The sequence below is a fragment of the Pseudomonas sp. GW822-FHT03F08 genome (assembly GCF_058801265.1).
On record NZ_JBXANC010000005.1, the window covers coordinates 337,668 to 453,010 of the forward strand.

Here is a 115,343-nt window from a genome sequence, read left to right on the forward strand (position 1 = left end):
CGCGTGCGCTCGTGCTCTTCCGACATCAAGAGCGCGGTAGCCTTTTTTAAAATAGAGCGCGTTCACGCTCATGCGGTTGCGACCATCGTGATTATTGGACGCACCCCAATCGAAGAAAATAAACAGCGTGCCTTTGAGCAATATCGGAACGGTCTGAAGGACGTTTTGGTGGTGACGTTCGATGAATTGCAGGTTCGACTCGAAAGCATTCATCAAGCTCTGATGCCGAAGCCCCAAGATGAACCTGAGCCAATTGAGGACGAAGACTTACCCTTCTGAATTTGCTCGATATTGGCCTTCCATCGAGCCGCCTCTCATCCGTAACGCCGAAAATGATCGTGAATATCTGGACGAACCTTCAGAGCCAAGGTCATCACAGCCATTGATTGGCTAAGTAGTGCATCGTCTCTTTCAGAACCTTCGACGAAAATCGCATGACCGGCGCCACCATCTTGGTACTTCGCACCGTGGACAAGGTTGTTCCTCACACGGCGAATCGCAACAAACAGATCCGACGTGCGCGCCACGGCATTTGTATCTTTCCATCCAAGCATTCCATCATCGAGCTTCACTTGTTTTTTGGGAGGATTGGCAACTAGGACAGGAGCAATTTCTAGGGCGATGACATCAACCAGAAATCCCTGGCCAAGATCTCGGGCAAATTTATCCCAATCAGGGCTCACTCCATTATCGTCACCAATTGCATAGATGCCAGATCGCTTAAGTGCGCATTCGAATCTTGAGAAAACGACGAAAAAGTCTACTGCCAGCTTCGGCAGCTCTGCCCTGAGAGCCTCTTCAACCAAGTCCATATTTCCTCCAGAAAATCCGTTAATCCTGCGCAGGTATCGAGTGTTGCATCAATCTGCATCCACATTGGCCGCAGGTAGGAAAACGTGATGTGTAATACCTGCAAATTCTGACTCAGCACGCTTCTAGCCTAGAGGAAGTTCTCGCCGCCAGCGGGCTACCAAGCGCTTTTAGGTACTTGCCCAAATCCTGGAAGCCCGCCTCGTGCAACACTTGAGCGACCTTCGCCGAGCGCTTCTCAGATTTGGGCAAGAAGATCGCACATTGCTCGGTGTAAGGGCGAGGTAGAGCTTTCCAGTAGTAGGTGGCCTCAAAGTTTTGCATGGCCTTGTGGAAACCTAATTGGTGGTCGGTTTTCCAGGACATCACAAAAATTTCGAAGTCGCGGCGAAGACTTGCCACAGCTACTTGGTTGATGCCGTACGTTACGTATCTGCCGGACAAAGGCACTTTGATCTCAAGGCGCTTCGCTATGTACTTGGCTGCTGCGAAGTGATGAGAGCCACCACTGTTGATGAGGAAAACCCTCCCATCCCATTCCCACGTAGCGAAATGGTCAGTGGTCTTCTCTCGAGAAATGATGCGAATCTCATCCCAGCGGAGGTTTTCTTCAAGCTTCTCCTTCGTGACAGGGTTGATCATTTCCTGAGAATTTCGCACAACCATGGCGTCCGTACTCTTGAACTTGTGCAATTCGGACTTCGACCCCGAGAAACCATCAATCTCCTGGATCTCGCTGCTCCATTGCTCCTGCTCAATGACAGTGCCGAGATTCAGCAGATCCTCGCGCACGATGCTTGTGCTGCCATAGTTGTGATACGCGCCTGGGCATCGAGTCCAGCCACTGAGACGCCAACGGTGAAAATGATCTTCACTCAGTAGGTTTCCAAAATCATTCCAACGAACGATCTCGAATGCACCAATACCCTTTTCATACTCAACGAGGTGTCTGTTCAACCCGCTGTCTTCACGCACGAGGTTGATCAATGAGGCCGGATAACCGAAGTCCTCAAGCAGAGAATTTCGAAGGAATTTTACGGCCTTCCTTAGCATTTCAAGCTCCTATGTCGTTGCGAGTGAAGCGGAGATGGAGTGAAGAGTGCAAAAAAAAGCGTCACCAAACCAGCGGATAACGATTCAGCTCCCCATCACCCTACGAGCTTTACAAATCAGAAAATACTCCAATGATGGCTAAACTCCATCACAGTGGTTGGAGCGCCGAGATGGCTCAGCTAGAGTTCCGTCATCTATCAGCCTGGCGCACAGTCGCTGACCAGTCATCAGGGAAGAGAACATGCAAATTCAGCACCTGGAAATCGCGAACTTCCGCAAGCTCCTGTCTGTAAGAATCGACCTCGCATCTGAGACTACCCTCCTCGTTGGAGCCAACAACAGTGGCAAATCCTCAGCCATGTTGGCCTTACGCAAGTTCCTATTGTCGAAAGCATCGGTTTTCAGACTGCAGGATCTGACTCTAAGTCATCTCGCCACAATCGATGCGATTGGTGAGGCTTGGGAAGGTGCAGATAGTAACTTTCCAATCCCCGTGGCAAACGACTGGGCTGACTGGTTGCCAACGCTGGATGTATGGCTCGAAGCGTCTCAGGGTGAGCTTCACCACATCCGTGACCTCATTCCTAACTTCGCGTGGAAAGGCGGCCATGTAGGCATGCGGTTCCGCTTAGAACCGGATGAGATGACAACGCTGTTTGTTGATTACCGAAAAGAGCGGGAGCGTGTAAAGCTGCTTCAGCAAGAAATTCAGAATCAGGCGGCTCAAGGTACGGAACCACCGTCGCTTCCGCTCTGGCCGCAAAGCTTGCATGACTACCTGAATCGACGAATTGGTAGAACCTTCAAAATTCGATGGTACCGCCTTGATCCAGGCCAGCTCCAAGCCCCCGATCCGGTAACTCGTAAAGCGAACCAGCAAGCGCTCGCGGCCACTGCAACGCCACTTGAGCGCAACCCCCTTAATGACCTGATTCGAATCCATGAGATCAATGCTCAACGCGGCTTCGGTGACAGCGCTGACGAGAGCGTCTTGGAAGGAGGAAATGGTTCGGGCAGGAAACTCTCGGAGCAACTACGAGCGTACTACAGCAGACACCTTGATCCAGGCGATAGCCCAGATGTTTCAGATTTGGAGGCGCTCAGAGCAATCGAGGCAGCTCAGACTGCCTTTGACACACGCTTGAGCACGAGCTTCGCGCCAGCGCTACAGGAAGTGGCCGGCTTGGGCTATCCGAACAACTCCGATCCGTCCATCCGAGTAGCCACACGCCTCGCCCCTACGGACGGGATGAATCACGAAGCCGCTGTGCTGTTTGAGCTGGATTCTGTCGGAGGAGCTCCAGGAGCGCCGGCTCTCAGGCTTCCCGAGACGTCCAACGGACTGGGATATCAGAATCTCATCTCGATGATATTCCGATTGATGGCATTTCGGGATGAATGGCTGAAGAAGTACAGGACGCTTGAAGAGCAGAGCGCGACAGGAGTTGAGCCTATCCACTTAGTTCTCATCGAGGAACCGGAGGCTCACCTGCACGTCCAGGTTCAGCAAGCATTCATAAAACACGCCTACCACGTGCTGTGCAGCGATCCACTGCTAGCGAAATACACCAACCTCAGAACACAGCTAGTAGTCAGCTCTCACTCCAGCCATGTGGCTCATGAGATTGACTACGAAAACCTAAGGTACTTCCGCAGACTCCCCTCTGGCATGGCCGGAGTACCAATTCCGGTCTCTACCGTGTCGAACCTTAGTACCGTCTTCGGCAAGCCAAATCAAACAAAGGAATTTGTTACCCGTTACCTTCGCGCCCAACATGCCGACCTATTTTTTGCGGATGCGGTGATCCTGGTCGAGGGAGCTGCTGAACGCATGATGCTTCCTCATTTTTTGAGGCAGCACTTCCGCTTTCTTGACCAGTGCTACATCACCATCTTGGATATCGGGGGAAGCCACGCGCATCGTCTCCGGCCACTGATCGACGCATTGGGTATTGTCACTCTGGTGATAACCGACTTGGACGCTGGAATCCTTCAAGTCGGCAAGCCTGTCGAGCGGAAAAAAGGCCAATCCACTAACAACCCAACAGTGCGTCATTGGATGCGAGCGGCAGGCCTTGGACATGACGTGGATTCGTTACTGGATCTTCCCTTCGAAAGTAAAGCCCAGCAGATTGACGATCTGTTTTCGATCAGGATCGCGTATCAAACGCCCATTACCATCCGCCTACCCAAAACCGGGATGGACGTCGAAACATTACCAAATACGTTTGAAGATAGCCTCGTACTGAGCAACACCGAGCATTTTACAGGCAAAGTGGGACGAGGGCTGACGCGATCCTTTGCCAAGGCGCTACGTGAATCCGAGACATCCCTCGAGCTTGGCGCAGAGATGTTCACCAAGCTCAAGGATGGTGATAAGGCTGAGTTCGCTTTGCACGTTCTCGGCGACTCCAATTTTGCCAAATTGACCATACCAACCTATATCCATGAAGGCTTGGCGTGGCTCCAGTCAAAGTTAGAAAGAAAAAGCAAAGAGCTTTTGGTCATCCCATCAGCTAGCGTCGAGGTAACTCCATGACCACTCAGCCAGACGCCGCGATGAAAGATGTTCCAGATGCCGATCAGGTTATCCAGGAATGCCTAAGTCTCGATCATCCGAAAAGTTTTTTCCTATACGCCGGCGCTGGCTCTGGAAAAACCCATTCGCTAGTCGAGTCCGTGAAAAATCTAAAGAATAGGGAGCGGCAACGACTGACGTTTGAAGGGCGTCAAATCGCAATCATCACCTATACCAATGCAGCGTGCGAAGAAATTGCCCGCCGTCTTGAACACGATCCGCTGGTAGTTGTGTCAACCATTCACGCCTTCTCTTGGCGGATGATTCAAGGCTTCAATGACGACATTCGTGAGTGGCTTCGAATCAAGCTCACCGAAGACATCGAAGAGCTTAATGAGAAGCTCGGAAAAGCCCGAAGTCAAAACAAGACCTTTCTATCAAACCAGGCTTCGAGGGATAGCAAAGTTCGTAGGCTCGACGCTCTGGATGAGATAACGACATTCACTTACAGCCCTACCGGCGACAATCGCGGTAGGCAAGCTCTAAATCATAGTGAAGTCATCCAAATGGCCGCTGCGTTTATCCAACAACCTCCATTGCTGGACGTTATGGCGGATCTGCACCCGGTACTTTTGATCGATGAGAGTCAAGATACCAACGGGCCACTCATGGACGCTTTTCTGCGAGCACAATCCCTCATCCCTCACCGTTTCTGTCTCGGGCTTCTCGGCGATACCATGCAGCGCATCTACAACGATGGAAAGGTGCGCTTGGAGGAAGCGATCCCTCGGGACTGGGCCATGCCAGAAAAGCGTATGAACCGTCGCTGCCCAACGCGGGTCGTTGATCTGATTAACGTAATTCGTGCGAGCGCAGACGCCCATCAGCAGCACTCAAAGCCTGATGCGATAGAGGGCACAGTTCGAATGTTTTGCACCCAACAGATACCAGGTCAAGGTTTCGAATTGGAGGAAGACATCGCACACCGCATGGCAGCCATCACCGGCGACGCTCAGTGGGCAGTTGGTAAAGACGGAAGAAAGACCCTGATTCTTGAACACAAGATGGCCGGACGCCGAATGGGGTTCGAGAATGTGTTCACACCGCTGTATGGAGTTGAGCACCTGCGAACGGGGCTACTGGACGGAACACTGCCAATCTTGAAACTGTTCTTCGAACGGGTAGCCCCAATTCTTCAAGCCTCCAGGACGGACAGTTTCAGCCTCATGGAAGCTGTGCGGCTTCAGTCTCCGCTTCTCGACTCTAAATCCATGAAAGAGGCGCCTGACCAGTTAGCCTTGCTTGAGAAGGCAGGGGAAGCTACTGAGTCGCTGACCAAACTGTTTGATGATAATGATCCCCTGATAGAAGACGTCGCTCATGTCCTGTACCAAACAGGCCTACTAGATATCCCCAATCGCCTTATTGAAGCTCTTTTGCTTGGCGCCACTACTGATGACCCTCCCGATACATCGGATCGTGATGCATTGGAAACCCATGCATACCGGGTTCTGCTAGGGCGTCCCTTCTCGGAAATGGCAGCGTTCGCTGGCTATACCGAAGGACTATCCCCCTTCGACACGCACCAAGGTGTGAAGGGGCTGGAGTTCCCCAGAGTCATGGTCATCCTCAATGACGAAGAGGCAGGCGGCTTCCTTTTCAGTTACGACAAACTCTTGGGTGTAAAGCCAGCTTCTGACAACGACGTAAAAAACCAACGCGAGGGCAAAGATGATTCCCTGGCTCGCACCCGTCGCCTGCTGTACGTCACTTGCAGCCGGGCTGAAGAAAGTCTCGCAATTGTGGTATACACCGCTCAGCCTGAGATAGCTAAACAACGAGTGATCGAGGCTGATTGGCTCAAGCCCGAAGAGGTCGAGCTTTTGTGAAGCTACCTACGAACAGCATGACTGCTCTTGAAGGTGTACTGAAGAGCCAAATGGCACATGACCTGACTTCAGTTGCTTATGTTCTGGAGGAACCCGGCACTGTCGATTACAAGAACGGTGTGCTCACTGTGCCCAGATTGCCACAAAGCAATACGCATTTGACTCTAGAGGCAGTTGGTAGCATTTTGCAGACGTAGTGTAATAAAGATGGCAAAGCTGGAGATACCAATCCATAAGCTACGCCTTAGGCCCCCATAGCTCGACCAGCGACCATTTTGTGGTGTCCACCTCTCTCAGGAGGTAGACACCCGTCATGTCCCGTATAAGACTCTTTAGGCATTTATCTGTAAAGCAGGAGCTCAGAATGGCAGATCTGCAAAAAGCATTAGCAATCATCAACAGCGGAAATATCGGAAGAGATGAAACAGAGGTGATCGACAGCGCTCTGGCAAGCACTTACGCAGCCCTGATTCCTGCTGACTCCGTTGACGCAGTGATTAGCTATATCGAAGCCAATCTTCTCTACAATACGCCTACTACAGAACAGTATACGCAACTTGAGCATCTGCTTGCTGAACTGAGAAGCACATCAAACTCACCATAAAGCCTGCTCCCGAAGCTCTACACAGTCTCAACGTTTATCTCTGGACAACCAAAGAGCAACTTCATGTTCAAAGTCATCCCTCAGAACCCAGAATTGGGATCAGTGACCCCCTACACAATTAAGAGCAAATGTAATTACTTGCGCCGACACTTCGACCGAGTCGAAAAGGTTTACCAAGAAGAAACTGAAGAACTGTGGAAAGACTGCCAAGCTGAGCAGGAGCGAACAAAAAACCACGAAGATGATAGTGAGCATGATTATAGGTATTCAGACGCTCTCAGAGAAATAGAATTCATCTCCCTTAGAATGCACAGATACTCTGCAGTCCTCGCAAGCTATGCATATCTAGAAAACAGCATGAGTAAGCTATGCACAATGTACTACGATTCAATGAAGCTGCCCTTAGCGCCATCAGAGGTCAAAGGCGAAGGAATAGTAAAGTTCAGACTCTACCTTGAAAAACTGGCCAAGAGAGATTTTGAAACCGCTAATAAGCAATGGTCTCACCTCACAACCTTGAACCTTATAAGAAACTGCATCGTCCATGCAGACGGCGATGCAAATCTAATTAAAAACCCAAAAAAACTAATAGATATAATCAGGAACAACCAAAATTTTAGCTTCATTGAGGAGCATCTCATCATGATGGATGCGACCTATATTCACTCAACAATAGATACCATCGAGAGTTTCCTGCTTCATCTATTCCAACCAGACTGCTGAGGTTTCCGCCCTTTCAAGCCCCAGATATGGTCGCCTCTGGGGCAATTGCTTTTTCGGTGCCCGTCGCGCGACGCACTGTGAACCTTCACTCAGAAAGCACCTTGCGTCGGAGAATTTTTCCGTAATTTAAAGCAACGGATGCCGAGAAGGCCATAAATTAACCCAAAAATGCCTGCTGGACGCCATCCACCTTAGATTTAGCTGGCTTTTTTTCAAGGCGAATAAAACAGACCGCTACGGAACTACTTTACGATAGCAAAACGCCTCCCTGTGTTGTAGCTTCTACCTATCCTTCCCGAGCATAGCAGACAGCCCTAATGGAAAATGGACAAAAAAAATTAAAGGAATTGTTTGATGGCCGTAAAATATTCAACATTCCAGATTACCAGCGAGCTTACGCGTGGGAGACAAACCGCCAACTACCTGATTTCATTGAAGACATTGATAACCAAGCGCTAGGTCGAGACTATTTCTTAGGCACTATTCTCTTCCAGGAAAAATCGGAAAAACATGCCGGATTTGATCTGATCGATATAGTGGATGGACAACAAAGGATTACAACCACAATCATATTCATGAAAGCATTACTATCTAGCTTGCGCCAACGGCTGGACGACACCCAATTTGAAGAGCTCGGCTTAGACCTCGTCGAGGAAACTTACATCTTCAACAAAAACCGCCCAAAACTGCAAGCCATCTCACCTGACAATGATTTCTTTTTTAACTACATTCTAAATGATGGCAATGGCGTCGACCATATTGAAACACCTTCTCAGCGCCGGCTATTAGAAGCGAAAAAATATTTTCAAGCCGAGTTGGCTGATAGAAGCAACGAGGAGCTACTGCAATTAAAATGCAAGATAGACGAACACACCAAGGTGTTAACATACTCTGTTAAGGACGCAGCGGAAGCAACCCTTATTTTTGAAACCACGAACGACCGTGGCAAAAGATTAACCAACCTTGAAAAAATAAAAAGCTTTTTAATGTACAAAACTTACCTCGCAGCTGCGGAAGACGTCGATCACTATCTAACCGTTATCCAACAAAGATTCGCCGATATTTTCAGAGAACTGGAGTTATTTGACGGAAAAATTGATGAAGATTCAATTCTTCGCTTCCATTATATTGCTTTTGAAGACTGGATTGATAAAGCAGACTTCCAGCAACCGACGACAGCTATCAGAGGCAAGCTAAACCCTCTCATAGCTAACGGCCGCAAGCAGGAGGCTTTGGCTTTCATTGACCGATTTAGCCGAGAGCTCAAAGAAAGCTTCCATATAATGCGGCAAATTTCAATGAGCAAGCACCAGTCTTACCGTGACCTTGCATGTTTGGAGCGAATGGAAAGCTTCTATCCTCTAATTTTAAAGGCTTATAAAAATGATACCTCCTCGGAAAAAAGAAATTTTAATATCACATGCCGTCTATTAGAAATTTATAGTTTCCGAGTTTTCGCAGTTCAGCAAAATAGGTCAAATACGGGGCAGTCAGCACTTTATAAACTTGCTAGAAATTTCGCAGGACGATTCGAGCCTCTATTCGACGAAATCTCTTCAATCATAAATTCTGCCAGCAGTCGCAAGCGCTTTCATGAGACGCTGCAAGATGCAGACCTATTCAACTGGATATCTAGCCGAGACCTTTGCTATCTAGTGTGGAAATATGAAAACCACCTGCGACGCTCAGAACAGCCAATATGCGCTGAAATGTCAGAGACCGAGTTCAAAAGCACCGGCAGCAAGACTCGTCTAACAGTTGAACATATTGCCTCACAAACCAAAAACGGTATCGTTCTTGACAGCTCCATCGTACCGGACATGGATTCAACCTTCAGAGATCAACACCTACATCGCCTAGGAAACTTAACCTTCGACCCAGCCTCGGCCAATTCATCAAAAAGCAACGGCGAGATGGATGTTAAATATTCCAAATACTTCTCCAAGGCTCCTTACAAAACACAGAACGAATTAGAGTCCTTCATGATTGATAGCAAATGGACATCGGAATCGATTGACCTGAGGCAATCAAAAATCATCGAATTTTGCGTGCGATACTGGAACCCCCAATACATAAATTATTAATGGCAACGGTCTTCACCTTGCAGGTGCGTTCAGTACTCAGAAGTTTGACTGATCGAAAAGTGTGTCGCGTTCAAGATCGATCCCCCTCACCCCAGCCCTCTCCCCCAAGGGGGCGAGGGGGGGGGAAAGGGAGCCGATCTTCATGAGTTTCAAAATTTCGGCTCGGCTCAATCGACACTAAGAAACGCGGCCACCTTCTGCGCGGCGGCGGCCAAATGCTGTTCATGGATAAACCCGGAAACCTTCAATGGCTTGAGGTCATGGTCGCCGGCCACAAGCCAAGCAACCTCAATACTCGGTGACAAGGTGTAAGCCTCAACCGCCTCCCGATTCCCCAGAGCATCCCGCTCGCCCTGAACAATCAACGTCCGAGTCTTCAACCCAGCCAAATGCTCAACCCGCGGTTTCTCCGGTTTCCCCACCGCATAAAACGGATAACCAAGACAAACCAAAGCATCCGCGCCAAGCTCATCGGCAAGCAAACTCGCCATCCGCCCCCCCATCGACTTCCCACCAACCGCCAAAACCCCAGCGACATGAAGTCGCACCAAGCCATAAACCTCACGCCAGCACTCCTGCAATTTCCCCGCAGGATTGGGCGGTCGCTTGACCCCATCAACCCGCCGCTGCGCCATATAAGGAAACTCAAACCGCAACACGTTCACCCCCAGCCCAGCAAGGCGCCCAGCCATATCGTTCATCCAGTCGCTATCCATCGGCGCCCCCGCCCCATGCGCGAGGATGAGCGTCGCCGAAGCCTCGCCAACAGCGGCATCCCAAAGCCACCCGTGATCCCGCAGGCACTGCGCCCATTGATCCCCGTCAATACTGGCCTTGTGCTGTTTGTCCATGCTTGCCTCGCTTTTAGTCTGCCTATAACTCCAGGCGAAGGATTCGCGGCGTTTTCTGCGCGCGCTCACTTCGGCTGAACCGTGGATGGGGAACCATGAACACTTCTATCAGTACCGCCTACAACTACAAGGTGGTCCGCCAATTCGCCATTATGACGGTGGTGTGGGGCATCGTCGGCATGGGGCTCGGGGTTTTTCTCGCGGCTCAATTGGTCTGGCCCGAACTCAACTTCAACCTGCCGTGGACCAGCTTCGGACGCCTGCGCCCGCTGCACACCAACGCGGTGATCTTCGCGTTCGGCGGCTGTGCCTTGTTCGCCAGTTCGTTCTACTCGGTGCAGCGCACCTGCCAGACGCAATTGTTTGCGCCGAAAATCGCCGCCTTCTGCTTCTGGGGCTGGCAACTGGTGATTCTGCTGGCGGCCATCAGCCTGCCACTGGGTTACACCAGTTCCAAGGAGTACGCCGAGCTGGAATGGCCGATCGACATCCTGATCACCATCGTCTGGGTCGCCTACGCCATCGTGTTCTTCGGCACGATCATGCAGCGCAAGACCAAGCACATTTATGTGGGCAACTGGTTCTTCGGCGCGTTCATCATCACCGTGGCGATCCTGCACATCGTCAACAACCTTGAGTTGCCGGTGAGCTTCACCAAGTCCTACTCGGTGTACGCCGGTGCAACCGACGCGATGGTGCAATGGTGGTACGGCCACAACGCCGTAGGCTTTTTCCTCACCGCCGGTTTCCTCGGGATGATGTACTACTTCGTGCCGAAACAGGCCGAACGTCCGGTGTATTCGTATCGTCTGTCGATCGTGCACTTCTGGGCGCTGATCACCCTGTACATCTGGGCCGGCCCGCACCATTTGCACTACACCGCGCTGCCAGACTGGGCGCAGTCGCTGGGCATGGTGATGTCGCTGGTACTGCTGGCCCCGAGCTGGGGCGGCATGATCAACGGCATGATGACCCTCTCGGGCGCCTGGCATAAGTTGCGCAGCGACCCGATCCTGCGCTTCCTGGTGGTGTCGCTGGCGTTCTACGGCATGTCGACCTTCGAAGGTCCGATGATGGCGATCAAGACGGTGAACGCCCTCTCCCACTACACCGACTGGACCATCGGCCACGTTCACGCCGGCGCGCTCGGTTGGGTGGCGATGATTTCCATCGGCGCGCTGTACCACATGATCCCGAAAATCTTCGGCAAAGAGCAGATGCACAGCATCGGCCTGATCAACGCGCACTTCTGGCTCGCGACCATCGGCACCGTGCTCTATATCGCCTCGATGTGGGTCAACGGCATCGCCCAGGGCCTGATGTGGCGTGCGGTGAACGAGGACGGCACGCTGACCTACTCCTTCGTCGAAACCCTGGTGGCCAGCCACCCAGGCTTCGTCGTGCGGCTGATTGGCGGGGCGATCTTCCTCAGCGGCATGTTCCTGATGGCTTACAACACCTGGCGCACCGTGCGGGCCTCGCAGCCTGCTGACGTCGTTGCTGCCGCGCAGATGGCCTGAGGAGTCCGCCATGAAACACGAAACGATTGAAAAGAACGTCGGCCTGCTGATGCTGCTGATGGTGTTCGCCGTGAGCATCGGCGGCCTGACCCAGATCGTCCCGCTGTTCTTCCAGGACGTGACCAATAAACCGGTGGAAGGCATGAAGCCCTACACCGCGCTGCAACTGGAAGGCCGCGACATCTACATCCGCGAAGGCTGCGTCGGCTGCCACTCGCAGATGATCCGTCCGTTCCGCGCCGAAACCGAACGTTACGGGCACTACTCGGTGGCCGGCGAAAGCGTGTGGGATCACCCGTTCCTGTGGGGCTCGAAACGTACCGGTCCGGACCTGGCCCGGGTTGGCGCGCGTTACTCGGATGACTGGCACCGTGCGCACTTGTACAACCCGCGCAACGTCGTACCGGAATCGAAGATGCCGGCCTACCCATGGCTGGTTACGCAACCGGTCGACAGCAGCCACACCGAAACCAAGCTCAAGGTCATGCGCACCCTCGGCGTACCGTACACCGACGACGACATCAGCGGCGCGGTGGCCAGCCTCAAGGGCAAGACCGAAATGGACGCCCTCGTCTCCTACCTGCAAGTGCTTGGCACTGCGATCAAGAGCAAGAGGTGAGCCATGGTCTTTGAAATGAGCGCGGGGCTGATTCGCGGCCTCGGCACGGTCGTGGTGTTCGTGGCCTTCGTCGGCCTGACCCTGTGGGTGTTCAACCGCAAGCGCACGCCGGAATTCGCCGAAGCGCGCCTGCTGCCGTTTGCCGACGAGCCGCAACCCGACACTACCCAAGCTAATGAAACAAGGAGTACCCGGCCATGACCACCTTCTGGAGTACGTGGATCTGCGTACTGACCATCGGCAGCCTGATCGGCCTGACCTGGCTGCTTGTCGGCACCCGTCGGGGCGAGACCAAGGGCAGCGTCGACCAGACCATGGGCCACAGCTTCGACGGCATCGAGGAGTACGACAACCCGCTGCCGCAGTGGTGGTTCATGCTGTTCGCCGGCACGCTGGTGTTTTCCGTGGGCTATCTGATCCTTTACCCGGGCCTCGGTAACTGGAAAGGCATCCTGCCCGGCTACGAGGACGGCTGGACCGGCGTCCACGAGTGGGAAAAGGAAATGAGCAAGGCTGACGCCAAGTTCGGGCCGATCTTCGCCAAATTCGCCGCGATGCCGGTGGAAGAAGTGGCGAAGGATCCGCAGGCGCTGAAAATGGGCGGCCGTCTGTTCGCGTCCAACTGCTCGGTGTGCCACGGTTCGGATGCCAAGGGCGCGTTCGGCTTCCCTAACCTGGCCGACCAGGACTGGCGTTGGGGCGGCAGTGCCGAGACGATCAAGACCACCATCATGGGTGGCCGGATCGCGGCGATGCCGGCCTGGGGCGAGTCGCTCGGTGAGGCCGGGGTGAAGAACGTCGCGGCGTACGTGCGTCACGAACTGGCCGGGCTGCCACTGCCGGCGGACAACAAGGCCGACCTGCAAGCGGGACAGCAAACGTTCAGCACCATGTGCGTAGCCTGTCATGGGGCAACCGGCCAGGGCACTGAAGCCATGGGGGCGCCGAATCTGACGCACCCGGCCGGATTCATCTATGGCACCAGCCTGACCCAACTTGAACAGACCATTCGCCATGGTCGTCAGGGCCACATGCCAGCTCAGAACGAGCTGCTGGGTAACGATAAAGTGCAATTGCTGGCGGCTTATGTGTACAGCTTGAGCCATGGATTGAATACAGAAAAACTGATTACTGAGGACAATAAAAAGTAATCATTGCGTACAACACTGCCGCACGTTTCCAGTGCGGCAGTTTCCAGTCCCTTTGCGACGCATTGTCGCACCCCTTCACCCCCTCTCCTTTCGGTTACCCGGATTCGGGTCTACGCTTGCTCGATGCGGACTGGCCCGTGCCGGTTCCAGGTCGACCCTGAGCGAGGCGTTGAACGAATCGGCTGACTGACATGGCCGCAAAGGCCGGTAGATACCGGCTGTCGTGCCGATTACCGTCCGTCACCCGAACCGAGCGTTCGAACACACCCCGTTACATCCGACCGGGACCCCTCGCTTTTTTCGTTCGCTGCGACATTTTGCCCGAGGGCAATTTTGTCCTTACGCGGCGCATGGAAAGGCCGCAGAATCAGCGTTGGAAAGCATTGACCCAGGTCATGGCGCGTTGCATTGACCCCCTGCTTTCTACATACTTGCGGCCGATTTTAATCCTAATAAAACACCCAAACCGTGGAACCTTAGAATGAGCACAGCAATCAGTCCGACTGCTTATAACTATAAGGTAGTCCGCCAGTTCGCCATCATGACGGTGGTCTGGGGGATCCTTGGCATGGGGCTCGGTGTCTTCATCGCCTCGCAACTGGTCTGGCCGGAGTTGAACTTCGGCCTGCCGTGGACGAGCTTTGGACGCCTGCGCCCGTTGCACACAAACCTGGTGATTTTCGCCTTCGGTGGTTGTGCACTGTTTGCCACTTCCTACTATGTCGTGCAGCGAACCTGCCAGACGCGACTGATTTCCGACAGCCTTGCGGCCTTCACCTTCTGGGGATGGCAAGCGGTGATCGTCGGCGCGATCATTACCTTGCCGCTGGGTTACACCACCACCAAGGAATACGCGGAACTGGAATGGCCCCTCGCCATTCTGCTGGCCATTGTCTGGGTCACCTACGGTCTGGTGTTCTTCGGCACCATCACCAAGCGCAAGACCAAGCACATCTACGTGGGTAACTGGTTCTACGGCGCGTTCATCGTCGTGACCGCGATGCTGCACATCGTCAACCACGCCTCGCTGCCGGTCAGCTTCTTCAAGTCCTACTCGGCCTACGCCGGTGCGACCGACGCGATGATCCAGTGGTGGTACGGCCACAACGCCGTGGGTTTCTTCCTGACCACCGGCTTCCTGGGGATGATGTACTACTTCGTGCCGAAACAGGCCGAACGTCCGATCTACTCCTATCGCCTGTCGATCGTGCACTTCTGGGCGCTGATCACCCTGTACATCTGGGCCGGCCCGCACCACCTGCACTACACCGCGCTGCCGGACTGGGCGCAATCGCTGGGCATGGCGATGTCGATCATCCTGCTGGCGCCAAGCTGGGGCGGCATGATCAACGGCATGATGACCCTGTCGGGCGCCTGGCATAAGCTGCGCACCGACCCGATCCTGCGTTTCCTCGTGGTATCGCTGGCGTTCTACGGCATGTCGACCTTCGAAGGTCCGATGATGGCGATCAAGACCGTCAACTCGCTCTCGCACTACACCGACTGGACCATCGGCCACGTACACGCCGGCGCTCTGGGCTGGGTGGCGATGATCTCGATCGGCGCGATCTACCACATGATCCCGAAACTGTTCGGCCGCGCGCAGATGCACAGCGTCGGTCTGATCAACGCGCACTTCTGGCTCGCGACCATCGGTACCGTGCTGTACATCGCTTCGATGTGGGTCAACGGCATCACTCAAGGCCTGATGTGGCGTGCAATCAACGACGACGGCACCCTCACCTACTCGTTCGTTGAAGCGCTGCAGGCCAGCCACCCTGGCTACATCGTCCGTGCCCTGGGCGGTGCGTTCTTCGCCAGCGGCATGTTCCTGATGGCCTACAACGTGTGGCGCACCGTTCGCGCCTCGGACCCGGCTGAAGCTGAAGCCGCCGCCAAGATCGCCGTAGTTGGAGCTCACTGATGAAGCATGAAGCTGTCGAGAAGAATATTGGCCTGCTGGCCTTCTTCATGGTCATCGCCGTCAGCGTCGGTGGCCTGACCCAAATCGTTCCGCTGTTTTTCCAGGACGTCACCAACAAGCCGGTCGAAGGCATGAAGCCGCGCACCGCCCTTGAACTGGAAGGCCGCGACGTTTACATCGCCAACGGCTGTGTCGGCTGCCACTCGCAGATGATCCGTCCGTTCCGTGCCGAAACCGAACGCTACGGCCACTACTCGGTCGCCGGTGAAAGCGTCTGGGATCACCCATTCCTGTGGGGTTCCAAACGTACCGGCCCGGACCTGGCCCGTGTCGGCGGTCGTTACTCCGACGACTGGCAGCGTGCGCACTTGTACAACCCGCGCAACGTTGTGCCTGAATCGAAAATGCCGGCTTACCCGTTCCTCGTGGAAAACAAGCTCGACGGCAAAGACACGGCCAAGAAAATGGAAGTGTTGCGCACGCTCGGCGTCCCTTACACCGACGAAGATATTGCCGGTGCAAAAGACGCTGTGAAGGGTAAAACCGAAATGGACGCGCTGGTGGCCTATCTGCAAGGCCTGGGCACCATCATCAAAAGCAAACGGTGATCTAGATGGATATCGGGATGATTCGAGGCCTGGGCACCGTTGTCGTGATGGTTGCCTTCATCGGTCTGGCGTTGTGGGTGTTCAGCCCCAAGCGCAAGTCGGAGTTTGAAGACGCGACCTTGCTGCCCTTCGCGGATGATCCCGAAGCCATCAAGCACGTCGAGCAAGCTTCTAGGAGTAACAAAGAATGACTACATTCTGGAGTCTGTACGTCACAGTCCTCAGTCTCGGTACGATCTTTTCCCTGACCTGGCTGTTGCTGTCGACCCGCAAGGGACAGCGCGCCGAGCAGACCGACGAGACGGTCGGCCACTCCTTCGACGGGATCGAGGAGTACGACAACCCGCTGCCGAAATGGTGGTTCATGCTGTTCGTGGGCACCATCGTGTTCGCTCTGGGTTATCTGGTGCTGTACCCGGGCCTGGGCAACTGGAAAGGTCTGCTGCCGGGCTACAACTACCTCGATAACGACAAGCAGACCGCGTTCGCCAACGGTCAGACCGGCTGGACCGGCGTTCACGAGTGGGAAAAGGAAATGGCTCGTTCGGACGCCAAGTTCGGTCCGATCTTCGCCAAGTTCGCCGCCATGCCGATTGAAGAAGTGGCCAAGGATCCGCAAGCCCTGAAGATGGGCGGCCGTCTGTTCGCCTCCAACTGCTCGGTCTGCCACGGTTCCGACGCCAAGGGCGCTTATGGTTTCCCTAACCTGACCGACGCCGACTGGCGCTGGGGCGGCGAGCCGGAAACCATCAAGACCACCATCATGGGCGGTCGTCACGCCGTGATGCCGGCCTGGGCTGAAGTGATTGGCGAGCAAGGCGTAGCCGACGTGGCGGCATTCGTGCTGACCAACCTCGATGGCCGCAAGCTGCCGGAAGGCACCAAGGCTGACCCGGTTGCCGGCCAGAAACTGTTCGCGACCAACTGCGTGGCCTGCCACGGTCCGGAAGGCAAAGGCACGCCAGCAATGGGCGCACCCAACCTGACCCACCCGGCCGCGTTCATCTACGGTTCGAGCTTCGCGCAACTGCAGCAGACCATCCGTTACGGCCGTCAGGGCCAGATGCCTGCTCAGGAACAACTGCAAGGCAACGACAAGGTTCACCTGCTGGCGGCGTATGTTTACAGCCTGTCTCATGGTGAAAAACCAGCGGAAGCCGAGGCGCAGTAAGGCCAACGCTTGAAGCAAAAAAAGGCCCCGCCAATGAGAATTGGCGGGGCCGTTTGCATTCTGGCCTTTCATGATTTGAGACGAATGCTCAATGGACGCTTAATGAGGTGCCCTGTAGCTTGTCGTTCGACACACGGACCTCAAGGAAGAAAACCAATGCGAGAATCTGATCACGACTGCGTTCAACTCCATGACGATTTCCTTTACATCTATCCGGAAGTTCAAACCACACCTACAGAGCCCCCTGCCAACGACAAAACAAAAACAGTCGAACGCGCCAAGAAGAGTAACGGCAGCGGACTGGACAGTCTCGGAGGTGGAAAACTGGTTTGATGCCGCTCCAGACAGTCATGTCAGCGCATTCCGGGGGCTCGTTCGCGAGAACGGGACCAAGGATCGTCTATAGTCAATTGATCTGCATCATGCTTTGTTACATTCGCTACACCATTCAAGATTTTTCCCCAACGCGACCAAAGGTCGCACCCGTTCGTCGGCATGACAGGCGTATCATTGCGCCACCGCAACACCCCTTTTTGACCCCGGCCGGCACGTATCGACCGAGGCATTTTTCCACTGCCGTGGGATGCAATGATGAGTAATCAGATTCCGGTACACGACGTCACGCCCCCCAACAAGAACGCGAACAACAGCGTCGACCTTTACGCCTCTCGAGAAAAAATCTACACCCGTGCTTTCACCGGCCTGTTCCGCAATCTGCGGATGATGGGCGGCGCCGCGCTGTTCCTGCTGTATTTCGGAACGGTCTGGCTGAACTGGGGCGGCCATCAGGCGGTGTGGTGGAACCTGCCGGAACGCAAGTTCTTCATCTTCGGTGCGACCTTCTGGCCGCAGGACTTCATTCTGCTCTCGGGCCTGCTGATCATTGCCGCGTTCGGCCTGTTCTTCATCACGGTGTATGCCGGCCGGGTCTGGTGTGGCTACACCTGCCCGCAAAGCGTGTGGACGTGGATTTTCATGTGGTGCGAGAAGGTCACCGAAGGCGACCGCAACCAGCGCATCAAGCTCGACAAGGCGCCGATGAGCGCCAACAAGTTCCTGCGCAAATTCTCCAAGCACGCACTGTGGCTGCTGATCGGTTTCGTCACTGGCATGACCTTCGTCGGCTACTTCTCGCCGATCCGCGAACTGGTGTTCGAGTTCTTCACCGGCCAGGCCGATGGCTGGTCGTATTTCTGGGTCGGTTTCTTCACCCTCGCCACGTACGGCAACGCCGGTTGGCTGCGTGAGCAGGTGTGCATCTACATGTGTCCGTATGCGCGCTTCCAGAGCGTGATGTTCGACAAGGACACCCTGATCGTTTCCTACGACCCGCGTCGCGGCGAAAGCCGTGGCCCGCGCAAGAAAGGCGTCGACTACAAGGCTCAGGGCCTGGGCGACTGCATCGACTGCACCATGTGCGTCCAGGTTTGCCCGACCGGCATCGACATCCGCGACGGCCTGCAGATCGAGTGCATCGGTTGCGCCGCGTGCATCGACGCCTGTGACAGCATCATGGACAAAATGGATTACCCGCGCGGGCTGATCAGCTACACCACCGAACACAACCTGTCCGGCCAGAAGACCCATAAACTGCGACCACGTCTGATCGGTTATGCCGTGGTGCTGCTGGCGATGATCAGTCTGCTGGTGACGGCCTTCTTCATGCGTTCGCTGGTAGGCTTCGACGTCAGCAAGGACCGCGTGCTGTACCGTGAAAACGCTGAAGGCCGGATCGAAAACGTCTACAGCCTGAAGATCATGAACAAGGATCAGCGCGACCACACCTACGTGCTGGAAGCCGCCGGATTGCCGGATCTGCGCCTGCAAGGCAAACGCGAGATCAAGGTGCCGGCCGGGGAAATCTTCAGCATGCCGGTCGAGCTGTCGAGCGCGCCCGAACAACTGCCGTCGAGCACCAACGAGGTGAAATTCATCCTCAAGGATGCCGATGACGACAGCGTCCACATAGAAGCCAAGAGCCGGTTCATCGGCCCACAAAATCGTTGAGAGAACTGAACATGCCCGCAGCAAACGCCGCAAGCCCTTGGTACAAGCATCTCTGGCCATGGATCATCATCGGGATTCTGGCCTGTTCGGTGACCCTGACGCTGTCCATGGTGACCATTGCGGTAAACAACCCGGACAACCTGGTCAACGACAACTACTACGAGGCCGGCAAGGGCATCAACCGTTCGCTGGATCGCGAACTGCTGGCGCAGAACCTGAAGATGCGCGCTGCCGTGCATCTGGATGACGTCACCGGTGAAGTCGATCTGCGGTTGAGCGGCAACAGCCAGCCGAAGACCCTTGAGCTGAACCTGATCTCGCCGACCCAGCCGGACAAGGATCGCAAGATTGTCCTGACCCGGAGCGAGACCGAAACCGGCCGCTACATTGGCCAGTTGAGCGACAAGATCGAAGGCCGGCGCTTTGTGGAACTGCTGGGTTCGCAGGACGATCACGTGTGGCGGATGTTCGAAGAAGAAGTAGTCAGCCATGACAAGGATCTGTTGCTGGGTGATGAACCGCTGCAAGGTGCTGAAGACCTGAAGAAATAAGCCTGTTCCTGATGACCACCCCACTCCCCTGCTACCACTGTGCCCTGCCCGTTCCGACGGGCAGCCGCTTCACCGCCGTCGTGCTCGGGGAGTCCCGCGAGTTCTGCTGCCCCGGCTGTCAGGCCGTGGCCGAAGCCATCGTCGCTGGCGGGCTGGAAAGTTATTACCAGCACCGCAGCGAAGCCTCGGCCAACCCCGAAGCATTGCCGGTGCAACTGGTGGATGAGCTGGCGCTGTACGACCGCGCCGACGTGCAACAACCTTTCGTTCGCCACGAAGGCGAACTGGCCGAAACCACGCTGCTGATGGAAGGCATCAGTTGCGCCGCGTGCGGCTGGCTGATCGAGAAACACCTGCGCACGCTGCCCGCCGTGGCCGAGGCGCGGTTGAACCTGTCCAACCATCGCTTGCACGTACGCTGGGCCGACGGGCAATTGCCGCTGAGCCAGATCCTCGGCGAACTGCGCCACATCGGTTACGCCGCGCACCCGTATCAGGCCGACCGCGCCAGCGAACAACTGGCCAGCGAAAACCGCCTGGCCCTGCGTCAGCTCGGTGTTGCCGGGTTGCTGTGGTTTCAGGCGATGATGGCGACCATGGCGACATGGCCGGAATTCAACATCGACCTCAGCCCGGAATTGCACACCATCCTGCGCTGGGTCGCGCTGTTCCTCACCACGCCGATTGTGTTCTACAGCTGCGCGCCGTTTTTCAAAGGTGCCATGCGCGACTTGCGCACCCGTCATCTGACCATGGACGTCTCGGTATCGCTGGCGATCGGTGCGGCTTATGTCGCCGGGATCTGGACCTCGATCACCGGGGTCGGCGAGCTGTATTTCGACGCGGTGGGCATGTTCGCGCTGTTCCTGTTGGCCGGGCGCTACCTGGAACGCCGCGCCCGGGAACGCACCGCCGCTGCCACCGCGCAACTGGTCAATCTATTGCCGGCTTCGTGCCTGCGCCTCGACGACGCCGGCCAGAGCGAACGCATCCTGCTCAGCGAACTGCGCCTCGGTGACCGGGTGCTGGTTCAACCGGGTTCTGTGCTGCCGGCGGACGGCAAGATCCTCGACGGCCAGTCGAGTATTGATGAGTCGCTGCTGACCGGCGAATACCTGCCACAGCCGCGCACATTGGGCGATGTAGTCACCGCCGGCACGCTGAATGTGGAAGGTGCGCTGACCGTCGAAGTGCAGGCGTTGGGTCAGGACACGCGGCTGTCGGCCATCGTCCGCCTGCTGGATCGCGCCCAGGCGGAAAAACCTCGGCTGGCGGAAATCGCCGACCGTGCCGCGCAGTGGTTCCTGTTGCTGTCGTTGATCGCAGCAGCCGCCATCGGCCTGCTGTGGTGGGAGCTGGATTCGTCGCGGGCGTTCTGGATCGTCCTCGCGATGCTGGTAGCGACCTGCCCGTGCGCGCTGTCGCTGGCGACGCCGACCGCCCTCACCGCCGCCACCGGCACCCTGCACAAACTCGGCCTGCTGCTCACGCGCGGTCATGTGCTGGAAGGCCTGAACCAGATCGACACCGTGATCTTCGACAAGACCGGCACCCTCACCGAGGGGCGTCTGGTGCTGCGTTCGATACGCCCGCTCGGCGCTCTCGACAGCGATCAGTGCCTGAGCCTGGCTGCCGCGCTGGAAAACCGCTCCGAACACCCGATTGCCCGGGCCTTTGGTCGGGCGCCACTGGCCGCCGAAGAAGTTCACAGCACGCCGGGGCTGGGGCTTGAAGGATTGGTCGGAGCACAGCGCTTGCGTATCGGTCAGGCCGATTTTGTCTGCGATCTGAGCGGCGCGCCTGTGCCGTCGATGCCCGATGAACCGGGCCAATGGTTGTTGCTCGGTGACGATCAGGGGCCGCTGGCCTGGTTCGTCCTTGATGATCGCCTGCGCGCCGACGCCCCGGCCCTGCTCGCCGCGTGCAAGGCGCGCGGCTGGCATACGCTGTTGCTGTCGGGCGACAGTTCGCCGATGGTCGCCAGTGTCGCCGCCGAACTGGGCATCGACGAGGCCCGGGGCGGTCTGCGTCCGGACGACAAGCTGCAAGTGCTGCAACAACTGCACAAGACCGGCCGCAAGGTGTTGATGCTCGGTGACGGGGTCAACGACGTGCCGGTATTGGCGGCCGCGGACATCAGCGTGGCGATGGGCTCGGCCACTGATCTTGCGAAAACCAGTGCCGATGCGGTGTTGCTGTCCAACCGTCTCGACGCCCTCGTACAAGCCTTCTCGCTCGCCCGTCGCACACGGCGGGTGATCATCGAGAACCTGTTGTGGGCCGCGCTGTACAATGGCCTCATGTTGCCGTTCGCCGCCCTCGGCTGGATCACTCCGGTGTGGGCCGCCGTCGGCATGTCGATCAGTTCGCTGACCGTGGTGCTCAACGCCCTGCGCCTGACTCGCCTGCCGAGTGCGCCGGCCGTCAGCGCCTCGTCAGAAACCCGCCCGCTGCCGGCCTGAGCCGCGCGGGCATGGAGTACAGATGCCAGCTCTCTACGTGATGATCCCGGCCGCGCTGCTGATCGTGGCCATCGCCGTCTACATCTTCTTCTGGGCGGTGGACAGCGGCCAGTACGACGATCTCGACGGCCCCGCCCACAGCATCCTGTTCGACGACCAGGACCCGAACCACACCGCCGCGGTGGACGAAGCCAACCCGGCCAAACCGGACGACAAGGCGCCGCCCCATGCTTGAACTGGCGCCGCTGTTGGTGTCTGCGTTGATTCTCGGCCTGCTCGGCGGCGGACATTGCCTGGGCATGTGTGGCGGCTTGATGGGCGCGCTGACCCTGGCGATTCCCAAGGAACAACGCAGCCGACGCTTTCGATTGCTGCTGGCCTACAACCTCGGACGAATCCTCAGCTATGCCACTGCGGGACTGCTGATCGGGCTGGCCGGCTGGGCCGTCGCCAACAGTCCTGCGGCGTTGTTCATGCGCGTGCTCGCCGGGTTGCTGCTGATCGCCATGGGCTTGTACCTGGCGGGCTGGTGGAGCGGCCTGACCCGCATCGAAAGCCTCGGTCGCGGACTGTGGCGCTACATTCAGCCTGTCGCCAATCGCCTGCTGCCGGTGTCGAGTCTGCCCCGGGCGCTGCTGCTCGGCGCGCTGTGGGGCTGGCTGCCGTGCGGGCTGGTTTACAGCACGTTGCTGTGGTCGGCCAGCCAGGGCAATGCACTGGACAGTGCCTTGCTGATGCTCGCCTTCGGGCTCGGCACCTGGCCGGTATTGCTGGCGACCGGCCTCGCGGCCGAGCGGGTCACAGCGCTGTTGCGCAAACGCAGCGTGCGCATGGCTGGTGGATTGCTGGTGATCCTGTTCGGCATCTGGACCCTGCCGGGGCCGCACCAGCACTGGCTGATGGGCCACTGATCCAGGCTTGATGCAAATCAAGATGCCCCGCCGCGCCCTCCCCTAGACTCGCTCACACTGCCAGCCTATCCGGGGGAATGCCCGCATGCTCGACGCCATTCGTTGGGACACCGATTTGATCCGCCGCTACGACCTGGCGGGGCCGCGATACACCTCGTACCCGACGGCCGTGCAATTCAACAGTCAGGTCGGCACCTTCGACCTGTTCCACGCCCTGCGCGACAGCCGCAAGGCCCTGCGCCCGCTGTCGCTGTACGTGCACGTGCCGTTCTGCGCGAACATTTGCTACTACTGCGCCTGCAACAAGGTCATCACCAAGGATCGCGGCCGCGCCCTGCCGTACCTGCAACGGCTCGAACAGGAAATCCAGCTGATCGCCTGCCACCTCGACCCGGCGCAGAAAGTCGAACAACTGCACTTCGGCGGCGGCACACCGACCTTTCTCAGCCACGACGAGTTGCGGCAGTTGATGGCGCACCTGCGCAAACATTTCAATCTGCTGGATGACGATTCTGGCGATTACGGCATTGAGATCGACCCGCGCGAAGCCGACTGGTCGACCATGGGCCTGCTGCGTGAGCTGGGCTTCAACCGGGTCAGCATCGGCCTGCAGGATCTCGACCCGGCGGTGCAACGCGCGGTCAATCGCCTGCAAAGCCTGGAAGAAACCCGCGCCGTGATCGACGCGGCACGCACCCTGCAATTTCGCTCGATCAACATCGACCTGATCTACGGTTTGCCCAAGCAGACCCCGGACAACTTCGCCCGTACCGTCGAGGAAGTCATCAGCCTGCAACCGGATCGGCTGTCAGTATTCAACTACGCGCACCTGCCGGAACGCTTCATGCCGCAGCGACGGATCAACGGCAACGAACTGCCGAGCCCGACGCAGAAACTGGAAATGCTGCAACGCACCATCGAACAACTGACTGCCGCCGGCTATCGCTACATCGGCATGGACCACTTCGCCCTGCCCGACGATGAACTGGCGATTGCCCAGGAAGAATCGACCCTGCAACGCAACTTCCAGGGCTACACCACCCACGGTCATTGCGACCTGATCGGTCTGGGCGTATCGGCCATCAGCCAGATCGGCGATCTGTACTGCCAGAACAGCAGCGACCTCAATCAATACCAGAACACCCTGGCTGGCGCGCAACTGGCCACCAGCCGTGGCCTGGTGTGCAACGCTGACGATCGCCTGCGTCGCGCAGTGATTCAGCAACTGATCTGCAATTTCAGCCTGGATTTCGCCGAGATCGAGCGCAGTTTCAACATCGATTTCCAGGGCTACTTCGGCGCGCTCTGGCCGCAGTTGCAAGGCATGGCAAAGGACGGGTTGATCGAACTGGATCGCGAACGAATCAGCGTGCTGCCGGCCGGGCGCCTGCTGGTGCGTTCGGTGTGCATGGTGTTCGACGCGTATCTGGAACAGCAGAACCGCCAGCGTTTCTCGCGGGTGATCTAGCTTTTCATCAGCAAGGTATTGGTTTTCAGGTTCTGGTCCGCGGTCAGGCCCGATTGATCGATGACCTTGGCCAGGGACAGATTGGCGGTAATGAGACCGTTGTTGAGGGCAGAAATGGCGCCTTTGAGGGCAGCGATCTTGGCGAATCGCTCTTCGTTGGAGAGGGTCTTGTTGGCCATCAGCGCGTTGATCTGGGCGTTCTTTTCGGCGATCTGCTGGCGCAACTTGCGAATCATCTTCAGCAATTGCTGGACGTTTTCCGGCAAGCCGCTTTCATCGATATCGCTGTTTTTCCCGCCGACACCGGCGGATTTTGCAATGGCGGCACCGGACAGCGACACTTTGACGCCCTCGACCAAGGTCGGGGTTCCCAACAATGCCGCGTCTGTGCCGGACTCATCGTCAACGGAGGTTTCAGCACTTTCCAGCAACGACGCAACGCCACTGTTACCGGGGGTCAGCGTGCCAATAGCAGTCATCGAAGCGGTTCCTTGCATGCCGTCAGATACCTGTTTATCGGCCGTCATCCCTGCGGCTTTATGCCGTGGGAGCAATCTCGCCACAGGCTGGCCTGAATGTCCTCCCCTGGGTTACCCTTACGCCTTATGTGTGTTTTCCCACAAGGATTTAAGAAATGTCCGAGCCAGTTAAACTGCGCGCTCACAACCAGGCTAATTGCAAGGATTGCAGCCTGGCCCCTCTCTGCCTGCCACTTTCGCTGAATCTGGAAGACATGGATGCGCTGGACGAAATCGTTAAACGTGGCCGCCCGTTGAAAAAGGGTGAGTTCCTGTTCCGCCAGGGCGACACCTTCGATTCCGTTTATGCAGTACGCTCCGGCGCCCTGAAGACCTTCAGCCTGAGCGATACCGGCGAAGAACAACTCACGGGTTTCCACCTGCCGAGCGAACTGGTCGGGCTGTCCGGCATGGACACCGAGAAACACCCGGTCTCCGCCCAGGCTCTGGAAACCACCTCGGTCTGCGAGATTCCGTTCGAACGCCTCGACGAACTGGCCCTGCAACTGCCGCAGCTGCGCCGTCAGTTGATGCGCGTGATGAGCCGCGAAATTCGCGACGACCAGCAAATGATGTTGCTGCTGTCGAAAAAAACCGCCGACGAGCGCATCGCCACGTTCCTGGTCAACCTATCGGCCCGCTTCCGCGCTCGCGGGTTCTCGGCCAACCAGTTCCGTTTGAGCATGTCGCGCAATGAAATCGGCAACTACCTGGGGCTGGCGGTGGAAACCGTGTCCCGGGTCTTCACCCGCTTCCAGCAGAACGAACTGATCGCCGCCGAGGGCAAGGAAATCCATATCCTCGACCCGATCCAGCTCTGCGCCCTGGCCGGCGGCTCGCTCGAAGTCTGATCTCGACCCGCGGCCGAGCGTATCGTTTCAGCCGCGGGTATACTGCGCCGTTTGCAGCCCTGCCAGGACACCTCGACGATGGTCTTCGACTCCTTCGACATCAAATCCCTGATCCGCCCTGTGATCGATTTCCCGAAACCGGGCGTGATTTTTCGCGACATCACCCCGCTGTTCCAGTCGCCCAAGGCCCTGCGCCTGGTGATGGACAGCTTCGCCCACCGCTATGTGGAAGCCGACTTCACCCACATCGGCGCGATGGATGCGCGGGGCTTCCTGATCGGTTCGGTGCTGGCGTATCAGTTGAACAAGCCTCTGGTGCTGTTCCGCAAGCAAGGCAAACTGCCGGCGGACGTGCTGGCTGAAGGCTACGCGACCGAATACGGCGAAGCGTTCCTCGAAGTGCACGCCGACAGCCTGTGCGAAGGCGATTCGGTGGTGATGTTCGATGACCTGATCGCCACCGGCGGTACGCTGATCGCAGCGGCCAACCTGATCCGCCGCATGGGCGCCCGGGTTCACGAAGCGGCGGCAATCATCGACCTGCCGGAACTGGGTGGCTCGCAGCGTCTTGAGGACATGGGCATTCCTACGTTCTGCCTGACGCAGTTTGCGCTGACCGACAAGTAAGCAACCCCGCACCTCCGATCGTTCCCACGCTCTGCGTGGGAACGATCAAAATCTAAAGCCCCATCTGTTTGCTGATGATCTCGTTCATCACTTCCCGCGTCCCGCCGCCAATCGACAAGATGCGGTTATCCCGATACAGCCGCTCCACCAGGCTCTCGCGCATATAACCCAACCCGCCGAGAATCTGCACCGCTTCCGTGGTGATGCGGTCCGAGGTGTCCGTGGCGAAATTCTTGGCCATGGAGATTTCCTTGATCACGCTCTGCCCAGCCGCCATTTTCGCCGCCTGCCGGTAGGTGAACTCCCGCGAGACTTCCAGCGCCGTGGCCATTTCCGCGAGGCGATGCTTGATCACCTGGAACTTGCCGATGGGTTTGCCGAACGCTTCACGCTCCCGCGCCCACTTCAGGCTTTCTTCCAGCGCCAGTTGCGCGGTCATGTTGGCCATCAGCGCCAGTGCCAGACGTTCGCTCTGGAAGTTGCCCATGATCCAGGCAAAACCCATGTTCTCCGCGCCGATCAGGTTTCCCACAGGTACCCGGCAATCATCGAAGAACAATTCAGCCGTGTCCGACGCCCACCAACCCATTTTCTTCAGCTGCCGACCGACGGTAAAACCCGGCGTACCCTTCTCGATCAACAGCAGGCTGATGCCGCCAAACCCGGGCGCACCGGTACGCACCGCGACGGTGTAGTAATCCGCGCGTATGCCACTGGTGATAAAGGTTTTGCTGCCGCTGACCCGGTAATGATCGCCGTCGCGGATGGCGCGGGTCTGCAGGTTGGCGACGTCAGAACCGCCGCCCGGCTCGGTGACGGCCAATGCGCTGATTTTCTCGCCACTGAGCACTTGAGGCACGACGCAATCACGCACTTCGGGCCGGGCCCATTTGACGACTGGCGGTAGACCGATATCGAGCGAACCGAGCCCGGCCACCAACCCGCCTGAGCCACAGCGCATCAGTTCTTCACTGGCGGCGATCTTGGCGAACAGATCACCTTCGTGACTGCCACCCAGCGCTTCGGGATAACCGATGCCGAGGATGCCGGCCGCACCGGCCTTGAGGTACAGCTCACGGGGGAAGTTTTCGGCTTCTTCCCACGCATCGATGTCCGGCAGGATCTCGCGTTCGACGAAACGTCTGACGCTGTCGCGGACCATTTGGTGGCTGGGGTCGAAGTATTCCTGGAAGGCGGGCATCGGCGAACTCCATGGAAGGGTTCGCCGAACTTAACCGAGCGCTTGCTTGGTTTTCAACAGGATTGTGTGGCTCAGAGGGAAATCGGCTTGCGCCCGGCAAACGAGTGAGCCAGCGTGCCGCCGTCCACCAGTTCCAGCTCGCCACCCAACGGCACGCCGTGAGCGATGCGCGAGGCGATCAGGCCTTTGTTGTTGAGCAATTGCGCGATGTAGTGCGCCGTCGCTTCACCTTCCACAGTCGGGTTGGTGGCGAGGATGACTTCGGTGAAGGTGCCCGCCTCTTCGATCCGCGTCATCAACTGCGGAATGCCGATGGCCTCCGGGCCGAGCCCGTCCAGCGGCGACAGATGCCCCTTGAGCACGAAATAGCGCCCACGGAACCCGGTCTGCTCGACCGCATACACATCCATCGGACCTTCCACCACGCACAGCAGCGTGTCGTCACGGCGTGTGTCGGCGCATTGCGGGCACAGATCGTCTTCGGTCAGCGTGCGGCACTGGCGGCAGTGTCCGACCCCTTCCATGGCCTGGCTCAACGCCTGGGCCAGGCGCGTGCCGCCGCTGCGGTCACGCTCGAGCAACTGCAACGCCATACGCTGGGCAGTTTTCTGACCCACGCCCGGCAGAATTCGCAGGGCGTCGATCAGTTGGCGAATCAAAGGGCTGAAGCTCATGGGGAAAAAGTCCGACAAAACAACGAGACGCGGTTTATACCCGCGCCTCCGGCCAGCGTCAAATCCTCAGTCCTGGGCGACCCGCACTACCAGTTTGCCGAAGTTGCGCCCCTCCAGCAGCCCGATAAATGCTTGCGGCGCCTGCTCCAGGCCATCAACCACATCTTCGCGGAATTTCACCTTGCCCTCGCGCACCCACGGCACCATGGCGCTGATGAATTCCGGCTGACGGTCGCCATAGTCGTCGAACACGATGAAGCCCTGAATGCGTACGCGCTTGGTCAGCAAGGTGCGCTGCAACATCGGCAAGCGATCCGGACCTTTCGGTACTTCAGTGGCGTTGTAGCCGGCAATCAGACCGCACAGCGGGATCCGTGCCTTGGGATTGAGCAGCGGGACGACCGCATCGAAGACATGGCCGCCGACGTTTTCGTAATAGACGTCGATGCCTTTCGGGCAGGCCTTGGCCAGTTGCTCGGCGAAGTCAGACGCCTTGTGATCGATACAGGCGTCGAAACCCAGCTCCTCGACCACGTATTTGCACTTCTCTGCACCGCCGGCCACGCCGACGGCGCGCAGGCCTTTGATCTTCGCCACCTGCCCGACCACCGAACCTACTGCGCCAGAAGCGGCGGCGACCACCAGGGTCTCCCCTGCCTTCGGCTGGCCGATGTCCATCAGCCCCATATAAGCGGTCATACCCGGCATGCCCAGCACGCCGAGGGCCATCGACGGGCTCGGCAGCCCCGACGGGATCGGGATGATGTTGCGCCCGTCGCTGATGCTGTGGCTTTGCCAACCCGTGGCGCCGACCACCAGATCGCCGACCTGGAATTTTGGATGACGCGATTGCTCGACCCGACTGACAGCCCCGCCGGTCATCACCTCACCGATTTGTACCGGCGCCGCGTAGGACGGTGCGTCACTCATGCGCCCGCGCATGTAGGGATCGAGTGACAGGTAAAGGGTCTTGAGCAGCAACTGGCCGTCTTCAAGCGCCGGCAGCGCTTCGCGCTCCAGACGGAAATTCTCGGGTGTTGGCGCGCCCACCGGACGCGAGGCCAGCACGATGCGTTGATTGAGGGTCAGGGGGGCGGACATGTCAGCGTCTCCTTTGAATAATGAATTCGGGGTATAGGGAGCAGACCTTGGTGGCTTTTGCGCGTTCGATGCTTCTTCAGCCAGAAACAAAAATGCCAGGCGCGATGCCTGGCATTTTTTGTAGCTCATCCAATCCGCAAAGGCGAATCAGAACGGCAGTTTCATACCGGCCGGCAGGTTCATGCCAGCGGTCATGCTGCCCATCTTAGCCTGGCTGTTGGCTTCGATCTGACGCACGGCAGCGTTGACGGCAGCGGCAACCAGATCTTCGACCACTTCACGGTCGTCTTCGTCCAGGCCCGGCAGAACGCTTGGGTCGATGCTGACTTTTTTCACGTCGTGACGACCGGTCATCACCACGGTGACCAGATCGCCGCCGGCCTTGCCGGTGACTTCTGCGTTGGCCAGCTCTTCCTGCATCTTGGCCATTTTTTCCTGCATCTGCTGCGCCTGCTTCATCAGGCCGGCCATGCCACCTTTCATCATGGTAATCACCTCAAAAGTACTTGGATCAATACAACGTCCGGCGATTTGCGCCGAACGCCTTCAGTTATTAGCCCTGACTGACCAGGGCGTCGACAGGTTCAATAGTATCGTGTCGCACGACCGCACCGAACTGCTGCACCATCTGCTGGATGAACGGATCGCCGTGGATCGACTCCTCCGCCTCGCGCTGACGGTTGGCACGGCGCCGGGACGCAGCCTGGGCCGGGGTTTCCTGCTCGGGCTTGATCAGCTCCATGCTCAGGTTCAGCGTGCGGCCGTGGTACTGGTTCAACGCATCGTTCAGCCGACGCTGCTGGGTGGCGTTGAACAAGGCGCTATGAGCCGGGTCCAGGTGCATCAGCCAGTTGTCGCCATCGACCTCGATCAGCGTGCAGTTGGCGGCGATGCTGCCGGTCATGCCGGAGATCGGCAGTTTCGGGAACAGCTCCAGCCATTGCAGGGCCAGACCGGTGGCCGGCGCGGCGGCGGGTTCCGGCTCGGGCTCCGGGACCGGATCGGCCGCGTGTTCGCTGGCCAGATCGTCGAGGTAACTGTAGGCCGAATCCATGTCCGGCTCGATGTAGTCTTCGTCGAGCGGCGGCTCGTCGTCCATATCCATGCCCGGCGTGGCGGCATCGACCTCGGCCACCGACGGCTCGGGGATCGGCGCGGCGGCCCACTCCGGCGCATCGGGCACGACGCTGTCCGGGGTCGGCAGCGGCATCGGCGGCAGGTCAGGCTGCTCGGCGGTGGTTTCCAGAACCGGTTCTACCGCTGGCTGTTGCACAGGAGCCGGTTCTACCGGGTCATTCCACGGCAGATCGACGACTTCCTCGACGGCGACCGGCTCTGGTTCCGGCTCAGGCACGGGTTCAGGCGCAATCACCGGGGCAACCGGTGCGGGCTCGGGAACAGGCGCTGGCGCAGGTGCAACCACCGGAGCAGGCGCAACAGCCGCAGCAACTACCGGCGCAGGTTTCGGCGCGGCAGCCACTGAGTTTGCGGAATCAACTGTGGCCTGGCTGATCCCCACTGGCTTTAGCGGTTGCCTCGGGGCGTCCGCCGTATCCGCCGGCCGGAAGGCCAGCATCCGCAGCAGGACCATTTCGAATCCGCCACGCGGGTCTGGCGCCAGTGGCAAGTCGCGGCGGCCGATCAGGCCCATCTGGTAATAGAACTGCACGTCTTCGGCCGGCAAGGCCTGGGCCAGTGCCAGCACCCGGTCACGGTCGCCGTGGCCGTTGTCGACGCCTTCCGGCAAGGCCTGGGCGATGGCGACGCGGTGCAGCACGTTGAGAATTTCCGAGAGCACGCCGTTCCAGTCCGGCCCTTGTTCGGCCAGGTGACGCACGGCTTCGAGCAACGCCTTGGCGTCACCTTCGATCAGCGCATGCAACACGTCATAGACCTGGCCGTGATCCAGCGTACCGAGCATTGCCCGCACATCGGCGGCCAACACCTTGCCTTCACCGAAGGCAATGGCCTGATCGGTCAGGCTCATGGCGTCGCGCATCGAACCGTCGGCCGCGCGGCCGAGCAGCCACAGGGCGTCGTCTTCGAACGGCACGTTTTCCGCGCCGAGAACGTGGGTCAGATGCTCGACCACCCGCTCGGGGGTCATGTTCTTCAGCGAGAATTGCAGGCATCGCGACAAAATCGTTGCCGGAAGTTTCTGCGGGTCGGTGGTCGCCAGGATGAACTTGACGTAGGGCGGCGGCTCTTCGAGGGTTTTCAGCAGCGCATTGAAGGAATGGCTGGAGAGCATGTGCACTTCGTCGATCAGGTAGACCTTGAAGCGCCCGCGGCTCGGGGCGTACTGCACGTTGTCGAGCAGCTCGCGGGTGTCCTCGACCTTGGTCCGGCTCGCGGCGTCGATCTCGATCAGGTCGACGAAGCGCCCTTCATCGATCTCGCGGCACACCGAACACTCGCCGCACGGGCTTGAAGTGATACCTGTTTCACAGTTCAGACATTTGGCGATGATCCGCGCAATCGTCGTCTTGCCGACGCCCCGCGTCCCGGTGAACAGGTAGGCGTGGTGCAGGCGTTGGCTGTCCAAGGCATTGATCAGAGCCTTGAGCACATGGGTCTGGCCGACCATTTCGCGGAACGAGCGCGGACGCCATTTACGTGCAAGAACCTGATAACTCATCGAAAACCGTCGCGGCAAAGGAAGCAGAAGCGGCTAATGCTAGCGGAGCAAGGGCAAAATTGCATCCGGTGCGCTCTTCTATTCTGGCTAAGCTGCATGGGCGGAGGCTTTTGTCGGCACGGGAACGGGAATTACCGGAGCATTTATGCGGTGGGCCGTGGGGGCAATACTGGGAATCAGCCTGAACGCGATGGCCGCGCAGCCGCCGCTGCGCTTCGCCATGGCCGACAGCTGGGCGATGCCGCTGGCGCAATACGAACGCGGCCGCCCGACCCAGGGCATCCTTTACGACATGATGCTCAGCCTGGCGACCCAGGTCGGCGTGCCGGCGGAGTTTCACGTCCTGCCCCGCACCCGCGTGCAAAACGCCATGGAACACGGCGAAGTCGACGTGCGCTGTTATGCCTCGCAATCGTGGCTGCCGAACCTGTCCGGGAATTACATCTGGAGTATCCCGCTATTCTTCCAGCGCGACCTGCTGATCGGCCGCCAGGATCAACCCTCCAGCGTCGATCCGGCCCACCTGCCCCGCCAATCGATCGGCACCGTGCTCGGCTACAGCTACCCCACGCTGCAACCGCTGTTCGACGCCGACCGGTTATGGCGCGAAGACGCGCGCAATCAGGAACAGGTGCTGGACAAACTCCTGGCCGGCCGTTACCGCTACGCCGTGAGCAATCAATGGACGCTGGACTGGTTCAACCAGCGCCTGCTGCCGGGGCAGCAACTGCGAGGGGTGGCAGTGTTGCAGGAGCAGCAAGTCGGCTGCTACGTCCGCAACGACCCGAAAGTGCCGGTGCAGCGGATATTGAGGACGTTGCTGCAGATGAAAATGTCGGGGGAGATTGATGACATTATCCGGTTGTATACCGGTGGTTCAGAAGGCGCCCCATAACCCTGCGCAGTGAGCCGAATATTCAATGCCCCGCCGTATCGCGGAATTTCTGATATTCGTGATACTCGACCCAGGCAACCACATCGTACGGCACGTAAAGCTTCAGCCTGGCGCGGGAAATGGCGATGTACACGGCGCAGATCCGCTGATCGAACGCATAGGCATCCTTGAATTTCTGGTTGGTCAGCAGGCCGGGGGTCAGCAGCACCTTGTCGAACTCCATGCCCCCCGCCTCTTCCGCCAGCATCAACATGCAATGGTTGTCAGCGTTGTCGATCATTCGGTTCAGGCGTGTCAGGTCGGCAATCATGAAGCCGTTTTCCAGCTTGGCCTTGACCCGCAGAAACGACTCGTCGAACTGATTGGCGTCGCACACCGCTTGCCAGTCAGACAGGTCACTGAAGTACGGATGCACGCCGTTTTCGCTGTATTCGGAGCGATAGAAATCCGGTTTGAACAATTCGATGGCCGTAGCCATGAAATGCTTCAGATCATCCTGGGTTCGCTTGTCCGGGAATCTGAACTTGCAGTTGGAATCGTGCAGGTGGATGGCCCAGATCATGGTGTCCCACGGCGATGCCGTCAGCACCACGCAACCTTCGGACGGTACGAAACCTTCCGGGTACTCCTTGATGACGACATCAGCATCACTGGCGCCTTCGAACGGAATCTTGCCCTTCTGCGAGTGCCGGGCGATCAGCGGGTTGACCAGCTTTTCGACGTTGCGGCCCGAGCGCACGGAATAGCTGATATCGCTCTGGCGGACCTCGCGGTGGCGCTTGACCGGCACGCCGCTGGCCTGCTGGTACTCGTCGCCGAGGGTGATCAACACCTGGCGGCCACGTTCGATGATCTGCAACAGCGAGCCGGGAATGTCCTGACTCTCGTCGATCAGCACGTGCGTGTAGCGCGCCGGCACCACGCAACCGGCAATGCAGGCCCGCTTGATCATCAGTAGCGCTTCGAACCCGGTCTGACTGCCCCACGCCGGGTTGAGCTCAAGGTAGCCCCACACCCGGCTCGAATACTCCAGTAAAACCTGCGCGTCCACGCTGGAGAGCGGATGGTTGAAATGCGGTAGATGCTTCGCCGAAAAAGTGTGATCACGGAAACGGCAGTAGCGCTCGATCACTTTGAGGCAGAGCTCAAGGGTCGCCTGCCCGTCGTGGTGGCGGAAACCGAAGATGTTCAGTTCCTGCGCCAGCGCCTGTCGACTCGGGATTCGAGCCCCCTCCGCCGCAGGCCTGCGACCGAGCATCAGCGACTGGGCAAACGCCAGGAAGGTCTTGCCGGCCTTCTTCTCGCTCGGCCCCACCATGCGCTGGCGAAGGACTTCAAGCTTGGCCGGGGTGCGCGCCAGCAACAGGGTTTTTTCCGGGCGTAGATGCTCCAGCAAGGCCACCAGCAGATGGCTCTTGCCGATCCCTGCGTAACCTTGAACGTGGAGATCTTCATCCAGGTTGGCGCGGAAGGTCCTGACCAGTTTGTCCTGCGCCGGGCTCAACCAGCGCTCGCGCTGCCGGGGCGTCACGATCTGTTGACTGAACGGGTCATGGCTACGGTGGCGCCGGACTTTGTATTCGAAATCCCACTGACCATCGGGCAACAAATAGTCGCGTGCGGACACTTCTTCGGCCAGCAGAAAACGCAGGTTCAGTGGTTTGAGAACTTTCAGGCCGAAATACAGTTTGCGCGGATCGAACAGCCGCTGTGCTTCCGACAGCAGGCCCGCCGTTGTTGACTGCCGCTTTTCGGCAGCCCAAGACAAGAGCTTGGCCAGAATCTTCTCTGCCGCCACGGCGCCGAGATCCTGCTCTGTCGTTTGCACCAGATTCTGGATGACCAGCACTGCCGCCAATTCGGGATCGCTCAGGGCTTCGAGGGCTTTGGCGCCACTCGCCTGCAGCAGGTTCGCGCAGGTTTCATCCGTGACGGGCAAAAACACGGGGCTGGATAAATCGGAATGTTCCGGGAGCATAAAACCTCGCGGCCAGGGTGCAGACCTTACAAGGTCGATCCCGGCCAGACTCTTCATTTATTTCGGTGGCTGCGAGTATGCGGGATTGAAGAGCAAATGATTACCCCGTGTCGGCGCCCTCGCGAGCAGGGGGTTTGGGTACGAACCGCCAAATCGCAGGCATAAAAAAACCGCAGTGGGCGAAACCCATGCAGTTCGGTGTTGAATCGTTCGATGCTCGTTAAGGTGGTAACCCTACCAGCCACACCCCGGCACACAATGTTCCCGCTGTGGCTGCTGCCTTCCGGCTCTGACCAGGTTCACGGGTAATCGTTGCGGGGGGACCGATAGGGTCACCATAACGACGCTCACCTGTCGGCGAGCCGCGCCATTGTACCTATCTGAGACGAAGTTACAACCGCTGGTTGTAGATAAAAAATATGAAGGGCTTCAAGCACTTGCTATTGCGCCTGAAGCACCTCGTCGGCCCGGCCGCCCTCTTGCTGGATCACCAGATGAATGAAGTGCAGCTTGGCGATCGCCGCAGGCGGCAGCACAAAGGGATAGAAATCCGGCTGGCCCATGCTGCGCGACAGTTCGTTGAGCATGCCGGCCAGTTCGATCCACGCGTTGACGAACGACAGGAACGCCGCGCCGCCGGGATGCTCAGGGTCGTACAGCGTGCTCGACGGAAACGGCTGGTAATCGAGGTCCATCTCCCGGGCGCTCATGCCGAAGCCCAGCGCCGTGTCCACCGCGTCCATCATGTGCAGGTAATGCGCCCACGTTTCCGCCCAGTCTTCCCACGGGTGCATGGTGGCGTAGGCACTGACGTAATGCTGCGACCAGTCCGCCGGCGCGCCCTGTTGATAATGCCGCTCCAGCGCCTCGGCATAACTGGCGCGCTCGTCGCCGAACAGGTTGCGGAACGAACCCAGCCAAGGGCCGTTGTCGATCAGCCGATCCCAGTAGTAATGCCCGACCTCATGGCGAAAATGCCCGAGCAGCGTGCGATAGGGTTCGTGCATCTGCGCCCGAACCTGCTCGCGGTGGGCGTCGTCGGCCTCTGCGATATCGAGGGTGATCAGGCCGTTGGCGTGGCCGGTCATCGGCGCGTTGCCTTCCAGATCGACACCGATGAAATCGAACGCCAGGCCGGTGTCTTCGTCGACGGCTTTCGGGACGACCGGCAGGCCGAGGCTGATCAGTTGTGCGACCAGTCGCCGCTTGGCGATTTCCACCTTGCGCCAGCGTTCGGGGTTTTCCGGGACGGACAGATCGGGAATGGTGCGATTCAGATCGCAAGCCGCGCACAGGGTGTCGTGATCGCTGGCGGGCAGCAGCCAGTTACAGGCCGCCGGGGTATCGAGGTTGGCGCAGCGCCGGAACAGGCCGGCCTCGGGATCGGCATCCAGCGTCCAGGTGCCTTCAAACGGCCCCGGTTGCAGCGACGTCAGCCGACTATGTTCCGGTTGATAACCCAGCGCCGCGTTGCAGGCCAGGCACTGACTGTTGCGAAAGAACAGCGACTGGCCGCAACGGCACGGCCAGACTTTGCTGTTGCGTGAAGATTCGCCCATGAACGGCGCGACGATGCGGGAACTGAGCTGCTCGAAAAAGCGGTACATGGCGATCTCTCCCTGGGGCTTGCCAAGACTAGATCATTCCCGCGAGTTGATCGTTCCCACGCGTTGCGTCAGGCGGAAATACCGTGCCCTTTCAGGAACGCGATAAACGCCTCTTCATCCATCACCTTCACGCCCAGCTCGTTGGCCTTGGTCAGTTTCGACCCGGCGCCCGGCCCGGCGACCACACAATGGGTCTTGGCCGACACCGAACCGGCGACCTTGGCACCGAGGCTTTCCAGGTGTTCCTTGGCGACGTCGCGGCTCATCAGCTCGACCTTGCCGGTCAGCACCCAGGTTTCGCCGGCCAGTGGCAGGCCTTCGACGACTTTTTTCTCGCTCTGCCAGTGCATGCCGAAATCGCGCAGTTGTTTCTCGGCGCTTTCAGCCAGTTGCCGATGTTCAGGCGATTCAAAAAACTCACGCACCGAATTGGCCTGTTTCTCCGGCAATGCCTGGCGCATGTCCAGCCAGTCAGCGTTCATCACCCCTTCCAGCGATTCGAACTTGTCCGCCAGCTTCTGCGCCCCGCCCGGCCCGACCGAAGGAATGTGCAACTTGTCGAGGAAGCCACCCAGCGTTGTACTCGCGGCAAACTCGGCGCCCAACTCGCCCTGATCCTGAATCTGCAAGCCGTGGCCCAGCAGCTCGGTGATTACTTGCTGGTTGTGCGCATCTTCAAAGAAGCTGTGAATCTCGTGCGCCACTTCCAGGCCGATGTCCGGCAAGTACGTCAGCACTTGCGGCAAGGCTTGCTGGACGCGCTCCAGCGAACCCAGCGAGCGCGCCAGCACCTTGGCCGTCTCCTCGCCGACATCCGGGATACCCAGCGCATAGATGAACCGCGCCAGACCCGGCCTCTTGCTGTCTTCGATGGCGGCCAGCAACTTGTTGCTCGACACCTCGGCAAAGCCTTCCAGATCGACGATGTCGTCGAACTTCAGCGCGTAGAGATCGGCCGGCGAACTGACCAGACCTTCGTCCACCAACTGCTCGACGCTCTTGTCGCCGAGGCCTTCGATATCCATGGCGCGTCGCGAAACGAAGTGAATGATCGCCTGCTTCAGTTGCGCACCGCAGGCCAGTCGGCCGACGCAGCGGTACACCGCACCTTCGCTGATGGTCTCCTTGCCTTTGCTGCGTTTGACCAGTTGCGTGCGCTCGACGTGGGAGCCGCAGACCGGACAGCTCTCAGGGATTTGCACGGGGCGCGCATCTTCCGGGCGGCGCTCGATGACCACTTGCACCACTTGCGGAATCACATCACCGGCGCGGCGAATGATCACCGTATCGCCGATCATCAGGCCCAGCCGGGCGACTTCGTCCATGTTGTGCAACGTGGCGTTGGCCACGGTGACGCCGGCAACCTTGACCGGTTTCAACCGCGCCACAGGCGTGACCGCACCGGTGCGACCGACCTGGAATTCCACATCGAGCAGTTCGGTGAGTTCTTCCATGGCCGGGAATTTATGGGCGATGGCCCAGCGCGGCTCGCGGGCGCGGAAGCCCAGTTCGCGCTGGTCGGCAATGCTGTTGACCTTGAACACCACGCCGTCGATTTCATAGGCCAGCGAGTTACGACGCTCACCGATATCGCGGTAGTAATCCAGGCATTCGCCGATGCCCTTGGCCAGTTTCAATTCGTGGCTGATCGGCATGCCCCAGGCTTGCAGTTGCTTGAGGTTGCCAATGTGAGTGTCGGCGATGTCGTTGGAGACTTGGCCGATGCCGTAGCAGCAGAATTCCAGCGGACGGTTGGCGGTGATCTTTGAATCCAGCTGACGCAGGCTACCGGCGGCGGCGTTGCGCGGGTTGGCGAAGGTCTTACCGCCGACTTCCAGTTGCGAGGCGTTCAGGCGTTCGAAACCGGCCTTGGACATGAACACTTCACCGCGCACTTCCAACGTCGCCGGCCAGCCTTCGCCGTGAAGCTTCAGCGGGATGTTGCGCACGGTGCGCACGTTGACGCTGATGTCTTCGCCGGTGGTGCCGTCGCCGCGCGTGGCGCCGCGTACCAGCACGCCGTCCTGATACAGCAGGCTGACCGCCAGGCCATCGAGTTTCGGCTCGCAGCTGTATTCCACCGCCGCACCACCACCGAACAGATCGCCGGCCGGCAGGTCCAGACCTTCGGTTACCCGGCGGTCGAACTCGCGCATGTCGGTTTCTTCGAAGGCGTTGCCGAGGCTGAGCATCGGCACTTCGTGACGCACCTGGGTGAATGCGGTCAGCGCCACGCTGCCAACGCGCTGGGTCGGCGAGTCGCTGGTGATCAGTTCCGGGTTGGCCGCTTCCAGCGCCTTGAGCTCGTGGAACAACCGGTCGTACTCGGCATCCGGAATACTCGGCTCATCGAGGACGTGGTAACGGTAGTTGTGCTGATCGAGTTCAGCACGCAGCTCTAGAATGCGGGTTTCGGCGGCAGTCATGGGTGTTCTCTCATAAAGCAAAAGAGCAGCCGAGGCTGCTCAATCTATTTGCCGATTGCCTCTTTATCGCGAGGCAACCTTTTCAATCAACGCTTCTGGGTCAGGGCGCGACGTTCGAATTCGACGATGCGCTGACGGTAGTGCTCGATGGTTTGCGCGGTCAGGACGCTGCGCTGGTCATCTTTCAATTCGCCGTTCAGTTCCTGGGACAGCTTGCGTGCTGCCGCGACCATCACGTCGAAGGCCTGCTTCGGATGACGCGGGCCTGGCAGGCCGAGGAAGAAGCTCACCGCCGGGGTGCTGAAATGGTCGATGTCGTCCAGATCGAAGATGCCCGGCTTGACCGCGTTGGCCATGGAGAACAGCACTTCGCCGTTGCCGGCCATGCTTTCGTGACGGTGGAAGATATCCATCTCGCCGAAACGCAGACCGCTTTCCAGAATGTTCTGCAGCAGTGCCGGGCCTTTGAAGCCGGCCGGGTCGCGGCAGATCACGCTGATGACCAATACTTCTTCGGCTTGCGGCTGATCTTTATCGGCAACTGCCGGCGACGCCTTGGCGACCGGCTCGATGAAATCATCGTCACGGCTGCTGAAGCTCGGGCCGCCGTCCAGGTCCAGATCGAGGTTCAGGTCGCCTTGGGCCGGACCGTTGCTGCCGCGCTTGCCGCGCTTGGAAGCGGATTCGCGAGGCTCGCGTGCTTCGCGGGCCGGCATGCTCACCGATGGCAGGTCGTGTTCGTCCAGTTGCGGCTCTTTATGGTTGTCCAGTACGCGGGCCGGGCCCAACAGCTCAGCGCTGGTGTCCTCGTCCGGCAGGTTGGACAGACTTCGGTCAAGACGGAATTTCAGTTTTCCCTTGCCGCCGCGCATACGGCGCCAGCCATCGAAAAGAATACCGGCTATCACAATGATGCCGATGACGATCAGCCACTCGCGCAGACCGATTTCCATGTAATCCCGTGCCTCTATAAAAAATGCTGAAAAATAAGGGGTTTACACTGTGCAAACCGCTTTAAAACGTGGCGCCAACTCTATGTTCTGACAGGCGTTTTGCCCACGTATACGAAAAATTGACATTAAACTAGCACGACCAAAGACAACTTTACACCGTCTGTCTCATTGGCTTGCGCGAATATGTCGATTGGCCAGCAAGTCGGAGCTGGTAAAAAAGTCCTACAACCTTCAAATACCTTTCCGACACTGCGCCGGCTCAGGCATCCACCATCGCCATCGCCTCCTCGACATCCACGGCTACCAGTCGCGAACACCCCGGCTCGTGCATCGTTACACCCATCAACTGCTCGGCCATTTCCATGGCGATCTTGTTGTGGGTGATATAGATGAACTGCACGGTCTGCGACATCTCTTTGACCAATCGTGCGTAGCGTCCAACGTTAGCGTCATCCAGTGGCGCGTCAACCTCATCGAGCATGCAGAACGGCGCCGGGTTCAACTTGAATATCGCAAAAACCAGTGCCAGTGCGGTCAGGGCTTTTTCACCGCCGGACAGCAAATGGATGGTGCTGTTCTTCTTCCCGGGCGGCTGCGCCATGATCGTCACCCCTGTATCGAGTAGATCTTCGCCCGTCAGTTCCAAATACGCGCGCCCGCCACCGAAAACTTTCGGGAAAAGCGCCTGTAAACCGCCATTGATCTGATCAAAGGTATCTTTGAAACGGTTACGGGTTTCCTTGTCGATCTTGCGGATGACGTTTTCCAGCGTCTCCAGGGCTTCGACCAGATCGGCGTCCTGTGCATCCAGATAACGTTTACGCTCGGATTGTTGCGTGTATTCGTCGATCGCCGCGAGGTTGATGGCGCCCAGGCGCTGAATGCGCGCGGCGATGCGCTCAAGTTCTTCTTCGGCCTCCTTCTCGCTGGCCTCGGCGGTCAGGGTATTGAGCACGCCGTGCAAATCGTAGCCGTCTTCCAGCAGTTGATCCTGCAGGGCCTTGCGGCGCACGGTCAGGGCTTGCCATTCCATGCGTTGCTGTTCGAGCTGGCCACGGATCAATTGCGATTGCTGCTCGGCCTGGGTCCGGCGTTTTTCCGCGTCGCGCAGTTCGCGGTCGGCGTCTTCCAGGGCGATCTGCGCGGTCTTGAGTTCGTCGTCGACGCTCATGCGCTTGTCGAGTAATTCTTCAAGCTTGAGGCGCAGCTCTTCCAGCGGCGCCTCGCCCTCCTCCAGATTCAGACTGAGCTGTTCACGTTTTTCGGTGAGGCGCTCGGCCTGCATTTCCAGACGCTCGAGGGCCTGGCGGGTCGAATCGTGTTGTGCGCGCAATGAGCCAAGGCGCACGGCCAATTGATGGGCGTGATCCTTGTGCTGACGCGCTTCCTGACGCACCCGGTCGAGGCGTTCGCGCAGGCTGTCGCGCTGGGCCAGCAGCAACTCGCGCTGCTCGGTGTCGAGGGCCATGGCGTCGAGGGCCTCCTGCAACTGGATCCGCGCTTCGCCGATATTTTCGTGTTCCAGCTCGCGCTGCTCGGCGAGCTCGACCAACTCGTCATCGAGACGGGTACGGCGCAGGGTCAACTGCTCGGCCTTGGCTTTGCCGGCGGACAGTTGAGCTTTCAATTCACCTTGCTGACGGGCTTCGTCCTGCAGCAAACGACGCAAATGTTCGCGACCGTTTTCCTGCTGACGCTGTTGCGCGCGCAGGGTCTGTAAACGGGTTTCCATGGCCTCGACCGTGGCTTCGCGCTCTTCGCGTTCCGCATGCAACGATTCGATTTCCTGCCCGCGTGCGAGCATGCCGCTTTCGGCTTCGCTGGCGCGGCGTACCCGCAGAAAATGCCGGCCGACCCAGTAACCGTCGCGGCTGATCAGGCTCTGCCCGGCAGCCAGTTGGCCGCGCAAGGCCAGCGCCTGTTCAAGGCTGTCGACCGGTTTGACCTGAGCGAGCCAGGGCGACAAATCCACCTGTGCCTCGACCTTGTCCAGCAGGCTGCCGGGCACGCGCACGCCGTCACTGCCGGGGCTGAGCAAACGCAGATCGCCCTGAGCGAAACCGGACAGATCGAAGCCGTCGAAATCATCCACCAGCACCGCTTGCAGGTCGGCACCGAGCACGGTTTCCACCGCCAGCTCCCAACCGGCCTCTACCTTCAGGCCTTCGGCCAGACGCGGACGTTCGGCGAGGTTGTGTTCTTTCAGCCATTCGGCGGTGCCGGTGCCCGGATCGAGCGCGGCCTGCTGCAAGGCTTCGAGGGAGGCGAGGCGACCGTTGAGGCGCTGCAAATCGCCCTGCGCCTGCTGCTGCGCGGTCAACGCTTGCTGCAATTCCTGGCGCAGTTGCTCGAGTTTTTCGACCTGGGCTTCTTCGCTGGTCTGCAAATCTTCAAGGGTGGCTTCGGACTCGGCGAGCTGTTCGCTGAGTTCCATGATCGCCGCGTCCTCAGGGTCTGCCGAGAGCAACGCCCGCTCTTCGCCCAGACGCTTTTGCCGATCGGCCAGGCGCTCCATGCTGGTTTCCAGCTGCTGGATCCGCGACTGCTGCACTTCGGCCTGACGGCGCGGTTCGGCGGCGGTCAGGTTGAAGGTGTCCCACTGCTCCTGCCAGCCGTGCATCACGGTTTCGGAATCTTCCAGCGCAGCGGCGGCTTCTTCGGCGGCGGCGTTGGTGATTTCCTGCTCAGGGGTCAGTTGATCGAGCTCTTCGCCGAGGGTCAGCAGCAAGGTGCGGTCGTGACCCAGGTGCGATTCGGTTTCGAGGCGCGCGCGCTCGGCTTCTTTCAGGTCGTCCTGCAATTGGCGCAAGCGCTGTTGGCCGTGCTGGATGCTCTGCTCGACCCGGGCGATGTCGCCGCCGACCGAATAGAAGCGCCCCTGCACCAGATTGAAGCGCTCGGACAAATCATGGTGACCGTCGCGCAGGCGTTCAATGGCGGCGTCGGCGTTGCGTTGCTCGGCGACCAGCGCTTCAAAGCTGATTTCCTGGTTGCCGATGATCGACTCGCGCTGGCCGACCTGATCGTTCAGATCCTGCCAGCGCAGGGCCGACAGTTGCGCCTTGAGCTGGCGCTCTTCGGCCTTGAATTCCTGATACTTCTTGGCGGCCTCGGCCTGGCGGTGCAAGCGTTCGAGCTGGCGCTCGAGTTCTTCGCGCAGGTCGGTCAGACGGGCAAGGTTTTCGTGGGTGCGGCGGATGCGGTTTTCGGTCTCGCGCCGGCGCTCTTTGTACTTGGAGATGCCGGCGGCTTCTTCGATGAAGTTGCGCAGGTCTTCGGGCTTGGACTCGATCAGCTTGGAGATCATCCCCTGCTCGATGATCGAGTAGCTGCGCGGGCCGAGGCCGGTGCCGAGGAAGATGTCGGTGATGTCGCGACGACGGCATTTGGCGCCGTTGAGGTAATAAGTCGTCTGGCTGTCGCGGGTCACTTTGCGACGGATCGAAATTTCCGCATAAGCAGCCCACTCGCCCAGCAGCGTGCCGTCGGAGTTGTCGAACACCAGCTCGATACTCGCCTGGCTCACCGGTTTGCGGCTGGTCGAGCCGTTGAAGATGACGTCGGTCATCGACTCGCCGCGCAGGTTTTTCGCCGAGCTTTCGCCCATCACCCAGCGCACGGCGTCGATGATGTTCGACTTGCCGCAACCGTTCGGCCCGACGACCGCCGCCATGTTGCTGGGGAAGTTCACCGTGGTCGGGTCGACGAAGGATTTGAACCCCGCCAGTTTGATGCACTTGAGCCGCAAGGTCAGGCAACCGTCAGGGCGGACACCACCAGATCGCAGCTGCGCTGGGCGTAAGCCGTCAGCACGATGCGGATCTGCGGCAGGTCACGGGCGAGGACGGCGGCCAGCAAGCGTTCGAACAGTTCGAGGAACTCGCTCATCTCGGCCTTGCGCTGTTCCAGCGCGAGGAAGTACGCACGGCTCATGGCCGGTTGCAGGTTCTCGACGGTTTCCTGCAGGTACGGGTTGTTGGCAAACGGATACGCGGCACGCATCACGTTGAAGCTGTCGTCGACGAAGGTGCGGATGTCCTGACGCTCGTAGCTGGCGCTCAGGCGCTGCTGGATCTGCACGAACGGCGCCATGTCGGCCTGGACTTGCCAGCCATTGGCCACTGCGTTGCCGAGCAGGATGTACAGCTCGCTCATCAACGTGCACAGGCTCTGCACCTTGTGCGCCGTAAGCTCAGTGACATGGGCGCCGCGACGCGGCAGGATCGCGATCAGGTGACGGCGCTCGAGGATCAGCAAGGCTTCACGGACCGAGCCGCGGCTGACGTTCAGCGCCAGCGTGACCTTCTGTTCCTGGATACGCTCTCCCGGCTTCATTTCGCCGCGAATGATCCGTTCGGCGAGGTGGTGAGCGATTTGCTCGGCGAGGCTGTCCGGCGCCTTGAACGTCATGGTTGTCCTTCAAACTCTTCGATCTGCACAAGCGGCGCAGTGTAGCGCAATGCGCGTTCATGGCGGAGTGCCCGCACAGCGGTTTTTGGCACGAATCCCGCAAAAAAGCGCTTGATCCAATGAGGGTCAATACTGAATAGACACGTTGTCGAGCGACAAAATGGTTTTTCCTGACCTTTAAGTCAGAAAACCATTGACCGAAAAGTCAGACCTGCTAAATTCGGCTCAAGTCGCTTAACAACAATAATGAGTCTGCGAGGCCTTCCGTGATCCAGTTTTTACTCAACCAGGAACTCCGTAGCGAGCACGCCCTGGACCCGAACCTGACTGTGCTCAACTACCTGCGTGAACACGTGGGCAAATCCGGCACCAAAGAAGGCTGCGCCAGCGGTGACTGCGGCGCCTGTACGGTGGTGGTCGGCGAGTTGCAGACGGATGACGATGGCCGCGAACACATTCGCTATCGCAGCCTCAACTCGTGCCTGACGTTCGTTTCGTCGCTGCACGGCAAACAATTGATCAGCGTCGAAGACCTCAAGCACAAGGGCGAACTGCACAGCGTGCAGAAAGCCATGGTCGAGTGCCACGGTTCGCAGTGCGGTTTCTGCACCCCCGGCTTCGTGATGTCGCTGTTCGCCCTGCAAAAGAACAGCGATGCACCGGACCATGCCAAGGCCCACGAAGCGCTGGCCGGCAACCTCTGCCGCTGCACCGGCTATCGGCCGATCCTGGCCGCTGCCGAACAATCCTGCTGCGGCAAGCAACCGGACCAGTTCGACGCCCGGGAAGCGGAAACCATCACTCGCCTCAAAGCCATTGCCCCGACATCGATCGGCGAACTCAACAGCGGCGACAAACGCTGCCTGGTGCCGCTGACCGTGGCCGATCTGGCCGATCTCTACGACGCGTATCCACAAGCCCGGCTGCTGGCCGGCGGCACCGATCTGGCGCTGGAAGTCACGCAGTTCCATCGCACCCTGCCGGTGATGATCTACGTCGGCAACGTCGCTGAAATGAAGCGCATCGAAACCTTCGAAGACCGCATCGAAATCGGCGCCGCCACTGCCCTCTCCGACTGCTACGAAGCGTTGAACGCCGAATACCCGGACTTCGGCGAACTGCTGCACCGTTTCGCCTCTCTGCAGATCCGCAACCAGGGCACCCTCGGCGGCAACATCGGCAACGCCTCGCCGATTGGTGATTCGCCACCGTTGCTGATCGCCCTCGGCGCGCAGATCGTGCTGTGCAAGGGCGAGACCCGGCGCACGCTGAACCTGGAAGATTACTTCATCGATTACCGGGTCACCGCGCGTCAGGAAAGCGAGTTCATCGAAAAAATCATCGTCCCTCGCGCCACGGCCGAGCAGCGCTTTCGCGCCTACAAAGTCTCCAAGCGCCTGGACGACGACATCTCTGCCGTCTGCGCCGCGTTCAACCTGCGCGTCGAAAACGGTGTGATCACCGACGCCCGTGTCGCCTTCGGCGGCATGGCCGCGATCCCGAAACGCGCCGCTCACTGCGAAGCCGTGCTGCTCGGCCAGCCGTTCAACAACGCTGTGGTCGAACGTGCCTGCACCGCGCTGGGCGAGGATTTCACCCCGCTCTCGGACTTCCGCGCCAGCAAGGAATACCGCCTGCTCAGCGCGCAGAACCTGCTGCGCAAATACTTCATCGAACTGCAAACACCGCACATCGAGACTCGGGTGACCGCTTATGTCTAACCATCACGGCGTAGAGAAAACTCAAGCTGAACTGGCTGAACTGTTCGCCAAAGACCTGACCACCGGTGTTGGCCGCAGCGTCAAGCACGACAGCGCCGCCAAGCATGTGTCCGGTGAAGCGCAGTACATCGATGACCGGCTCGAATTCCCGAACCAGTTGCACGTTTACGCACGGCTGTCGGATCGCGCCCACGCGAAAATCATCAGCATCGACACCAAACCCTGCTACGCCTTCGAAGGCGTGCGCATCGCCATCACCCACGAAGACGTGCCGGGCCTGAAAGATATCGGCCCGCTGCTGCCGGGCGATCCGCTGCTGGCCATCGATGACGTGCAGTTCGTCGGTCAACCGGTGCTAGCCGTGGCCGCCAAGGATCTGGAAACCGCACGCAAAGCAGCCATGGCCGCGATCATCGAATACGAAGATCTGGAGCCGGTGCTGGACGTGGTCGAAGCCCTGCGCAAACGCCACTTCGTGCTCGACAGCCACACCCATCAGCGCGGCGATTCGACCACCGCACTGGCCACGGCTGAACATCGCATTCAAGGCACGCTGCACATTGGCGGCCAGGAACACTTCTATCTGGAGACCCAGATCTCCTCGGTGATGCCGACCGAAGATGGCGGCATGATCGTCTACTGCTCGACGCAGAACCCCACCGAAGTGCAGAAACTGGTGGCCGAAGTCCTCGACGTATCGATGAACAAAATCGTGGTCGACATGCGCCGCATGGGCGGTGGTTTCGGCGGCAAGGAAACCCAGGCTGCAAGCCCGGCCTGCCTGTGTGCGGTGATCGCGCACCTCACCGGCCAGCCGACCAAGATGCGCCTGCCGCGCGTCGAAGACATGCTGATGACCGGCAAGCGTCACCCGTTCTACGTCGAGTACGACGTCGGCTTCGACAGTACCGGGCGCCTGCACGGCATCGCGATGGATCTGGCCGGCAACTGCGGCTGCTCGCCTGACCTGTCGGCCTCGATCGTTGACCGTGCGATGTTCCACTCGGACAACTCGTACTACCTCGGTGATGCGACCATCAACGGTCACCGCTGCAAGACCAACACCGCGTCGAACACCGCGTACCGTGGTTTCGGCGGCCCGCAAGGGATGGTCGCGATCGAAGAAGTGATGGACGCCATCGCCCGTCACCTGAACCTCGATCCGCTGGCCGTGCGCAAGGCCAACTACTACGGCAAGACCGAACGCAACGTCACCCATTACTACCAGACCGTCGAGCACAACATGCTCGAGGAAATGACCGCCGAGCTGGAAGAAAGCAGCCAGTACGCCGAGCGCCGCGAAGCGATCCGTCGCTACAACGCCAACAGCCCGATCCTGAAGAAAGGCCTGGCGCTGACCCCGGTGAAATTCGGCATTTCCTTCACCGCCAGTTTCCTCAACCAGGCAGGTGCCCTGGTGCACGTCTACACCGACGGCAGCATCCACCTGAACCACGGCGGCACGGAAATGGGCCAGGGTCTGAACACCAAAGTCGCGCAGGTCGTGGCCGAAGTGTTCCAGGTGGAAATGGACCGCGTGCAGATCACCGCGACCAACACCGACAAGGTGCCGAACACTTCGCCGACGGCGGCCTCCAGCGGCGCCGACCTCAACGGTAAAGCCGCGCAGAACGCTGCCGAGATCATCAAGCAGCGCCTGGTCGAATTCGCCGCGCGGCACTACAAGGTCAGCGAAGAAGACGTGGAATTCCACAACGGCCATGTCCGTGTGCGCGACCACATCCTGACCTTCGAAGCGCTGATCCAGCTGGCGTATTTCAATCAGGTGTCGCTGTCGAGCACCGGGTTCTACAAGACCCCGAAAATCTACTACGACCGCAGCCAGGCCCGTGGCCGGCCGTTCTACTACTTCGCCTTCGGCGCGGCGTGCTGCGAGGTGATCGTCGACACCCTGACCGGCGAGTACAAGATGCTGCGTACCGACATCCTCCACGACGTCGGCGCCTCGCTGAACCCGGCCATCGACATCGGCCAGGTCGAGGGCGGCTTCGTCCAGGGCATGGGCTGGCTGACCATGGAAGAACTGGTCTGGAACAATAAGGGCAAGCTGATGACCAACGGCCCGGCCAGCTACAAGATCCCGGCCGTGGCGGACATGCCGCTGGACCTGCGGGTGAAGCTGGTGGAAAACCGCAAGAACCCGGAAGACACGGTGTTCCATTCCAAGGCTGTGGGTGAGCCGCCGTTCATGCTCGGCATCGCCGCGTGGTGTGCGATCAAGGATGCGGTGGCCAGTCTGGGCGACTACAAGCATCAGCCGAAGATCGACGCGCCGGCTACCCCGGAGCGGGTGTTGTGGGGTTGCGAGCAGATGCGTCAGCTCAAAGCGGTGAAAGCCGTCGAGACTGAAACCGAGTTGGCTCCACTGTAAGGACCGAGGCGCGGCCATCGCTGGCTTGCCAGCGATGAGGCCCGAACAGACAACGACAAATGTCGAGGTGAACATGTACAACTGGATCGACGCCCTCGCCGACCTGCAGAACGAGGGCGAACCCTGCGTTCTGGTGACGATCATCGAAGAGCTCGGCTCGACGCCGCGCAATGCCGGCTCGAAGATGGTCGTCAGCGCCCGCCAGACGTTCGACACCATCGGTGGCGGGCACCTGGAATACAAAGCCATGCAGATCGCCCGCGAGATGCTCGCCAGCGGCAAGCAGGACACCCATCTGGAGCGCTTCAGCCTCGGCGCCAGTCTCGGCCAGTGCTGCGGCGGCGCCACGGTGCTGTTGTTCGAACCGATGGGCCAGGTGCAGGCGCAGATTGCCGTGTTCGGCGCCGGTCATGTGGGCCGCGCACTGGTACCCTTGCTCGCCAGCCTGCCGTGCCGGGTACGCTGGATCGATTCCCGGGAAGAAGAATTTCCCGAGCAGATTCCTCACGGCGTGCGCAAAATCGTCGCCGAGGAGCCTGTGGATGAAATCGACGACCTGCCTGCCGGCAGCTACTGCATCGTCATGACCCACAATCATCAGCTGGACCTGGAACTCACTGCCGCGATCCTCAAGCGCAACGACTTCGCCTACTTCGGCCTGATCGGCTCGAAAACCAAACGGGCCAAGTTCGAACACCGCCTGCGTGATCGTGGTTTCGACGCCAGTGTCGTGCAACGCATGCGCTGCCCGATGGGCATCGGCGAAGTCAAAGGCAAGCTGCCTGTGGAAATCGCCATCTCCATCGCCGGCGAAATCATCGCCACCTATAACGCCAATTTCGGCCAGCACACCGCCAGCGCCGAACCGATTGCCAAACTGCTGCCGGTTTCCCGCCGCAGTCAGGCCGCCACACTCAAAGCCTCAAACTGATTAGAGAACCCTCATGCCTCTGACTCGCAAAGCCTACCGCGCCGCCATCCTGCACAGCATCGCCGACCCTGCCGAGGTCGGCATCGAAGCCTCCTACGAGTATTTCGAGGACGGCCTGCTGGTGGTCGATGACGGCAAGATCAGCGCCCTCGGCCACGCCAGCGAACTGCTGCCGACCCTGCCGGCGGACATCGAGATCACGCATCACAAGGATGCGCTGATTACCCCGGGCTTCATCGACACCCACATCCACCTGCCGCAGACCGGCATGGTCGGTGCCTACGGCGAGCAACTGCTGGACTGGCTGAACACCTACACCTTCCCGTGCGAAAGCCAGTTCGCCGACAAGGCCCACGCCGATGAAGTAGCGGACATCTTCATCAAGGAACTACTGCGCAACGGCACCACCACCGCGCTGGTGTTCGGCAGCGTGCACCCGCAGTCGGTGAACTCGTTCTTCGAAGCCGCCGAGAAGCTGGACCTGCGGATGATCGCCGGCAAGGTGATGATGGACCGCAACGCGCCGGACTACCTGACCGACACCCCGGAATCGAGCTACGTCGACAGCAAGGCGCTGATCGAGCGCTGGCACGGCAAGGGTCGTCTGCACTACGCCGTGACCCCGCGTTTCGCCCCGACCAGCACCCCGGAACAACTGACCCTCGCCGGCCAGTTGCTCGGTGAATACCCGGATCTGTACATGCAGACCCACATCAGCGAAAACCTCAAGGAAATCGAGTGGGTCAAGGCGCTGTTCCCGGAGCGCAAGGGCTATCTGGACGTTTACGACCACTATCAATTGCTCGGCGAGCGTTCGGTGTTTGCCCACGGCGTTCACCTGTGCGACGACGAATGCGCGCGCCTGGCGGAAACCGGTTCGGCGGTCGCGTTCTGCCCGACGTCGAACTTCTTCCTCGGCAGCGGCCTGTTCAACCTGCCGATGGCCGAGAAGCACAAATTGAATGTCGGCCTCGGCACTGACGTCGGCGGCGGCACCAGTTTCTCGCTGCTGCAAACCCTGAACGAAGCCTACAAGGTGATGCAGCTGCAAGGTGCGCGCCTGAGCCCGTTCAAGTCGCTGTACCTCGCCACCCTCGGCGGTGCGCGGGCGCTGCGTCTGGAAGACAAGATCGGCAACCTGCAACCGGGCTCCGACGCCGACTTCCTGGTGCTGGACTACAACGCCACGCCGCTGCTGAGCTACCGCCTGAAGCAGGCCAACAACATTGCCGAGACGTTGTTTGTACTGATGACGCTGGGCGATGACCGCACCGTGGCCCAGACCTATGCGGCGGGTGCGCTGGTGCACCAACGCTAACTGATCGCTTGATCGTTCCCTCGCTCTGCGTGGGAATGATCGGGAAGGCAAAAAAAATCCCCCGGTACTTTGCAGTCCGGGGGATTTTTATTGCCTGTCGATTCGCTTTAGAGCTTGGCCGCCGGACGCCCCGGCTTCTTGGTCTGCAACAGGTGCGAGAACACCGCATGCAGATCGTCCGAAGCGCTTTCCTCGTCGAGGTTGAGCTTGCTGTCGATGTGATCCATGTGATGCATCATCAGGTCCACCGCCAGCTCGCCGTTACGCGCTTCGATGGCGTCAATCAACTGGGTGTGCTCGTCGTAGGAACAGTGCGAACGGTTGCCGCTTTCATATTGGGCAATGATCAGCGAAGTCTGCGAAACCAGGCTGCGCTGGAAGCTGATCAGCGGAGCGTTCTTCGCCGCTTCGGCCAGTTTCAGGTGGAATTCGCCCGAGAGGCGGATGCCGGCGCCGCGATCACCACGGGAGAAGCTGTCACGTTCGTCGTTGACCATCTGACGCAATTCGGCGATCTGCTCGGCCGTGGCGTGCTGCACCGCCAGTTCAGTGATCGCGCGCTCCACCAGACGCCGGGCGAGGAACACCTGACGCGCCTCTTCGACGCTCGGGCTCGCCACCACCGCGCCACGGTTCGGCCGCAACAGCACCACGCCTTCATGAGCCAGACGCGAGAGTGCGCGGCGAATGATGGTGCGGCTTACCCCGAAAATTTCCCCCAGCGCTTCTTCGCTCAACTTTGTACCGGGCGCCAGGCGCTGTTCGAGGATGGCCTCGAAGATATGCGCATAGACAATATCGTCCTGGGTTCCGCTGCGGCCGGCTTTGCCTGCTCGCGGTTGTTTCTTGAGGGGTTGCAACTGTTCGTTCATGGGCACTCGAGTCGGGAAGAACGGCGGCGAATTGACCGTGACTGTAATACGGCACAGTGGGTCGCTGGCAAGTATCGCGTAAAAAACAGCGCGATTGTACACAATGGAAGGTGGCAACACGACTGTACGGCTGTTTGTGACTTCGGCTGTATTGCAACGCATCGTTACGTTTGAGTTTAGGCTTAAACCCGAAATCCGTGGCTTGAACAAGGAACGCCGCTGTCATGAACGAAATCACCCACACCCGACTGCGCCCCTTTGCGGACACATCGCCCTCCGCCATCGTCGCCGGATTCATCGCGATGATGACCGGCTACACCAGTTCGCTGGTGCTGATGTTCCAGGCCGGGCAGGCGGCGGGCCTGAGCAGCGGGCAGATTTCCTCGTGGATCTGGGCGATTTCCATCGGCATGGCGGTGTGTTCGATCGGCCTTTCGCTGCGTTACCGCACGCCAATCACCATTGCCTGGTCGACGCCCGGCGCAGCCTTGCTGATCACCAGCCTCGGCGGCGTTACCTACGGCGAAGCCATCGGCGCTTACATTACCTGCGCCGTATTGGTGACGATCTGCGGCCTGACCGGCAGCTTCGAACGGCTGGTGAAAAAGATCCCGGCCTCCCTCGCCGCCGCGTTGCTGGCGGGGATCCTGTTCAAGATCGGCAGTGAAATCTTCGTCGCCGCGCAGCACCGCACCGGGCTGGTGCTGGGGATGTTCTTCACTTATCTGCTGGTCAAACGCCTGACGCCGCGTTATGCGGTACTCGCCGCGCTGCTGATCGGCACCGCGCTGTCGGGCTTCATGGGGCTGCTGGACTTCAGCGGGTTTCACCTGGAAGTGGCGACACCGATCTGGACCACGCCGCACTTTTCTCTCGCGGCGACCATCAGCATCGGTATTCCGCTGTTCGTGGTGGCGATGACCTCGCAAAACATGCCCGGCGTCGCCGTGCTGCGCGCCGACGGCTACAACGTCCCGGCCTCTCCGCTGATCACCACCACCGGCATTGCGTCGCTGCTGCTGGCGCCGTTCGGCTCCCACGGCATCAACCTGGCAGCGATCAGCGCCGCGATCTGCACCGGGCCCCATGCCCACGAGGATCGCAACAAACGCTACACCGCGGCAGTGTGGTGCGGGATTTTCTACGGGATTGCCGGGGTGTTCGGCGCCACGCTGGCGGCGCTTTTTGCCGCGCTGCCCAAGGAACTGGTGCTGTCGATTGCCGCGCTGGCGCTGTTCGGTTCGATTATCAACGGCTTGAGCATTGCCATGACCGAGGTGAAGGAACGGGAAGCGGCGCTGATCACCTTCATGGTCACGGCGTCGGGGCTGACGCTGTTTTCCATCGGTTCGGCCTTCTGGGGGATTGTCGCGGGGGTGTTGACCTTGCTGATCCTCAACTGGCGCAAGGCTTGAGGCCTCGTTAAAAAGCAGGCATAAAAAAACGGCGACCCTCGGGTCGCCGTTTTTTTCAGTATCACTTGGCCGCGTTGATCGGCTTTTCCGGATACCAAACGTCCAGCAGCGGGCTGATTTCAGTGGTGGTCAGCTCGGAGCGGGTTTTCAGCCAGGCTTCGACAGCAGCGCGCTGCTCTTCGGAGACCGAGCCACGCTTCTGCAGGCAAACCAGACCGAAGTCGTCGCCGCCGACATAGCCCAGACCGTTGGCTTCCATGGCTTCTTTGATGAATGCTTCGAGGAAAGCGTCAATGGCTTCTTCGGACAGGTCTTCTTTGAAGCCCAGGTTCAGTTCGAAACCCAGCTCTTGAAATTCATCGACGCACAGTTTTTTGCGCAGACGCTGGGAACGGTTAGTCGCCATTGGAACAATCCTCTTAAGTAATAACGGCCGGCACTTTACCAGTTTAAGGCGGCGATTGCCCGCCTATCCGGGACGAGCGTGCGACCGCCCGTAAAAAAATAACGAATTGGCCCCCTTGCGAAAGGCACAAGCTGTTACACCTTGGGGCATAATGCCGACACTTTCATGACCACTGAGGACCTTTTCATCCATGTCCTCGTCTTTTTCCCCTCGGCTGTAGGGTTTTATTTCATATGATCAAATCGTTGCGTCCCCTGCTCCTGGCCGGCCTTCTTCTGCCGCTGGCTCTGCCCGTCTCCGCTGCCACCATCAACACGTCCCTGACCCCCAACGTCGAAAAAGCCCTCAAGGCCAGCAAGCTGCAGCCCACTGCCCTGTCGCTGGTGATGGTGCCGCTGGATGGCCCGGGCACGCCGACCGTGTACAACGCCGACGTGTCGGTCAACCCGGCCTCGACCATGAAACTGGTCACCACCTACGCGGCGCTGGAAATGCTCGGCCCCAACCATCAGTGGAAAACCGAGTTCTACACCGACGGCGACCTGAACAGCGGCATCCTCAACGGCAACCTCTACCTCAAGGGTGGCGGCGATCCGAAGCTGAACATGGAAAAACTCTGGCTGCTGATGCGCGACCTGCGCGCCAACGGCGTGACCCAGATCACCGGCGACCTGGTACTGGACCGCAGCTTCTTCGTGCAGCCGCAACTGCCGGAATTCAACGATGACGGCAACGATGAGAACAAGCCGTTCCTGGTCAAACCAGACTCGCTGCTGGTCAACCTCAAGGCCCTGCGTTTCGTGGCCCGCAATGACAATGGCCGGGTATTGATTTCGGTCGAACCGCCGATTGCCAGCATCAACATCGAAAACACCGTCAAAGCGCTCAACTCCAAACAGTGCACTGGCGGCGTGCGCTACAACCCGGTGCCGCAGGCCGATGGCAGCGTCACCGTAACCGTTGCCGGCCAGTTGGGCGAAGGCTGCAGCTCGCAGACTTATCTGTCGCTGCTCGACCACGCGACCTACACCGCCGGCGCCGTGCGGGCGATCTGGAAGGAACTGGGCGGCAGCATCCAGGGCAAGGATCGCCTGGCCCCGACGCCGAGCAACGCCAAAGTGCTGGCCCGTGCGTTCTCGCCGGACCTGGCGGAAATCATCCGCGACATCAACAAATACAGTAACAACACCATGGCTCAGCAGCTGTTCCTGAGCCTGGGCCAGAAATTCCGCAACGACGCCGACGGCGATGACGCCAAGGCGGCGCAGCGCGTGGTACGTCAGTGGCTGGCGAAGAAAGGCATTACCGCGCCGCACCTGGTGATGGAGAACGGCTCCGGCCTGTCCCGTGCCGAGCGCGTCAGCGCCCGGGAAATGGCCGCCATGCTGCAAGCCGCTTGGCATAGCCCGTACGCCGCCGAGTACATCAGCTCGCTGCCGATTGCCGGCACCGACGGCACCATGCGCAAACGCCTGAAGACCACCGCGATGCGCGGCGAAGCCCACGTCAAGACCGGCACCCTGAACACCGTGCGCGCCATCGCCGGCTTCAGCCGCGACGTCAACGGCAACACCTGGGCGGTGGTGGCGATCCTCAACGACAAGGCGCCGTTCGGTGCATCGTCGGTACTGGATCAGGTGCTGCTGGATCTCTACAAACAGCCGCGAGCGCCGCAGACGGCTTCCGTTCTGTAAGCCGCCCCGGCAAGATCGTTCCCACGCAGTGCGTGGGAACGATCACATGGCAAACCGGATCAGTTCATCTGCCGCTCGACCCGATCCCGCCCACCCTGCTTCGCCGCGTAAACCCCCGAATCCGCCCGCAGCAACAGCGCATCCGCGCCCTCTCCCGGCCGCCAACTGGCAATCCCGAAACTGGCCGTCACCACGCCCACCACATCCACCGGCGCACCGCGCAGGCCTTGCCATAGCTCCACGGCCAGCATGTACGCGTGATCACCGTCGATGTCCGGGCACAGCACCATGAACTCCTCGCCGCCCAGGCGACAGAACACGTCGGTACGCCGCAGGCGATGGCCGATGCGCTCGCACACCGCCTGCAACACCCGGTCACCGACCGCATGGCCGTACTGATCGTTGATCCGTTTGAAGTGATCGATATCGAGCATGATCACCGACAGTTCGCCGCCTCCGCGCTCGACCCGGGCCATTTCAGTGGTCAGGCGCTCCTGGAAATAACGCCGGTTGTGGATGCCGGTCAGCGCATCGGTCACCGACAGTGCGCGCAACTCTTCTTCCACCCGCTTCAGGTCGGAAATGTCCGAGATGTAGCCATGCCACAGCACGCCGCCACCCGGCAGTTCCTCGGGAGTCGCTTCGCCGCGCACCCAGCGCAGGCCGCGTTCGGGCAATTGCACGCGGTATTCCTCGCGCCACGGGCTGAGGTTGTCCGCCGAGGCGCGGATCGATTTGCGTACGCGGCTGACGTCCTGCGGATGAATGCGGGTAAAGATTGATTCGGCATTGAGCAGCAACACATCGGGTTCCAGCTCGTAGATCTCGCGGATGCCGTCGCTGGCGTAGATCACGCTGAAGCGCCCGTCGAATTCCATCTTGAACTGATAGATCCCGCCCGGAACGTGGGCGCTGAGTTTTTTCAGCAGAACGTCCCGCGCCGCCAACGCTTCGTGGACGCGCTTGCGCTCGGTGATATCGATGCAGATCGCCAGGTGCCCGACCCACAGCCCCTGCTCATCGAGCACCGGGGTGGCGAGCATGTTTACCGGCAGATGACTGCCGTCCTTGCGCACCAGCGTCCACTCGCGTGCCTCATGCCCGCCGACTTCGCCGCCCTCCACCAGCATCGCCTGGCAGGTCGGAATGCTCTTGCCATAGCGGGCGCTCAGTTCCGCCGCACGGGTGATCAGCTCCCGGGGGAAATGCAGGTTTTCCAGGGTCATGTGGCCGACCACCTCGGCGCTGCGGTAACCGAGCATCTGCTCCGCACCGGGGTTGAAGGTGTTGATCACGCCGCGCAGGTCAGTGGCGATGATCGCCACTTGAGTCGCCGCGTTGAGCACCCCGCGCAACTGGCCGTGGGTGCCCCGCAGTTCCTGTTCACGCTCATGCAGTTCCTGGGTGCGCAGTTCGACCATGCGCAAGGCCCGCTGACGCTGACTGACCAGCACGTACAGCAGCGCGCTGAGCAGCAGGCTGAGCAAACCGCCGAGGACCACCACGCTGCCAACCGACGAATGGTTGGCCTGCAGGAAGGACTCGCTGGGCGAGATATCGACCTGATAGTCGTGGTCGGCCATGCGCACCAGCCGCGTGGCTGACAGATCACTCGGCGCCGGTTCATTGGTCGATTCGAACAACACCTCGTGCTGATCGTTGGTCGACAGATCGAGGATCCGTACCGACAGGTAATCATGCAGCGCGTCCGGCAGGCCATCGGCGAGCAACTGGCGCATGCTGATCACCGCCATCACATAGCCGAACGACTTGGGCTCGCCCTCGCGCAGTACCGGCGCCACCAGCAGCACGCCCCGCGCATAGGCCGGCTCGATGCTGACCAGATGCATCGGCTGCGACACCGCCAGGCCGCCGAGCTGATCGGCACGTTCCAGCGTCGAGCGACGCAACGGCTGGGCCAGCAAGTCATAACCCAGCGGTGAACCGAGCCGGCTCTGGGTCTGGCTGTACACCACGACGACGTATTCATCCCGGGCCGCCGCCAGTTGCAGCTCACCGCGGGCATTCAATTCACGCACGCTGAAGGTGGGCAGGCCTTCGTCACGCACCCGCTGCTCGAACGCGGCGCGCTCGGAACCGCTCACCCGCAAGGCGAACGAATAGGCCTGGGTGCGCAGCAATAAAGGTTGGGTGTAGCCGTCGAATTCGGCGCGGGACACCGATTCGGAGTTGGCGAAGAACCGGCGCAGGCCATCGAGGCGTTGCTCCTGATCCTGAAAACGTTCTTCGATGCGGCTGTAGCGCTCATTGGCCAGCAGTTGAAAACGCTGGCGCAACTGGCTGTGAAACTGATTGAGGGTGGCCCAGGCGAGCAGCCCCGTGAGAATCCCGCCGGCGAGCAATACCAGCAGCGCGACCAGCCAGGCCGAGACTTCTTCGCTGATAAAACCCAGGATCTTTGGGCGCACGGGGTGCAACGACATAAGGGCCACTCACTACGCCAGTACTTGCGGGATAACCCCATTGGCCGTGAGTGAGTTATAGCTATTAGCCACTAATTTGGCTAGCTCTGATCGGATCCAAGAGCCTTAAAAATCAAGGCTCTGTGGATCCAACTGATCAGAGTGTCAACGGGCCGTGATTTTCCAGGCGCGGTGGATCTTGCCGTTGCGGGCGAAATCCGGATCGATGGTGCTGGCGGTGATTTCCTCGACCGCATAACGCTCGGCCAGGTTGTCTTCCAGCTGGAACTTGCGGAAGTTGTTGGAGAAGTACAACACCCCGCCCGCTGCCAGTCGGGCCATGGCCAGGTCGATCAACTGCACCTGATCACGCTGCACGTCGAAGATCCCTTCCATGCGTTTGGAGTTGGAGAAGGTCGGCGGGTCGATGAAGATCAGGTCGTACTCTTCCCGGCAGCTTTCCAGCCACGCCATCACATCGCCCTGCTCCAGACGGTTCTTGTCGGAGAAGCCGTTGAGCGACAGGTTGCGGCGTGCCCAGTCGAGGTAGGTTTTCGACAGGTCGACGCTGGTGGTGCTGCGCGCGCCGCCCTTGGCGGCGTGCACACTGGCGGTCGCGGTGTAGCAGAACAGGTTGAGGAAGCGCTTGCCGGCCGCCTCTTTCTGGATCCGCATGCGCATTGGCCGGTGATCGAGGAACAACCCGGTGTCGAGGTAGTCGGTGAGGTTCACCAGCAGCTTCACGCCGCCTTCGGTGACTTCGTTGAACTTGCCCTGGGCCGCCTGACGCTCGTACTGCTTGGTGCCGCTCTGACGCTCGCGGCGCTTGACCACCACGCGGCTCTTGTCGATGTTCAGCGCCTGCGGGATGGCAGCCAGGGCGTCGAACATGCGGATCGAGGCCTTTTCCGGGTCGATCGATTTAGGCGCGGCATATTCCTGAACGTGCACCCAGTCGTGGTACAGGTCGATGGCCATGGCGTATTCCGGCATGTCCGCATCGTAGACGCGGTAGCAGTCGATGCCTTCGCGCTTGACCCACTTGCCCATCGCCTTGAGGTTCTTTTGCAGGCGGTTGGCAAACATCTGCCCACCTTCGCTCAGGCGCGGCTGCTCGATCACCGGAGCCGGGGCCGGCGTCGGTTTGATCGGGTTACCGTTCTTGTTGTACTTGCGTTCTTGCGGCTCGTCCGGCGTCTGATCGTAAGCGGCTTGCTCGCGCTCGGCCTGGCGCTGCTCCGGGGTGCGACGCTCGCCGGTGACGAACTGATCCGGCAGCACTTTGATCAACAGCAGCTTGCACGGCAGCGCGCCGTTCCAGAACGAATACTGTTTGTGGCTGCGGATGCCCATGCGCTTGCCCAGGTCCGGCGCGCCGGTGAACACCGCCGCTTCCCAGTTCAGGCAGGCCTGACGCAGACGCTCGCCGAGGTTCTGGTAGAGGTACAACAGGCTGGCTTCGTCACCCAGACGCTCGCCGTACGGCGGGTTGCAGATCACCAGACCTTTCTGGTTCTGGTCCGGGCGCGGTTCGAAGGTTGCCACTTCACCTTGGTAGATCTTGATCCATTCGCTCAGGCCGGCGCGTTCGACGTTGTTGCGACCCGGCTGAATCAGCCGTGGGTCGGCTTCATAACCACGAATCCACAGCGGTGGCTTGGCCAGACCGGCAGCAGCACGCTCGGCAGCTTCTTCATGCAGTTTCTTCCACAGCGCCGGTACGTGACCGAGCCAGGCGGTGAAGCCCCACTGCTCGCGACGCAGGTTCGGCGCCATGTCGGCGGCGATCATGCCGGCTTCGACCAGGAACGTGCCGACACCGCACATCGGGTCAGCCAGCGCGCCACCTTCGGCGGCAATGCGCGGCCAGCCGGAACGGATCAGGATCGCCGCCGCGAGGTTTTCCTTCAGCGGCGCAGCGCCCTGCTGCAAGCGGTAGCCGCGCTGGTGCAGGCTGTGGCCGGAGAGGTCGAGGGACAGGATCGCTTCGCCGCGATCCAGACGCAGGTGAATGCGCAGGTCCGGGTTGAGCTTGTCGATGCTTGGGCGGTCACCCTGCGGGGTGCGCAGTTTGTCGACGATGGCGTCCTTGACCTTCAAGGCGCCGAAGTGGGTGTTGTCGATGCCCGAGCCGTGGCCGCTGAATTCAACGGCCAGGGTGCCGTCGGCCAGCATGTGGTCCTGCCACTCGACGTCGAGCACGCCGTGGTACAGGTCTTCGGCGTCTTTCATCGGGAAGCGCTTGAGCACCAGCAACACGCGGTTGGCCAGACGCGACCAGAGGCACAGGCGATAAGCGGTTTCCATGGTCGCCATGCCACGCACGGCGGAGGTGTGCTCGCGGGCTTCTTCAAGGCCAAGCCCGACGGCTTCCTCGATGAGCAGGCCTTCAAGGCCTTTGGGGCAAGTGAGGAAGAGTTCGAAACGGTCGGACATGGTTTTTCCAGAGCCTTTGGCTAATGAACCGGCAACGCATTGCCGATCCGGTTTTCAATCAGGCGCTTTTCTACAAGAGCGCCCGCGTGGCACGAAGGTGTGCCGTTCCATCCCCGCTGCTCGGGTTAAAAGAGCTTAGATGCCGGGACAGATAAAAAAGTTGATGCAACAAAATGACTCAAAGCAACCCTTCGTCGAAAAGTACCCGACGGTAAACGTGGGTCATTCTCACTAAGGAATTAAACCTGTCATACAGTGCAGGGCCGATCATACCGGGGTTTGGTGAATAAACATTCATGAAACCTGGCGTTACTTATCGCCATAGCATCCTTTTCGTTACGTCCTTATGACAAAACGGTCATTCCCTCGATGTGACTCATTGGTTAGAACTGGACACAGGTTGACGTCGCAACGGCGTCAACACCTTGGCTCGCCACGCCGGCAGCGAACCGCCAACGGCAGAGTTTTTCTGCCAGACCTCAATTGAGGTCGACGCGACAAAAACAGTCAACAAGTGAGGGAAACACCCTATGAGAAGACTTAAGCGTGATCCGTTGGAAAGAGCATTTTTGCGCGGATATCAATATGGCGTTGGTGGCAAATCCCGTGAGCTTTGCCCATTTACTCTACCGTCGGTACGTCAAGCCTGGATCAACGGCTGGCGAGAAGGACGCGGCGACAACTGGGACGGTATGACCGGCACTGCGGGAATCCACAGACTCAACGAACTTCACGCCGTCGGCTGACACAGGGCACTTATTCCGACACGACAATCTGATTTCGCAACACCCTGATCACCATGCACGTCCTTCCCGGACGGCGGGCTACGGCCCAGGGGCTCCTTCGAGGAGCCCTTTTTTATGCCTGCCTTTTTATGTCCGAAGATCAGCGCTTGGCAGCGATCGCGTCCACGGATTCACGGATCAGCGCCGGGCCCTTATAGATGAAGCCGGAGTAGATCTGCACCAGGCTCGCGCCGGCAGCGATCTTCTCGGCCGCATGCTTGCCTTCGGTGATACCGCCCGCCGCGATGATCGGCAGCTTGCCGCCCAGCTCGGACGCCAGCACTTTGACCGTGTGGGTGCTCTTCTCGCGAACCGGCGCGCCGGACAGACCGCCCGCCTCGTCACCGTGTTCCATGCCTTCGACGCCCACGCGGCTGAGGGTGGTGTTGGTGGCGATCACCGCGTCCATCCCGGTTTCGATCAGTGCTTGCGCGACTTGTGCGGTTTCTTCGTCGGTCATGTCCGGCGCGATCTTGATCGCCAGCGGTACATGTTTGCCGTGGCGCAGGGCCAGTTCGGCGCGGCGCGTGGCCAGGTCTGCCAGCAATTGCTTGAGCGAGTCGCCGAATTGCAGGCTGCGCAGGCCCGGAGTGTTCGGCGAACTGACGTTGACCGTGATGTAACTGGCGTGGGCGTAGACCTTGTCCAGGCAGATCAGGTAGTCATCGACCGCACGCTCGACCGGGGTGTCGAAGTTCTTGCCGATGTTGATCCCCAGCACGCCTTTGTATTTGGCCGCCGCGACCCGAGTCAGCAGGTTATCCACACCGAGGTTATTGAAACCCATGCGGTTGATGATCGCCTCGGCTTCCGGCAGGCGGAAAATCCGTGGTTTCGGGTTGCCCGGCTGTGGGCGCGGAGTCACGGTGCCGATTTCGACAAAACCGAAACCCAGCTGCGCGAAGCCGTCGATGGCCGCGCCGTTCTTGTCCAGACCGGCCGCCAGACCCACCGGGTTCGGGAAGTCCAGGCCCATGACGTTCACCGGCAGCGACGCCGGCGCCTTGCACAGCAAGCCGTTGAGGCCCAAACGCCCGCCCGCGCCGATCAGATCCAGCGACAGATCGTGGGAGGTTTCCGGGGAAAGTTTGAACAACAGCTGACGGGCCAGGGTGTACATGGGCGGCTATGACTCGGGCGGCGAAAAGAGGCGGCGATTATAGCCGGGCATCACCCCGCCGCGCGAGGCACACACGCAAATCCCCTGCACTGGCATATGCCTTGCACCTTCCCCTGCATCAGCCCGCAGGCCAATGACGGCAGGCAGGCAAGGACAATGGCGTCGTCACCGGGTTTTGCCTCGACAAAGTCCGTGACGACGTTTTTTTTGAGGATGGCTTTTCATGACTCAAACCTCCATCGGGCCACTGGCCTGGGTCAACGGCAGCGATGCCCCGGAAAAAAGCGCGATCAACCTCGGCTTCATGGCCCTGAGCGACTGCGCTTCGGTGGTGGTCGCCGCTACGCAGGGCTTTGCGCAGCCTTACGGCCTGACCCTGAACCTCAAGCGCCAGAGTTCCTGGGCCAACCTGCGCGACAATCTGGTCAGCGGCGAACTCGATGCCGCCCACAGCCTGTACGGTCTGATCTACGCGGTGCACTTGGGCATCGGTGGCGTCGCGCCGACCGACATGGCGGTGCTGATGGGCCTGAACCAGAACGGTCAGAGCCTCAACCTGTCCCACGGTTTGCAGAGCCTGGGCGTGACCGGTCCTGAGGCGCTGGACCGCCACGTGCACCAAACCCGCGCAAGGCTGACCTTTGCCCAGACCTTCCCCACCGGCACCCACGCCATGTGGCTTTATTACTGGCTCGCAAGTCAGGGCATCCATCCGTTGCAGGATGTCGACAGCGTGGTCGTACCGCCGCCGCAAATGGTCGCGCACCTGCAGGCCGGTCGCATCGACGGTTTCTGCGTGGGCGAGCCGTGGGCCGCCAGCGCGGTGCAGCAGAATCTCGGCTTCACAATAGCGACCAGCCAGACCATCTGGCCCGACCATCCGGAAAAAGTCCTCGGCTGCACTCGCGCCTTCGTCGAGCAATACCCCAACACCGCCCGCGCACTGGTGATGGCGATCCTCGAAGCCAGCCGTTTCATCGAAGAGAGCCCGGAAAACCGCCGCAGCACCGCGCAGCTGCTCAGCGCCGCCGAGTATCTGGACGCCCCGGTTTCCTGCATCGAACCGCGTTTTCTCGGCGATTACGACGACGGTCTGGGCAATCGCTGGCAGGACCCGCACGCCCTGCGCTTTCACGGCGATGGCGCGGTGAACCTGCCGTACCTGTCGGACGGCATGTGGTTCATGACCCAGTTCCGCCGCTGGGGGTTGCTGCGCGACGACCCGGACTACCTCGCCGTCGCCCGTCAGGTGCAGCAACTGGCGCTGTACCGCGACGCGGCCAGCGCTGTCGATGTGCCGGTCGGCACCGAGGACATGCGCAGCAGCCAGTTGATCGACGGCAAGGTCTGGGACGGCAGCGACCCAGCCGCCTACGCGCAAAGTTTCAAGCTGCACGCGTTGAGCAACAACGCCCCCCTTCTCGCCCGCCGCTGACAGGAGACCGCGAACATGCTGCGCATTCTGCTGATCAACGACACCGCCAAAAAAGTCGGGCGCCTGAAAGCTGCGCTGACCGAGGCCGGTTTCGAGGTGATCGACGAGTCCGGCCTGACCATCGACCTGCCCGCGCGCGTCGAAACGGTGCGCCCGGACGTGATTCTGATCGATACCGAGTCACCGAGCCGTGATGTGATGGAACAAGTGGTGCTGGTCAGCCGCGACCAGCCCCGGCCGATCGTGATGTTCACCGACGAGCATGACCCTGGCGTGATGCGTCAGGCGATCAAGTCCGGGGTCAGTGCCTACATCGTCGAAGGCATTCACGCACAACGCTTGCAGCCGATTCTCGACGTGGCCATGGCCCGCTTCGAAAGCGATCAGGCCCTGCGCGCCCAGCTTCAGGCCCGCGACCAGCAACTGGCCGAGCGCAAACGCATCGAACTGGCCAAGGGTCTGTTGATGAAAATGAAGGACTGCAACGAAGAAGAGGCCTACACCCTGATGCGCCGCCAGGCCATGAGCCGCCAGCAGAAACTGATTCAGGTGGCGGAGCAGATTATTGCCATGAGCGAGTTGCTCGGCTGAGCTGGCACAGATCTCGCTAAGCAATCCCTACAGGTAACCAACGGCGGTTGCCCCACCCACGACAAAGACGTCGCTCACCTTCTTCGCCCCTTTCGGCGATCCGGGTAGCGGCGTTTTTGCGTTTTGGCCCCATTGACCGGGGCCGGTGGTGCGGCCGTGGCGGCGCCCCACTGTGCTGGTTCTGACTCCTTCTCGAGATTCTCTACCGCTGAGGTGCGCGATGAATAAAAGCTTCTGGAAATCCGGCCACACCCCGACCCTGTTCGCGGCCTTCCTGTATTTCGACCTGAGCTTCATGGTCTGGTACCTGCTCGGCCCACTGGCGGTGCAGATCGCCGCCGACCTGCACCTGACCACCCAACAACGCGGCCTCGTGGTGGCCACGCCGATTCTCGCTGGTGCGGTACTGCGCTTTGCGATGGGCATGCTTGCCGATCGCCTGTCGCCGAAAACCGCCGGTCTGATCGGTCAAGTGATCGTGATCTGCGCGCTGTTCGGCGCCTGGAAACTCGGCATTCACAGTTACGAACAGGCCCTGCTGCTTGGCCTGTTCCTCGGCATGGCCGGCGCTTCGTTCGCCGTGGCGCTGCCGCTGGCCTCGCAGTGGTATCCGCCGCAGCATCAGGGCAAGGCGATGGGCATCGCCGGCGCCGGTAACTCCGGCACCGTGTTCGCTGCGTTGATCGCCCCGGTACTGGCCGCGTCGTTCGGCTGGAGCAACGTGTTCGGTTTCGCCCTGATTCCGCTGATCCTGACGCTGGTGCTGTTTGCGTGGCTGGCGAAAAACGCGCCGGAGCGACCAAAAGCCAAATCCATGGCCGACTACTTCAAGGCCCTGGGCGACCGCGACAGTTGGTGGTTCATGTTTTTCTACAGCGTCACCTTCGGCGGTTTCATCGGCCTGGCCAGCGCCCTGCCCGGCTACTTCAACGATCAATACGGTTTGAGCCCGGTCACCGCCGGCTACTACACCGCCGCCTGCGTGTTCGGCGGCAGCCTGATGCGGCCGCTGGGTGGCGCGCTGGCTGACCGTTTCGGTGGAATTCGCACGCTGTTGGCGATGTACACGGTGGCCGCAGTTTGTATCGCAGCGGTCGGCTTCAACCTGCCGAGTTCCTACGCGGCACTGGCACTGTTCGTCTGCACCATGCTCGGTCTCGGCGCCGGTAACGGGGCGGTGTTCCAACTGGTGCCACAACGCTTTCGCCGGGAGATCGGCGTGATGACCGGGCTGATCGGCATGGCCGGCGGCATCGGCGGTTTTGCCCTCGCCGCCGGTATGGGCGCAATCAAACAGAGCACCGGCAGCTATCAACTGGCGCTGTGGTTGTTCGCCAGTCTTGGCGTATTGGCGTGGTTCGGCCTGCACGGCGTCAAACGTCGCTGGAGAACCACTTGGGGCTCGGCGGCCGTGACCGCTGCCCGGGTCTGAGGCCTGCATGGCCCTGCAACTGAGCTTCGCTGAAGCCAGCGCCACCGGCCCCCGCGCGGAGAATCAGGACGCCCTGCGCCTGGTCACGCCGGCCCCGGCGCTGGCCGCCAGCAAAGGGTTTCTGTTCGCCATCGCCGACGGCGTCAGTCAGTGCGCCGATGGCGGTCTGGCTGCGCGCTCGACCTTGCAGGCGCTGGCGCAGGACTACTACGCCACCCCGCAGACCTGGAGCGTGGCTCAGGCGCTGGATCGCCTGTTACTCGCGCAAAACCGCTGGTTGCAGGCCAATGGCGGCGGCCAACCGTTGCTGACCACCGTCAGCGCACTGGTCCTGCGCGGCAGACGCTTCACGCTGGCGCATGTGGGGGATTGCCGGGCCTATCGCTGGCACGCCGACACCCTGCAGCGCATCACCGAGGATCACGTCTGGGAGCAACCGGGCATGCAGCACGTGCTCAAACGCGCACTGGGCCTGGACCAGCATCTGGTGCTGGATTTTCTCGACGGCGAACTGCGTGAAGGCGAAAGCTTCGTGCTGCTCAGCGACGGTGTCTGGGCCGCGCTCGGCGACACAACCATCGCCGGGATCCTGCGTGATCAACCGGATCTGCACAGTGCGGCACAAACACTGGTCAACGCCGCGCATCTGGCCGGCAGTCAGGACAACGCCAGTGCCTTGCTGGTGCGGGTGGATGCCGTGGGGGAAGCGAGCATCGGCGATGCGCTGATCCAGTTGCAGCAATGGCCGCTGCCCCCATTGCTCAAACCGGGCCAGACCTTCGAAGGCTGGCAGGTGCAAGGCATCGTCGGCCAGAGCCAGCAATCGTTGCTGTATCGCGTCCTCGATAGCCAAGGCCAGGCGTGGCTGTTGAAAACCTTGCCCACACGGCTGGCGGACGATGCCCACGCAGGCCAGGCCTTGCTGGCGGAAGAATGGTTTCTCAAACGCGTGGCCGGGCGACATTTCCCTGAAGTCCATAGCGCCAGTCAGCGTCAGCATTTGTACTACGTGATGCGTGAATATTCGGGGATCACACTGGCGCGTCTGTTCGAGCAAAGCGGTCCGCTGCCACTGGCTCAGTGGCAGGATGTGGCCGAACGTCTTTTGCGGGCCGTCGGTTTGCTGCATCGGCGGCAGATTCTGCACCGCGACATCAAACCGGAGAACCTGCTGCTGGGGGATGACGGTGAATTGCGCCTGCTGGATTTCGGTCTGGCGTATTGCCCCGGTCTTTCGCAGGACACACCGTCGACGCTACCGGGAACCCCGAGTTTCATCGCTCCGGAGTCCTTTCGGGGTGATGCGCCCGAGGCTCGCCAGGATCTGTATGCGGTGGGCGTGACGTTGTATTTCCTGCTCACCGGGCATTTCCCCTACGGAGAAATCGAAGCCTTTCAGCGTCCGCGTTTCGGGGTGCCGGTAAGTGCAGCGCGTTATCGACCGGATCTGCCGGAATGGCTGGCGCAGTGTCTGGAACGTGGCGTCTCGGCTGATCTTCTGCAACGCTATGAAACCGCCGAGGAATGGCTGCTGACGCTGGAACAGGGTGAACGCCGCAGCCTGAATGTACGCCCTCGCCCCTTGCTCGAACGGGAGCCACTGAAAGTCTGGCGGACACTGGCGTTGCTGGCACTGCTGGGCAATCTGGTGCTTATGTTTCTGTTGTTTCATGGCTAATCCAGCGCTCCATTAACGGGCGTGCCGCTTCCATTCAGTGCAAAAACCACAATGAACATCTGGCCAATTCCAGCACTACCCCAGTGAATTCGGGGCTCACCGCGACTTGGCACAAGCACTGCATTAACGTTTTCAACTGACATAAAGCCCGACCTTCAACGACGAAGGCCAGGCTTCCCGAGAGAACGGGACAAGGACAAAGGCGTCCTCGCTAGGTAACTGGCGGGACGCCTTTTTTGTTTGCGCCATTTTTGTCGAGCAAGGCCTGACTGCCCACAAGAGGCACGCCCGAAGCTTGCGGAGAACCTGATGAAAAAACTCAAACTGGTGATGATCGGCAATGGCATGGCCGGGGTCCGTACCCTGGAAGAATTGCTCAAGCTGAGCAACGAGCTGTATGACATCACGGTCTTCGGCGCCGAACCGCACACCAACTACAACCGCATCCTGCTGTCGCCGGTGCTGGCCGGCGAACAGACGTTCGAAGAGATCGTGCTCAACGATCTCGACTGGTATCTGCAAAACAACATCAAACTGCTGCTCAACCGCAAAGTGGTGGAGATCGACCGGGTCAAGCGCCGGGTGATCGCCGAAGACGGCACCGAGGCCGAATACGATCGCCTGCTGATCGCCACCGGCTCGACCCCGTTCATCCTGCCAATCCCCGGCAACACCTTGCAGGGCGTGATCGGTTACCGCGACATCGCCGACACCCAGGCCATGATCGACACCGCCAAGACCCACAAGCACGCCGTGGTGATCGGCGGCGGCCTGCTCGGCCTCGAAGCGGCCAACGGCCTGATGCTGCGCGGCATGCACGTCACCGTGGTGCACCTCGGTGAATGGCTGCTGGAGCGGCAACTGGACAAGACCAGCGGCCAGCTCCTGCAAACCGCCCTCGAATCCCGTGGCCTGCACTTTCGCCTGTGCGAACAGACCCAGGCCCTGCACGACGCCGGCAACGGTCGCGTCGGCTCGGTGCAATTCAAGAACGGCGACATCATCCCCGCCGATCTGGTGGTGATGGCCGCCGGCATCCGCCCCAATACCGAACTGGCGGAAAAGGCCGGCATCCCGTGCAACCGCGGGATTCTGGTCAACGACACTTTGCAGACCTACGACCCGCGCATCTATGCCATCGGCGAATGCGCCAGCCACCGTGGCATTGCCTACGGCTTGGTGGCGCCGCTGTTCGAACAGGCCAAGGTCTGCGCCAACCACCTGGCGCAACTGGGTTTCGCCCGCTATCAGGGCTCGGTGACTTCGACCAAATTGAAAGTCACCGGCATCGACCTGTTTTCCGCTGGCGATTTCATGGGCGGCGAAGGCACCGAGACCATCACCCTCTCCGACCCGATCGGCGGGGTGTACAAAAAACTGGTGATCAAGGATGACGTGCTGGTCGGCGCCTGTCTGTACGGCGATACGGCAGATGGTGGTTGGTATTTCCGGCAGATTCGTGAGAATCACGCCATCGGCGAGATCCGCGATCATCTGATGTTTGGTGAAAACGCCCTCGGCGACGTAGGACATCAGGGCCAGGACAAAGCCATGAGCATGGCCGACAACGCCGAAGTCTGCGGCTGCAACGGCGTGTGCAAGGGCACCATCGTCAAGGCGATTCAGGAACACGGCCTGTTCAGCGTCGACGAAGTGAAGAAACACACCAAGGCGGCCAGTTCCTGCGGCTCCTGCGCCGGTCTGGTCGAGCAGATCCTGATCAACACCGTCGGCGGCGCGGCGGATGTCAAACCGAAAAGCGAAAAAGCCATCTGCGGCTGCAGCGACCTCAATCACGGCCAGATCCGTCAAGCCATTCGCGAGCAGCACCTGCTGACCATCGCCGGCACCATGAGCTACCTCAATTGGCGCACCCCGAATGGCTGCGCCACTTGCCGCCCCGCCCTCAACTACTACCTGATTTCCACCTGGCCCGGCGAAGCCAAGGACGATCCGCAGTCGCGCCTGATCAACGAGCGGGCCCACGCCAACATTCAGAAGGACGGAACCTACTCGGTGGTGCCACGGATGTGGGGCGGCGTGACCAACCCGTCGGAACTGCGGCGAATCGCCGACGTGGCGGACAAATATCAGGTGCCAATGGTCAAGGTCACCGGCGGCCAGCGCATCGACTTGCTGGGGATCAAGAAGCAGGACTTGCCGGGGGTCTGGAAAGACCTCGACATGCCGTCCGGCCACGCCTACGGCAAATCCATCCGCACCGTGAAAACCTGCGTCGGCAGCGAGTTCTGCCGCTTCGGCACGCAGAATTCGACCCAGTTGGGCATCGACCTCGAACATGACCTGTTCAACATGTGGTCGCCGCACAAAGTGAAGCTGGCGGTCTCCGGATGCCCGCGCAACTGCTCGGAAGCAGGGATCAAGGACGTAGGAATCATCGGTGTCGACTCCGGCTGGGAGATGTACATCGGTGGCAACGGCGGGATCAAGACCGAAGTCGCCGAGTTCTTCGTCAAGCTCAAGACCGCCGAGGAAGTGCGCGAATACAACGGAGCGTTCCTGCAGCTGTACCGCGAAGAAGCCTTCTACCTCGAACGCACCGTGCACTACCTGCAACGGGTCGGCATGGAGCACATCAAGAAAGCCGTGCTGGAAGATCCAGAGCGCCGCAAGGCCCTGAACGAACGCCTGCAATTTTCCCTGTCATTCGAACAGGACCCGTGGAAAGAGCGCCTCGCCCAGCCGCAACTGAAGAAAGAATTTGACGTGATCCCCGTGAAAAACCTGGAGGTGCCGGCATGAACTGGCTCGATATCTGTGCCCTGGAAGAGATCAATGCCCTCGGTTCGCGGATCATTGCCGGGCCCAAAGGTGACATCGCGATCTTTCGCACAAGTGACGATGAGGTTTTCGCACTCGATGACCGCTGCCCGCACAAGGGTGGCCCGTTGTCCCAAGGTCTGATCTACGGCAAGCGCGTGGCCTGCCCGCTGCACAACTGGCAGATCGACCTGCAATCCGGTGAAGCCCAGGCGCCGGACATCGGTTGCGCGCACCATCACCCGGCCCGGGTCGAAAACGGCCGCGTCCAGTTGGCCCTGCGGGACGCCGTCTGATGAACCGCCAGACGACCGCCTCGACCTGCTGCTATTGCGGGGTCGGCTGCGGCGTGCTGATCGAGCATGACGGCGAGCGCATCCTCGGCGTCAGCGGCGATCCGGCGCACCCGGCCAACTTCGGCAAACTGTGCAGCAAAGGCTCGACCCTGCACCTGACCGGTGACCTGACAGCGCGCGCGCTGTATCCGGGATTGCGCTTGGGCAAAGGTTTGGCGCGCAGTCGTTGCGACTGGGACACCGCGCTGGAGCACGCCGCCAACGTGTTCGCCGAAACCATCGCCGAACATGGCCCGGACAGCGTGGCGTTCTACATCTCCGGGCAGTTGCTGACCGAGGACTACTACGCCTTCAACAAACTGGCGCGGGCGCTGGTCGGCACCAATAACATCGACAGCAACTCGCGGCTTTGCATGTCTTCGGCAGTGGTCGGCTACAAGCGCAGCCTCGGCGCCGACGCGCCACCGTGCAGCTATGAAGACCTGGAACTGAGCGATTGCGTGATGATCGTCGGCAGTAACATGGCCTACGCCCACCCGGTGCTTTTTCGTCGTCTTGAAGAGGCCAAATCCCGTCGTCCGCAGATGAAAGTCATCGTCATCGACCCACGGCGCACCGACACCTGCGATCTTGCCGACCTGCACCTGGCGATTCTGCCGGGCACCGATGTCGCGTTGTTCCATGGGATTTTGCATCTGTTGTTGTGGGAAGACTGGATCGACCGTGACTTCATCAAGGCTCACACCGAAGGCCTCGCCGAGCTGAAAAGCCTGGTGCGTGATTACACCCCGACGATGGTTTCGCAGCTATGCGGGATCAGCGTCGAGCAGTTGCAGCAATGCGCCGAATGGGTCGGCACCGCGCCGAGTTTTCTGTCGCTGTGGTGCATGGGCCTGAACCAGTCCACCGCCGGCAGTGCGAAAAACAGCGCGCTGATCAATTTGCACCTGGCCACCGGGCAAATCGGCCGACCGGGCGCAGGACCTTTCTCCCTGACCGGTCAGCCGAATGCCATGGGCGGGCGGGAAACCGGCAGCCTCTCCAACCTGTTGCCCGGTCATCGTGAGGCTGCCAATCCGGAGCACCGCGCAGAAGTGGCGGCGTATTGGGGCGTAGATTCGCTGCCGGAAAACACCGGGCTCAGTGCCATCGAACTGTTTGAACACGTGCGCAGCGGCAAGATCAAGGCGCTGTGGATTGCCTGCACCAACCCGGCGCAATCGATGCCGGACCAGAATGCTGTGCGGGCTGCGCTGGAGGCTTGTCCGTTCGTGGTGTTGCAAGAGGCGTTTCGCACCACCGAAACCGCAGCGTTTGCCGATCTGCTGCTGCCGGCGGCCAGTTGGGGCGAGAAGGAAGGTTCGGTGACCAACTCCGAACGGCGGATTTCCCACGTGCGCAAAGCCATAGTCGCACCCGGTGAAGCACGATCGGACTGGGTGATCACGGTGGATTTCGCACAACGCCTGGAGAAACGCCTGCGCCCACAACAGCCGAGCCTGTTTGCGTTTGACCGCCCCGCGCAGTTGTTCGATGAATTCAAAGCGCTGACCCGTGGCCGCGATCTGGACGTGTCCGGCATCAGCCACGAGTTGATCGATGAAATTGGCCCGCAGCAATGGCCGTTTCCTGAGGGCGCCCGACAAGGCACTCCGCGACTGTACTGCGACGGCATATTTCCTACGGCCAGCGGTCGCGCGCAGTTTGTTGCCGATCCCTATCGCGCTGCAAAAGAGCAACGGGACGCGCGTTTTCCACTGACCCTGATCACCGGTCGCCTGCGTGATCAATGGCACGGTATGAGCCGCACTGGCACGGCGGCGCAGTTGTTCGGGCATGTCAGCGAAGCTGTGCTGAGCCTGCACCCGGACGAATTGCGTCGGCACCGTTTGCAGCCGGGGGATCTGGTGAGTCTGAAGAGCCGCCGGGGCGCGGTGATCGTGGCGGTCGGCAGCGATGACAGTGTGCGTCCGGGCCAGGCCTTTTTGCCGATGCACTGGGGCGATCGCTTTCTCAAGGGCGGCGTGAACTGCCTGACCCTGCCCGCCTTCGATCCCTTGTCGAAGCAACCGGAACTCAAGCACAGCGGGGTACGTCTGGAACCGGTGAATCTGCCCTGGCAGCTTTTCGCACTGATCGAGGGCGATGTTCAACGGCACTTTGAGGCGCTTCGACCGCTGTGTGAGGCGTTTTCCTACGCCAGCCTCAGCCTCGTCGGTCGCGAGCGTCCGGCGCTGCTGATACGCGCTGCCAGCGCCGCCGCACCCGAGCCGCAGTTGCTGCGCGAAATCGACCAGTGCCTGGCCCTGATCGACGGTCCGGTACTGGCCTATGACGATCCACGCCGGGCCATCGGCAAACGGGTACGCATCGAGAACGGGCGAATCACGGCCATCCGCCTCGCTGGCGAAACCCTCGCCCAGCATTGGCTGCAAGGCTTGTGGCTGGAGGGCCGCGCAGACGAACAACTGCGGCGCTGGCTGCTGGCGCCGATGAGTGCGCCGCCGGGTAATGCCGGTGTGCAGAGCGTTGCTGACAAGACCCTGTGCAATTGCAAAAACGTCAGCCACAGCGCGGTCTGCGCCGGCATTCGAGAAGGTCTGGATTTGCAGGGTTTGAAAAACACACTGGGCTGCGGCACGCAATGCGGTTCCTGCGTCCCGGAAATCAAGCGTTTGCTGGCCGCCGAAGCGCGGCCGGTCGCCGTCATCTGAAGAGGAAAACACCATGAATGCAAAAGTCTGGCTGGTGGGCGCGGGTCCCGGCGATCCTGAATTGCTGACGCTCAAAGCCGTGCGGGCCTTGCGCGAAGCGGATGTGGTGCTGATCGACGATCTGGTCAACGACGCGGTGCTGGAGCACTGCCCGGCTGCGCGGATCATTCCGGTCGGCAAGCGCGGCGGCTGTCGTTCGACACCACAGGCATTCATCCATCGGCTGATGCTGCGTTATGCGCGCCAGGGCAAATGCGTCGTTCGTCTCAAGGGCGGCGATCCCTGCATCTTCGGCCGTGGTGGCGAGGAAGCGCAGTGGTTGCGTGAGCGCAGGATTGAAGTGGAGCTGGTCAATGGCATCACCGCCGGACTGGCCGGGGCGACGCAGTGTGACATTCCGCTGACTTTGCGCGGCGTAGCGCGGGGCGTAACGCTGGTCACTGCGCACACTCAGGACGACAGCCAATTGAACTGGCAGGCGCTGGCGCAAAGCGGCACGACGTTGGTGATCTACATGGGGGTGGCCAAGCTCAGCGAGATTCGTGAGCAATTGCTGGCAGGCGGGATGGCGATGGAGACGCCGGTCGCGATGATCGAGAACGCATCCCTGCCACAGCAACGGGAATGCCGGAGCGATCTGACGGGGATGGAGGAAGCGGCCTGCAGGTTTGAGCTCAAGAGCCCTGCCATTCTGGTGATTGGTGCGGTCGCTGCTTCTGCAGAGCAATCCGCTTCACTGGCGTGGCCAGCCGACCAGTCGGCCTGATCATCTGGTTTTCACCAAATCGCAGACAAAGAAAAGCCCGGCATAAGCCGGGCTTTTCTCAAAGCGGCGAGCTAATTACTTAGCTTGAGCTTCAACCTGCGCTTCTACGCGACGGTTAACAGCACGACCAGCTTCGGTTTTGTTGTCAGCAACTGGGCGGGATTCGCCGTAGCCAACCGAACCAACGCGGGACGATTCAACACCGTACTGGTTAACCAGAACTTGTTTAACGGCGTTTGCACGACGCTCGGACAGTTTCTGGTTGTAAGCGTCAGGACCGACGTTGTCAGTGTGACCTTCAACAGTGGTGCGAGTCGATGGGTACTGCTTCATGAAGTCAGCCAGGTTTTTGATATCGCCGTAGCTGTTTGGCTTGACGACCGACTTGTCGAAGTCGAATTTCACGTCCAGCTCAACACGAACAACTTCAGCAACTGCCGGGCAGCCATCAGCGTCAACAGTTACGTTGGCTGGGGTGTCTGGGCACTTGTCAACGTTGTCGCAAACGCCATCGTTGTCGCTGTCGGAGCAGACTTCAGCTGGTGCTGGAACTGGAGCAGCAGCAGGCTTGTTGCCGCCACCGAAGTTCACACCCAGACCGATTACTGGAGCGTAGTTCCAGCGACCGTTGTCCAGTTTGTAGTCAGCGTCTACACCAGCACGGGCGTAGAAGTTTTCAGCGAAGTAGTACTTAACGCCAGCGCCAGCAGTCAGGTAGGTCGACTGATCGCGACCGGTGTGGCCGTCAGCAGCTACGTTGGTCAGGCTGCCGTGCTTCACACCGCCAGCAACGTAAGGACGCAGAGCGTCACCAGCGTTGTTGAAGTGGTACTGAGCGTTCAGACCGAAGTTGTCGCCACCCAGCTTCTGGCTGCCGGTGCCGTCGTTCGAACGGGTGTGGTTGTTCTTGTCGTAGGTCAAGTTCAACGATACGTCGTCGGTCAAGAAGTAACCGATAGAGGCGCCTGGGTTGAAGCCGTCTTCGACATGGTTAACGCTGTCGTTGTACTGCTTCTTGTAGAACAGTTCGCCTTCAACTGCGCCTTGGCCTTGTGCCAGTGCGCCGAACGAAGTAGCGGCAATCAAAGAACCAATGGCCAAGCCCAAGGTGTTTTTCAGTTTCATCCGTTAAATCCCCATCTGGTGATTGTGAAGCAGTCCCGCAAACCGGGGGACAACTCGGCGGCAAGTCTATCAGAACTTGCCTACACGTAAGAGATATTTGCGCTGAACTAAGTTTCAGCAATGCCTGCAAATTTCTCACGCAATTTATCTAGAGCACGTTTGTACCGCATTTTTGTAGCACTCAAACCCATGTGCATGATGTCTGCGATCTCCTGAAATTCCAGCTCTGCGACAAATCGAAGCACCAGAATTTCACGGTCAATCGGGTTCACATACACCAGCCAGCGATCGAGTCCGCCCTTCTCCTCGGGTTTCGGCGCCTTTTCTTCAGACGCTTCCTCGAGGGGGTCAAGACTCAGTGCGTCCATCAAGCGACGCTTTCGCCGTTCCTTCCGATACTGCGTGATGCATTCGTTGTAAGTGATGCTATATAGCCATGTCTTGAACTTCGATTTCCCCTCGAAGTTCTTCAGGCCGTACAGCACCTTCAACATCACTTCCTGACAGACATCGTCTGCGTCGCGATCGTTCCCAAGATACCGCGCACAAACGTTAAATAATGTTCGCTGGTAACGCCGCATCAGTTCTTCATAGGCGCGCGTCACGTGAAACAGCTCGGTATGCGAGCGCGCGACCAACTCCTCATCAGAGAGCTCGCGGGGGTCGTAGCGCGTGGATAGCGTTTGGGCTTTATTCAAAACAAGTCGTGCCGACAGTCAGGTCAATGTCCACCGCTGCCAGCATCAGCTGGCATTTTGCGGCGGCATACATTAGCAGGGTTTGCCGGGTTAGCGGCTACTCACATGCTGTTCCAGCAGGATCCGATTGGAGAGTGAGACTAGCTCACCCTCATCGGTCAGCAATGTAGTCTTAACCGTGCCGATCTCTTCGATCTGGCCTTCGACCTCGCCAACACGCACTTGTTGCCCAACCTGATACAACTCACGCACATAGATTCCCGCAAGAATCTGACCGGCAATTTCCCGGCTTCCCAGGCCCATGGCCAGCGCAACCGCCAGACCAACGGTAATCAATACGATGACGATCACATGGTTCAGCAGGTCGGTCTTGACCTCGAGCTGACTGATCGCGACCGAGATACTGATGATGATCACCAGGCCCTGGGCAATTCGCCCAAGCCCTGAAGCGTAGTCCAGACCAACGCCTTCTGCCGCACCGCGCACCAGACCGTTGGCCAGCTGCGCCAGCAATACACCAACCAGCAGCACCAGGGCTGCGCCGAAAACTTTCGGTACATACAGCGCCAGCATGTCCAGCGTAGCTGAAACCCGCTCAAGCCCAAGGGATTCTGCTGCAGAAACCAGGAAAATCAGCAGAACGAACCAATACACGATTTTTCCGATCAGGGTCGAGATCGGCACTTGCAGTCCTGCACGGGACATCAATTTGGTCAGCCCGGTGCCGCCCATCAGGCGATCCAGACCGAGTTTGGCGAGCAGCTTGGACAGCAGCGTGTCCAGCAACTTGGCCACCACGAAGCCCAACAGCAGCACCACCAGTGCGCCGAACAGGTTCGGGATGAAATTAGCGACTTTGGTCCACAACGCAGTCATTGCCGTGACGAGGCTCTGAGTCCAGAGATCAAGTTCCATATTCAATCAGCCTTATCAGCAGTGCGAGCGGTAGGTTTACGGAGACGGGAAACCGGCGCGACATGGGCCGAGCCGTTGTTCAGGGCGATCATCAGCGCGGGCAGCCAGCGGCCCAGCAGGCTGAACAGATCGCCGGCGCCGACCTGGCGGTTGGCGGTTTTGAGTACGCGGCCCAGACAGGCGTCGTCGTCGCGGCCGGACGGCGAGGCGTTGAGCATGTCGCGCAAAGACTGTTCAAACGGATCGTGCATACGCACCTCTCGTGATGTCTGTGAAAGACGCGGGCAAATTTGGTCGGGTCACATGGCGCATCGTCATACCCAGCGCAAACGGCGGAACAACCACCATTGTCCGAGCGCCACCGAGACCATCAGCAGGCACGCCACAAGGAATCCGTAGGGGCTCCCGGAAAGCGGAATTCCGCCGACATTGATCCCCAGCAGGCCGGTGAGAAAACTCATCGGCAAAAAGATCCCGGTGATGATTCCGAAGCGGTACATCGTGCGATTCATGCGCACGCTCAAACGCCGGTCTTCGGTGTCCAGCACAAGCCCCACGCGCTCTCGGGTCAATTCGAGCTCTTCGAGATAGCGGGTCAGGCTGTTGTTCAATTCGTTCCAGTAGTCGGCGTCGTCATCGACGAACCAGGGCAGTTTTATCCGCGTCAGCTGTCCGAAAATATCCCGCTGCGGCGCAAGAAAACGCTTCAGTCCGGCCGCCCTGCGACGGATGTGCAAAATGGCACCGTGCTCGGGAGTATACCGTTCGTCGGCATCCAGTTTTTCTTCCTCTTCATCGACCACTTCCGAGAGGCAAGTGACCAGATCCTGCACCTTGTTGGTGAGGTATTGAGCGAGATAGAGAATGAGTTCGGACGAGGTTTTCGGGCCTTTGCCCTCCCCCAGCATCGCCAACAGTTCATCGGTGGCGCGCAATGGGCGCAAACGCAGGGAAATCACACGCTGGGCCGAAGCGAAAATCCGTACCGACACCATGTCTTCCGGTTCGGCACCCGGATTGAGATTGACCCCGCGCAAAAACAGCAGCAATTCGGAATCGGGCAGCGGCAACAGCCGTGGGCGAGTGTTCTCTTCCAGCAGCAGGTCGCAGGTGAATTCGTTGAGTCCGCTGGATTTGCGCAGCCAGGTCTGGGTCTGCGGGTGACTGCGATCCCAGTGCAGCCACAGGCTTTCGTGTGCCTGCAGCTGCAAACTGTCGAGATCAGTCCGGGCTATCGAACGCGCACCGCCTTTACCGTCCAGCACCAGGGCATGCACCAGCCCCCATTGCGCGTTTTCTTCCTCGAACATCCTCACCCCAGTGCTTACCGCGATTTTATTCAGGCATCTTCAGCGGGCTCGGCGAGATGATCACGCCGTTGTTGTCCGCATAGATGTATTGGCCCGGATGAAACGTGACACCCGCAAACGTCACCGGCACGTTGAGGTCGCCGAGACCGCGCTTGTCGGTCTTCTTCGGGTGGCTGGCCAGCGCCTGGACACCGAGATCGGTCTGGGCGATGACGTCCACATCGCGGATGCAACCGTAGATCACCAGCCCTTCCCAACCGTTTTTCGCGGCTTTCTCGGCGATCATGTCACCCAGCAGCGCGCAGCGCAGGGAACCACCGCCATCGACCACCAGCACCTTGCCGTTGCCCTTGAGTTCGGCTTGTTCCTTGACCAGCGAGTTGTCTTCGAAGCACTTGATGGTCACGATTTCGCCGCCGAAGGAATCACGGCCGCCGAAATTGCTGAACATCGGTTCCAGCACCTGCACCAGCTCCGGATAGGCGTCGCACAGGTCAGGCGTAAGGTAATGGTTCATCGAAAAACTCCTGTAACAAGGAAGACGATCAAGGATGTCGCACTCTTTTGAAACGAGTCCCGGCGGTCGCTGTTTACCTTAGTCCATGCAATGGTCGCTGACCGAACCTGAACAAAGGCTGAAACGTAATAGCGAAACAGTCACTAAATATGACCAGAACCGTCCAATGCGTCATATCTTAGCCGCAAGCCGACTCGAACGAAATGCCCTTTTCAGCGTGTTCCGATCACACCGCCGCTGCCAGATCGGGCTTTTCGCCCAGCAACGGCGAGTGCTGATCCGCCAGCCAGCGCGCAACCAATGGCCAGACTTCAGCCTGGGCGGCCTTGCTCACCAACATCTCGACATGACCGAAATTGTCGTTGAAGCCCTGCTCGCGTCCCAGATTGATGAATTGCTTGTGCTCGGAACCGATCTGATCGAACAGTTTGCGACAGGCCCACGCCGGATCCTGATGATCGCCAGCCGCCGTCACCGCCAAGACAGGCACCTGAACATCGGCGAGCCCCGCCCACCAATCCTTGTCCTTGTCGCCAAAACGCCCGAACAGGCCGTACCAGCGCATGCTTTCCAGCGCCAGGCCGATCGGCTCATCTTCGGGGCCACGCTTGAGCCGCGAGCCAGACAACTGGGCAAAACGCTTGAGAATGAAGCGTCCGCTCCACTCCACCGGCGGAATTTTCAACGGCCAGTACGTACGGCTGACCTGCGTGCCGAAAAACGCCGCCGACGCCACGGCCGGTTCACCGAGGTATTCGCCGCCCAGCGCTGCCGCCAGGGTGATGCCGCCCAGCGAATGACCGATCCAGTGCGGAACCTGCCCGCTCTGCTCACGCACGAACGCGGCGATGGCCGGCAGATCGTAACGGGCGTAGTCGGCGACGCGGTTGCGGCGGTAGTCCTCGTTACGCTGGGACAGGCCGTGGCCGCGCATTTCCGGGATCCACACATCGAAACCCAGACGCGTCAGGTAGGCGCCCAGCCCCAGCCCTTTCGGGGAGAACCAGAAGCGCCGATTGGAAAAGCTGCCATGCAGCAAAATCACCGGTACGCCGCGTGTCGCCGGTTCATCGGCCATGCCGAGACGGGTCACCGCGATTTCCACGGACCAGTCAGGGCTGTTGCCCGGTTTCAAGCGGTATACGTCTTCGCTCAGATCACCGCGTCGTTCGGCGCTGATCAGGGCGACAGGAAATAGGTCACTGCTGCTTTGCATAATGCTCTTGCACAAAAAAGGGCGGCATCCGGAGAGCTCGCCCTACTTGAATCCTAAAGAGGCCGGTCAGGGACCGACCTCTTCACTCACCGATCAGGCCTGCGCCTGACCCTCAGCCAGGAAGAACCAGGTTTCCAGCACGGAGTCCGGGTTCAGCGAAACGCTTTCGATGCCTTGTTCCATCAGCCACTTGGCGAGGTCCGGGTGGTCCGAAGGACCCTGACCGCAGATGCCGATGTATTTGCCGGCCTTGTTGCACGCGGCAATCGCGTTGGCCAGCAGCTTCTTGACCGCCGGATTACGCTCGTCGAACAGGTGCGCGATGATCCCGGAGTCACGGTCCAGACCCAGTGTCAGCTGAGTCAGGTCGTTGGAACCGATCGAGAAACCGTCGAAGAATTCGAGGAATTCTTCGGCCAGGATCGCGTTGGACGGCAGTTCGCACATCATGATCACGCGCAGGCCGTTGTCGCCACGGGCCAGGCCGTTTTCGGCGAGCAGATCGACCACCTGGCTGGCTTCGCCCAGGGTACGGACGAACGGCACCATGATTTCGACGTTGGTCAGGCCCATCTCGTTGCGCACGCGTTTCAGCGCACGGCACTCGAGTTCGAAGCAGTCACGGAACGATTCGCTGATGTAACGCGACGCGCCACGGAAGCCCAGCATCGGGTTCTCTTCTTCCGGCTCGTACAGTTTGCCGCCGATCAGGTTGGCGTATTCGTTGGACTTGAAGTCCGACAGGCGCACGATGACCTTCTTCGGTGCGAACGCCGCCGCCAGGGTGCTGATGCCTTCAACCAGTTTTTCGACATAGAAGCCGACCGGATCGTCGTAGCCGGCGATGCGCTTGTCGACGCTGTCCTTGATTTCCTGTGGCAGGCCGTCGTAGTTCAACAGTGCTTTCGGGTGGACGCCGATCATGCGGTTGATGATGAATTCCAGACGGGCCAGGCCCACGCCGGCGTTCGGCAGTTGCGCGAAATCGAAGGCGCGGTCCGGGTTGCCGACGTTCATCATGATCTTGAACGGCAGCTCCGGCATGGCGTCGACGGAGTTCTTCTTGATGTCGAAGCCCAGTTCGCCTTCGAAGATGTAACCGGTGTCGCCTTCGGCGCAGGACACGGTCACGCCCTGGCCATCTTTCAACAACTGGGTGGCGTTGCCGCAACCTACAACGGCTGGAATCCCCAGTTCACGGGCGATGATCGCCGCGTGGCAGGTACGGCCGCCGCGGTTGGTTACGATGGCGCTGGCGCGCTTCATGACCGGTTCCCAGTCCGGGTCGGTCATGTCGGAGACCAGCACGTCGCCCGGCTGGACTTTGTCCATCTCGGACACGTCGCGGATGATCCGCACCTTGCCGGCGCCGATGCGCTGGCCGATGGCACGGCCTTCCACCAGCACGGTGCCGGTTTCTTTCAACAGGTAACGTTCCATGACGTTGGCCTGAGTGCGGCTCTTCACGGTTTCCGGACGGGCCTGCACGATGTACAGCTTGCCGTCGTCACCGTCCTTGGCCCACTCGATGTCCATCGGGCAGCCGTAGTGCTTCTCGATGATCATCGCCTGCTTGGCCAGTTCGCTGACTTCAGCGTCGGTCAGGCAGAAACGCGCGCGCTCGGCCTTGTCGACATCAACGGTCTTCACGGAACGACCGGCCTTGGCCTCGTCGCCGTAGATCATCTTGATGGCCTTGCTGCCCAGGTTGCGGCGCAGGATTGCCGGGCGACCGGCCTCCAGCGTGCCCTTGTGGACATAGAATTCGTCCGGGTTCACCGCGCCTTGTACGACTGTTTCGCCCAAGCCGTAGGCGCCGGTGATGAACACCACGTCACGGAAGCCGGATTCGGTATCGAGGGTGAACATCACGCCGGCGGTGCCGGTTTCCGAACGCACCATGCGCTGCACGCCGGCCGACAGGGCGACCAGTTTGTGGTCGAAGCCCTGGTGCACGCGGTAGGAAATGGCACGGTCGTTGAACAGGGAAGCGAATACTTCCTTGGCCGCGCGGATGACGTTTTCAACGCCACGGATGTTCAGGAAGGTTTCCTGCTGACCGGCGAACGATGCGTCCGGCAAGTCTTCGGCGGTGGCGGAGGAACGCACGGCCACGGCCACGTCAGGATTGCCGGCCGACAGCGCGGCGAACGCGGTGCGGATCTCGGCATTCAGTTTTTCAGGGAATTCGGCTTCCATGATCCATTGGCGGATCTGGGCGCCGGTCTTGGCCAGGGCATTGACGTCATCGACGTCCAGGGCATCGAGGGCCTTGTGGATCTGATCGTTCAGACCGCTCAGTTCCAGGAAGTCGCGATAGGCCTGCGCCGTGGTGGCGAAGCCGCCGGGGACCGAAACACCGGCACCGGCCAGGTTACTGATCATCTCGCCCAGGGATGCGTTCTTGCCCCCCACATGCTCAACATCGTGTTTGCCGAGCTTATCGAGGGAAACTACGTACTCTACCAAGGTGATCTCTCCACTAACTGTGTTGGAAAAGCTCAGAAACCGGCGGCTCGGGGGAGCGTTGGCCGGCTGTATGGCCTGGACCTGGAAAATAAGTGAGAATGCGGGCCAATGGCGGCCGGCAAATCGCGCCTATCATATCCAAGATTCGTCACTAGCTTAAGGCCCAAGGTGCAAATGAAACGATCTGCTTTCTTTATCTCCGATGGCACCGGCATCACCGCCGAAACCCTGGGTCAAAGCCTTCTGGCGCAGTTCGAAAACATTACCTTCAGCAAATTCACGCGGCCCTACATCGACAGCGTGGAAAAAGCGCGGGCCATGGTACAACAAATCGACAAAGCCGCTGAAACCGACGGTTTCCGGCCGATCATCTTCGACACCATCGTCAATCAGGACATTCGTGAGATTCTCGCAACCTCCAATGGTTTCATGATCGACATCTTCTCGACCTTCCTCGCCCCGCTCGAGCAGGAACTGACCGAGCATTCTTCCTACACCGTCGGCAAATCCCATTCGATCGGTCATAACTCCAATTACATGGAGCGGATCGAGGCGGTGAACTTCGCCCTCGACAACGACGACGGCGCCCGCACCCACTATTACGACAAGGCCGACCTGATACTAGTGGGCGTGTCGCGTTGTGGTAAGACGCCGACGTGTCTGTACATGGCGATGCAGTTCGGCATCCGCGCGGCCAACTATCCGCTGACCGAAGACGACATGGAACGCCTGCAACTGCCGGCTGCCCTGCGCGCCCACCAGCACAAGCTGTTCGGCCTGACCATCGACCCGGACCGCCTCACCGCGATCCGCAACGAGCGCAAGCCCAACAGCCGCTATTCGAGCTACGCCCAGTGCGAATTCGAAGTCCGCGAAGTGGAGAACCTGTTCCGCCGCGAGAACATCCCGCACATCAACTCCACGCATTTTTCGGTGGAAGAGATTTCGGCGAAGATCCTGGTGGAAAAAGGTGTGGAGCGGCGGTTCAAGTAACCCCCGGGCTCCTCAACCTGTACGCACGCTGAATGAAATAGCGCAAAGTCCTCGCGGGCGGTGTTTTTTACGCCCCTGTAACATTCCGAAATATACAATCCGCGCAAGTTGCGTATCCGGCCCGAAACCGGATACGCCAACCCTCTCGACCCGGTGAATTCACCGGGTCCGCAGCATCCACTTCCTGCTTGAAGTCATGGAATGAGCGCCCGCTCGTTCCCGGGTGCGCAATGCAGACAGAAGCTACGCTCAGACAGCCGCGCCTCCATTCAGAACGCTGCAGGACTCACTGCTTATGAATAAAGTGTTCCGTCACTACATCCCGGCCACGACACGGCGCCTGCTGCCCAATCGCTGGGACTTGATCGCCCTGCCGCTGGTGATCGGCTTTTTGCTGTTTTTCTCCATCGGTGCCCGGGAAACCTGGGCCCCGATCGGCTCCCTGCAAAGTGAAGTGGTGTCCCTGGACCCAAGCAACCTGCCCGAATATGCCATGCGCACCACCCTGCGCATGCTCGCGGCGATGGTCGCGGCACTGGTGTTCACCCTGCTCTACGGCACCTTGGCTGCAAAAAGCCGTCGGGCCGAAAAGCTGCTGGTGCCGGTGCTGGACATCCTGCAATCGGTGCCCGTGCTGGGTTACATCTCTTTCACCGTGACTTTCTTTCTATTGTTGTTTCCGGGACGGGTGCTGGGCGCGGAACTCGCCGCGATCTTTGCCATTTTCACCAGCCAGGCATGGAACATGACCTTCAGCTTCTACCAGTCGCTGCGCATGCTGCCGCGGGATCTGGTGGAGGTATCGACCAACCTGCAACTGTCCGGCTGGCAGAAATTCTGGAAGCTCGACGTACCCTTCGCCATGCCCGGACTGGTCTGGAACATGATGATGAGCATGTCCGGCGGCTGGTTCTTCGTGGTGGCGTCCGAAGCGATCACCGTCGGCGACCAGACCATCACCCTGCCGGGGATCGGTTCGTTCCTGGCCATGGCCATCGCGCAAAAAGACATGCACGCGGTGGGCTACGTCATCCTGACGATGGTCGTGGTCATCCTGATCTATGACCAGTTCCTGTTCCGCCCGCTGGTGGCGTGGGCCGACAAGTTCCGCATGGAAAACACCGCATCGCAGACCGCCGCGCCGGAGTCCTGGGTGCTGAATCTGATCCAGCGCACCCGGTTGATCCAGCGCATTTTGCGCCCCGTCACCCGCGTCATCGGCCGGCTCGGCAACATGCGCCTGAGCTTGCCGCGTTCGGCGCGCAAGGTCATGGCCTCGGAAAGTCCCGCCACCACCAAGGCGATTGACTGGATCTGGGGCTCGTTTATCGGGTTGCTGACCGCCTATGCGCTCTACCACATCGCGCTGTACGTCGGCACCGAAGTGACGTTGGCCGAGGTCGGGCATGTGTTGTTGATGGGGTTGTTTACCCTGCTGCGAGTGGCCGGGTTGATCTTCATCGCCTCGCTGATCTGGGTACCGCTGGGTGTGATGATCGGCCTGCGACCGGCATTGGCAGAAAAGATCCAGCCGCTGGCGCAGTTCCTCGCGGCGTTCCCGGCGAACCTGCTGTTCCCGGTGTTCGTCATTGTGATCCTGCGTTACCAGTTGAACCCGGACATCTGGCTCAGTCCGCTGATCGTGCTCGGCACCCAGTGGTACATCCTGTTCAACGTGATCGCCGGGGCCAGCGCCTTCCCCAATGATTTCAAGGAAGCCGCCGCCAACTTCCGCATTCGCGGCTGGCTGTGGTGGCGCAAGGTCATGTTGCCGGGGATCTTCCCGTATTACGTGACCGGCGCCATCACCGCCTCGGGCGGTGCGTGGAACGCCAGCATCGTCTCCGAATTCGTGTCCTGGGGGCAGGACAAGGTCGTCGCCCACGGCCTCGGCGCCTACATCGCGCAAACCACGGCTGCCGGTGACTTCCCGAAAATCACCCTCGGCGTGGTGGTGATGTCGTTCTTTGTCGTGGCCTTCAATCGCTTGGTCTGGCGGCCGATGTACGCCATGGCCGAAAACAAACTTCGCCTGAACTGACGGGATTCGATGTGATGAATACCTTTACCGAACACGCTGGCGCCACACCCGAAATCTACTCGCTCACCAACGTCAACCGGGTGTTTGGCAAGGGCAAGGACGAGCTGCAAGTGCTCAGCGGGGTCGACCTGGCCCTGCACGAAGGCGAGATCGTCGGCATGCTCGGCCGCTCCGGCTCGGGCAAATCGACCCTGCTGCGGATCATCGCGGGCCTGATCGAGCCTTCGTCCGGCGAAGTCCTGTATCACGGCAAACCGCTGGACGGCCCGGCCGAAGGCGTGGCCATGGTGTTCCAGACCTTTGCGCTGTTCCCGTGGCTGACCGTGCTGGAAAACGTCGAAGCCGGCTTGCAAGCCCTGCAAGTCGAACGCAAAGAAGCGCGCAAGCGTGCCTTGGCCGCCATCGACCTGATCGGCCTGGACGGTTTCGAAAACGCCTACCCTCGCGAATTGTCCGGTGGCATGCGCCAGCGCGTGGGTTTCGCTCGCGGACTGGTGGTCAACCCGACACTGCTGTTGATGGACGAGCCCTTCTCGGCGCTGGACGTGTTGACCGCCGAAACCCTGAGGAACGACCTGCTGGACCTCTGGAGCGGCAAGCAACTGCCGATCAAATCGATCCTGATCGTGACCCACAACATCGAAGAAGCGGTGCTGATGTGCGACCGCATTATGGTGCTGTCGTCCAACCCCGGGCGGCTGGTGGCGGAAATCAAGGTGCCCTTCGCCCACCCGCGCAATCGCCTGGACCCGGCCTTCCGGCAGATGGTCGATGACATTTACGCGCAGATGACCGACCGCCGCAGCGCCGACGCCAGCAGCGGCAAACCCGAGCTGAAGATCAGCAGCCCGTTGCAGGAAGTGTCCACCAACCTGATGGCCGGCCTGATCGAAACCCTCGCGGCCGAACCCTACAACGGCCACGCCGGCCTGCCCACCGTGGCCGAGCGGCGCTTGCTGGAAGTGGACGACCTGTTTCCGGTGGCCGAGATGCTCGAATACCTGGGTTTCGCCGAACTCAAGGGCGCCGACATTACCCTGACCGACGCCGGCAAACTGTTTGCGGACTACGGCACCCAGGAACGCAAGACCCTGTTTGCCGAACATCTGATCCGCTACATACCGCTGGCCGCACGCATCCGCCAGGTATTGCTGGAACGCAACGGCCATCGGGCGCCACGGGTGCGTTTCGAGCAGGAACTGGAAGATTCGCTGACCGAAGCCTTCGTCGAGAAAAACCTGGAAATCGTGATTGCCTGGGGCCGTTATGCGGAGATTTTCTCCTACGACGACCACACCGAAACGTTCAGCCTGGAGGACGTCGAGGGCAGTCTGTAGCCCTCGACCATCCCGGCGATTCAGATCACGAACAGGTCGACAAAACGGTTGACCGGCGTCGCCTCAAGCCGCGCCTGATCCTTGCACAGCGCAAGGATCTCGGCGCTGCGCTGGCCGGTGAAACGCGTAGCCAGGTTCGCCCTGAACTTGTCCTCCAGCAACGGAATGCCCTCGGCCCGGCGCCGACGGTGACCGATCGGGTATTCCACCACCACGTTTTCGGTGCTGGAACCGTCCTTGAAAAACACCTGCACCGCGTTGGCAATCGAGCGCTTGTCGGCTTCGAGGTATTCGCGGGTGAAACGCGGCTCTTCGACGATGACCATTTTCTCGCGCAGCACATCGATGACCGGATGGGCCGCGTGGAAATCGTCTTCGTACTGCTCCGCCACCAGATTGCCGAACGCCAGCGGCACGGCGGTCATGTACTGGATGCAGTGATCGCGGTCGGCGGCATTGGCCAGCGGCCCGACCTTGGAAATGATGCGGATCGCCGATTCGTGGGTGGTGATGACGATCCGATCGATTTCATGCAGACGATTGCGCACCTGCGGATGCAGGGTCACGGCGGCTTCGCAGGCAGTTTGCGCGTGGAATTCGGCGGGGAAGCTGATCTTGAACAGCACGTTTTCCATTACGTAACTGCCGAAGGGTCGCGAGAAGCTGAAGGCGCGTTTGTCTTCAGACTTGAGCGCCAGGTCGTTATTGGTGTGGCTGAACAGCACGTCGTAGAAACCCCACTGTTTGGCCGTCAACACGCCGGGAATGCCCATTTCGCCGCGCATCGCGATATCCGCCAGCCGTACGCCCCGGCTCGATGCATCCCCTGCCGCCCAGGATTTACGTGAACCGGCATTCGGCGCATGGCGGTAAGTGCGCAACGCCTGACCGTCGGCGAACGCATGGGACAACGCCGACAACAGTTGCTCGCGATTGGCGCCCATGAGTTTGGCGACAACCGCCGTTGAAGCCACTTTCACCAGAATCACGTGGTCGAGGCCTACACGGTTGAAGGAGTTTTCCAGCGCGATCACGCCCTGAATCTCGTGGGCCATGATCATTGCTTCGAGCACATCACGCACCGTCAGCGGCGCCTCGCCATTGGCCAGACGCTTTTGCGACAAGTGATCGGCCACCGCAAGAATCCCGCCGAGGTTGTCCGACGGATGCCCCCATTCGGCGGCAAGCCAGGTGTCGTTGTAATCCAGCCAGCGCACGATGCAGCCGATGTCCCACGCGGCTTTTACCGGGTCGAGGCGATAGGAGGTGCCGGGGACTCGCGCGCCGAACGGCACGACGGTGCCTTCAACGATGGGGCCAAGGTGTTTGGTGCATTCGGGGAAACGCAGAGCCAGCAGGCCGCAGCCCAGCGTGTCCATCAGGCAGTTGCGGGCGGTGTCGAGGGCTTCGGCAGATTCGATCTTGTAGGTGAGGACATAATCGGCGATGTCCTGCAGGACACGGTCGTAGTCGGGGCGGTTGTTCAGGTCGACGTTGGCGCTCATGTTCGATTCACTCTTGAAAGTGGTTCGTTGATGGGACCTCGGTTCAGGGCTAATTTTTCTTGTTATTGAAATGCGTAAAGCGCTGAGAGCGATCAGGTTCGCTCTCAGCGACTGTGCGTTAGAACGAATCTCCAGGCACGCGGACGAAACCTTCCATCAGTACCCGCGCACTACGGCTCATGATCGCTTTCTTCACAACCCATTCGCCGTTTTCAAGGCTGGCCTCAGCCCCCACACGCAACGTCCCGGACGGATGCCCGAACCGCACGGCATTGCGCTCTACGCCACCGGCCGCCAAGTTTACCAAGGTGCCGGAGATCGCTGCGGCGGTGCCAATCGCCACTGCCGCCGTTCCCATCATCGCGTGGTGCAGCTTGCCCATCGACAACGCCCGCACCAACAAATCCACATCCCCGGCGGCTATCGCCTTGCCACTGGACGCCACGTAATCCGCAGGTTTGGCGACGAAGGCCACTTTCGGCGTGTGCTGACGCTTGGCCGCTTCATCCAGATTGGAAATCAGCCCCATGCGCAACGCACCGTAGGCACGAATGGTCTCAAACATCTGCAACGCTTTCGGATCGCTGTTGATCGCGCTCTGCAGTTCGGTGCCGGTGTAACCGATGTCTTCGGCGTTGACGAAGATCGTCGGGATGCCCGCGTTGATCATGGTCGCCTTGAACGTACCGACACCCGGCACTTCCAGCTCATCGATCAGGTTGCCGGTGGGGAACATCGAGCCACCGCCGCCCTCTTCTTCCGCCGCCGGGTCCATGAATTCGACCTGCACTTCGGCGGCCGGAAAGGTCACGCCGTCGAGTTCGAAATCACCGGTTTCCTGGACTTCGCCATTGGTGATCGGCACGTGGGCAATGATCGTTTTGCCGATATTGGCCTGCCACACGCGAACCACCGCCACGCCGTTGTGCGGAATGCGGCTGGCGTCCACCAGGCCGTTGCTGATGGCGAACGAACCGACCGCCGCCGACAGGTTGCCGCAGTTGCCGCTCCAGTCCACGAAAGGCTTGTCGATGGACACCTGACCGAACAGGTAATCGACGTCGTGATCGGCCTTGATGCTTTTCGAGAGGATCACGGTTTTGCTGGTGCTGGACGTGGCGCCGCCCATGCCGTCGATCTGTTTGTCGTAGGGGTCGGGGCTGCCGATCACTCGCAGCAGCAGGGCATCGCGGGTCGGGCCGGGAATCTGCGCCGCCTCAGGCAGGTCGGTGAGGCTGAAAAATACGCCTTTGCTGGTGCCGCCGCGCATGTAGGTGGCGGGGATTTTGATCTGCGGTGCGAACTTAGCTGCGTGAGCCATGGTGCTCCTTATCCGCAAACGCGGGTCAACCGACCCGCGCTCGCACTGACTGATTTAAACGGCAACCGCCGACTCTTCGAGGAAGTCCTGGGCGAAGCGTTGCAGCACGCCGCCGGCCTCGTAGATCGACACTTCTTCGGCGGTGTCGAGGCGGCAGGTCACCGGCACTTCGACGCGTTCGCCGTTCTTGCGATGGATCACCAGCGTCAGGTCAGCGCGTGGCTTGCGGTCGCCGATCACGTCGTAGGTTTCGCTGCCGTCGATGCCCAGGGTCTTGCGGTCGGTGCCGGGTTTGAATTCCAGCGGCAACACGCCCATGCCCACCAGGTTGGTGCGGTGAATGCGCTCGAAACCTTCGGCGGCAATCGCTTCCACTCCCGCCAGACGCACGCCTTTGGCTGCCCAGTCACGGGACGAACCCTGGCCGTAGTCGGCGCCGGCGATGATGATCAGCGGCTGCTTGCGCTCCATGTAGGTTTCGATGGCTTCCCACATGCGCATCACTTTGCCTTCCGGCTCCACACGCGCCAGCGAACCCTGCTTGACCTTGCCGTTTTCCACGACCATTTCGTTGAACAGTTTCGGGTTGGCAAACGTCGCGCGCTGCGCGGTCAAGTGGTCGCCACGGTGGGTCGCGTAAGAGTTGAAGTCCTCTTCCGGCAGGCCCATCTTCGCCAGGTATTCGCCGGCGGCGCTGTCGAGCATGATCGCGTTTGACGGCGACAGGTGATCGGTAGTGATGTTGTCCGGCAACACCGCCAGCGGGCGCATGCCTTTGAGCGGACGTGCCCCGGCCAGCGCGCCTTCCCAGTACGGCGGACGGCGGATGTAGGTGCTCATTTCGCGCCAGTCGTACAGCGGCGTGACTTTCGGGCCGGTGTCTTCATGGATGGCGAACATCGGAATGTAGACCTGACGGAACTGCTCCGGCTTGACCGAGGATTTCACCACTGCATCGATTTCTTCGTCGCTCGGCCAGATGTCCTTCAGTCGGATTTCCTTGCCGTCGACCACGCCGAGCACGTCTTTTTCAATGTCGAAACGGATGGTGCCGGCAATCGCGTAAGCCACCACCAGCGGCGGCGAAGCGAGGAACGCCTGCTTGGCATACGGGTGAATCCGGCCGTCGAAGTTGCGGTTGCCGGACAGCACGGCGGTGGCGTACAGATCACGGTCGATGATCTCTTGCTGAATCACCGGATCCAGCGCGCCGGACATGCCGTTGCAAGTGGTGCAGGCAAACGCGACGACGCCGAAACCGAGTTGCTCCAGTTCTGTGGTCAGCCCTGCTTCATCGAGGTACAGCGCCACGGTTTTCGAGCCCGGCGCCAGCGACGACTTGACCCACGGTTTGCGAGTCAGGCCGAGCTTGTTGGCATTGCGCGCCAGCAGGCCGGCGGCGATCACGTTGCGCGGGTTGCTGGTGTTGGTGCAACTGGTGATGGCAGCGATGATCACCGCGCCGTCGGGCATTTGGCCGGGCACGTCTTCCCATTTCCCGGAGATGCCTTTGGCCGCCAGATCCGACACCGCCACGCGGGCGTGCGGGTTGCTCGGGCCGGCCATGTTGCGCACCACCGAAGACAGATCGAAGGTCAAACCGCGCTCGTATTGCGCACCTTTCAGGCTGTCGGCCCACAGACCGATCTGCTTGGCGTATTGCTCGACGAGCTGCACTTGCTGGTCTTCGCGACCAGTGAGTTTCAGGTAGTCGATGGTCTGCTGGTCGATGTAGAACATCGCCGCCGTGGCGCCGTATTCCGGGGCCATGTTGGAGATGGTCGCGCGGTCGCCGAGAGTCAACGCGGAAGCGCCTTCGCCGAAGAACTCCAGCCACGCACCCACGACTTTCTGTTTGCGCAGGTACTCGGTCAACGCCAGCACCATGTCGGTGGCGGTGATGCCCGGTTGCAGCTTGCCGGTCAGTTCGACGCCGACGCTTTCCGGCAGGCGCATCCACGACGCGCGGCCGAGCATCACGCTCTCGGCTTCGAGACCACCGACACCAATGGCAATCACGCCCAGCGCATCGACATGCGGGGTGTGGCTGTCGGTGCCGACGCAGGTATCCGGGAACGCCACGCCGTCACGCACCTGAATCACCGGAGACATTTTCTCCAGGTTGATCTGGTGCATGATGCCGTTGCCCGGCGGGATCACGTCGACGTTCTTGAACGCCTTCTTGGTCCAGTTGATGAAGTGGAAACGGTCTTCGTTGCGGCGGTCTTCGATGGCGCGGTTCTTCTCGAACGCCTGCTTGTCGAAACCGCCCGCCTCCACCGCCAGCGAGTGGTCGACGATCAGTTGCGTCGGCACCACTGGATTGACCTGCGCCGGGTCGCCGCCCTGCTGGGCAATCGCGTCGCGCAGGCCGGCCAGATCCACCAGCGCGGTCTGGCCGAGAATGTCGTGGCAAACCACGCGGGCCGGGAACCACGGGAAGTCGAGGTCGCGTTTGCGCTCGATCAGTTGTTTCAGGGAATCGGTGAGCGTGGCCGGGTCGCAGCGACGCACGAGGTTTTCCGCCAGCACGCGAGAGGTGTACGGCAGGGTGTCGTAGCTGCCGGGCTGGATCGCATCGACAGCCGCACGGACGTCGAAAAAGTCCAGCGGCGTGCCGGGCAGGTTCTTGCGAAATTCTGTGTTCATCGGTCAGGACTCGGTCACGGTAGTTTCAAAGAGGGGGCGCCTGTACCGGCGCCCTCCCCGGTCAGCGCTGTTCGATCGGCACGAACTTGCGCTGTTCGACGCCGACATACTCGGCGCTCGGACGGATGATGCGGTTGTTGGCGCGCTGTTCGAACACGTGCGCCGCCCAGCCGGTCAGGCGCGAGCAGACGAAGATCGGGGTGAACAGCTTGGTCGGGATGCCCATGAAGTGGTACGCCGAGGCATGGTAGAAGTCGGCGTTGGGGAACAGTTTCTTCTGTTCCCACATGGTCTTGTCGATGGCTTCCGAGACCGCGAACAACACCTTGTCGCCCACTTCGTCGGCGAGTTTTTTCGACCAGCCCTTGATCACCTCGTTGCGCGGATCGCTGTCCTTATAGATCGCGTGGCCGAAGCCCATGATCTTGTCCTTGCGCTCGAGCATGCCGAGGGTGCCTTTGATCGCCTCTTCCGGCGACGAGAAGCGCTCGATCATTTCCATCGCCGCTTCGTTGGCACCGCCGTGCAGCGGGCCGCGCAGCGAACCGATGGCCGCCGTGACGCAGGAATACAGGTCGGACAGGGTCGAAGCGCACACCCGAGCGGTGAAGGTCGAAGCGTTGAACTCGTGTTCGGCGTAGAGGATCAGCGACACGTTCATCACCTTGACGTGCAGCTCGCTCGGCTTCTTGTCGTGCAGCAGATGCAGGAAGTGACCGCCGATGGACGGCTCGTCCGTCACGCAGTTGATGCGTTTGCCGTCGTGGCTGAAGCGATACCAGTAGCACATGATCGCCGGGAACGCGGCCAGCAGGCGGTCGGTCTTGTCGCGTTGCTCGGAGAAATCCTTCTCCGGCTCGATGTTGCCAAGGAACGAGCAACCGGTGCGCATCACGTCCATCGGATGGGCGTCGGCGGGGATGCGTTCCAGCACTTCTTTCAGCGCTTGCGGCAGGTCGCGCAGCTTGCTCAGTTTGCTCTGGTAGTCAGCGAGTTGTGCCTTGGTCGGCAGTTCTCCGTAGAGCAGCAGGTACGCGACTTCTTCAAATTGTGCGTCTGCCGCCAGTTCGCGCACGTCGTAGCCGCGATAGGTCAGCCCGGCACCGGCCTGGCCCACGGTGGACAGTGCGGTTTGCCCGGCAACCTGGCCCCGGAGCCCGGCGCCACTGAGTACTTTTGCTTCGGCCATTGTTGTCTCCAATCTTGAATTTGTTAGGGAGTACGGTTGCGGCTTACTTCTTCGCCGCAAACAACGCGTCGAGCTTCTGCTCGAAGGTGTGGTAATCGATGCGATCGTAGAGCTCCATGCGAGTCTGCATGGTGTCGATGACATTCTGCTGGGTGCCGTCGCGGCGGATCGCGGTGTAGACGTTTTCCGCGGCCTTGTTCATCGCGCGGAACGCCGACAGCGGGTACAGCACCAGCGACACATCGGCACCGGCCAACTGCTCGGTGGTGTACAGCGGCGTCGAGCCGAACTCGGTGATGTTGGCCAGGATCGGCGCTTTCACGCGGCTGGCGAACAGCTTGTACATCTCCAGCTCCGCGATGGCTTCCGGGAAGATCATGTCGGCGCCGGCCTCGATGCACGCGGCGGCGCGATCCAGTGCCGATTCCAGACCTTCAACGGCCAGCGCGTCGGTGCGGGCCATGATCACGAAGCTGTCGTCGGTGCGGGCATCGACGGCAGCCTTGATGCGGTCAACCATTTCCTGCTGGGTGACGATCTCTTTGTTCGGACGGTGGCCGCAGCGCTTGGCGCCGACCTGGTCTTCGATGTGGATCGCCGCGGCGCCAAACTTGATCATCGACTTCACGGTACGGGCCACGTTGAACGCCGAGGCGCCGAAACCAGTGTCCACGTCCACCAGCAGCGGCAGGTCGCAGACATCGGTGATGCGGCGCACGTCGGTCAGCACGTCATCCAGGCCGGTGATGCCCAGGTCCGGCACGCCGAGGGAGCCGGCGGCCACCCCGCCACCCGACAGGTAGATCGCCTTGAAGCCGGCGCGCTTGGCCAGCAGCGCGTGGTTGGCGTTGATCGCGCCGACCACTTGCAGCGGATGTTCGCTGGCGACCGCATCGCGGAAACGCTGGCCTGGAGTGCTCTTGTTGGAACTCATGACTCACCTCGTTCAGTGGCTGTCTTATTGTCGGCGCCGTCCTGGTAATGACGGGCGATGTTGCGTTTCGAGGCGCCGATGTGGCGGCGCATCAACAATTCCGCGAGTTCGCCGTCACGGTCGGCGATGGCATCGAGAATCCGGTGGTGTTCGGCAAAGGCCTGGCGCGGGCGGTTGGGCGTGGTGGAAAACTGGATGCGGTACATGCGCACCAGTTGATAGAGCTCGCCGCAGAGCATCTGGGTCAGGGTGCGGTTGCCGCTGCCCTGGATGATCCGGTAATGAAAGTCGAAATCGCCTTCCTGCTGGTAGTAGCCGACGCCGGCCTGGAACGCGGCATCGCGTTCGTGGGTTTCCAGCACCCGGCGCAGTTCGTCGATTTCTTCGACACTCATGCGTTCGGCCGCCAGACGGCACGCCATGCCTTCGAGGGATTCGCGGATTTCGTAGAGTTCGAGCAGTTCCGCGTGGCTCAGCGACACCACCCGCGCACCGACGTGCGGCACGCGCACCAGCAGGCGCTGGCCTTCGAGCCGGTGAATTGCCTCGCGCAGCGGCCCGCGACTGATGCCGTAGGTGCGCGCCAGTTCCGGCTCGGAGATCTTGCTGCCCGGGGCGATCTCGCCTTTGACGATGGCGGCCTGGATACGTCGGAAGACGTTTTCGGACAGGGTTTCCGAATCGTCGCCGCTGATGACCGGGGGATCGAGTTGATCCAGCATATTGTCGACACCTTGAAAACCAATGCGGCAAAAACTAGCGAATCAGCCTTCATCAGTCAAAGGATAAATGGATATTGTCGACAATCGTCTAATAACCCCCAGCATCAACCCCAAGGGTTATAGACCCGTTCGGGCGCTGGCGCCATAAAACCACCGTGCTAGAATGCCGCCCGCATTTGCTGGTCACTTGCACGGCTTGTCATAAAAAGCTGATAGGCACACGAAGGCGCGCGCAGACAGGATCTCCTGACGCCGTGGCCCTGAACCGAGAACGGACCGCTGCTCGCCAGGATTTATGAGACTCAAGCCCTTCCCCACCTTTTTCTATCTGTTTTGCCTGCCCAGCCTGGCTGTGGCGGGGGAAAAGACTGTGTACGGCCTCAACGAATACGCCGCCCTCGACGGGATCAACCTGGAAGTGGCGGCCAAACTCGACACCGGGGCGAAAACCGCCTCCCTGAGCGCTCGCGACATCAAACGCTTCAAACGCAACGGCGAGTCCTGGGTGCGTTTCTACCTGGCCATCGACGCCGCGCATTCGCACCCGATCGAACGGCCGCTGGCCCGGGTCAGCAAGATCAAGCGCCGCGCCGGCGACTACGACCCGGAAGAAGGCAAGAAGTACACCGCCCGCCCGGTGATCGAGCTGGATATCTGCATGGGCACGGCAATGCGCAGCATCGAAGTGAACCTGACCGACCGCAGTGCGTTCCAATACCCGCTTTTGATCGGCTCCGAGGCGCTGAAACGCTTCGATGCGCTGGTCGATCCCAGTCTTAAATACGCTGCCGGCAAACCCGCCTGCGCCATCGCCGCTCATACCGCCGAGTAATTTCCATGCGTTCTCTAACCTTCCACCTGAAAATCCTGATCACCATTCTGGTGCTCCTGGGCGTTTCGGTTACGGCCTATCAGATTTTCGTGCTCGGCATCCCGGTGACCGAAGACGCCACCGACGACTTGTGGAACATCGACGCCAAGGTCGAGTTCGTCGCCAGCACCAAGGATCCGGTGAAGATCCAGATGTTCGTGCCGCCCCTGAGCCGCGATTACGTCAGCCTCAATGAAAGCTTCATCTCCAACAATTACGGCGTGGCGGTCAACCGTGTCGACGGCAACCGCAAGGTCACGTGGTCGGCGCGCCGGGCCAAGGGCAACCAGACCCTTTATTACCGTCTGGTGCTGACCAAGCGCTACACCGCTGAAAAAACCAAGATCAAAGGTCCGACCTTCCGCGACAGCATCGCCATCGAAGGCCCGGAAAAAATCGCCGCCGAAGCCCTGCTTGCGCCGATCCGCCAACACTCGGCCGACGTCGAAACCTTTATTGGCGAGGCAATCAAACGCGTCAACAACGTCAACGACGACAACGTGAAACTGCTGCTGGCGGGCGATCCGTCGACGCCGCACAAGGCGAAAATCGTCGAACTGCTGCTGTCCATCGCCCACGTGCCGGTGGAAAAGGTCCACACCATCCGCCTCGTCGCCGATCAGCCGCAAACCCCTGAACTGTGGCTGCGCAGCTTCAATGGCACCGACTGGCTGTACTTCAACCCGGAAACCGGCGAACAAGGCCTGCCGACCGACCGTCTGCTGTGGTGGAGCGGCGATGAAAACCTGATCACCGTGGACGGCGGCAAGAAGGCCAACGTGACCTTCAGCCTGAACAACAGCGAGATGAACGCGATTCGTCTGGCCAAGCTGACCGACGAAAACACCGACGCCAACTTCCTCGAATACTCGCTGTACGGCCTGCCGCTGCAAACCCAGCAGACGTTCATGATCATGGTGATGATCCCGATCGGCGTGCTGGTGATCCTGATCCTGCGCAACCTGATCGGCCTGCAGACCCTCGGCACGTTCACTCCGGTGCTGATCGCCCTGGCCTTCCGCGAAACACAGCTGGGCTTCGGCATCCTGCTGTTTACCGTGATTACGGCGCTGGGCCTGTCGCTGCGTTCGTATCTGGAACACCTGAAGTTGCAAATGCTGCCGCGTCTGTCGGTGGTGTTGACGTTCGTGGTGGTGCTGATCGCGGCGATCAGCCTGTTCAGCCACAAGCTCGGCCTGGAACGCGGCCTGTCGGTGGCGTTGTTCCCGATGGTGATTCTGACCATGACCATCGAACGCCTGTCGATCACCTGGGAAGAACGCGGCGCCAGCCATGCCTTGAAAGTGGCAATCGGCACACTGTTCGCGGCGTCCCTGGCGCACCTGATCATGACCGTTCCAGAGCTGGTGTACTTCGTGTTCACCTTCCCGGCGATCCTGCTGATCCTGGTGGGCTTCATGCTGGCCATGGGTCGCTATCGCGGTTATCGCCTGACCGAACTGGTGCGCTTCAAGGCTTTCCTGAAGAAGGCTGACGCCTGATGTTCGGTTTCTGGAAGACCTGGAAGGCCCTGGAAGCCCGGGGCATCATGGGCATCAATCGGCGTAACGCGGACTACGTGCTCAAGTACAACAAGCGCAGCCTGTACCCGATCGTCGATGACAAGATCATCACCAAGGAACGCGCGATCAAGGCCGGTATTCATGTGCCGGAACTGTATGGCGTGATTTCCACGGAGAAGGAAATCGACAATCTCGACGAGATCATCGGCGGGCGCAGCGATTTCGTGATCAAGCCGGCCCAGGGCGCCGGCGGTGACGGCATCATCGTCATCGCTGACCGTTTCGAGGGTCGCTATCGCACGGTATCGGGCAAGATCCTCACTCACGAAGAGCTCGAGCATCACATCTCCAGCATCCTCACCGGCCTGTATTCGCTGGGCGGCCACCGCGACCGGGCGCTGATCGAATACCGGGTGACCCCGGACCAGATCTTCAAGAGCATCAGCTACGAAGGCGTGCCGGACATCCGCATCATCGTGCTGATGGGCTACCCGGTGATGGCCATGCTGCGCCTGCCGACCCGTCAGTCCGGCGGCAAGGCCAACCTGCACCAGGGCGCCATCGGCGTCGGGGTCGACTTGGCGACCGGTCTGACCCTGCGCGGCACCTGGCTGAACAACATCATCGCCAAACACCCGGACACCACCAACGCGGTGGACGGCGTGCAACTGCCCTACTGGGACGGTTTCATGAGGCTCGCGGCCGGTTGCTATGAGTTGTGCGGCCTGGGCTACATCGGCGTGGACATGGTGCTGGACCAGGAAAAAGGCCCGCTGATTCTCGAGCTGAATGCGCGACCGGGGCTGAATATCCAGATTGCCAACGACTGCGGCCTGACCTCGCGCACCCATGCGGTGGAAGCGCATCTGGAAGACCTCAAGGCACGTGGCGTGACTGAAACGGTTGAAGAGCGCGTGGCGTTTGCTCAGGAGTTGTTTGGGCATATTCCGGCGGTCGAGGGCTGAGTCGCGTTACCTGCCTCCGATCTGCCAATCCCCGACATCCCCTCTAGGAGCAATTCCCCGAGGGGACTACAATCCCCACCCCGCCTCGATGGCCGATCTGCCCCGCCCATGTTGACCTGTTCCGTACACCCGCTGCCCTACCGCGCCAACCCCGCCGACTATTTCGCGGCCGTCCGCCATGCGCCCGGCGCCGTGCTGCTCGACAGTGGCCGGCCGAGTGCCGACCGTGGCCGTTATGACCTGCTCAGCGCCTGGCCGCTGGAACAACTGGCGGTGTTGCCGGACGAGCGCGGCGAGAGTTTCCTGCAACGCCTGCGGGATAATCTGACGCGATTGGGCGACGCGCAATTGCCTGACGCCTATGAACTGCCGTTCGCCGGTGGATTGATCGGTTACCTGAGCTACGACTTCGGCCGGCATCTGGAAAACATGCCGAGTCAGGCGCTGGATGATCTGCAGCTGCCGGATGCGCGTTTTGGTCTGTACGACTGGGCTTTAATCAGTGATCACCACAAGGCCACCAGTCAGTTGGTGTTTCACCCGTCGGTCAGCGCTAGCGAAAAACAACGCCTGATCGATGTGTTCAGCCAACCGGCAGTCGGCAAGCTGACCCCGTTCAAGCTGAACAGCCCGATGGCAGCCGACCTCTCGGCCGATGAATACCGCCAAGCACTCGAACGCATTCATCAATACATCCAGGCCGGGGACTGCTATCAGGTCAATTTCGCCCAGCGTTTCCGCGCGCTGTGCGAAGGCGACCCATGGCTGGCCTACTGCAAATTGCGCGAAGCCTGCCCGACACCGTTTTCCGGATTCCAGAGCCTGCCCGACGGTAATGCGGTGCTGAGCCTCTCGCCCGAGCGCTTCGTCAAAGTCAGCCAGCGTCAAGTGGAAACCCGCCCGATCAAAGGCACTCGCCCCCGTGGCGCGACCCCGGCCGAAGACGCCGCCAACGCTGCCGAACTGCTGGCCAGCCCCAAGGATCGCGCAGAAAACCTGATGATCGTCGACCTGCTGCGCAACGACCTGGGTCGCACTTGCCGTATCGGCTCGGTGCGGGTGCCGGAGTTGTTCAGCCTGGAAAGCTATCCGAACGTGCATCACCTGGTCAGCAGCGTGACCGGCGAACTGGCAGATGATCGCGATGCCCTGGACCTGATTGCCGGCAGCTTCCCCGGCGGCTCGATCACTGGCGCGCCGAAAATTCGTGCAATGCAGATCATCGATGAACTGGAACCGACCCGACGTGGGTTGTATTGCGGCTCGTTGCTGTACCTGGACGTGCGCGGCGAGATGGACAGTTCCATCGCCATTCGCAGCCTGCTGGTGAAGGATGGGCAGGTGTGTTGCTGGGGCGGTGGCGGGATTGTGGCCGACTCGGATTGGGAGGCGGAGTATCAGGAGTCGATCACCAAGGTCAGGGTCCTGCTCGAAACCTTGCAGAACCTCTGACGCTTGCGGCGAGGGTGGTTGCGCCCTCGCCACAGTATGACTTACAGGCTCAAATCGCGGTTTGAAGCCTTGAGAAACTCCTGCTTCAATTCGCCAAAGCTGTGCACCGCCGGAAACTGCGGGAATTCCCGAATCACGTTATCCGGCGCATGGAACAGAATCCCCGCATCCGCTTCGCCCAGCATGCTGGTGTCGTTGTAGGAATCCCCCGCCGCAATCACCCGGTAATACAAGCTTTTGAAGGCCAGGACCGACTGACGTTTCGGATCTTTCTGACGCAACTGATAGCTCGTCACCCGCCCGCTTTCGTCAGTAATCAGACGGTGGCAGAGCAAGGTCGGGAAGCCCAGCTGACGCATCAGCGGCTGGGAAAACTCATAAAACGTGTCCGACAGAATCACCACCTGAAACCGCTCGCGCAGCCAGTTGACGAACTCCACCGCACCGTCCAGCGGCTTGAGGGTGGCGATCACTTCCTGAATGTCTGAAAGCTTGAGGCCATGCTCGTCGAGGATGCGCAGGCGCTGTTTCATCAGCACGTCGTAGTCGGGAATGTCCCGGGTGGTGGCCTTGAGCGATTCGATTCCGGTTTTTTCGGCGAAGGCGATCCAGATTTCCGGTACCAGCACCCCTTCAAGATCAAGACAGGCAATTTCCACAGGACACTCCGTTTGTAATGTTTATTGAGTCGAGCGAGCCCGAACTCTAGCGGCTCGTTCCGGGCCACGCAACGCAGAGTGGCCCCCGGCCTGCGCCGCTTTTTGTTAACATCGCCGCCATATAGAGCGCCCAGCGCCACCGACCTGTAGGAAGCCGCCCTGATGAGCCCAACGTTTGACGTCGTGGAACTCGCCACGACCTATGCCAACAAATCCGCGCAGGACATCCTCAAGCTCGCGTTCGCCGAGTTCGGTGATGACCTGTGGATATCTTTCAGCGGCGCCGAGGATGTGGTGCTGGTGGACATGGCCTGGAAGCTGAACAAGAACGTCAAGGTGTTCAGTCTCGACACCGGCCGTCTGCACCCGGAAACCTATCGGTTCATCGACCAGGTGCGCGAGCACTACAAGATCGACATCGAACTGGTCTCGCCGGACTACACGAAACTCGAACCGTTCGTGAAGGAAAAAGGCCTGTTCAGTTTCTACAAGGACGGCCATGGCGAGTGCTGCGGCATCCGCAAGATCGAGCCGCTGCGCCGCAAACTGTCCGGTGTCAAAGCCTGGGCCACTGGCCAGCGCCGTGACCAGAGCCCTGGCACCCGCAGCGCGGTCGCGGTAATGGAAATCGACAGCGCGTTCTCCACCCCGGAGCGCACCCTTTACAAGTTCAACCCGCTGGCGCAGATGACCAGCGAGGAAATCTGGGGCTACATCCGCATGCTGGAGCTGCCGTACAACAGCCTGCATGAGCGCGGTTTCATCAGCATCGGCTGCGAACCATGCACCCGCCCTGTGCTGCCAAACCAGCACGAGCGCGAAGGCCGCTGGTGGTGGGAAGAGGCGACCCAGAAAGAATGCGGGTTGCATGCCGGGAATATCATCAGCAAGGCGTAAACCGTTCGACCCACAGTTGTCTCTGCCAGACATGAAAAATGTGTACACACGAATGTCACCATCGGTGCCATTTATGTGTGCACTTTTCATTTCCGCGCCCTGAAAAGTTACATCCCGCTCCCAAAGCGATCCCTTCCGGCGTCCGCCAAAATCCCTTCCGAAAAATAAATACCTGTTCGAACGGTCAATTTATATCGCCTGAATTTCAGCGACTTAGCGCCATTCAATAACTATTCGAAATCAACGGCGATTTTCATAGATCGCTGACTGGCACAGATCTGGCTTTAGTGCATACATGTTTTGTATACAAAACTGCAAAACATGAACCCACACTTTCGATCCGCAAGCCTGAAGCGCCCTATCCCGTACAGGCTGCAGATGCCCCTAACCTGTGATGTTTCACCGCCGCGACGAAGATCTGCCGAGCCAGAGCGCTCATGCACAGTCATCGCGGCCCGAACATCAGGAGCCTGCCGGAATGCGTACGAGTCTCTCGAACAACAACATCGCGCTGAATCTGCCCTCCTCCTCAACCCTCGATCACACCGTGCCCGGTGATGGCATCGCCGAACCGCTGCAATTGAGCCCGCGTCTGCACAACAGTGACCTCGCACCGACCAAGGTCGAAGGACGTCGCTGGGGCAAATACAGCATTTTTGCCCTGTGGACCAACGATGTGCACAACATCGCCAACTATTCGTTTGCCATCGGTCTGTACGCCCTGGGTCTGGGCGGCTGGCAGATTCTGCTGTCGCTGGGGATCGGCGCGGCGCTGGTGTACTTCTTCATGAACCTGTCCGGTTACATGGGGCAGAAAACCGGGGTACCGTTTCCGGTAATCAGCCGGATCAGTTTCGGTATCCACGGGGCGCAGATTCCTGCGTTGATCCGGGCAATTATCGCCATCGCCTGGTTCGGGATTCAGACGTACCTGGCGTCGGTGGTGTTTCGCGTGTTGCTCACGGCAGTTCACCCCGGTTTCGCCGACTACGACCACAACTCGATCCTCGGCCTGTCGAGCCTGGGCTGGGTGTGTTTCGTGGCAATCTGGTTCGTGCAGTTGGGGATTCTGGCCTACGGCATGGAGATGGTTCGTCGCTACGAAGCCTTCGCCGGGCCGGTGATTCTGCTGACCGTCGCCTGCCTCGCCGCGTGGATGTACACCCAGGCCAACGCGACCATTGCCTGGTCGATCCGCGAACCGCTGACCGGCGGCGAGATGTGGCGCAATATCTTTGCCGGCGGCGCTTTGTGGCTGGCGATCTACGGCACGCTGATCCTCAACTTCTGCGACTTCGCCCGTTCTTCGCCGTGCCGCAAAACCATCAAGGTCGGAAACTTCTGGGGCCTGCCGGTAAATATTCTGGTGTTCGCCGGGATCACCGTCCTGCTGTGCGGTGCGCAATTTCAGATCAACGGCCGGATCATCGAAAGCCCGACCGAAATCATCGCCTCGATCCCCAACACGTTCTTTCTGGTGCTCGGCTGCCTGGCGTTCCTGATCGTCACCGTGGCGGTGAACATCATGGCCAACTTCGTCGCCCCGGCCTTCGTGCTCAGCAATCTGGCGCCGAAGTACCTGACCTTCCGCCGCGCCGGGCTGATCAGCGCGACGATTGCGGTGCTGATCCTGCCGTGGAATCTCTACAACAGCCCGCTGGTGATCGTGTATTTCCTGTCCGGCCTCGGCGCCCTGCTCGGCCCGCTGTACGGCGTGATCATGGTCGACTACTGGCTGATCCGCAAAGGCCGGATCCACGTGCCGCAGCTGTACAGCGAAAGCCCCAACGGCGCGTATTACTACAGCCGAGGGGTCAATCTGCGGGCGGTCGCGGCGTTCATTCCGGCCGCGCTGATCGCGATCGTTCTGGCATTGGTACCGGGCTTCCACAGCGTTTCGCCCTTCTCCTGGCTGATCGGTGCCGGCATTGCTGGAATGCTCTACCTGATCATCGCCAAACGCCAACCGCACTACGCCGATGTGGACGGTGAAGCCATCGCCGTCGAAAACGTCAGCCACTGAAACTTTTGGCGGCCCTTCGCGGGCCGCAGAACCAACCGTAATAAGGACTTCCCATGCGTATTCTCGTGGTCAACGTCAACACCACCGAATCCATCACTCAGGCCATCGCCCGCTCGGCACAGGCTGTGGCTTCCCCCGGCACCGAGATCGTCGGCCTCACGCCGTACTTCGGCGCCGATTCGGTGGAAGGTAATTTCGAAAGTTACCTGGCCGCCATCGCCGTGATGGACCGGGTGATGTCCTACGACCAGCCGTTCGACGCTGTGATCCAGGCCGGCTACGGCGAACATGGTCGCGAAGGTTTGCAGGAGTTGCTCAACGTGCCGGTGGTAGACATCACCGATGCGGCGGCCAGCACCGCGATGTTCCTCGGCCATGCCTATTCGGTGGTCACCACGCTGGATCGCACAGTGCCGCTGATTGAGGATCGGCTGAAACTGTCCGGCCTGTGGGATCGCTGCGCCTCGGTGCGGGCCAGTGGCTTGGCGGTTCTTGAGCTGGAACACGAACCGCAACGAGCGCTGGAAGCGATCGTGCATCAGGCGGAACTGGCGGTGACTCAGGATAAAGCTGAAGTGATCTGTCTCGGTTGCGGCGGCATGGCGGGGCTCGATGAGAAGATCCGTCAGCGTACCGGCGTGCCGGTGATCGATGGCGTCACTGCTGCCGTCACCATCGCCGAATCGCTGGTGCGCCTGGGTCTGTCGACGTCCAAGGTGCGCACGTATGCAACGCCACGGCCGAAAACCATCATCGGCTGGCCAGCACGTTTTGCGCGTTGAACTGCTCTGCGAGACCCTGGGCTGAAAACTGCTCGATGATGAAGTCGACAAACGCCCGGGTCTTGCCCGGCAACAGTTTGTGTTCGGCGTAATAAATGGAAATGTTGCCGTCGTCGACGTACCAGTCGGGCAAGACGCGCTGCAACGTTCCCGCCTCAAGATAACTGACGGCAAACGGCATGCTGACCAGTGCAATCCCCAGCCCCTGCGCCGCCGTGGCGCAGGCGGCTTCGGAATCGCTCATGGTCATTCGCGCCTTGAGGGTCAGCGGGCTGTGCTGCTGGGTGCGATGCGTCAACTGCCAGGAACGCACGCGACCGGTCTGCGGAGAGCGGATCAGGATGCCCTCGTGCAGTTTGAGGTCGTCCGGTTCGCTGATCGGCGCGTGCCGGTCCAGATAATCCGCAGAAGCCACCAACACCCGATGCGCCGGCGTCAGCCTGCGCGCCACCACGCCTTGTGGCAGCTCGAAGCCACCGCCAATCGCCGCATCGAACCCCTGGCCGATCAGATCGACCTGTCGGTTATCGAAGTGCCAGTCCGGGTTGATCGCCGGAAACCTTGTCAGGAACTCACCCAGCAACGGCACGATGTATAAGCGGCCGAACACCGTGCCCATGCTGACCTTCAACGTGCCCGCCGGTTGACCACCGGCACTGGCCAGATTGTTCACCGCGTTCTGGATGGTGGTAAGGCTGCCGCTGACCTCACTCAGAAACAGTTGCCCCGCTTCCGTCAGGGTCAACCGACGGGTGCTACGCTGGAACAGCCTCACGCCGAGGCGCGCTTCCAGTTTCGCCACACTTTTACCCACCGCGGCCGGTGTCAGGCTCAGGCGTCGCGCGGCCTCGGCAAAGCTGCCGACTTCGGCGCTGCGCACGAAGCATTCGATACTGCTGAAGGTTTCCATGGCCGCCATTCCAAACTTTTGGTTTACACAGACTATAGCAACCACGGTCTACTCGCCCGGTGGCGAGGGGCAGATACTCGACACCACACCAAGGCAGCCTGCCTTGAAATTTCTGGAGATCGAACATGACCACTCAACACCTCAGCGGTAAAGTCGCTCTGATTCAAGGCGGCTCTCGCGGCATCGGTGCCGCCATCGTCAAGCGCCTGGCCGCCGAAGGCGCCGCGGTTGCCTTCACCTACGTCAGCTCCGCCGCCAAGGCTGAAGAACTGCAAAACAGCATCACCGCTACCGGCGGCAAAGCCCTGGCGATCAAGGCCGACAGCGCCGATGCCGATGCCATCCGCAACGCCGTGAACGCGACGGTCGAAACCTTTGGCCGCCTCGACATCCTGGTCAACAACGCTGGTGTGCTGGCCGTCGCCCCGCTGGAAGACTTCAAACTGGAAGACTTCGACCAGACCCTGGCAATCAACGTGCGCAGCGTGTTCATCGCCAGTCAGGAAGCCGCCAAACACATGGGCGAAGGCTCACGCATCATCAACATCGGCAGCACCAACGCCGACCGCATGCCCTTCGCCGGTGGCGGCGTGTATGCGATGAGCAAATCCGCGCTGGTCGGCCTGACCAAAGGCCTGGCCCGCGACCTCGGCCCACGGGGCATCACCATCAACAACGTGCAGCCCGGCCCGGTGGACACTGACATGAACCCGGCCCACGGTGACTTTGCCGAAAGCCTGATTCCACTGATGGCGGTCGGTCGTTACGGCAAAGCCGAGGAAATCGCCAGCTTCGTCGCCTACCTCGCAGGCCCGGAAGCCGGTTACATCACCGGTGCCAGCCTGAGCATCGACGGTGGTTTCGGCGCCTGATTGATCAGATTGTCGATAACGAAAAACGCCGCCCCTCCTTTAACTTAGGGGCGGCTTTTTTTTGTCTGCGGTTTGATCAGGCCCAGTCCAGCGCCGGCAACCCGCATGCACTCGGTGAGAACGCTTTCAACGTACGAAGAATCCCGTCGGCGTGTGCGTATTTTTCATCGGCCATGGCCGCATCGGGAATCGCGATGGCGGTCATGCCCGCGGCTTTCGCTGCCGTCACGCCGAACGGCGAATCCTCGAACACCAGGCAATCTTCCGGTGCCACACCGAGACGGCGAGCGGCGGTGAGGAAAATGTCCGGTGCTGGTTTGGCCGCGCCAACTTCCGGGTCATCCGCTGTGACGATGAAGTCGAACAACGCGAACCAATCACGGTGCAGCGTGGTTTTCTGACCGAACGACTGGCGCGACGAACTGGTGCCGACGGCAATCGGAATGTTGTGCGCCTTGAGATGGCGGATCAGTTCCTCGGCCCCAGGCATCGCTTGCGCGGTCGGAAAACGCTCGCGCATCAGCGGCTCGCGAATCACCAGAAACTCTTCGGCGGTGATTGGCAGGTCCAGCGCTTCGACCACATAACGGGCCAGATCGCCGGCGCCACGCCCGATGATGTTCTGCTTGATACTCCAGTCGAAAGTCCGCCCGTAACGCTCGGCAATCAGCGAGGTGACCTCGGTGTAGATGCCCTCGGTGTCCAGCAGCAAACCGTCCATATCGAAAATCACGGCCTTGATCGGGCCGAACGCCTTCAGCGGTGCATTCATCATCGGATCCGTTATCAAAAACATCCCAGGCGGCATCGGGTACCGCTGCTCGGATCTGATTAAAGGGTTCAGCAGCATAACGAGCGCCGCCGAGGTTGAGCAACGGGCAATGTCGGTTGTCCGCCGAACGTTGCCAGGCATATTTAGAGAATTGCCCTACAGACATCGCCTACTTGCCTGACTTCTTTCCTGTTTGATCCCCCGCAAAGTTTCGCGCCATTCCCTTGATGCGCGCGAGTGACTGCGAATGCTTCCATCCGATCGGCTCCTGTACCTGAACAACAGCATTGGTTTGCTGGTGGTCGCTGCGCTGAACCCTGACCAGCCCGACGCCGAGAAGCTGTTCCAGGAATTCCGCCTCTGCCTCAACAACTATGAAAGCTGGGCCGAGCAGTTCTGGACAGGAACCGCGCTGGATGTCGAGCAAGTGTTCCAGATCGGCAACGATGTCCGGCTCAGTGCGCCGGTTGGCAGCCGAAAACCCATCAGTTCCTCCGTGGCCATGTGTTCCGCCACCGGCTCCCTGACACTGGTGCACATGTTCGAAGCCGCACGCTTCGTGCCGATCGGCGATACGCCGGTGACCCTGGAACCGGTCATTTCCGATGTCGACGGTGTGCTGAAATTCGGGGAACCGCAGCATTACACCATCGGCCCCAGCGGCATTCTCGAGGTCAGTGATTGCGACCGGGGCCAGCGTTATCGCATCACCTTCTTTCCCGATGTTTCCAGTTCGCAGGTCCAGACGCTGTTCGCCTCGTATCAGGGTCTCATCGAGGGTCTCGAAGGCTGGCTGCGTGAGGAATGGAACGGTTTTCAACCGCAGTGGACGGAGTTTTCCAGCGCTGGTTTCACCGAGCGTTACGGGCAGTTGCAACGGGCTGACTGGCGCGGTTTCGAATCCGCCCTGAATGGCATCTGGGATGACGTGAAACAGCTGTTCGCCCTGCTTGCCGACTGGCAGGCCAACAGCGAAAAACTTCTGCAATACCTGTCCGCCGCTGAGCTGGAGGCCTTGCTGGAGGCGTCCACGGAGGCCATCGCCAATGGCTTGCTGATGCTCAGCGACGAACCGTTGCTGTTCATTCATCTGGCGGCCTTCACCAGTTGGCTGAAGATGCTGCCGCCGCAGTACCTGGCTGAGGTGGTGGCTGAAGTTCGCGCCGAGTTGCTGGTCAGTTTTCTGTTGATGTGTGTGTCGGGTGGCATGGGTGTGCCGCTGCGGTTGAGCACCAAAGTGCTGGGCAAGGTCAAGTCGCCGCGTGCCCGGGAATGGCTGGCGGCGTCGGCGTTGCGTTTGGCGGAGCTGACTTCGGCACCCGATCTGACTCGGCATGCGGGCGCGTTGAAACCGCTGATGATCAATGCGCGTCCGGCACCGCTGCGGCCGACACCTGCGGTTCCACTGGAGATTCGCACGGCCGAATCGTTGGTGCTGACGGTGCCCAATCCGGCGGCCATTGCACGTAACAAGTCACACCGCACGACGCGAATGGAGCGGCATGAGCCTCGCGACGATGCTTCGGCTCAGGCGAAGAATCCCAACGGTGACAGTGCCGACTGTGTGCCCAGGACCTGCACCAACGGTTGTCCGGTGTCGATGGTCACTGGCGAAGAGCTGCTGACGCTGACTGATGGCGTGCTCGACGGGTTGCTGTCGTTTGAGTTCAGCCGGTTGTATCGCACCAGTGCGGTCGAGATCGATGTCGGGCTGGGGTTTGGCTGGAGCCATTCGCTGGCGCATCGGCTGGAGGTCGAGGGCGATGGCCTGGTCTGGATCGATCACGAAAACCGGCGCACGCGGTTTCCGTTGCCGAGTGTCGAGCGGCCGGCGATTCACAACAGTCTGTCGCGGGCGGCGATTTTTCTCGGGGATGAGCCGGAGGAGTTGATTGTTGCGCTGGCTGGTGAAGCGGCGCGGTTTTATCACTTTCGGGCTGGGCGTCTGACGCTCATTAGCGATGCGTACGGCAACCGGTTGCGGATTACGCGTGATCGTCAGGATCGGGTTGAGCGGCTGGATAACGGCGTCAGTCGTTCGCTGTTGCTGCGCTATGAGCGGGCGCATCTGGTCGCGGTCGATTATCAAGTCTGGCGCGATGCGGCCTGGCGCACCGAGCAGACGCTGGTCAGCTACCGCTTTGATGCGCGTCATCGACTGATCGAAGCGACCAACGCGGTCGGCGAAAGCGAGCGTTACGACTACGACGACCAGCACGTCATCCTGCAACGGCAACTGAGCGGCGGCGCGAGTTTCTTCTGGGAGTGGGAGCGTGCCGGCAAGGCGGCACGTTGCGTGCGGCACTGGGCGTCGTTTTCGCAGATGGATACGCGCTACGTCTGGGACGACGCCGGCAGCGTCACGGTGCAGTACGTCGACGGCCGCGAAGAGGTTTACGTCCACGACGACACGGCGCGGCTGGTGCGTCAGGTCGCCGCTGACGGTGGCGAGCAGCTCAAGGCCTACGACGCGCAGGGCCGCTTGGTCGCCGAGCAGGATGCGCTGGGGGCGGTCACCGAATACCGTTACGACGAGGTCGGACGGCTGACCGCGCTGATTCCGCCGGACGATGCGCCGACGTCCTACGAATACCGCCACGGTTTCCTGCACAGCCGTTCGCGCGGTGACGCCATCTGGACATACCGGCGCAATGCTCAGGGTGACGTCACCGAAGCGGTCGATCCCGACGGCCATGTCACCCATTACCACTACGACCCGCAAGGACGGTTGCTGTCGATCCGTTATCCGGACTCCGGCCGGCACGTGTTCGTGTGGAACGACCTTGGGCAACTGGTCGAGGAAAGCCTGCCCGACGGTGGGGTGCGGAAGTTTTCCTACGATGCGTTGGGGCGGCGGATTACTGCGCAGGATGAACACGGCGCGGTTACCCGTCACGCCTGGGATGCCGTTGGCCGACTGATCCAGACGACGCTGCCAACCGGGGCGACGCGGGCCTGGTCCTACAGCGCCTACGGCCAGATCACCGCCGAACGCGACGAGCTGGGGCGGATCACCCGCTACGAGTATGACGACGACCTGCACCTGGTCAGCCGGCGGATCAATCCTGACGGCACGCGACTGCAGTACCGCTACGACCATGCGCAGCTGTTGCTGACGGAGATCGAGAACGAGTCCGGCGACAAGTATCTTCTGGACTACACGCCCACCGGACTGATCCGACAGGAAACCGGCTTCGATGGACGGCGCACCGCCTATGCCTACGACCGCAACGGCCACCTGCTGGAAAAGACCGAGTACGGCGATGACGGCTCGACGCTGGTCACCGCTTACCAACGCGACAGCGCCGGGCGCCTGCTGCTCAAGACCCTGCCCGACGCCAGCACGGTTGAATACCGCTACGACCGCCTCGGCCGGCTGACCGGCGTCGATGACGGCCAGAATTACCCGCTGGCCTTCGAATACGACCTGCAGGACCGACTGGTGCGCGAGCATCAGGGCTGGGGCACTTTGCGTTACACCTACGACGCCTGCGGCCAGCTCAGCCGCATGCGCCTGCCGGACAACAGCAAGCTCGATTACCACTACGCCAAGGGCGGTGCGCTGACCGCGATCGACCTCAACGGCGCCTTGCTCACCCGGCACGTCTATCAGAACGGCCGCGAACAGCAGCGCCAGCAAGGCCTGCTGCTCAGCGAATACGCCTACGACGAACAGGGTCGCTTACGCGCCCACGCTGTCGGCCATCAACGCGGTGCGCTGTATCGCCGCGACTTTGCCTACAGCGCCAACGGCAACCTCGAACACATCGCCGACACCCGACACGGCCAGCGCAGCTATCAGTACGACGCCCTCGACCGGCTGATTCGCGTGCGCCACACCCGCGACGATGTGCCGGAAAACTTCGCCCACGACCCGGCCGGCAACCTGCTGCTGCAGGATCGTCCAGGCCCCACACACATCAAAGGCAACCGCCTGCTGATGCAGGGCGATCGTCATTACGACTACGACGCCTTCGGCAACCTGATCCGCGAACGCCGCGGCCGCGCCCAACAGCTCGTCACCGAATACCGCTACGACAGCCAGCACCGCCTGATCGGCCTGACCCGCCCCGACGGCACCACCGCGACCTACCAATACGACGCCTTCGGCCGACGTATCCGCAAAACCGTCGATGGCCAGAGCACCGAGTTCTTCTGGCAAGGCGACCACTTGATCGCCGAAAGCAGCCCGACTCAGCACCGCAGCTTCATCTACGAACCCGGCACCTTCCACCCCCTCGCGATGCTCGACGGCAAAGGCCCGAAACGCGCCTGCCCGTTCTACTACCAGCTCGACCACCTCGGCACGCCGCAGGAACTGACCGACTACAGCGGCGACATCGTCTGGTCGGCCAAGTACAGCGCCTACGGCAAGGTCACCTCGCTGGAACTGGCGACCGAGGATTACCTCAACCAGCCGCTGCGCTTTCAGGGGCAGTACTTCGATGACGAAAGCGGGCTGCATTACAACCGGCATCGGTACTACGACCCGGAGGTGGGGCGGTACCTGACGCCGGATCCGGTGAAGCTGGCGGGTGGGTTGAACCAGTATCGGTATGTGCCGAATCCGACGGGGTGGGTGGATCCGTTGGGGTTGAACTCCAACTGCCCGCCACCGAATAAGCCGGGATGTCCGGTGCCGGATGGGGTAAGTGGTTCAAAGGTAAATAAAGGTGAACCACTACCCCCTACCATTTTTTTCGAGGTAGACCCGAAAACCTTGATACGAACGCATGCAATAGTAGGAAAAGGCTCAACTAAACGAGTAGAAAAGTTAGGACAAGACATGCGAACTGCCGGGTTTGACAGTGAGTTCCCCATCGACGTGGCAGAACACAACGGCAACCTCTATATTTTAGATGGCCACCATCGTGCAGCGGCTGCGCGGCAAACCTCAACTAACGTAACAATAAATTTAGTAACCAATATAAAAGAACATAAAGGAATTCTAAACACTATCGAAGAAGTCTTAGAATCGGCAGCTAACACTGGCCACGACAGATTGGAGCATCACAGAAGAAGATGAGAGAACAAAACAGTACCCTTGAAGATCTAATAACTGATTTTTTATACAAAGTAGATATCGGCACGAAGCTGCTGGAGGAAAATTTTGGCACTCGAAATATCCTGAGGTTGTGGCGCTCCAATCAGATACAACGATGCGGAAAAATAACAGATACAGTGGAATACGAACTACACGGTGTCGGGTGCGCTATCCACTTCCCTACAGAGTCTGTGGATTTCGACTACGGATCAAACAATAGAATCGATGGCTTTGACATTTGGCGCCTCTACATTTACGCCAGTGACAGACCTTTGAAATACAAAAAATACTGCGACAAAAACGAACTAAAAAAAGAATTCAACGAGTATTTGGCGTTAAATAAGATAGAAAAAATGTCTGTTTCGGATAACCTGTACATCCTCAAAAAACCAGAATGATTAGGTCCAGGTGTGAAGTGCCGATACTCACACCTCGGGCTTGCCCTGCAATCACTCATCATCATCAAAATCCTCATACTCAAGCTCCTCCCCCTCACCCTCCCAAAGCGGAACCGTCGCGTCATCCATCAACGACCCCGGATCTTCATTCCCCGGATCATTGATAAACGGCAATCCACTCGGGCCTTTTTCTTCCTTGCCTTCGGTTTCGGGAGTCATGGCGCACCTCGTCAATCGCATTCGTATACGACGTTCGAAAAGTATGGTCGCTAATCGTTCCTGCGCCTGACACGCAGGCACAAAAAACCCGGCATCAAGCCGGGCTTCTGTAGAAACGGTCACTCAATGATGACGATTCTTGTGTTTGTACTTGTGCTTATGGCCGCCCCCAGAGTGCGATCTACCACCATCGTCACCCAGGTTGTTGCCGACCGCGCCACCCGCCGCGCCACCCAATCCTGCGCCGATGGCCGAACCGGTGGAGCCGCCGAGGCTGTTGCCGAGCACTGAGCCGCCAGCGGCGCCGAGACCACCGCCAATCGCGGCTTCCGTACGATTGCGCTTGTTCGCCCCGACGGCACTGCCGGCCGCACCGCCCACGCCAGCACCAACCGCCGCACCGGTGCTGCCGCCGAGCTGACCGCCGACCACATTACCCAGCACACCGCCCAGCCCACCACCGACAGCCGCGGAACCATCGCCGGCAGCCATGGCGCCTTGAGCCACGAGCAGTCCAATAACCAACGCAGTTGCAGTTAAAGTCGAGCGCATACAGACCTCACAGGTCCCGGATCGGGACGGTATGCCCGGAGAGGGGCTATGTGAGATTGGAGGCGCATTCAGGGAAAACGTTCAGCAACGAAAAGGCCCGGCATCAAGCCGGGCCTTTTCAGACATGCATTCGCAATCAGTGACGCTTGTGACCTTTGGACAGATTGCTGCCTACCGCGCCGCCAGCTGCGCCACCCAGGCCGGCACCGATGGTTGCGCCAGTCTTACCGCCCAGGCTGTTACCGATCACCGAACCACCTGCCGCGCCGACACCGCCGCCAATGGCCGCTTTGGTACGGGCACCTTTCTTGGCAGCCAATGCACTACCGGCCGCACCCGCTACACCAGCACCAATCGCTGCACCGGTGCTGCCGCCCATTTTCTGGCCGACCACATTACCCAACGCGCCACCCAGACCGCCACCCAGTGCGGCGGTACCGTCGCCAGCCATTGCACCTTGAGCAACCAGAAGCCCCAGAACCAGAGCAGGCAGAGTTAAACGCATGACGAAAACCTCAACAGAAGGAAGAAAAAAGGGCGCAGATTGAATGCTGTTGCCGCGGTAAAGTCCAGCGTCGCAACGCACTTGGCGCCGATTGGACAGCGATTATGGAAAAGGTTTTATGGCAGGCAAAAAAAAGCCCGCTGGGGAGACGGGCTGGAGACTTGCTTTCTAACGGATGGCTTCACCCTACGTAGACCGGTGTGAAAAGTTTGTGAAAGAAACCAGACGAATCCGCAATTTCTGTAGGACGTTTCTTTCTGAAAAACACGGATAAAAAACCCCGCTCATTGGCGGGGTTCTTTGGCATCCGGATTACTTCCTGGAACGTGTCGTCACCTTGGGCAGAAATTTCGCTTTCGGCCCCTTGGGTGCTGTCGACTTGATCTTGCCGGTCTGCACCGGATCTTCGCCAAAGCCCGCTTGATACTCGGTCTGGCCACAGCGCACGCAATTGTTGAATGGAAATTCAGCCCCGTCGTCTTCGATGTACGGATCAGTCATCTCTTCACCCCTTTCAAAAGCGGGTCGATACCGGCAAGACCCTTTTGCCTGAAAAAATATCGACCTCCAAGGCTTTTGAGACTAGCCGGTCATTCCTGGACTTGTGATTCAGATCGCCCTGAGCCCGACGAATGGCCTACAAAAAGCTCGGCGCGAAGATGAACCGCTGGTCCCACAGAGCTAAAGATTCTCGATGACTGGCCGTTGCCCTTTTTCCTACGCAATGAATCTCAAGGAGAGAACATGGAAATCAAAGGATTCCCACCGATGCCTGTTGTAAAGCTCACGGACGAGCAGATCGCCGCCGGTAAAGCCGCGGCGGAAAAATTCAAGGAGAAGCTTGCCTCAGGTGAGATCGTCATCAAGCCGCTGGACGGACCTAGTCCGGTGCAGCCTGGCAAACCTGGCGTCATCTACTATCCAGACCCGGTTCAGCCTGGCCAGTCCACCGGCACTCCACTCGTCGCGATCGACACCCCACTGACCTACGACTCGAAAGGCACCGTCCTGCTCAAACCGCAGGGCTGATTGCCAGCAACGAGCCCATTCACTTGAATGGGCTCACAAGCGGAAACCGATGCTCAGCGCAACTTGACCGCCGTGCCGGTCGCGAACACCACAACCATACCGCCCTTCCCCGCCGGCATGCTGATCTCGAAATCCACCCCGACCACCGCATCCGCCTGCAAGGCCCGCGCCCGCTCCTTGATCTCGTCAGTCGCCTGAACACGCGCCTCCTTCAACGCCCGCTCCAGCGTCTGCGAACGTCCGCCAAAAAAGTCCCGCATCCCGGCGAACATATCGCGAATCACATTCACGCCCTGCACCGACTCGGCACTGACAATGTCCAGATACGCCGTAATCTGCCGGCCTTCGATGGAGTGGGTAGTGGAAATGATCATGGAAGTCGTCCTTTTACATACAGATAAAACCGCGATTGTACCGCCCCGGCAAAATGAAGCCGAACCCGTCTCTGTGACCAAAGAAATCCGGACACCAGAATGCACAAGCCCCCCTGACTTCTTGCAAAACCGGGGGGCTTGTTTATGAACTTATGGGTAGCGGAACGACCTGGCGGACGAGGGCTGCGTGCCTTTGATGGCAACGACGGGGATACGCAGTTCGGGTTGCGTGATGTCATAGAGCTGCAGTTCACAACCGTCCCCCCGATCCACGAAGACAAACTCCGCCAGATAGACCTTTTGTTTCTCGGGAATAAAGGCACTTGTGATCGGCCCACAGGAGTAAGACGACGGGACGGTCGGATTGGCGGTTAGCTTTTTCTCATACTTGTTCTTCGACGGGTTGAATACATAGTCTTCGTTATAAAGAGTCCGATAGCCCGGTGCCGGAACCTGACTGCTGATCGTCGATGAGCCGCCCACTTGCAGAACCTGGCCAGGATCGGCCTGCATTTCCAATTGGGGGAAACGCTTGGAGACCGCGCT

Annotated in this window: 94 protein-coding genes, 1 other RNA gene and 1 pseudogene (2 of these 96 cut by a window edge); 51 read left to right on the plus strand and 45 right to left on the minus strand. The window is 60.1% G+C overall.

The genetic code is table 11. From position 1 onward, the window contains the following. The 3 genes and pseudogenes from AC1RME_RS14990 to AC1RME_RS15000 all read right to left on the minus strand — a co-directional run. Positions 1-78 (minus strand): annotated as a pseudogene (locus AC1RME_RS14990) (IS3 family transposase); its annotated part reaches 719 nt to the left of the window's first position; the annotation flags it as partial. 236 nt (positions 79-314) lie between these two features. Next, on the minus strand, positions 315-812 hold the full coding sequence (locus tag AC1RME_RS14995; protein WP_096822478.1) for a hypothetical protein: 498 nt from the start codon (positions 810-812) through the stop codon (positions 315-317). A 112-nt stretch (positions 813-924) separates the two neighbouring features. Beyond that, the gene (locus tag AC1RME_RS15000; protein WP_255261968.1) at positions 925-1,863 is read right to left on the minus strand and encodes a DUF6685 family protein; all 939 of its coding nucleotides are present in this window, start codon (positions 1,861-1,863) and stop codon (positions 925-927) included. A 241-nt stretch (positions 1,864-2,104) separates the two neighbouring features. Here AC1RME_RS15000 and AC1RME_RS15005 point away from each other — a divergent pair, with 241 nt between their 5' ends. From AC1RME_RS15005 to AC1RME_RS15025, 5 genes are all read left to right on the plus strand, one after another. Next, positions 2,105-4,402, plus strand: a complete 2,298-nt coding sequence (locus AC1RME_RS15005) for an AAA family ATPase (protein WP_096822479.1) — start codon at positions 2,105-2,107, stop codon at positions 4,400-4,402. After that, positions 4,399-6,270, plus strand: coding sequence for a UvrD-helicase domain-containing protein (locus tag AC1RME_RS15010; protein WP_096822480.1), 1,872 nt, complete (start codon positions 4,399-4,401; stop codon positions 6,268-6,270). Before AC1RME_RS15005 ends, AC1RME_RS15010 begins: the two co-directional genes overlap by 4 nt. Before the next feature lie 364 nt (positions 6,271-6,634). Continuing rightward, positions 6,635-6,874 (plus strand): hypothetical protein, encoded by a 240-nt coding sequence (locus tag AC1RME_RS15015; protein ID WP_096822481.1) that lies wholly within the window; start codon positions 6,635-6,637, stop codon positions 6,872-6,874. 63 nt (positions 6,875-6,937) lie between these two features. Further along, a complete protein-coding gene (locus AC1RME_RS15020) occupies positions 6,938-7,597 on the plus strand; it encodes a hypothetical protein (RefSeq protein ID WP_096822482.1) in 660 nt (219 codons plus the stop codon). Positions 7,598-7,914: 317 nt separating this feature from the next. Continuing rightward, positions 7,915-9,681: a GmrSD restriction endonuclease domain-containing protein gene (locus tag AC1RME_RS15025; protein WP_096822483.1), complete on the plus strand. Its 1,767-nt coding sequence runs from the start codon at positions 7,915-7,917 to the stop codon at positions 9,679-9,681. A gap of 167 nt (positions 9,682-9,848) precedes the next feature. On the opposite strand, the gene AC1RME_RS15030 is transcribed toward AC1RME_RS15025, so the two are convergent. After that, complete coding sequence (locus tag AC1RME_RS15030; RefSeq protein WP_096822484.1) at positions 9,849-10,532, minus strand: alpha/beta family hydrolase; 684 nt, start codon at positions 10,530-10,532, stop codon at positions 9,849-9,851. 95 nt (positions 10,533-10,627) lie between these two features. Here AC1RME_RS15030 and ccoN (AC1RME_RS15035) point away from each other — a divergent pair, with 95 nt between their 5' ends. From ccoN (AC1RME_RS15035) to hemN, 14 genes are all read left to right on the plus strand, one after another. Continuing rightward, positions 10,628-12,052, plus strand: a complete 1,425-nt coding sequence (ccoN, locus tag AC1RME_RS15035; protein ID WP_007960356.1) for a cytochrome-c oxidase, cbb3-type subunit I — start codon at positions 10,628-10,630, stop codon at positions 12,050-12,052. A gap of 10 nt (positions 12,053-12,062) precedes the next feature. Then, a complete protein-coding gene (gene ccoO / locus AC1RME_RS15040) occupies positions 12,063-12,671 on the plus strand; it encodes a cytochrome-c oxidase, cbb3-type subunit II (RefSeq protein WP_007960355.1) in 609 nt (202 codons plus the stop codon). A gap of 3 nt (positions 12,672-12,674) precedes the next feature. Then, entirely contained in the window at positions 12,675-12,872 is a 198-nt protein-coding gene (locus AC1RME_RS15045) for a cbb3-type cytochrome oxidase subunit 3 (RefSeq protein WP_007960354.1), read from the plus strand. Further along, positions 12,869-13,822 (plus strand): cytochrome-c oxidase, cbb3-type subunit III, encoded by a 954-nt coding sequence (gene ccoP, locus AC1RME_RS15050; RefSeq protein ID WP_102622551.1) that lies wholly within the window; start codon positions 12,869-12,871, stop codon positions 13,820-13,822. Before AC1RME_RS15045 ends, ccoP (AC1RME_RS15050) begins: the two co-directional genes overlap by 4 nt. A gap of 481 nt (positions 13,823-14,303) precedes the next feature. Next, complete coding sequence (ccoN, locus tag AC1RME_RS15055) at positions 14,304-15,746, plus strand: cytochrome-c oxidase, cbb3-type subunit I (protein WP_085711942.1); 1,443 nt, start codon at positions 14,304-14,306, stop codon at positions 15,744-15,746. After that, positions 15,746-16,354 (plus strand): cytochrome-c oxidase, cbb3-type subunit II, encoded by a 609-nt coding sequence (gene ccoO, locus AC1RME_RS15060; protein ID WP_007905434.1) that lies wholly within the window; start codon positions 15,746-15,748, stop codon positions 16,352-16,354. The genes ccoN (AC1RME_RS15055) and ccoO (AC1RME_RS15060) overlap by 1 nt, the downstream gene beginning before the upstream one ends. A 5-nt stretch (positions 16,355-16,359) precedes the next feature. Beyond that, positions 16,360-16,545: a CcoQ/FixQ family Cbb3-type cytochrome c oxidase assembly chaperone gene (locus tag AC1RME_RS15065; RefSeq protein ID WP_003175465.1), complete on the plus strand. Its 186-nt coding sequence runs from the start codon at positions 16,360-16,362 to the stop codon at positions 16,543-16,545. Then, positions 16,542-17,525, plus strand: a complete 984-nt coding sequence (gene ccoP / locus AC1RME_RS15070) for a cytochrome-c oxidase, cbb3-type subunit III (protein ID WP_096822486.1) — start codon at positions 16,542-16,544, stop codon at positions 17,523-17,525. The genes AC1RME_RS15065 and ccoP (AC1RME_RS15070) overlap by 4 nt, the downstream gene beginning before the upstream one ends. A 591-nt stretch (positions 17,526-18,116) precedes the next feature. Beyond that, positions 18,117-19,532: a cytochrome c oxidase accessory protein CcoG gene (gene ccoG, locus AC1RME_RS15075; RefSeq protein WP_096822487.1), complete on the plus strand. Its 1,416-nt coding sequence runs from the start codon at positions 18,117-18,119 to the stop codon at positions 19,530-19,532. 11 nt (positions 19,533-19,543) lie between these two features. Then, positions 19,544-20,083, plus strand: a complete 540-nt coding sequence (locus tag AC1RME_RS15080) for a FixH family protein (RefSeq protein ID WP_102622556.1) — start codon at positions 19,544-19,546, stop codon at positions 20,081-20,083. A gap of 11 nt (positions 20,084-20,094) precedes the next feature. Next, positions 20,095-22,545 (plus strand): heavy metal translocating P-type ATPase, encoded by a 2,451-nt coding sequence (locus AC1RME_RS15085; RefSeq protein ID WP_096822489.1) that lies wholly within the window; start codon positions 20,095-20,097, stop codon positions 22,543-22,545. Positions 22,546-22,567: 22 nt separating this feature from the next. Next, positions 22,568-22,780 carry a cbb3-type cytochrome oxidase assembly protein CcoS gene (gene ccoS, locus AC1RME_RS15090; RefSeq protein WP_007951659.1) on the plus strand — a complete coding sequence of 71 codons (213 nt, stop codon included), beginning with the start codon at positions 22,568-22,570 and terminating at the stop codon, positions 22,778-22,780. Further along, positions 22,773-23,456: a sulfite exporter TauE/SafE family protein gene (locus tag AC1RME_RS15095; RefSeq protein WP_039770036.1), complete on the plus strand. Its 684-nt coding sequence runs from the start codon at positions 22,773-22,775 to the stop codon at positions 23,454-23,456. The genes ccoS and AC1RME_RS15095 overlap by 8 nt, the downstream gene beginning before the upstream one ends. A gap of 85 nt (positions 23,457-23,541) precedes the next feature. After that, positions 23,542-24,924 carry an oxygen-independent coproporphyrinogen III oxidase gene (hemN, locus tag AC1RME_RS15100; protein ID WP_096822490.1) on the plus strand — a complete coding sequence of 461 codons (1,383 nt, stop codon included), beginning with the start codon at positions 23,542-23,544 and terminating at the stop codon, positions 24,922-24,924. On the opposite strand, the gene AC1RME_RS15105 is transcribed toward hemN, so the two are convergent. Then, positions 24,921-25,403: a hypothetical protein gene (locus AC1RME_RS15105; protein WP_096822491.1), complete on the minus strand. Its 483-nt coding sequence runs from the start codon at positions 25,401-25,403 to the stop codon at positions 24,921-24,923. The genes hemN and AC1RME_RS15105 overlap by 4 nt on opposite strands. Positions 25,404-25,558: 155 nt before the next feature. Here AC1RME_RS15105 and fnr point away from each other — a divergent pair, with 155 nt between their 5' ends. Together fnr and AC1RME_RS15115 are read left to right on the plus strand one after the other, a co-directional pair. Further along, positions 25,559-26,293, plus strand: coding sequence for a fumarate/nitrate reduction transcriptional regulator Fnr (fnr, locus tag AC1RME_RS15110; RefSeq protein WP_007951654.1), 735 nt, complete (start codon positions 25,559-25,561; stop codon positions 26,291-26,293). Between the two features lie 78 nt (positions 26,294-26,371). Beyond that, positions 26,372-26,920, plus strand: coding sequence for an adenine phosphoribosyltransferase (locus AC1RME_RS15115; protein ID WP_003223345.1), 549 nt, complete (start codon positions 26,372-26,374; stop codon positions 26,918-26,920). A 52-nt stretch (positions 26,921-26,972) separates the two neighbouring features. Here the strand turns inward: AC1RME_RS15115 and AC1RME_RS15120 are convergent, their stop codons facing one another. The 5 genes from AC1RME_RS15120 to dnaX form a co-directional block, all read right to left on the minus strand. After that, entirely contained in the window at positions 26,973-28,121 is a 1,149-nt protein-coding gene (locus tag AC1RME_RS15120) for an acyl-CoA dehydrogenase family protein (protein ID WP_493091526.1), read from the minus strand. Between the two features lie 71 nt (positions 28,122-28,192). Then, complete coding sequence (gene recR / locus AC1RME_RS15125) at positions 28,193-28,795, minus strand: recombination mediator RecR (protein WP_096822493.1); 603 nt, start codon at positions 28,793-28,795, stop codon at positions 28,193-28,195. A 66-nt stretch (positions 28,796-28,861) separates the two neighbouring features. Further along, on the minus strand, positions 28,862-29,896 hold the full coding sequence (curA, locus tag AC1RME_RS15130) for an NADPH-dependent curcumin/dihydrocurcumin reductase (RefSeq protein WP_096822494.1): 1,035 nt from the start codon (positions 29,894-29,896) through the stop codon (positions 28,862-28,864). A 147-nt stretch (positions 29,897-30,043) separates the two neighbouring features. Then, positions 30,044-30,382 (minus strand): YbaB/EbfC family nucleoid-associated protein, encoded by a 339-nt coding sequence (locus AC1RME_RS15135; RefSeq protein WP_007951650.1) that lies wholly within the window; start codon positions 30,380-30,382, stop codon positions 30,044-30,046. Between the two features lie 67 nt (positions 30,383-30,449). Further along, complete coding sequence (gene dnaX / locus AC1RME_RS15140; RefSeq protein ID WP_096822495.1) at positions 30,450-32,534, minus strand: DNA polymerase III subunit gamma/tau; 2,085 nt, start codon at positions 32,532-32,534, stop codon at positions 30,450-30,452. 145 nt (positions 32,535-32,679) lie between these two features. Here dnaX and AC1RME_RS15145 point away from each other — a divergent pair, with 145 nt between their 5' ends. Beyond that, a complete protein-coding gene (locus AC1RME_RS15145) occupies positions 32,680-33,429 on the plus strand; it encodes a substrate-binding periplasmic protein (protein WP_096822496.1) in 750 nt (249 codons plus the stop codon). 22 nt (positions 33,430-33,451) lie between these two features. Here AC1RME_RS15145 and AC1RME_RS15150 read toward each other — a convergent pair whose 3' ends face one another. The 7 genes from AC1RME_RS15150 to AC1RME_RS15180 form a co-directional block, all read right to left on the minus strand. Beyond that, on the minus strand, positions 33,452-35,407 hold the full coding sequence (locus AC1RME_RS15150; protein WP_096822497.1) for a hypothetical protein: 1,956 nt from the start codon (positions 35,405-35,407) through the stop codon (positions 33,452-33,454). A 232-nt stretch (positions 35,408-35,639) separates the two neighbouring features. Continuing rightward, an RNA gene (gene ffs / locus AC1RME_RS15155) (signal recognition particle sRNA small type) lies at positions 35,640-35,736 on the minus strand. 111 nt (positions 35,737-35,847) lie between these two features. Then, positions 35,848-37,014 (minus strand): zinc-binding metallopeptidase family protein, encoded by a 1,167-nt coding sequence (locus tag AC1RME_RS15160; RefSeq protein WP_096822498.1) that lies wholly within the window; start codon positions 37,012-37,014, stop codon positions 35,848-35,850. A gap of 68 nt (positions 37,015-37,082) precedes the next feature. Beyond that, complete coding sequence (ligA, locus tag AC1RME_RS15165) at positions 37,083-39,440, minus strand: NAD-dependent DNA ligase LigA (RefSeq protein ID WP_102622570.1); 2,358 nt, start codon at positions 39,438-39,440, stop codon at positions 37,083-37,085. An 86-nt stretch (positions 39,441-39,526) separates the two neighbouring features. Beyond that, positions 39,527-40,393, minus strand: coding sequence for a cell division protein ZipA (zipA, locus tag AC1RME_RS15170; RefSeq protein ID WP_096822500.1), 867 nt, complete (start codon positions 40,391-40,393; stop codon positions 39,527-39,529). 259 nt (positions 40,394-40,652) lie between these two features. After that, positions 40,653-44,141, minus strand: a complete 3,489-nt coding sequence (gene smc, locus AC1RME_RS15175; RefSeq protein WP_096822501.1) for a chromosome segregation protein SMC — start codon at positions 44,139-44,141, stop codon at positions 40,653-40,655. Between the two features lie 2 nt (positions 44,142-44,143). Continuing rightward, positions 44,144-44,803, minus strand: a complete 660-nt coding sequence (locus AC1RME_RS15180; protein WP_096822502.1) for a GntR family transcriptional regulator — start codon at positions 44,801-44,803, stop codon at positions 44,144-44,146. A gap of 266 nt (positions 44,804-45,069) precedes the next feature. Here AC1RME_RS15180 and xdhA point away from each other — a divergent pair, with 266 nt between their 5' ends. The 4 genes from xdhA (at position 45,070) to guaD (ending at position 51,165) form a co-directional block, all read left to right on the plus strand. After that, positions 45,070-46,524 (plus strand): xanthine dehydrogenase small subunit, encoded by a 1,455-nt coding sequence (gene xdhA / locus AC1RME_RS15185; protein ID WP_096822503.1) that lies wholly within the window; start codon positions 45,070-45,072, stop codon positions 46,522-46,524. After that, on the plus strand, positions 46,517-48,916 hold the full coding sequence (gene xdhB / locus AC1RME_RS15190; RefSeq protein ID WP_096822504.1) for a xanthine dehydrogenase molybdopterin binding subunit: 2,400 nt from the start codon (positions 46,517-46,519) through the stop codon (positions 48,914-48,916). The genes xdhA and xdhB overlap by 8 nt, the downstream gene beginning before the upstream one ends. A gap of 73 nt (positions 48,917-48,989) precedes the next feature. Next, complete coding sequence (xdhC, locus tag AC1RME_RS15195; RefSeq protein ID WP_493091527.1) at positions 48,990-49,847, plus strand: xanthine dehydrogenase accessory protein XdhC; 858 nt, start codon at positions 48,990-48,992, stop codon at positions 49,845-49,847. Positions 49,848-49,860: 13 nt separating this feature from the next. Next, on the plus strand, positions 49,861-51,165 hold the full coding sequence (guaD, locus tag AC1RME_RS15200; RefSeq protein ID WP_096822506.1) for a guanine deaminase: 1,305 nt from the start codon (positions 49,861-49,863) through the stop codon (positions 51,163-51,165). A gap of 107 nt (positions 51,166-51,272) precedes the next feature. Here the strand turns inward: guaD and AC1RME_RS15205 are convergent, their stop codons facing one another. Next, a complete protein-coding gene (locus tag AC1RME_RS15205; RefSeq protein ID WP_064378756.1) occupies positions 51,273-52,037 on the minus strand; it encodes a GntR family transcriptional regulator in 765 nt (254 codons plus the stop codon). A 224-nt stretch (positions 52,038-52,261) separates the two neighbouring features. Here AC1RME_RS15205 and AC1RME_RS15210 point away from each other — a divergent pair, with 224 nt between their 5' ends. Next, positions 52,262-53,452 carry a benzoate/H(+) symporter BenE family transporter gene (locus tag AC1RME_RS15210; RefSeq protein WP_096822507.1) on the plus strand — a complete coding sequence of 397 codons (1,191 nt, stop codon included), beginning with the start codon at positions 52,262-52,264 and terminating at the stop codon, positions 53,450-53,452. A gap of 61 nt (positions 53,453-53,513) precedes the next feature. On the opposite strand, the gene AC1RME_RS15215 is transcribed toward AC1RME_RS15210, so the two are convergent. Next, entirely contained in the window at positions 53,514-53,858 is a 345-nt protein-coding gene (locus tag AC1RME_RS15215; RefSeq protein ID WP_011333263.1) for a YggL family protein, read from the minus strand. Between the two features lie 233 nt (positions 53,859-54,091). On the opposite strand from AC1RME_RS15215, the gene dacB reads away from it, so the two are divergent. Further along, positions 54,092-55,552 (plus strand): D-alanyl-D-alanine carboxypeptidase/D-alanyl-D-alanine endopeptidase, encoded by a 1,461-nt coding sequence (gene dacB / locus AC1RME_RS15220; protein WP_096822508.1) that lies wholly within the window; start codon positions 54,092-54,094, stop codon positions 55,550-55,552. A gap of 59 nt (positions 55,553-55,611) precedes the next feature. On the opposite strand, the gene AC1RME_RS15225 is transcribed toward dacB, so the two are convergent. Together AC1RME_RS15225 and rlmKL are read right to left on the minus strand one after the other, a co-directional pair. Then, positions 55,612-57,996, minus strand: a complete 2,385-nt coding sequence (locus AC1RME_RS15225) for a sensor domain-containing diguanylate cyclase (protein ID WP_096822509.1) — start codon at positions 57,994-57,996, stop codon at positions 55,612-55,614. Between the two features lie 144 nt (positions 57,997-58,140). Continuing rightward, positions 58,141-60,411, minus strand: a complete 2,271-nt coding sequence (rlmKL, locus tag AC1RME_RS15230) for a bifunctional 23S rRNA (guanine(2069)-N(7))-methyltransferase RlmK/23S rRNA (guanine(2445)-N(2))-methyltransferase RlmL (protein ID WP_096822510.1) — start codon at positions 60,409-60,411, stop codon at positions 58,141-58,143. A 530-nt stretch (positions 60,412-60,941) separates the two neighbouring features. Between rlmKL and rmf the strand changes: the two genes are divergently transcribed. Beyond that, entirely contained in the window at positions 60,942-61,157 is a 216-nt protein-coding gene (rmf, locus tag AC1RME_RS15235) for a ribosome modulation factor (protein ID WP_003223300.1), read from the plus strand. Between the two features lie 139 nt (positions 61,158-61,296). Here rmf and AC1RME_RS15240 read toward each other — a convergent pair whose 3' ends face one another. Then, positions 61,297-62,316 (minus strand): quinone-dependent dihydroorotate dehydrogenase, encoded by a 1,020-nt coding sequence (locus tag AC1RME_RS15240; protein WP_096822511.1) that lies wholly within the window; start codon positions 62,314-62,316, stop codon positions 61,297-61,299. A gap of 223 nt (positions 62,317-62,539) precedes the next feature. Here AC1RME_RS15240 and AC1RME_RS15245 point away from each other — a divergent pair, with 223 nt between their 5' ends. The 8 genes from AC1RME_RS15245 (at position 62,540) to cobA (ending at position 74,009) form a co-directional block, all read left to right on the plus strand. Then, on the plus strand, positions 62,540-63,751 hold the full coding sequence (locus tag AC1RME_RS15245) for a CmpA/NrtA family ABC transporter substrate-binding protein (RefSeq protein WP_096822512.1): 1,212 nt from the start codon (positions 62,540-62,542) through the stop codon (positions 63,749-63,751). A gap of 15 nt (positions 63,752-63,766) precedes the next feature. Continuing rightward, positions 63,767-64,342 (plus strand): ANTAR domain-containing response regulator, encoded by a 576-nt coding sequence (locus tag AC1RME_RS15250; protein ID WP_007916390.1) that lies wholly within the window; start codon positions 63,767-63,769, stop codon positions 64,340-64,342. A 220-nt stretch (positions 64,343-64,562) separates the two neighbouring features. After that, on the plus strand, positions 64,563-65,774 hold the full coding sequence (locus tag AC1RME_RS15255) for a nitrate/nitrite transporter (RefSeq protein ID WP_096822513.1): 1,212 nt from the start codon (positions 64,563-64,565) through the stop codon (positions 65,772-65,774). A gap of 7 nt (positions 65,775-65,781) precedes the next feature. Beyond that, a complete protein-coding gene (locus AC1RME_RS15260) occupies positions 65,782-67,452 on the plus strand; it encodes a bifunctional protein-serine/threonine kinase/phosphatase (protein ID WP_096822514.1) in 1,671 nt (556 codons plus the stop codon). 309 nt (positions 67,453-67,761) lie between these two features. Beyond that, positions 67,762-70,215, plus strand: coding sequence for a nitrite reductase large subunit NirB (nirB, locus tag AC1RME_RS15265; RefSeq protein WP_085732400.1), 2,454 nt, complete (start codon positions 67,762-67,764; stop codon positions 70,213-70,215). After that, complete coding sequence (gene nirD, locus AC1RME_RS15270; protein WP_064586764.1) at positions 70,212-70,529, plus strand: nitrite reductase small subunit NirD; 318 nt, start codon at positions 70,212-70,214, stop codon at positions 70,527-70,529. The genes nirB and nirD overlap by 4 nt, the downstream gene beginning before the upstream one ends. Further along, on the plus strand, positions 70,529-73,243 hold the full coding sequence (locus AC1RME_RS15275) for a nitrate reductase (protein ID WP_096822515.1): 2,715 nt from the start codon (positions 70,529-70,531) through the stop codon (positions 73,241-73,243). The genes nirD and AC1RME_RS15275 overlap by 1 nt, the downstream gene beginning before the upstream one ends. 13 nt (positions 73,244-73,256) lie before the next feature. Then, positions 73,257-74,009, plus strand: a complete 753-nt coding sequence (gene cobA / locus AC1RME_RS15280) for a uroporphyrinogen-III C-methyltransferase (protein WP_096822516.1) — start codon at positions 73,257-73,259, stop codon at positions 74,007-74,009. A 75-nt stretch (positions 74,010-74,084) separates the two neighbouring features. On the opposite strand, the gene AC1RME_RS15285 is transcribed toward cobA, so the two are convergent. The 8 genes from AC1RME_RS15285 to ppsA all read right to left on the minus strand — a co-directional run bounded on the left by AC1RME_RS15285 (position 74,085) and on the right by ppsA (position 82,259). Beyond that, positions 74,085-75,134 carry an OmpA family protein gene (locus AC1RME_RS15285; protein WP_096822517.1) on the minus strand — a complete coding sequence of 350 codons (1,050 nt, stop codon included), beginning with the start codon at positions 75,132-75,134 and terminating at the stop codon, positions 74,085-74,087. A gap of 107 nt (positions 75,135-75,241) precedes the next feature. Further along, a complete protein-coding gene (gene sigX / locus AC1RME_RS15290; RefSeq protein WP_011333251.1) occupies positions 75,242-75,832 on the minus strand; it encodes an RNA polymerase sigma factor SigX in 591 nt (196 codons plus the stop codon). A 90-nt stretch (positions 75,833-75,922) separates the two neighbouring features. Beyond that, positions 75,923-76,747: a mechanosensitive ion channel family protein gene (locus AC1RME_RS15295; RefSeq protein ID WP_065259736.1), complete on the minus strand. Its 825-nt coding sequence runs from the start codon at positions 76,745-76,747 to the stop codon at positions 75,923-75,925. A gap of 2 nt (positions 76,748-76,749) precedes the next feature. After that, complete coding sequence (locus AC1RME_RS15300; protein WP_085700244.1) at positions 76,750-76,998, minus strand: CrfX protein; 249 nt, start codon at positions 76,996-76,998, stop codon at positions 76,750-76,752. Between the two features lie 63 nt (positions 76,999-77,061). Continuing rightward, positions 77,062-78,057, minus strand: a complete 996-nt coding sequence (locus AC1RME_RS15305; RefSeq protein ID WP_085732397.1) for a zinc transporter ZntB — start codon at positions 78,055-78,057, stop codon at positions 77,062-77,064. 25 nt (positions 78,058-78,082) lie between these two features. Next, complete coding sequence (rraA, locus tag AC1RME_RS15310) at positions 78,083-78,574, minus strand: ribonuclease E activity regulator RraA (RefSeq protein WP_096822518.1); 492 nt, start codon at positions 78,572-78,574, stop codon at positions 78,083-78,085. Between the two features lie 226 nt (positions 78,575-78,800). Beyond that, positions 78,801-79,790 (minus strand): alpha/beta fold hydrolase, encoded by a 990-nt coding sequence (locus AC1RME_RS15315; protein ID WP_096822519.1) that lies wholly within the window; start codon positions 79,788-79,790, stop codon positions 78,801-78,803. A 93-nt stretch (positions 79,791-79,883) separates the two neighbouring features. Further along, positions 79,884-82,259 carry a phosphoenolpyruvate synthase gene (gene ppsA, locus AC1RME_RS15320; protein ID WP_096822520.1) on the minus strand — a complete coding sequence of 792 codons (2,376 nt, stop codon included), beginning with the start codon at positions 82,257-82,259 and terminating at the stop codon, positions 79,884-79,886. Positions 82,260-82,433: 174 nt separating this feature from the next. Between ppsA and ppsR the strand changes: the two genes are divergently transcribed. From ppsR to AC1RME_RS15335, 3 genes are all read left to right on the plus strand, one after another. Continuing rightward, positions 82,434-83,252, plus strand: a complete 819-nt coding sequence (gene ppsR, locus AC1RME_RS15325) for a posphoenolpyruvate synthetase regulatory kinase/phosphorylase PpsR (protein WP_096822521.1) — start codon at positions 82,434-82,436, stop codon at positions 83,250-83,252. Positions 83,253-83,547: 295 nt separating this feature from the next. Beyond that, on the plus strand, positions 83,548-85,293 hold the full coding sequence (locus AC1RME_RS15330; RefSeq protein ID WP_096822522.1) for an ABC transporter permease: 1,746 nt from the start codon (positions 83,548-83,550) through the stop codon (positions 85,291-85,293). 14 nt (positions 85,294-85,307) lie between these two features. After that, complete coding sequence (locus AC1RME_RS15335; protein WP_096822523.1) at positions 85,308-86,630, plus strand: ABC transporter ATP-binding protein; 1,323 nt, start codon at positions 85,308-85,310, stop codon at positions 86,628-86,630. Between the two features lie 20 nt (positions 86,631-86,650). Here AC1RME_RS15335 and prpD read toward each other — a convergent pair whose 3' ends face one another. The 6 genes from prpD to AC1RME_RS15365 form a co-directional block, all read right to left on the minus strand. Next, positions 86,651-88,135 carry a 2-methylcitrate dehydratase gene (gene prpD / locus AC1RME_RS15340; RefSeq protein ID WP_096822524.1) on the minus strand — a complete coding sequence of 495 codons (1,485 nt, stop codon included), beginning with the start codon at positions 88,133-88,135 and terminating at the stop codon, positions 86,651-86,653. Between the two features lie 118 nt (positions 88,136-88,253). Beyond that, positions 88,254-89,456 carry a 2-methylaconitate cis-trans isomerase PrpF gene (prpF, locus tag AC1RME_RS15345; protein WP_096822525.1) on the minus strand — a complete coding sequence of 401 codons (1,203 nt, stop codon included), beginning with the start codon at positions 89,454-89,456 and terminating at the stop codon, positions 88,254-88,256. A 54-nt stretch (positions 89,457-89,510) separates the two neighbouring features. Next, on the minus strand, positions 89,511-92,105 hold the full coding sequence (gene acnD, locus AC1RME_RS15350) for a Fe/S-dependent 2-methylisocitrate dehydratase AcnD (protein ID WP_096822526.1): 2,595 nt from the start codon (positions 92,103-92,105) through the stop codon (positions 89,511-89,513). A gap of 61 nt (positions 92,106-92,166) precedes the next feature. Further along, positions 92,167-93,294, minus strand: a complete 1,128-nt coding sequence (gene prpC / locus AC1RME_RS15355) for a bifunctional 2-methylcitrate synthase/citrate synthase (protein WP_096822527.1) — start codon at positions 93,292-93,294, stop codon at positions 92,167-92,169. 43 nt (positions 93,295-93,337) lie between these two features. Beyond that, complete coding sequence (gene prpB, locus AC1RME_RS15360) at positions 93,338-94,228, minus strand: methylisocitrate lyase (RefSeq protein ID WP_493091528.1); 891 nt, start codon at positions 94,226-94,228, stop codon at positions 93,338-93,340. Next, positions 94,225-94,947: a GntR family transcriptional regulator gene (locus tag AC1RME_RS15365; protein WP_169432611.1), complete on the minus strand. Its 723-nt coding sequence runs from the start codon at positions 94,945-94,947 to the stop codon at positions 94,225-94,227. Before AC1RME_RS15365 ends, prpB begins: the two co-directional genes overlap by 4 nt. A gap of 298 nt (positions 94,948-95,245) precedes the next feature. On the opposite strand from AC1RME_RS15365, the gene rloA reads away from it, so the two are divergent. The 4 genes from rloA to pabB all read left to right on the plus strand — a co-directional run bounded on the left by rloA (position 95,246) and on the right by pabB (position 99,761). Then, entirely contained in the window at positions 95,246-95,782 is a 537-nt protein-coding gene (gene rloA / locus AC1RME_RS15370; RefSeq protein ID WP_096822528.1) for a retropepsin-like aspartic peptidase RloA, read from the plus strand. A 5-nt stretch (positions 95,783-95,787) separates the two neighbouring features. Continuing rightward, on the plus strand, positions 95,788-97,323 hold the full coding sequence (gene rloB, locus AC1RME_RS15375; protein WP_096822529.1) for an osmotic stress tolerance membrane protein RloB: 1,536 nt from the start codon (positions 95,788-95,790) through the stop codon (positions 97,321-97,323). Beyond that, entirely contained in the window at positions 97,323-98,309 is a 987-nt protein-coding gene (locus tag AC1RME_RS15380; protein ID WP_096822530.1) for an alpha-L-glutamate ligase-like protein, read from the plus strand. The genes rloB and AC1RME_RS15380 overlap by 1 nt, the downstream gene beginning before the upstream one ends. 108 nt (positions 98,310-98,417) lie before the next feature. Next, positions 98,418-99,761, plus strand: a complete 1,344-nt coding sequence (gene pabB, locus AC1RME_RS15385) for an aminodeoxychorismate synthase component I (RefSeq protein ID WP_493091529.1) — start codon at positions 98,418-98,420, stop codon at positions 99,759-99,761. 41 nt (positions 99,762-99,802) lie between these two features. On the opposite strand, the gene thrH is transcribed toward pabB, so the two are convergent. Continuing rightward, a complete protein-coding gene (gene thrH / locus AC1RME_RS15390) occupies positions 99,803-100,420 on the minus strand; it encodes a bifunctional phosphoserine phosphatase/homoserine phosphotransferase ThrH (protein WP_096822532.1) in 618 nt (205 codons plus the stop codon). Positions 100,421-100,582: 162 nt separating this feature from the next. On the opposite strand from thrH, the gene AC1RME_RS15395 reads away from it, so the two are divergent. The 3 genes from AC1RME_RS15395 (at position 100,583) to AC1RME_RS15405 (ending at position 104,122) form a co-directional block, all read left to right on the plus strand. Beyond that, positions 100,583-101,317 (plus strand): phosphoadenylyl-sulfate reductase, encoded by a 735-nt coding sequence (locus AC1RME_RS15395; RefSeq protein WP_085711886.1) that lies wholly within the window; start codon positions 100,583-100,585, stop codon positions 101,315-101,317. A 478-nt stretch (positions 101,318-101,795) separates the two neighbouring features. Continuing rightward, a complete protein-coding gene (locus AC1RME_RS15400; RefSeq protein WP_493091530.1) occupies positions 101,796-103,340 on the plus strand; it encodes an NCS1 family nucleobase:cation symporter-1 in 1,545 nt (514 codons plus the stop codon). A gap of 53 nt (positions 103,341-103,393) precedes the next feature. After that, positions 103,394-104,122 (plus strand): aspartate/glutamate racemase family protein, encoded by a 729-nt coding sequence (locus AC1RME_RS15405; protein WP_085711883.1) that lies wholly within the window; start codon positions 103,394-103,396, stop codon positions 104,120-104,122. Here AC1RME_RS15405 and AC1RME_RS15410 read toward each other — a convergent pair. Then, a complete protein-coding gene (locus AC1RME_RS15410; protein ID WP_493091531.1) occupies positions 104,091-105,032 on the minus strand; it encodes a LysR family transcriptional regulator in 942 nt (313 codons plus the stop codon). The two genes, AC1RME_RS15405 and AC1RME_RS15410, sit on opposite strands and share 32 nt — an antisense overlap. 125 nt (positions 105,033-105,157) lie before the next feature. Between AC1RME_RS15410 and AC1RME_RS15415 the strand changes: the two genes are divergently transcribed. Continuing rightward, complete coding sequence (locus AC1RME_RS15415) at positions 105,158-105,904, plus strand: 3-oxoacyl-ACP reductase family protein (RefSeq protein WP_493091532.1); 747 nt, start codon at positions 105,158-105,160, stop codon at positions 105,902-105,904. A 76-nt stretch (positions 105,905-105,980) separates the two neighbouring features. On the opposite strand, the gene AC1RME_RS15420 is transcribed toward AC1RME_RS15415, so the two are convergent. Then, positions 105,981-106,676 (minus strand): HAD-IA family hydrolase, encoded by a 696-nt coding sequence (locus AC1RME_RS15420; protein WP_493091533.1) that lies wholly within the window; start codon positions 106,674-106,676, stop codon positions 105,981-105,983. Between the two features lie 247 nt (positions 106,677-106,923). Between AC1RME_RS15420 and AC1RME_RS15425 the strand changes: the two genes are divergently transcribed. Together AC1RME_RS15425 and AC1RME_RS15430 are read left to right on the plus strand one after the other, a co-directional pair. Beyond that, positions 106,924-111,702 (plus strand): RHS repeat-associated core domain-containing protein, encoded by a 4,779-nt coding sequence (locus tag AC1RME_RS15425; RefSeq protein WP_493091534.1) that lies wholly within the window; start codon positions 106,924-106,926, stop codon positions 111,700-111,702. After that, the gene (locus AC1RME_RS15430; protein ID WP_493091535.1) at positions 111,699-112,118 is read left to right on the plus strand and encodes a DUF6896 domain-containing protein; all 420 of its coding nucleotides are present in this window, start codon (positions 111,699-111,701) and stop codon (positions 112,116-112,118) included. Before AC1RME_RS15425 ends, AC1RME_RS15430 begins: the two co-directional genes overlap by 4 nt. A 51-nt stretch (positions 112,119-112,169) precedes the next feature. On the opposite strand, the gene AC1RME_RS15435 is transcribed toward AC1RME_RS15430, so the two are convergent. From AC1RME_RS15435 to AC1RME_RS15450, 4 genes are all read right to left on the minus strand, one after another. Continuing rightward, positions 112,170-112,337, minus strand: a complete 168-nt coding sequence (locus tag AC1RME_RS15435) for a hypothetical protein (RefSeq protein WP_167443766.1) — start codon at positions 112,335-112,337, stop codon at positions 112,170-112,172. Positions 112,338-112,460: 123 nt separating this feature from the next. After that, on the minus strand, positions 112,461-112,889 hold the full coding sequence (locus AC1RME_RS15440; RefSeq protein ID WP_096822966.1) for a glycine zipper domain-containing protein: 429 nt from the start codon (positions 112,887-112,889) through the stop codon (positions 112,461-112,463). Positions 112,890-113,025: 136 nt separating this feature from the next. Continuing rightward, positions 113,026-113,394, minus strand: coding sequence for a glycine zipper domain-containing protein (locus AC1RME_RS15445; protein WP_039769955.1), 369 nt, complete (start codon positions 113,392-113,394; stop codon positions 113,026-113,028). 312 nt (positions 113,395-113,706) lie between these two features. Beyond that, complete coding sequence (locus tag AC1RME_RS15450; RefSeq protein ID WP_085701198.1) at positions 113,707-113,895, minus strand: hypothetical protein; 189 nt, start codon at positions 113,893-113,895, stop codon at positions 113,707-113,709. 243 nt (positions 113,896-114,138) lie between these two features. On the opposite strand from AC1RME_RS15450, the gene AC1RME_RS15455 reads away from it, so the two are divergent. Then, positions 114,139-114,423: a hypothetical protein gene (locus tag AC1RME_RS15455; RefSeq protein WP_102622495.1), complete on the plus strand. Its 285-nt coding sequence runs from the start codon at positions 114,139-114,141 to the stop codon at positions 114,421-114,423. A 53-nt stretch (positions 114,424-114,476) separates the two neighbouring features. Here AC1RME_RS15455 and AC1RME_RS15460 read toward each other — a convergent pair whose 3' ends face one another. Together AC1RME_RS15460 and AC1RME_RS15465 are read right to left on the minus strand one after the other, a co-directional pair. Continuing rightward, complete coding sequence (locus tag AC1RME_RS15460) at positions 114,477-114,797, minus strand: YbjQ family protein (RefSeq protein WP_007959944.1); 321 nt, start codon at positions 114,795-114,797, stop codon at positions 114,477-114,479. 150 nt (positions 114,798-114,947) lie between these two features. Then, on the minus strand, positions 114,948-115,343 hold the end of the coding sequence (locus AC1RME_RS15465) for a hypothetical protein (protein ID WP_493091536.1). 423 nt of this gene lie beyond the right edge of the window; only the last 396 of its 819 coding nucleotides appear in the window; the start codon falls outside the window, past its right edge — the gene reads right to left on this strand; the stop codon is at positions 114,948-114,950.

Coding starts and splice junctions, on each gene's coding strand:
- AC1RME_RS14995 (WP_096822478.1), bottom strand. CDS start 812: ATGGACTTGGTTGAAGAGGCTCTCAGGGCAGAGCTGCCGAAGCTGGCA.
- AC1RME_RS15000 (WP_255261968.1), bottom strand. CDS start 1,863: ATGCTAAGGAAGGCCGTAAAATTCCTTCGAAATTCTCTGCTTGAGGAC.
- AC1RME_RS15005 (WP_096822479.1), top strand. CDS start 2,105: ATGCAAATTCAGCACCTGGAAATCGCGAACTTCCGCAAGCTCCTGTCT.
- AC1RME_RS15010 (WP_096822480.1), top strand. CDS start 4,399: ATGACCACTCAGCCAGACGCCGCGATGAAAGATGTTCCAGATGCCGAT.
- AC1RME_RS15015 (WP_096822481.1), top strand. CDS start 6,635: ATGGCAGATCTGCAAAAAGCATTAGCAATCATCAACAGCGGAAATATC.
- AC1RME_RS15020 (WP_096822482.1), top strand. CDS start 6,938: ATGTTCAAAGTCATCCCTCAGAACCCAGAATTGGGATCAGTGACCCCC.
- AC1RME_RS15025 (WP_096822483.1), top strand. CDS start 7,915: ATGGAAAATGGACAAAAAAAATTAAAGGAATTGTTTGATGGCCGTAAA.
- AC1RME_RS15030 (WP_096822484.1), bottom strand. CDS start 10,532: ATGGACAAACAGCACAAGGCCAGTATTGACGGGGATCAATGGGCGCAG.
- ccoN (WP_007960356.1), top strand. CDS start 10,628: ATGAACACTTCTATCAGTACCGCCTACAACTACAAGGTGGTCCGCCAA.
- ccoO (WP_007960355.1), top strand. CDS start 12,063: ATGAAACACGAAACGATTGAAAAGAACGTCGGCCTGCTGATGCTGCTG.
- AC1RME_RS15045 (WP_007960354.1), top strand. CDS start 12,675: ATGGTCTTTGAAATGAGCGCGGGGCTGATTCGCGGCCTCGGCACGGTC.
- ccoP (WP_102622551.1), top strand. CDS start 12,869: ATGACCACCTTCTGGAGTACGTGGATCTGCGTACTGACCATCGGCAGC.
- ccoN (WP_085711942.1), top strand. CDS start 14,304: ATGAGCACAGCAATCAGTCCGACTGCTTATAACTATAAGGTAGTCCGC.
- ccoO (WP_007905434.1), top strand. CDS start 15,746: ATGAAGCATGAAGCTGTCGAGAAGAATATTGGCCTGCTGGCCTTCTTC.
- AC1RME_RS15065 (WP_003175465.1), top strand. CDS start 16,360: ATGGATATCGGGATGATTCGAGGCCTGGGCACCGTTGTCGTGATGGTT.
- ccoP (WP_096822486.1), top strand. CDS start 16,542: ATGACTACATTCTGGAGTCTGTACGTCACAGTCCTCAGTCTCGGTACG.
- ccoG (WP_096822487.1), top strand. CDS start 18,117: ATGAGTAATCAGATTCCGGTACACGACGTCACGCCCCCCAACAAGAAC.
- AC1RME_RS15080 (WP_102622556.1), top strand. CDS start 19,544: ATGCCCGCAGCAAACGCCGCAAGCCCTTGGTACAAGCATCTCTGGCCA.
- AC1RME_RS15085 (WP_096822489.1), top strand. CDS start 20,095: ATGACCACCCCACTCCCCTGCTACCACTGTGCCCTGCCCGTTCCGACG.
- ccoS (WP_007951659.1), top strand. CDS start 22,568: ATGCCAGCTCTCTACGTGATGATCCCGGCCGCGCTGCTGATCGTGGCC.
- AC1RME_RS15095 (WP_039770036.1), top strand. CDS start 22,773: ATGCTTGAACTGGCGCCGCTGTTGGTGTCTGCGTTGATTCTCGGCCTG.
- hemN (WP_096822490.1), top strand. CDS start 23,542: ATGCTCGACGCCATTCGTTGGGACACCGATTTGATCCGCCGCTACGAC.
- AC1RME_RS15105 (WP_096822491.1), bottom strand. CDS start 25,403: ATGACTGCTATTGGCACGCTGACCCCCGGTAACAGTGGCGTTGCGTCG.
- fnr (WP_007951654.1), top strand. CDS start 25,559: ATGTCCGAGCCAGTTAAACTGCGCGCTCACAACCAGGCTAATTGCAAG.
- AC1RME_RS15115 (WP_003223345.1), top strand. CDS start 26,372: ATGGTCTTCGACTCCTTCGACATCAAATCCCTGATCCGCCCTGTGATC.
- AC1RME_RS15120 (WP_493091526.1), bottom strand. CDS start 28,121: ATGCCCGCCTTCCAGGAATACTTCGACCCCAGCCACCAAATGGTCCGC.
- recR (WP_096822493.1), bottom strand. CDS start 28,795: ATGAGCTTCAGCCCTTTGATTCGCCAACTGATCGACGCCCTGCGAATT.
- curA (WP_096822494.1), bottom strand. CDS start 29,896: ATGTCCGCCCCCCTGACCCTCAATCAACGCATCGTGCTGGCCTCGCGT.
- AC1RME_RS15135 (WP_007951650.1), bottom strand. CDS start 30,382: ATGATGAAAGGTGGCATGGCCGGCCTGATGAAGCAGGCGCAGCAGATG.
- dnaX (WP_096822495.1), bottom strand. CDS start 32,534: ATGAGTTATCAGGTTCTTGCACGTAAATGGCGTCCGCGCTCGTTCCGC.
- AC1RME_RS15145 (WP_096822496.1), top strand. CDS start 32,680: ATGCGGTGGGCCGTGGGGGCAATACTGGGAATCAGCCTGAACGCGATG.
- AC1RME_RS15150 (WP_096822497.1), bottom strand. CDS start 35,407: ATGCTCCCGGAACATTCCGATTTATCCAGCCCCGTGTTTTTGCCCGTC.
- AC1RME_RS15160 (WP_096822498.1), bottom strand. CDS start 37,014: ATGTACCGCTTTTTCGAGCAGCTCAGTTCCCGCATCGTCGCGCCGTTC.
- ligA (WP_102622570.1), bottom strand. CDS start 39,440: ATGACTGCCGCCGAAACCCGCATTCTAGAGCTGCGTGCTGAACTCGAT.
- zipA (WP_096822500.1), bottom strand. CDS start 40,393: ATGGAAATCGGTCTGCGCGAGTGGCTGATCGTCATCGGCATCATTGTG.
- AC1RME_RS15180 (WP_096822502.1), bottom strand. CDS start 44,803: ATGACGTTCAAGGCGCCGGACAGCCTCGCCGAGCAAATCGCTCACCAC.
- xdhB (WP_096822504.1), top strand. CDS start 46,517: ATGTCTAACCATCACGGCGTAGAGAAAACTCAAGCTGAACTGGCTGAA.
- xdhC (WP_493091527.1), top strand. CDS start 48,990: ATGTACAACTGGATCGACGCCCTCGCCGACCTGCAGAACGAGGGCGAA.
- guaD (WP_096822506.1), top strand. CDS start 49,861: ATGCCTCTGACTCGCAAAGCCTACCGCGCCGCCATCCTGCACAGCATC.
- AC1RME_RS15205 (WP_064378756.1), bottom strand. CDS start 52,037: ATGAACGAACAGTTGCAACCCCTCAAGAAACAACCGCGAGCAGGCAAA.
- AC1RME_RS15210 (WP_096822507.1), top strand. CDS start 52,262: ATGAACGAAATCACCCACACCCGACTGCGCCCCTTTGCGGACACATCG.
- AC1RME_RS15215 (WP_011333263.1), bottom strand. CDS start 53,858: ATGGCGACTAACCGTTCCCAGCGTCTGCGCAAAAAACTGTGCGTCGAT.
- dacB (WP_096822508.1), top strand. CDS start 54,092: ATGATCAAATCGTTGCGTCCCCTGCTCCTGGCCGGCCTTCTTCTGCCG.
- AC1RME_RS15225 (WP_096822509.1), bottom strand. CDS start 57,996: ATGTCGTTGCACCCCGTGCGCCCAAAGATCCTGGGTTTTATCAGCGAA.
- rlmKL (WP_096822510.1), bottom strand. CDS start 60,411: ATGTCCGACCGTTTCGAACTCTTCCTCACTTGCCCCAAAGGCCTTGAA.
- rmf (WP_003223300.1), top strand. CDS start 60,942: ATGAGAAGACTTAAGCGTGATCCGTTGGAAAGAGCATTTTTGCGCGGA.
- AC1RME_RS15240 (WP_096822511.1), bottom strand. CDS start 62,316: ATGTACACCCTGGCCCGTCAGCTGTTGTTCAAACTTTCCCCGGAAACC.
- AC1RME_RS15245 (WP_096822512.1), top strand. CDS start 62,540: ATGACTCAAACCTCCATCGGGCCACTGGCCTGGGTCAACGGCAGCGAT.
- AC1RME_RS15250 (WP_007916390.1), top strand. CDS start 63,767: ATGCTGCGCATTCTGCTGATCAACGACACCGCCAAAAAAGTCGGGCGC.
- AC1RME_RS15255 (WP_096822513.1), top strand. CDS start 64,563: ATGAATAAAAGCTTCTGGAAATCCGGCCACACCCCGACCCTGTTCGCG.
- AC1RME_RS15260 (WP_096822514.1), top strand. CDS start 65,782: ATGGCCCTGCAACTGAGCTTCGCTGAAGCCAGCGCCACCGGCCCCCGC.
- nirB (WP_085732400.1), top strand. CDS start 67,762: ATGAAAAAACTCAAACTGGTGATGATCGGCAATGGCATGGCCGGGGTC.
- nirD (WP_064586764.1), top strand. CDS start 70,212: ATGAACTGGCTCGATATCTGTGCCCTGGAAGAGATCAATGCCCTCGGT.
- AC1RME_RS15275 (WP_096822515.1), top strand. CDS start 70,529: ATGAACCGCCAGACGACCGCCTCGACCTGCTGCTATTGCGGGGTCGGC.
- cobA (WP_096822516.1), top strand. CDS start 73,257: ATGAATGCAAAAGTCTGGCTGGTGGGCGCGGGTCCCGGCGATCCTGAA.
- AC1RME_RS15285 (WP_096822517.1), bottom strand. CDS start 75,134: ATGAAACTGAAAAACACCTTGGGCTTGGCCATTGGTTCTTTGATTGCC.
- AC1RME_RS15295 (WP_065259736.1), bottom strand. CDS start 76,747: ATGGAACTTGATCTCTGGACTCAGAGCCTCGTCACGGCAATGACTGCG.
- AC1RME_RS15300 (WP_085700244.1), bottom strand. CDS start 76,998: ATGCACGATCCGTTTGAACAGTCTTTGCGCGACATGCTCAACGCCTCG.
- AC1RME_RS15305 (WP_085732397.1), bottom strand. CDS start 78,057: ATGTTCGAGGAAGAAAACGCGCAATGGGGGCTGGTGCATGCCCTGGTG.
- rraA (WP_096822518.1), bottom strand. CDS start 78,574: ATGAACCATTACCTTACGCCTGACCTGTGCGACGCCTATCCGGAGCTG.
- AC1RME_RS15315 (WP_096822519.1), bottom strand. CDS start 79,790: ATGCAAAGCAGCAGTGACCTATTTCCTGTCGCCCTGATCAGCGCCGAA.
- ppsR (WP_096822521.1), top strand. CDS start 82,434: ATGAAACGATCTGCTTTCTTTATCTCCGATGGCACCGGCATCACCGCC.
- AC1RME_RS15330 (WP_096822522.1), top strand. CDS start 83,548: ATGAATAAAGTGTTCCGTCACTACATCCCGGCCACGACACGGCGCCTG.
- AC1RME_RS15335 (WP_096822523.1), top strand. CDS start 85,308: ATGAATACCTTTACCGAACACGCTGGCGCCACACCCGAAATCTACTCG.
- prpD (WP_096822524.1), bottom strand. CDS start 88,135: ATGAGCGCCAACGTCGACCTGAACAACCGCCCCGACTACGACCGTGTC.
- prpF (WP_096822525.1), bottom strand. CDS start 89,456: ATGGCTCACGCAGCTAAGTTCGCACCGCAGATCAAAATCCCCGCCACC.
- acnD (WP_096822526.1), bottom strand. CDS start 92,105: ATGAACACAGAATTTCGCAAGAACCTGCCCGGCACGCCGCTGGACTTT.
- prpC (WP_096822527.1), bottom strand. CDS start 93,294: ATGGCCGAAGCAAAAGTACTCAGTGGCGCCGGGCTCCGGGGCCAGGTT.
- prpB (WP_493091528.1), bottom strand. CDS start 94,228: ATGAGTTCCAACAAGAGCACTCCAGGCCAGCGTTTCCGCGATGCGGTC.
- rloA (WP_096822528.1), top strand. CDS start 95,246: ATGAGACTCAAGCCCTTCCCCACCTTTTTCTATCTGTTTTGCCTGCCC.
- rloB (WP_096822529.1), top strand. CDS start 95,788: ATGCGTTCTCTAACCTTCCACCTGAAAATCCTGATCACCATTCTGGTG.
- AC1RME_RS15380 (WP_096822530.1), top strand. CDS start 97,323: ATGTTCGGTTTCTGGAAGACCTGGAAGGCCCTGGAAGCCCGGGGCATC.
- pabB (WP_493091529.1), top strand. CDS start 98,418: ATGTTGACCTGTTCCGTACACCCGCTGCCCTACCGCGCCAACCCCGCC.
- AC1RME_RS15395 (WP_085711886.1), top strand. CDS start 100,583: ATGAGCCCAACGTTTGACGTCGTGGAACTCGCCACGACCTATGCCAAC.
- AC1RME_RS15400 (WP_493091530.1), top strand. CDS start 101,796: ATGCGTACGAGTCTCTCGAACAACAACATCGCGCTGAATCTGCCCTCC.
- AC1RME_RS15405 (WP_085711883.1), top strand. CDS start 103,394: ATGCGTATTCTCGTGGTCAACGTCAACACCACCGAATCCATCACTCAG.
- AC1RME_RS15410 (WP_493091531.1), bottom strand. CDS start 105,032: ATGGAAACCTTCAGCAGTATCGAATGCTTCGTGCGCAGCGCCGAAGTC.
- AC1RME_RS15415 (WP_493091532.1), top strand. CDS start 105,158: ATGACCACTCAACACCTCAGCGGTAAAGTCGCTCTGATTCAAGGCGGC.
- AC1RME_RS15420 (WP_493091533.1), bottom strand. CDS start 106,676: ATGAATGCACCGCTGAAGGCGTTCGGCCCGATCAAGGCCGTGATTTTC.
- AC1RME_RS15425 (WP_493091534.1), top strand. CDS start 106,924: ATGCTTCCATCCGATCGGCTCCTGTACCTGAACAACAGCATTGGTTTG.
- AC1RME_RS15430 (WP_493091535.1), top strand. CDS start 111,699: ATGAGAGAACAAAACAGTACCCTTGAAGATCTAATAACTGATTTTTTA.
- AC1RME_RS15435 (WP_167443766.1), bottom strand. CDS start 112,337: ATGACTCCCGAAACCGAAGGCAAGGAAGAAAAAGGCCCGAGTGGATTG.
- AC1RME_RS15440 (WP_096822966.1), bottom strand. CDS start 112,889: ATGCGCTCGACTTTAACTGCAACTGCGTTGGTTATTGGACTGCTCGTG.
- AC1RME_RS15445 (WP_039769955.1), bottom strand. CDS start 113,394: ATGCGTTTAACTCTGCCTGCTCTGGTTCTGGGGCTTCTGGTTGCTCAA.
- AC1RME_RS15450 (WP_085701198.1), bottom strand. CDS start 113,895: ATGACTGATCCGTACATCGAAGACGACGGGGCTGAATTTCCATTCAAC.
- AC1RME_RS15455 (WP_102622495.1), top strand. CDS start 114,139: ATGGAAATCAAAGGATTCCCACCGATGCCTGTTGTAAAGCTCACGGAC.
- AC1RME_RS15460 (WP_007959944.1), bottom strand. CDS start 114,797: ATGATCATTTCCACTACCCACTCCATCGAAGGCCGGCAGATTACGGCG.